Source organism: Parafrankia irregularis, from assembly GCF_001536285.1.
In the GTDB taxonomy this organism is placed as follows: domain Bacteria; phylum Actinomycetota; class Actinomycetes; order Frankiales; family Frankiaceae; genus Parafrankia; species Parafrankia irregularis.
Map to the genome: position 1 here is coordinate 57,672 of NZ_FAOZ01000021.1, position 97,837 is coordinate 155,508.

Sequence of the window (97,837 nt, forward strand, 5' to 3'; positions counted from 1 at the left end):
GCGCGAGCAGGACGGGCCCGGCAGGTCCGCGCAGCGCCGCGTCACCCTTCGCATGCTCGGTCGTCACCGTCGCGGCCGGGCCGGCGAACCGCACCAGCCACTCACCGGGGATGTCGGTGAGGTGGACGTGCGCCGTGCCCTCACCAGGGGGCGAGATCCCGACCACCCGGGCCGCCGGCAACAGCAACGTCAGCACCTCGTCGACCGCGTCCGCGGCCTGCTCGGGCACGAACTCGGAAGGCTCACCGAAGGCGCTGGCCGCGTCCCAGGCGTGCACGAGGGTCTCGTTGGCCAGCCGGCGCGGCCAGAAGGAGGCGAGACCGGGGGTGATGTGGGCGGTGAACGTCCAGGCCGGCGTGGCCGGATCGACGTCCCGCAAGGCGGCCAGGACGTCCGCGACGGCCTTGCGGTAGTAGGCCGTGAGCTCGGTGTCGTCTCGTGGCGGCGCCGGCACCCGCTCGGGTTCCGCGGTCGTGCCCCGTGGGAGGTGCCTCGCGGTGACGGTGTACAGCCGGCTGACATGGGAAACCAGCCGGCGGCAGTCCCAGCCGGGGCAGCCGGGGACGGCGGCGTTCAGATCACGTAGCGCCGAGTCGAGCAGGGCGTCCGCATGGGATTCCAGCCTCGCCAGGTAATCCATTGCACGAAGTCTCGCAGCATCCGCCGCCGCAGTCGCGGACTGTCACCCGCTCGAGGCCGGCTGGACAGTCTGCGCGGGCTGCCCCAGGTCGGCCGCGAGCCTGGTCCAGGTGCCGTCCGCGGTGTCGAGCGCCGCGGTCGTCCGCCCCAGCAGGGAGGGGACCGACTCCTTCGTGCCGTCGAACAGGTTGCCGCAGACCGCCGCCGCGCTGGTGTAGGCGGCGGCGCCATCCGACCAGGCCTGGTGCGCGGCCTGGGCGGGCGCGGCCGTCACGGCCGCCGCCCGCTGTGCCGCCTCCCCCAGGGTGACGCACGCCGGCTGCAACGAAAGCCCGTCGTTGGCGGTGATGAAGGCCCGGACGTCCGTGGCCGCCCTGGCGATGGTGGCACGTTCGGTGGCCGTCGACTCGTACCAGGCATCGAGCTCGGCGCTTACGTCGACGGTCGGCGGTGCCGCCGCGCCGGTTTCGGCACCGACGCTGGTCTCATCGCCGACCAGGAGCCAGACCGCGACGACGGCGACGACGCCGATCGCGGCGAGCATCGTCAGGCCGGTTCTCCGCTCCTGGCGGCTGAGCTGGTCCCACGTCCGGAAATCGCTACCGCGTGTGCGGTAGCCGATACCACTTGTATGGAGGTCGTAACTACGGCGAGCCAACTTTTTCTCCCACGCGCCGAGGTGTGCAGGCACAAGACAGACGCGCAGGCAGCCGCGGACGTTGCGGACCCCTCGAGGCGGCCGACCGCGAAGCCTGTCGTACCCAACCCCTACCGTAGTCGCACACAGGAACAACGCGGGCACCAGCACACACACGGAACGCCGGGAGAGAACACACCGGAAACGGGGGAAGTGAACATGCGGTTGAAGGACCTCCCCGCCCATGAAAGGCCACGTGAACGGGTGCTTGCGCGCGGCGTCGAGGCGTTGGCCGATCGTGAGCTGCTCGCGATCCTCCTGGGCTCCGGCACTCCCGGAAGCGATGCCGTCGAGCTCGCCGCCCGGCTCATCGCCCGGCACGGCGGCCTCCACGACCTGTCCCGGGCCGACCCGCAGGAGCTGACCTGTCAGCCGGGGGTCGGGCCGGCGAAGGCGGCGCGGATCTGCGCCGCGTTCCACCTCGGCCACCGGGCCCGCGCACCGGGCGGGGCGGTGGCGGCGGTGGGCAGCACCGCCGCGCTGGCCGCCGCGGCGGCGCCGCTGCTGCGCGGTCTGCGCGGCGAGCGCGTCGTCGTGGTCGTGTGCGACGGCAACGGCGCGGTGCTGCGAGCCAGCCTGCTCAGCCAGGGGACGTCCACGGCCAGTGCGTTGAGTGTCCGTGAGCTGCTCACCCAGGTGCTGCGCTGCGGCGGCTCCGCCTTCGGCCTGGCCCACAACCACCCGGGCGGCGACCCGGAGCCGAGCCTCGCCGACCGCCAGGTGACCCACCGGATCCAGGAGGCAGCCGAGGTCCTCGGCCTGCGATTCCTCGATCATGTGATCATCACGGACGAGACCTGGCGCCGGGTCGAAGCGACGCCGGAATCATGAGGCACCGTGGCCGGAAGGCGCCGTCAGGCCACCCGATGGTCACGAGCACGCGCCGAGTACCTGCTCGGCGCAAACAGCGGACCGCCGTATCCGACGGCACAGCGGATACGGCGGTCTCCCGCGATTGCCTCGGATCAGGACAGCTTGACCCAGTAGCTGCCACACACCCGCAGGTAAGGAACGCTCTTGACGACCTGTCGGACCTTTCCGAGCCAGATCTCGGTTGTGGTCACCGTCTTGTACAGCGCCGAGATCGGCGCCGTTCCCGTGACCAGGAGCCCGTTCGCACGGAACTGGCCGCGGTAGACGCCGTCGAACCAGAAGTTCACGTTGGTCACACCACCGACGATCACTCCGCGGAACTGTGCGGAGTGCCGACGGTCGACCCCAAGGTAGCTGGCGGTCGAAGACACGGGCAGCTGGCGGTCCGTGCAGGTGGTGGTGGCTGCGGTCGCGGTCCCCTGCCCGAAGCCGAGAGTGGCCACGACCGCCGCGACGACAAGCGCCATTGCCGCCACCCGCGTGGGCAGCCGCCGAACAACAATCATTGAGTTACCCCCCAGGCAGACCGACGTAGAGACCCATCCCCCGATGGGCCGATTCGGCCTGCTCGCGCAGAGCGTACCAATGCGGACAGTCATGCCCTCGCCTGTTTGGCCGCCCGTGGCAGGCTTCCAGCCAAACCTGATAACGGCAGTGGGCCGGAGTTTCAGCCGCGTGGCCCGGAAGGTGCACGGAAGGGTCACTCATCCTACCCAGGACGGGAACGGAGGAAATCCGTCGACGCGTCGGAGAAACCGAAGGACCATGGGATGAATTCAGGTCAACAACGGAAAATCATCATCGGAGAGGTCCGGCCATGACCGATGACCCCTGTGTCTTCTGCGCGATCGTACGAGGCGAGGCCGAGGCAAGCCTGATCTACGAGGACGACGATGTCGTGGCCTTCACGGACCACGCGCCGGTTACTCCCGGCCACCTTCTGGTCGTACCGCGGACGCACGCCATCGGCTTGGAGGACCTGGCCGAGGAGGACGGCGCCCGGGTGTGGAGCGTCGCGCACCTCCTGGGCCGGGCGTTGCGCCGTTCCCCGCTGCGCTGCGAAGGAGTCAACCTCTTCCTCGCCGACGGCGAGGCCGCCTTCCAGGAGGTGTTCCACGTGCACCTCCATGTCTTTCCGCGCTTCGCCGGCGACACCTTCCGGATAAGTGCCGACTGGCGGGTCCGCGCGCGGGCAGAGCTCGACGAGTCCGCGGCCGCCGTCCGCGCCGGCCTGGCCGAACTGTCGCCTACCGTGCAGCCCTGATCCACTGACGCGCCTGCGGCGCCGCCACGGGCGCATCCGACCGAATTCGGTGCGGTCAGGCGGCCTGGACCGCGCCGACACCCCGTCCTCTGTTCCTCCAGGCATTGCAGACCGGGTCGGATGCGTATGGAACGGAGCGGTGTCGGACTTTCCGAAATGATCATGGGCCTCGGCGCCCCCGAGCTGAGATGCCCGTCCTGACCCTTCCGACCCTTCGGACGCCGACCACGGCCACGGGTCTGGGCGCGCTGGCCGTCAGCCGGTCAGGCCCCTGGCCCAACCGGCTGACGATCGTTCAGGACTCCGCCTGCGCGAAACCGACGGGGCAGCTGACTCCCGTGCCGCCGAGGCCGCAGTAGCCGTGCGGGTTCTTGCTGTCCGAGAGGTACTGCTGGTGGTATTCCTCGGCGTAGTAGAACGGCCCGGCCGGGGCGATCTCGGTGGTGATCTGCGGGTAGCCGGCGGCGTCGAGCACACGCTGGAAGGCGTCCCGGCTGGCGAGCGCGGCCGTGGCCTGCTCGTCGCTGGTCGTGTAGATCGCCGAGCGGTACTGGGTGCCCACGTCGTTGCCCTGGCGCATGCCCTGCGTCGGGTCGTGGCTCTCCCAGAACACACGCAGCAGCTCGTCGTAGCCGACCTTCGCCGGGTCGTAGACGACGAGCACGGCCTCGGTGTGGCCGGTCAGGCCGGAGCAGGTCTCCTCATAGGTCGGGTTCGGCGTGTGCCCACCCGCGTAGCCGACCGCGGTCGTGTACACACCGGGGACCTGCCAGAACTTCCGCTCGGCACCCCAGAAACAGCCGAGCCCGAACACCGCCGTCTGCAGGCCCGCCGGGAAGGGGCCGAGCAGGGACGTCCCGAGAACGGTGTGGCGGCCAGGGTTGGTGAGGATCGGTGCGGAACGGCCGGGCAGCGCCTGCTCGGCCGTCGGGATGGTCGTCTTGTGGCGACCGAAGAACATCACGAACCACCTCCGTGCTTCCACCCACACAACCACGGCGACGCGTCAGTAGTTCCCGCGAAAGTTTCTCCGGTGGCCACCGGGTCCGGCCTCGTCGCCTGCCACTACCAGCGACGAGGCCATCGCGGTGCGCCGTTCGCGCGGTTAGGCCAAACTGGGCAAGTTCGGCCGTTCTGGTCGACTCAGAGGACAAGGTCCTCAAGCATGGTCGTCACCAGCGCGGCGATCGGCGAGCGCTCGGAACGGGTGAGGGTGACGTGCGCGAACAGGGGGTGGCCCTTGAGTGTCTCGATCACCGAGGCGACTCCGTCGTGCCGACCCACCCGCAGGTTGTCACGTTGCGCGACGTCGTGGGTGAGCACGACCCGCGAGCCCTGGCCGAGCCGGGACAGCACGGTCAGCAGCACGCCGCGCTCCAGCGACTGGGCCTCGTCCACGATGACGAAGGCGTCGTGCAGCGAGCGGCCGCGGATGTGCGTGAGCGGGAGGACCTCCAGCATGCCCCGGTCGACGATCTCCTCGATGACCTCGGGCGACACGAGCGCGCCGAGGGTGTCGAAGACGGCCTGCGCCCAGGGCGCCATCTTCTCGTTCTCGCTGCCGGGCAGGTAGCCGAGATCCTGGCCGCCGACGGCGTAGAGCGGGCGGAAGACGACGACCCGGCGGTGCAGGCGGCGTTCCATGACCGCCTCCAGGCCGGCGCAAAGCGCCAGCGCGGACTTGCCCGTTCCGGCCCGGCCCCCCAGGGAGACGATGCCGACCTCGTTGTCGAGCAGGAGGTCGAGGGCCACCCGCTGCTCGGCGGAACGGCCGTGCAGGCCGAAGGCGTCCCGGTCACCGCGCACGATCTGGATGGACTTGTCGGCGGTGACCCGGCCGAGCGCGGAGGCGCTCCCGCCCGTCGTGGTCAGCACCAGCCCGGTGTGGCAGGGCAGGGCGGCCGCCTCGGGGATCTCCACCAGCTCCTTGGCGTAGAGCCGGTCCAGATCGTCCTGGCTGACCATGAGCTCGGCCATCCCGCTCCAGCCGCTGTCCACCGGCGACAGCGCCTGGTACTCCTCGGCGGCGAGCCCGACAACGGACGCCTTCACCCGCAGCGGGAGATCCTTCGTGACCAGCACGACGTCGGCGCCTTCGCCGGCGAGGTTGAGGGCCACGGAGAGGATCCGGGAGTCGTTGTCGTCCACGCGGAACCCCGGTGGAAGCACGGACGAGTCGGTGTGGTTAAGTTCGACCCGTAGTGTTCCCCCGGATTCCAACGGCAGCGGCTGATCCAGCCGGCCGTGCCGGATCCGGAGGTCGTCCAGGATGCGCAGGGCCTCCCGGGCGAACCAACCCAGCTCCGGGTGGTTCCGCTTGGCTTCCAGCTCCCCTATGACGACAAGGGGGAGCACGACATTGTGCTCCGCGAACCGCAGCAGCGCGCCAGGATCAGAGAGCAGCACGCTTGTGTCGACGACATGCGTTCGTGGCACACGCCCACCCGCCTACTCGGAGGTATCCGGGACCGGGCCCCCTGGCAGAGGCCGGGTACCGGCCTCCTGGCGTTGTCGCATTTGCGGCACCGAGGGGCCTCCCGAGTGGCCGACCCGATGCCGGCCACGACTTGAGACGCTAGGGCTCTCACGTTAGCCGTCACCCCGCAAGATGGCGACCAACTTCTTACAACACGCTTCGCTTGTCTTTGTGTGCCCTTCGTGGTCTATGCTCGGCGATGGCCGGGTACTAGTCACCTTCTGCGGCTAATCTCACGGTACGAAACCGACTGGTTCTTCTCAGATGCGGTAGTCGCGAGGATCCGGGCGTCACTCTCCGGTGAGATTCCTGCCACCCCGCAACCGGGAACCTCCGCGGGCACGCCTGGGCGGCCCGGGAACGAGTCGACTGGTTCGGGGGCTCCGTCGCATTCCACGGGCTCCACGGGCCAGGGCCGACCTTGGTCCCAGCCCCTCCGACGGCGCGGCGACACCACGTTCAGACCGCGGGGTCGCGGCCCGGCCGCGGACGACCCAGGCCGGGACCGCGCCCGGACCGGCTCTCGGCGGCCGGCCATCCGCACGCGATCGGCCGGCCGCCTGGAAGCCAAGGCCACCGGCACGCACAAAGACGGACCGGCGCCCACGAAATGATCGTGGGCGCCGGTCCGTCGAATGTTTCGGCGTGATCTCTGTGTGGTGACGCGGGCGCCGGTCCGTGAGCCGGCGTCTCAGGCCCGCGTCAGCCGGCCTCGGCCCGGGTCGGCCGGCCAGCCGGGGAGCCCGGCCAGCCAGCTACCCGACCCGCGCGGCTGTCAGCCGTTGAGACGCTTGATCAGCGCCTCGTGCTCGGCCCACAGCTCCTCCGGCAGTCGGTCACCGAAGGTGTTGTAGTGCTCGGGGATCAGCTCGGCCTCCTGCCGCCACACTTCGGTGTCGACCGTCAGCAGCGTCTCCAGGTCCTCCGCGGAGACGTCAAGGCCATCGGTCAGCAGCTCGCCAGGCGCGGGCAGGATGCCCAGCGGCGTCTCCACACCCTTCGCGGCGCCGTCGAGACGGCTCGCGATCCAGGCCAGCACGCGGCTGTTCTCACCGAACCCTGGCCACAGGTAGCGCCCCTCGGGGCTCTTCCGGAACCAGTTGACGTAGTAGATCCGCGGCAGCTTGTCCGCGTCGGAGCTCTTGCCGATCTTCAGCCAGTGCGCGAAGTAGTCGGCCATGTTGTAGCCGCAGAAGGGCAGCATGGCGAACGGGTCACGCCGCAGCTTCCCGATCGCGCCCGCCTGGGCCGCGGTGGTCTCCGACGCGACGATCGAGCCGAAGAAGACTCCGCGCTGCCAGTCCGGCGCCTCGGTCACCAGCGGAACCGCCGTCGCGCGGCGCCCACCGAACAGGATCGCCGAGATCGGGACACCGGACGGGTCCTCCCACTCCGGCGCCATCGTCGGGCACTGGCTGGCCGGCACGGTGAACCGGGCGTTCGGGTGCGCCGCCGGCTCGGCCGACTCGGGGCTCCAGTCCCGGCCCTTCCAGTCGATCAGGTGCGCGGGCTTGTCGGGGGTGAAGCCCTCCCACCAGACGTCGCCGTCGTCGGTGCGGGCGACGTTCGTGAAGACCGCGTTGCCCCACAGCGTCTTGACGGCGTTCGGGTTGGTCTCCTCACCAGTACCCGGCGCGACGCCGAACAGGCCTGCCTCCGGGTTCACGGCGTAGAGGCGGCCGTCCTCGCCGAAGCGCATCCAGGCGATGTCGTCACCGACGGTCTCGGCCTTCCAGCCTGGCAGCGTCGGGATCAGCATGGCGAGGTTGGTCTTGCCGCACGCCGACGGGAAGGCGGCGGCCACGAAGTGGACCTTCCCCTCGGGCGAGGTCAGTTTGAGGATCAGCATGTGCTCGGCGAGCCACCCCTGGTCACGAGCCATGACCGAGGCGATACGCAGTGCGTAGCACTTCTTGCCGAGCAGGGCGTTGCCGCCGTACCCCGACCCGTAGGACCAGATCTCGCGGCTCTCCGGGAAGTGGGTGATGTACTTGGTCGAATTACACGGCCACGGGACGTCGGCCTGACCCGGCTCCAGCGGTGCGCCCAGTGAATGCACCGCGGGGACGAAGAAACCATCCTCGCCGAGCTGCTCCAGGGCCGGCGCACCCATACGGGTCATCGTGCGCATGGAGATGACCACATACGGCGAGTCGGTGATTTCGACACCAAGAGCGGAAATATGGGATCCGAGTGGGCCCATGCAGAAGGGGACGACATACATCGTCCGCCCGCGCATGCACCCGGCGAAAAGCTCACCCAGCTTCGTGCGCATTTCCGCCGGGTCCAACCAGTTATTGGTCGGGCCGGCGTCCTCGGCCTTTTCTGAACAGATGTAGGTCCGGTCTTCCACCCGCGCGACGTCGCTCGGATCCGACGCAGCGTAGAAGCTGTTCGGGCGTTTGTCGTCGGCAAGCCGGACCAGGGTGCCCTTCTCGATGAGGAGCGTTGTCAGTCGATCGAACTCGGACTCCGAGCCGTCGCACCATTCAATACGGTCCGGCTGGGTGAGTTCGGCGATCTCACGCACCCAGGCGATCAACCTGGCGTGCTTGGTGGGGGCGGCATCCAGCCCGGGAATCTGTGCCGCAGTCGTCACAGCTCACACCTCCGGTCGAGTTGACCTGTCGCGTTCTCGTCCCGTGTGCGAGTGCCCTCAGTCAGGTGCCTCGTTCGCACCCGAACACCACCAGACACCCAGGTACAAACATGCGGGAAACGGGGCAGTTCGAGGCCGCGTTCAGGATCATTAGACTGTACCGCGCTTTCGGTGCAGAGTCGCGCGGTAGGCAGTACGCGGAAACGTAGGATCCATCACGATCCGGAGCGAACCGACCGACGCCGAGCCACTCCGCTTCGTGACCTGGATGCGGACCGGATATCGTGCTGTGCCGTGGCCTCCCTCGCTCGGCAGACCCTGAGCATCGACGACACAGCCCGGAACGCACATCCACGTGACCTGGTGCGACCACGCATGCGGGGCTGGCTACACGCCGGAGCATTCCCCGTGAGCCTCGCACTCGGCGTCATTGCGGTGGCACTCGCGACCACGCTGAGGGCCCGCCTGGGGATGACGGTTTACGCGCTGAGCATTGCAGCGCTGTTCGGAACCAGTGCCCTCTATCACCGAAAAATGTGGTCGACCTCACGCGCTCGCGAGCTCATGAAGCGCCTCGACCACTCCATGATCTTTGTCTTCATCGCCGGCACCTACACGCCATTCGCACTCATCGCCATGCCCCCGCACACAGCCCGCATCGTGCTGGGCGTGGTGTGGGGCGGCGCGGCGCTGGGTGTCGCGCTGCGCATGCTCTGGCTGCACTCTCCGCGCTTCCTGATCGTGCCGCTCTACATCGCGCTCGGCTGGGTGGCCGTCTTCGTCATCCCCGAGCTGATGCATCAGGCCGGGGTGGCCGCGACGGTGCTGCTCCTCGTGGGCGGCGCCTGCTACAGCCTCGGCGCCCTGGTGTACGCATCGCGACGGCCCAACCCCGCACCGAGCACGTTCGGCTACCACGAGGTGTTCCATGCGTTCACGCTCGTCGCCGCCTGTTGCCACTACATCGCGCTGATGATCGCAATGCTCGGCTAGCAGGGACCGGGAGCGACGGTCACCGACTCCGGAGTCGCCCGGAGTCGCCCGAGACCACCCGCTTCGGGTGGCCCGCACGGCTTTCCACCCCACGGCGGGTGACGCGAACATGCCGTTGCGCGACCGGGCCCGCGTCGATCCGGTTACCGGCTCGCGGCGTTCCGGTTACCGGGCCACGGCGATCCAGTGACAACACCGGGGCGATCCGATGACAGAACCGGGGCATTCCGGTGACAGCGGAGGCACATCGCCGCGCCTTTGACAAGACGTCGAAACGCACAGATCACAAGCCTCTCGCCGACCTGCCCACATCCACACGATGCCACTCTCGGTGACGAGGAGCCCGTCTGGGGCGGGGCGCCAGAAGCAGGCCGGGAAACCCATTCACCGGACTTCACCCGACACCGGGTAGAGCACCCGGCGGACAGCCGGTTTCGCCTTGCCGACCGGCTCGCGGCCGGCGGGAAGAATCGGCCGCATCCGCGAGGAGCGACTAAATTCCCGGACCTTCGGCCCGGATCTGCTCGACCTTTTCCATCGCTTCTCGCAGGCGGGCCAGCCACGCGTCCGCGTTCTCCCCCACCAGCCGGACGCACCAGGCAAGGGCCTCACTGCGGCTACGCGCAACACCTGAATCCACCAGCGTGTCCAGGACCTGCCGTTCCGGCTGGCGAAGCCGGGTCATCACCGGGACGGACAGGGCTGTGAACAGCTCGGTCGCGCCGCCGAACGAGACCCCCCAGGCCACCTTGCGCCCGAACCGCTGCTCAGCCTCCCGTGCCAGCACGATCCGGCCGTCCCTCGTCTCCTCGCGGAAGCGCCGGATCCAGCCGGCTGCCTCGGCCGCGGCGGCGGGCCCACTCGTGGCCGCATCAGACCCCGCGGCCGACCCACCCGGGGCTGCCCCGGCCGGGTCCGGCTGCACCAGCGCGCCGACAACCGTGATCTCGTCCCGGTCGATCGTCACCCGGGGCGGCCCGGTGAACCAGCCCGCGGGAACCCTGGCTGCGAACCACGCGGCGATCTCGTCCGCGGGAACGGGTTCGTCCCGTTCGGCTCCCCGCCCAGGCCCTCGCCCTCGAAGACCGGCCATGACAGTCCCCTCCACTGAGCCTTTTGAGCCTTTTCCATCGTCGACCCGGGCCGGCGGCATACCTGACCGTGCGCAGTGAGATGGCGGAGGCCCACTGGTCCGACGACCTCACTGCTCCGACGACGCACCGGCCGGGCTGGAACGCGACCCCATCCATGATTACACGCTTACAACATTATGCGCACGCGTGGAGTCGTCGGAAACCAGCCGGCCTCGGTGCGGCGTCCAGGCTGATCGTCGAGCGGCCGGCAGGGCCGAGGTCAGGTGGGGAGCCGGACGCCGAGCTTGGCCCGGACCTCCTCGGCGGTCGTCACCGGCAGCTCGCAGACGAAGTCACGGCACACGTACACAGCCGGATCGGCGCGCCCGGCGGTGAGTGGACCAGCGGTGACGACGACAGCACCAGGTGCGGTGCCGAGCCGTGCCAGCCGCTCCAGGTCCGGACGACCGACCACAGCGACCTCGGCCGGCCCGGCCAGGACCGCCTCGGCCACCGCGCCAGCCCAGCCCGCATACCGGGCGTCCTTGGCGAGCAGTGGCATCAGCAGCCCGACTGTCGCGACCGCCGCGTCGCGGTGCTCGGCCGAGCCGGTCAGCGCGGCGAAGGTCAGCATCGCCCCGGCCACGGCGGCCTGCCCGGACGGTGTCGCCGAGTCGGACGACTCCCGCGGCCGCCGCAGCAACGCCTCGGCGTCGTCCGCGGTGTCGAAGAAACCGCCGTCCGTGGCCGCGAACCGGACGCGCACGACATCCAGCAGCTCCCCGGCGAGCGTGAGCCACCGCGGGTCGGCGGTGACCTGGTGCAGCGCGAGGTACCCGTCGGCGACGCACCCGTAGTCCTCCAGCACGCCGGCGTTCGGCCCCCGACGGCCGTCCCGGCTGGTCCGCCACAGCCGGCCGTCGTGCAGGTGGACGTCCCGCAGCAGCTCGGCGGCCCGGGTGGCGGCGGCGATCCAGGCCGGCTCGGCCAGCAGCGCGCCCGCCTCGGCGAGCGCCGCGATGGCCAGCCCGTTCCAGGCGGCCACGATCTTGTCGTCGCGGGCGGGCTGCGGCCGGCGCGACCGCGCCGCGGCGAGCGCCGCCCGGACCCGGGCGAACCGGGCCGGGTCGTCCGGGTCCGCGGGCAGCATCAGCACGGAGGTGCCGTGCTCGAAGGTCCCGGCCTCGGTGACACCGAGAACCCCGGCCGCCCAGGCGCCGTCCTGGGGGCCGAGGACGTCGGCGAGCTGGGCGGGCGTCCAGGAGTAGCTGGCGCCCTCCTCCGGGTGCGCGTTCGGCTGCCCGGCGGGCACCGCGTCGGCGTCCAGCGCGGACGCGAAGCCGCCCTCGGGCGTCCGCAGGTCGGTGAGCAGGAACTCGACGGTCTCCCGCACCACCCGCTCGGCCAGCGCAGAGCCGGTGGCCCGCCACAGGTGCAGGTAGACGTGCAGCAGCTGGGCGTTGTCGTAGAGCATCTTCTCGAAGTGCGGGACGGTCCAGGTGGCGTCGACGCTGTACCGGGCGAAGCCGCCCGCGAGCTGGTCGTAGATACCGCCGCGGGCCATCCGCTCGCAGGTCACGCGCACCATCTCGAGCGCCTTGTCGTCGCCGGTGCGGGCCCAGTGCCGGAGCAGGAGCTCGGCGACCATGGACGGCGGGAACTTCGGCTTCGGGCCGAACCCGCCGTGGCGCGCGTCGAAGCGGCCGGCGAGCCCGGTGACCGCGCCGTCGAGCAGCTCGGCGCTGAGCTGGGGACCGCCGTCCCCACCGGCGGTGCCGCCGGGCAGCGCGACGACCTCCGCCAGCCGGCGGGCGATGTCCGCCCCGGCTTCCTCGATCTCCTCCCGGCGCTGGGTCCAGGCGTCCGCGACCGCCGTCATCACCTGCGGGAAGGACGTCTGGCCCTGGCGCGGGCGGGGTGGGAAGTAGGTGCCGGCGAAGAAGGGCTCGGCAGCCGGGGTGAGGAACACCGTCATCGGCCAGCCGCCGTGACCGGTGAGGGCGACCGTCACATCCATGTAGACCGAGTCGACGTCGGGACGCTCCTCCCGGTCGACCTTGATGTTGACGAAGTGCTCGTTCATGTACGCGGCGATCTGCGCGTCCTCGAACGACTCGTGGGCCATGACATGGCACCAGTGGCAGGATGCATAGCCGACCGAGAGCAGCACCGGCACGCCACGGGCCTTGGCCTCGGCGAACGCCTCGGGCCCCCACGGCCACCAGTCGACCGGGTTGTCCGCGTGCTGCAGAAGGTAGGGGGAAGTCTGCTCCGCGAGCTTGTTGGGCACCGCACCACCATGCCATCGCGGCGGCCCGATCCCCCGCCGGAGCCGGCCGAGTCCGCCTCGGCGGCCCTCCGGCGGATGTCCCTGCGGAGCTTCTGTCCCTACGGCGCCCACGGAGCTTCGCGCAGCGCGGCAGCCGCGGCCTCGACATGGTGGCGGACCGGGCCGAACGAGACCAGCCCGCTGCCGCCGCCGGCCGACTCGCCCACGGCTGCGGCGAGTTCGTCCCGGGCGCGGCGCAGGACCTGGTGCTGGCCGACCGCTGCCGCTGCCCGGGCCAGGACGCACCACAGCGCCTCCTGCAGGTGGTCGTGGGGTGGGCGCGGGGCAGCAGCGAGGGCGTTACGGGCCTGGTCGTGAGCGCCTTGAGCCGCCAGCAGGAGCGGGCTCAGCCACGGTCCGTAGGGGCCGACGTCCACGGCGGCAAGCTGACCAGGAGCGGGCAGGCCGTCGCCTCGCAGCACGGGGACGAGCGCGACCAGGGCGTCGGCACCGGCGGCGAGACCGGGCATCCCGCTGGTCGCGGTGGCCGCGAGGGCGCGGTCGTAGAGCGGTCGAGCCCGGTCCCAGCCGTGCTCCTCGCAGGTTCGCAGGGCGTGGAACCAGGCGGTGAAGACAGCGGCCAGCGGGCGTTCGTGCCGGTGCGCGAGACGGTCCACCGCGTCGGCCTCGGCGCCGGCGGCGTCCAGGTCACCGAGCGCGGTCAGGGCCTGGAAGCGGACGATCCGGCCGAGGATCTCGTGGCTCGGCAGGCCGTGGTCGACGGCCAGACCGGTCAGTTCGACGCCGATGGCGGCACGCCGGGCGGCCCCGCCGCACGGGCCGAACGCCTGCATGAAGGCGCCATTGAGGGCGAAAGCCAGCACCGACGGGTCCCCCTGGGCCCGGGCCAGGCGGACCGCTTCGTCCGCGGCGCGCTCGGCGCGCAGCCGCCACGGCTCATCCGCCGGGGCCGCCCCGGCGAGCGGCGGCGGCCGGTCCGCGGCGGCATCGCCGCGGGACTCCACCGCCACGACCGACAGCAGCCGCGCACGCAGCACCGGCGGCCCCTCCGGGACACCAGCGGCGGCCCGGGCCGCCGCACGGACCAGCGCGCCCGCCGCGGCCGGGTCGTCCGCCCTGGTCCACACAGCAGGGACGTCGTAGGACGCGATCACGTGGGCCGCGAGCACCGGATCGCCGGTCGCCTCGGCCGCTTCGACCACGTCACCGCGCTGGGCACGCGCCTCCGCCAGCCCGGCCGCGCCGGTGACGGCGAGATCGCGTACCAGACCGGCCGCGGCATGTAGCCGGGCCCGCGAGCGCGCGGGTACCGACCGGTCCCAGGCGGCTGCCGTCCGGTCCCACACACTGTCGGCGATGCCGGCGCCCACGGTGGTCCGCGCCACGCCGGGGGCGGATCGGCCGGCGGTGATCCGAGCTTCGGCGCGGGCGAGCGCAGGGGACGGGCCTGCTCCCGCGGGCCGGACGACGAAACCGTGCGCACGGCGCAGGGCGGCCAGGGCATCGCCCGGACGGCCGGCGCGGTCCAGGGCGGTCGCCAGCAGCACCCACGCGTCCTCCCGCCCGGGATGGGCGGTGGCGTGGGCCTCCAGGTCGGGCAGTGCGTCGCGGGCGCGGCCCGTTGCCACGAGCGCGTCGGCGCGCTGCTCGACCGCTCGTAGACGCAGCTCCGTCAGCCTGGTGCGCTCGGCAACGCACCAGGATGCGTGCGGGAAGTCGGCGAGGGCGGGCCCCCGCCACAGGTCGAGTGCCTCGTCCCACAGCGCGGCGGCGGTCAGCGGCGCCGCCGCCTCGGCGCGGGCCGCGGCGTCCTCGAAGCAGCAGGCGTCGACGGCGTCGCGGTCCAGGCGCAGGACGTAGCCCGGCCCCTGCGTGGCCAGCAGTCGGGAGGCGGTGCGCGGCGGCCGGTCCGGTTCGAGCGCCCGGCGCAGCGCGGCGACGAACGTGCGCACCGCGGCGACCGCGCCGGCCGGGGGCGCACCGTCCCACAGGTCGGCGACCAGCCGGTCGATCGGGACCACCCGGTTGCGGGCGACCAGCAGCCGAGCCAGCACCTCCCGATGGCGGGGCGCGCCAAGTGCGACCGGTTCGCCGGCCGGCCTCCAGGCAGCCACCGGCCCCAGCAGTCCGAACCGCAGGTCCTCCACCGCAGGATCCTCCACCGGGCGGCCGGTCCGGCGCAGCCGTCGGGGTGCCGGCCGGCGGGGTGCCGGCCAGCGGGCCGCGCCTTCACTCATCGATCGCTCATTCGGGGCCCGCAGCATGGGCTCCGCCCCGGGCACCGGGCCGTCCCGGCCCCCGCCCACGAGTACCAGGAGCAGCCGGTGCACCCTCTGAGCATTCCCGGATTCGACGTCCACCGCGTGCGGGTCGACGACGGGGTCACCCTGGAGGCCGAGGTCGGCGGGTCGGGCCCGCCCGTCCTGCTGCTGCACGGCTTCCCGCAGACCCGGCTCATGTGGCGGCATGTGGCCGCCGACCTCGCCGCCGACCACACCGTCATCTGCCCCGACCTGCGTGGCTACGGAGCAAGCGACAAGCCCGCCGAGACCGGGCCCGAGATCTACGCCAAGCGGACCATGGCCCGGGACGTCGTCCGCCTGGCCACCGAGCTGGGACACGAGCGATTCACCCTGGCCGGCCACGATCGAGGCGCGCTGGTGGCGTTCAGGGCGGCTCTGGACCACCCGGAGGCGGTGGCCCGCGTGCTCCTCCTCGACGTCCTCGCGACCCTCGACATGTGGGACGCGATGCACGGCGTGTCCGCCGCGGTGGGCTTCCACCTCTATCTCATGGCCCAGGCGCCGGGCCTGCCCGAGACGATGATCCGGTCAAGTGCCGACGCGTTCTTCGGCTACTTCCTCGACGTCTGGGCGAACGACCCGGACGCCGTCCCGAACGCCGTCCGCCGCCACTACCTCGACTCCAGCGCTCGCGCCGTTTCCTCCATCGTCGCCGACTACCGGGCCTCCGCGCAGATCGACGTGGCCCATGACAGCGCCGACCGCGAGGCCGGGAACCGGCTCGCCATGCCGGTCTCCGTGCTCCAGCAGGACTGGGGCGCGGCCCTCGGCTACCACGCCGAAGGGCTGTGGCGGGCCTGGGCACCCGACCTGCGCCACCGCACGGTCAGCTGCGGGCACTTCATGGCCGAGGAGGACCCGGCCCTCGTCACCGCCGAGATCCGCGCCCTCGCCAGCCGCTGACCCGACCCTCGGGGAGTGCGGGCAGGCCCGCGGCCACGCGCCGTACGTCGGGCGCCGGCGGCCGCGGGCCCGAGGCCGGGGTTGGGTACGGGACCGGACCGGCTTACCCCTCGGCGGCCTGAGCCGCCGTGCCGTACCTGGCCTCCATCGTCCGGACCGCCTCGGTGACGACGCGTTCGTTGGTGGCGTCGTCGAGAGGCCAGCGGGGAAGCAGCATCCGGGGCCAGAAGACGTAGTTGGAGATCATGCCGAGGAACTGGGTGGCGGCCATGTCGGGGTCGTCCACAGCGATCGTCCCGGCGTCCCGTTCGGCCTCCAGGTAGCCGCGGACGGACTCGAAGTAGGGCATCTTGCCCCGGTTGAACTGGGTCTCCCCGAGCTCGGGGAAGCGGGGCAGCTCGGCGATGACGATGCGGAACAGGTCGGCCATGCCAGGGCGGGTGAGCAGATCCACATAGCGGCGGCCGATCGCGGTCAGACCTACCCGCAGATCGCCGGTCGGGGGCCGCACCTCGTCCTCGCCCGAGTCCCAGGAAGCCGTGACGATCGCGTCGAACAGGGCCGCCTTCGTCGGGAACTGCCTGAACAGGGTGGCCTTGGAGACCTCCGCCGCCTCCGCGATCTTCGCCAGCGAGGTCCGGTCATAGCCGGAGTCGAGGAACAGGCGGGTGGCCGCGGCCAGGATCGCGGCCCGCTTCTGCTCGGCGACGCGCTGGTGGTAGGCCGAGGGCTCGCTGGTCACGGCACCAGCCTAGACGAGAAGGCGAGCCACTTGACTCACCATCTGCCGCACCCTAGGTTCAGATGCGAGGCGAGTCACTCGTCTCACTACCTGAAAGGAGCACCCACCATGGGACGCTTCGACAACCACACCGTTCTCGTCACCGGAGGCACCGGCGGCCAGGGCTCCAGCCACCTGCGCGCCTACCACGCCGAAGGCGCAGGCGTCGTCATCGCCGACATCAACGACGGCGGTGGCCGGGCCCTCGCCGCCGAGCTCGGCGACCGCGCCCTGTTCGTCCACCTCGACGTCACCGACGAGGAATCGTGGAACGCCGCCATCGCTGCCACCGAACAGCACTTCGGCCCGCTGTCGATCCTGGTCAACAATGCCGGCGTGCAGAATCCGGCGGCTCCCGTCGAAGCCACCGACCGCCGCGTGTGGGACCGCGTCCTCGACATCAACCTCACCGGCACGTTCCTGGGCATCAAGGCGGCCGTTCCCTCCCTGCGCCGCAACGGCGGAGGTGTCATCGTCAACATCGCCTCCACATCCGGCATCGGCGGAACCGCCCACTACTCCCCGTATGTCGCCGGCAAGTGGGCTGTCCGCGGCCTCACCAGGACCGCCGCGCTGGAGCTCGGCCGCGACAACATCCGCGTCAACGCCATCCACCCCGGTGTCATAGCCACCCCGTTCATCACCGAGCCCGCCGCGGGGGCCGACGCTCCGATCTCGGACTTCTACTCCCCCGCGCCCTTCGCCATCCCCCGGCTCGGCCAGCCCGACGACATCACCCGTGCCCTGCTGTTCATCAGTTCCGACGAGGCGTCCTTCGCCACCGGCTCGGAGTTCGTCATCGACGGCGGCCTGCTGCTCGGCCCCGCCCTCAGGTACGAGGCCGCCTGACAGCGCACCCGCGACCGCCGGCGCCGGCCGCCGGCATCCCGCCTGCCCGCATCCCGGCCGCCCACGGGCCGGCCGACAGCGCCGCCGCCGGCGATCGCGGCGGCCCGGATAGGCTGGACGCCAGGAGTGATCCACGCCGTTCCCGCGCCCCGGTCCACGACCACCATCGCCACCGCCACCATCCCGGCGGGCCAGCGGCCATCCGTCGTCGGCCGGGGAGCGCGAGCGGACACGGGTCAACAGTGATCGATGTCTTGGGATGCGACCTGCGATGAACGAGCCCACCGAGAGCGACACCACCGCGGACGCCGCAGTCACCGCGGGCGGCGACGCCGACCTGCCCCACCGCTACGACTCGCGGCTCGCCGCGGAGATCGAACAGCGCTGGCAGCAGCGGTGGCTCAAGGACGGCACGTTCGAGTCGCCGAACCCGACCGGGCCGCTTTCCGCCGGCTTCGAGGCCGTCCAGGGCCGCGATCCGTTCTACGTGCTGGACATGTTCCCCTACCCGAGCGGGACGGGCCTGCATGTGGGGCACCCGCTCGGCTACATCGGTTCGGACGTCTTCGCCCGCTTCCTGCGGATGACCGGGCGCCACGTGCTGCACACCTTCGGCTATGACGCCTTCGGGCTGCCCGCCGAGCAGTACGCCATCAACACCGGCCAGCATCCGCGGGTGACGACCGAGGCGAACATCGCGAACATGCGGCGCCAGCTCTCCCGGCTGGGCCTGGGTCATGACACGCGCCGCGAGATCGCCACCACCGACACCACGTACTACCGCTGGACCCAGTGGGTCTTCCTCCAGATCTTCAACAGCTGGTACGACGACGAGGCCGGCCGGGCCCGGCCGATCAGCGAGCTGGTCGAGGAGTTCGAGAGCGGGCGCCGGTCGGCCGCCGGGGCGAGCGCCGGCGAGGCCAACCCCCGCCAGGCCGAGTGGTCCGAGCTGACGGCGAGCGAACGGCGTCGCGTCGTCGACGCCCACCGCCTCACCTACATCTCCGAGGAGCTGGTGAACTGGTGCCCGGGCCTGGGCACGGTGCTGGCCAACGAGGAGGTCACGCCCGAGGGGCGCAGCGACATCGGCAACTATCCGGTCTACCGGCGCCCGCTGCGTCAGTGGATGATGCGGATCACCGCCTATGCCGACCGGCTGATGTCGGATCTCGACCTGGTCGACTGGCCCGACTCCATCAAGCAGATGCAGCGCAACTGGATCGGGCCGAGTGACGGCGCCGCCGTCCGGTTCACCACGACGACCGGTGCCAGCGCCGGAACCGATGCCGGTGCCAGCGCCGGTGGCGATGCCGGCGCGCCGGTCGACATCGAGGTCTACACGACCCGTCCCGACACGCTGCCCGGTGCGAGCTTCCTGGTGCTGGCTCCGGAACACCCGCTCGTCGACGCGCTGATCGCCACCGACTGGCCGGCCGACACCCCGGCCAGCTGGCAGTTCGGGCAGGGCCGGCCCGCCGGCCCGCTCGAGGAGCACTGGACCCCACGGGCCGCCGTCGACGCCTACCGCGCTTTCGCCGCCCGGCGCAGCGACCGCCAGCGCGGCGGTGCGGAGATCGACCGCACCGGCGTGTTCACCGGGACGTACGTGACCAACCCGGTCGGCGGCGGTGTGATTCCCGTCTTCCTGGCCGACTACGTCCTGCTCGGCTACGGCACCGGGGCGATCATGGCGGTGCCGGCGCACGACGACCGGGACTTCTCCTTCGCCCGCGAGTTCGGCCTGCCGGTACAGGCCGTGCTGGAGCCGGATGAGGCCTGGCACTCCGAGCACGGCGTACCCGCGGGGGCACCCGCGTCCGCGTGGCCCGCGCCGTTCGCCGGTGAGGGCACGTATCTGCCCGGCCCGCCGAACCGCCCGGGCCTCGTCGGCCTGTCGAAGGCCGAGGCCATCAAGACCACGGTCGGCTGGCTGGAGGGCGCCGGTCGCGGCCGGGCCACCCGCTCCTACCGGCTGCGCGACTGGTTGTTCTCCCGCCAGCGGTACTGGGGCGAGCCGTTCCCGATCGTCTTCGACGACGAGGGGCTGCCGATCGCGGTTCCCGAGGACCAGCTGCCGGTCGAGCTGCCCGAGATGACCGACTTCCGGCCGCGTGCGATGGCCGACGACGACGAGAGCGAGCCCGTCCCGCCGCTGGCGAGAGCCACGGAGTGGACCACGGTCACCCTCGACCTCGGCGACGGCCCGCGCGAGTACCGGCGCGAGCTCAACACCATGCCGCAGTGGGCCGGCTCCTGCTGGTACTACCTGCGCTACCTCGACCCGACGAACTCCGAGCGGTTCGTGGATCCGACCGTCGAACGCTACTGGATGCACTCCGAGCGCGGGCCCGCCGGCGACGGCGGCGTCGACCTGTACGTGGGTGGCGTCGAGCATGCCGTTCTGCACCTGCTCTACGCCCGCTTCTGGCACAAGGTGCTGTACGACCTGGGCCTGGTCTCGACCCGGGAGCCGTTCAAGCGCCTCTACAACCAGGGCTACATCCAGGCCGACGCGTTCACCGACGAGCGCGGGATGTACGTCGCCGCCGCCGAGGTCGTCCGCGGCGCGGACGGGACCTTCACCCACGACGGGGCCCCGGTGAACCGGCGCTCCGGCAAGATGGGCAAGAGCCTCAAGAACAGCGTCAGCCCCGACGAGATGTACGACAGCTACGGTGCGGACACGCTGCGCGTCTACGAGATGGCGATGGGGCCGCTGGACGCGCACCGCCCGTGGCGCACCGACGACATCGTCGGCTCGTACCGGTTCCTGCAGCGGCTCTGGCGCAACATCATCGACGAGGAGTCCGGCGAGCCGCGGGTGCGTGACACCGGGCTTGGCGACATCGAGTCGGGCGACGAGGTCACCCGGGCGCTGCACCGGACGATCCTGGCCGTTCGGACGGACTACGCCGAACTGCGTTTCAACACCGCGGTCGCCCGGCTGATCGAGCTGACCAACCTGGCCAGCAAGCACTTCGGCGCCGGGCTCGCCGGGCCGCCGCGGGAGCTGGCCGAGGCCATGGTGCTGATGGTGGCGCCGCTGGCACCGCACCTCGCCGAGGAGCTGTGGACGCGACTGGGGCACGCCGGCTCGGTCTCGACCGTCCCCTTCCCCGAGGGGGACGAGTCGCTGGCCGCGGCCTCGACGGTCCGCCTGCCGGTGCAGGTCAATGGCAAGGTGCGGTTCACGATCGATGTCGCGCCCGACGCGGACGAGGCCGCGGTGCGCCAGGCACTGGAGGCACACGAGGACTACCCCCGCTACACGGCCGGCAAGACCGTCAAGCGCCTCATCGTGGTCCCCGGCCGGATCGTCAACATCGCCCTGGGCTGACGGCACAGCCAGCCTGGCGGAACAGCCAGCCTGGCGGAACAGCCAGCCTGGCGGAACAGCCAGCCTGGCGGAACAGCCAGCCTGGCGCACAACAGGTAACGGCGTCGCGGGCGGATCAGGCCCGAAATGCCCGCGACGACCGAGCCGTCGCCCTGGGACGATGGCGGGGTGCTGCCGAGCGTTCTGATGATCCGGCCGGGGTTCGCGATCCCGGCCGGCGAGCTCACGTGGCGCTACTCGCGATCCGCGGGGCCGGGTGGGCAGTCGGTGAACACCTCGGACAGCCGCGTCGAGCTTTCGTTCGATCTTGCCCGCGCGCCATCCGTGCCCGAGCGGATGCGAGCCAGGGCGCTGGCGCGGCTGGAGGGTCGCCTGGTCGGTGGGGTTCTGACCCTGGCCGCGTCCGAGCATCGCTCGCAGCTACGGAACCGGGAGGCCGCGGCGGCACGGCTGGCCGACGTCCTGCGGGAGGCCACGGCACCTCCACCGCGGCCACGGCGGCCGACCAGCCCCACCCGTGGTTCGGTCGAGCGGCGGCTGGCCGGCAAGAAGCGCCGCAGCGAGATCAAAAAGGATCGAGGCGGGGGCCGCCGCGGGCCAGATGAGTGATCAGGCCCGGGAACCGAGCGGGAAAGGGGTGGCCGGCGGGGGTGCGTGAGTGTCGCACGGGCTCGGCCTCCGGCACGGGGGGGCTCCCCGACGTTCGTCCGACCATCCGACCAGCCGACCACGATTTTCTCATGGCCGCGCGTGCCCGAAGCCGCCCTCTCGCTGTCGCACCATGGCGCCGATCAAGATCGGTAGTCCGTCGTACGGGTGGCGTTCGTACGCCAGGAACGTGACTGGCGTCCTGAGCGCGGTGGCCCGGCAGGGCGAGTCCGAAGCGTGAAGGATGTTGGCCGTTCCGACAACCAAAATCCCTCACGCTTGCGGATTGCCAGGTGACCCCGCACCCCTTTTGCCCCTCTTGAGGCGAATTGCTGGCGTTACGCGGCGGCGCGGGATCCGACAGCAACGGCAGCCCGAAGCTCGGGATCTCGCCACACGCTCCCGGCCGTCGTGCCGGCGGCGGGGCGGGCTCGGCTCAGACCGAGCCGGTTCCCGTATCCTCCGCTGTTCCCTGTCTGCCGCGCTGGCGAGGAAGCTTCTCCTTGGCTCCCTTCGCCCCCTTGGCCGGCGCAGCCGCGCTCGCACTCGCAGCCGCGGCGCCCTCGGCGCCGCGCTCGGCGGTGGCCAGAGCGCCCGCCGCCGGGTCACCGACCGCCTCGCCGCGGTTCGTCAGATCCCCGCGCGGCCGGCCGAACTCGCCGTTCTCCACGTTCGCCCGCATCCTGCGCAGGCTCTTCGAGAGGAGCACGAAGAGCCCGGCTGACGCGAGGATCAGCACGAAGACCACGAGGGCGCCGCTGGTGCCCGTGCCTATCTCGGCGGCGAGCCGCACCCCGCCGGACGTGTCATCCACTGACCAGCACCTCCTGTAGTCAAGAGTCTTTCAGCTGACGGTCCGCGGCCAGCGATGCCGCGGTGCCGCGGTGCCGCGACAACAGCCGAAAGGCTCTCAGCGGATTCCGTTGAACAGATCGTCTTCGGGTAGTACGCCCACCTCGATCAGGGACCGGGCGAGCTGGTAGTCCTCGGTGGGCCAGGCGTCGCGCTGCAGGGTGAGCGGTACCCGGAACCACGGCCCGTCCGGGTCGACCTGGGTCGCATGCGCGAGCAGGGCGCGGTCCCGGACCTCGAACCAGTCCTCGCAGCGAACCCGAGTGGTCAACCGGCCGGTGTCCTCCGCCCGGTCGATCCATTCGTCCAGCCGCTTCCCATAGGGCGACTCCAGGCCCGCGGCGCGCATCCCCTCGTGCAGGGCGAGGATGCGGTCCTTGTGGAAGGTCAGGTGGTAATAGAGCTTCAGCGGCTGCCACGGCGCAAGGCCCAGCTCGAGGCCCACCTCGGGATAGCGGGAGGGGTCACCGGCGGCCTCGAACGCCTCCACGCTGATCTGGTGGGTCATGATGTGATCCGGATGCGGGTAGCCGCCGTTCTCGTCGTAGGTCGTGACGACCTGCGGGCGGAACTGGCGGATCAGGCGCACCAGCGGGCGGGCGGCGTCCGCCAGGGGCTGCGTGGCGAAGGTCCCCTCGGGCAGTGGCGGCAGCGGGTCACCTTCGGGCAGCCCCGAGTCGATGAACCCCAGCCACTCCTGCTGCACTCCGAGTATCTTCCGTGCCCGTTCCATCTCCTCACGCCGGACCTCTGGCATCCGCGCGAGGACCTCGGGCGAATCCATTGCCGGATTGAGGATGCTGCCCGCCTCACCGCCGGTACACGTGACCACCAGCACCTCGACGCCCTCGTGGGCATAGCGGGCCATCGTCGCCGCGCCCTTGCTGGACTCGTCATCGGGATGCGCGTGGACGGCCATGAGCCGCAGACCACGCTCCTGTTCGGCCGGGAGCATGCAGCCCATTGTGGCTGACGTCCGGAGCGGACCGGGCCGGCCGGCGCCCGCGCGGCGGCCACCTGGGCCGCCGCAGGGCAGCCCCCTGTGGGCCCTCAACCGCCTGGCTCCGCACCAACCGGGGCGGTCGACCGCCCCGGGAACGAGGGACAGGCCGGCACAAACGAGACCCAGCTCACTCTTGATCTGGAAAAGTCACCGAGCGGCGTGGCACAATACACCGTCCGCACACGCTCCAAAGACGCCGGTTCACCGGTCTGCGGGCGGACGGTCTCTGGCAGGTGGCGTCGTCTGCAAACCGACATCGTCGTCGGGCCCACCTTTGAGGGATCATCGGCCCGTGACCACGGCGGGAAGTCGTCATGACGACCTCGCACTGTGGGAACCGACGTCGAGGGCGGCCCGGACCACCCGCTTGCACTGAAGCAGCAACAGCACCGAAGCAGCGACCAGCACCGAACTGAACCAGCAACAGCCCCGTGGCGCCTGCCGTGAGCGGGCCCCACCCGGGCGCGCCGCCGGGAGCCTCGGCTCCCTCCGATAGACTCAGAACTTTGGTATTCCTCGAGGAGCGTGACGCGTGACGCAGCAGACCTGGCTCACCCAGGAGGCCTACGACCGACTTCGCTCCGAGCTCGAGTACCTCACGGGCACCTGGCGTACGGAGATCGCCACGAAGATCGAGGCAGCCCGTGAGGAAGGCGACCTGCGGGAGAACGGCGGCTACCACGCGGCCAAGGAGGAGCAGGGCAAGCAGGAGGCCCGGATCCGCCAGCTGATGGACCTGCTCCGCGACGCGCGGGTCGGCGAGACCTCGCCCGCCGTGTCCGGTGAGGCCGGGCCCGGGATGATCGTCGAGATCAGGTTCCCCGGTGAGAAGGAGACCGAGAAGTTCCTCATCGGCTCACGCGAGGATCACAGCACGAGCATCGAGGTGTTCTCTCCCGCGTCTCCCCTCGGCGGCGCCGTCACCGGCCACAAGGCCGGCGAGACGGTGAACTACACGTTGCCTAACGGCCGTTCGGCCGCGGTGGAGATCGTCGCGGTGTCGCCGTACGCGGGCTGAGCCGCCCAGCGGGGCCGCACCCGCGGCGTCCCACCTGCGGTGACGCACCTGCCATGGGGTGCGGTCGGCCGATGGGAACGGACCGGCGGGCCGGCGCGACTACGCCATAAGCGGACGACATCCCATGCCGCTGCGCGCGGGCCGGTGTGGACGTACCGTCAGCTGGTGGCAGATCCGCCGGCTCCGCACAGTCCGTCCACACCTCCCACGAAGCACATCGCCGCCCCCGCGGCGGCACCGACGGCGAGCGCCCCCTCGGCATCCGGGCCTCCGCCAGCCGCTATCACCCTTGCTGACCTGCGCCTTTCCGGCCATCGTCACCGGTCGGTGCGGGCCGAGCTGCGGGAGAACCTGCTTGCGCGGATGCGGTCGGACGAACCCCGTTTCCCGGGCATCGTCGGCTTCGACGACACTGTTCTCCCGCAGGTCGAGCGGGCACTGCTCGCTGGGCACGACATCGTGTTCCTGGGCGAGCGCGGCCAGGGCAAGACCCGTCTGATCCGGACGCTCGTCGGCCTGCTCGACGAGTGGTCGCCCGCCGTCGCCGGCTGCGAGATCAACGATCACCCCTACGCTCCGGTCTGCGGCCGGTGCCGCCTGCTGCTCGCCGAGGTCGGCGAGCAGTTGCCCGTGACCTGGCGGCACCGCTCCGAGCGGTTCGGGGAGAAGCTGGCGACCCCCGACACCAGCGTCGGTGACCTGATCGGCGACGTCGACCCGGTCAAGGTCGCCGAGGGCCGCACCCTCGGCGACCCCGAAACCGTGCACTACGGGCTGGTGCCGCGGACCAACCGCGGCATCTTCAGCGTGAACGAGCTGCCCGACCTCGCCGAGCGCATCCAGGTGGCGCTGCTCAACGTGCTGGAGGAGCGCGACATCCAGGTCCGCGGCTACATGCTGCGGCTGCCGCTGGACCTGCTGCTGGTCGCCTCCGCGAACCCGGAGGACTACACCAACCGCGGCCGCATCATCACCCCGCTCAAGGACCGTTTCGGTGCCGAGGTCCGCACCCACTACCCGCTGCGGCTGGACGACGAGCTGAGCCTCATCCGCCAGGAGGCCGTGATCTCCTGGGCCGACGCGCCGCTGGGCACCCCCGAGCTGCCCGACCATCTCATCGAGGTGGTGGCCCGCTTCACCCGGCTTGTCCGCGACGCGCCGCAGGTCGACCAGCGCTCCGGTGTCTCGGCCCGGCTTGCGGTCGCGGCGGCCGAGACGGTGGCCGCCTCCGCCGTTCGGCGGGCGGCGCTGACCGGTGAGGACAGCGCGACCGCGCGGGTCGTCGACCTCGCCGCGATCGTGCCGGCGGTCCGCGGCAAGGTCGAGTTCGACCAGCTGGAGGAGGGCCGGGAGGACGAGGTCCTGGCGCTGATGTTGCGCCGGGCCATCGCGGAGACCTTCCGCGCGAAGCTCGCCGGGACCGACCTCTCCGGCCTGCAGGACCGCTTCGAGCGCGACGGTGCCGTGGAGACCGGCGATCTCGTCCCGGCCGCCGAGCTGCTGCGCCGGATCGGGCCGGTACCAGGCCTGTCAGCGATCCTCACTCGCCTGGACGTCGACGGAGCGGAGTCGCCGGGCCTGGCCGCCGCGGCGCTGGAGCTGGCGATGGAGGGCCTGCACCTCAACCGGCGCCTCGCCAAGGAGGAACTGCCCGGGCGGACGGTGTACGGCGGCTGACCGTCGGGCGGTTCGACCCGTCGGGCGGTTCGCCCGGCCACGCGCGACTCGCCCGACCACAAACAGAATCACGCGGCAGGCCACCAGGAGGCACCGGTGAGCTCCGGACAGTTCCGATACGGCCCCTGGGACGGCGGGCCCGACCCGCTGGCGTCCCCCTTCTCCGCAACCGACGCCGTCGACGAGATGTCCCACCAGATCCTGGAGGGACGTACGCCGCGGGAGGCCCTGGACACCCTGTTGCGCCGGGGCATGCCGGGCCGCCGCGGCCTGGACGACCTGCGCCGCGCGATCGAGCGCCGCCGCCGCGAGGCCCGTTCCCGCGGCCGGCTCGACGGCACCCTCGACGAGGTCCGGCGTCTGCTCGACACGGCCGTCGGCCAGGAGCGGGCCGCGTTGTTCCCAGACCCCGGTGACGAGGCGCGGCTGCGGGAGGCGGAGCTGGACGCGCTGCCGTCCGATCCCGCCCGCGCGGTGCGGGAGCTCGCCGACTACGACTGGCGCTCGCAGCAGGCCCGCGAGACCTACGACCAGATCTCCGACCTGTTGCGCCGCGAGGTGCTCGACGCGCAGTTCCGCGGGATGAAGCAGGCGTTGCAGGGCGCCACCCCGGATGACCTGGCGCGCGTGCGCGAGATGGTCCGCGATCTCAACGACCTGTTGGAGGCGGACGCCCGGGGCGAGGAGACCGGGGCCCGCTTCGAGGAGTTCATGCGCAGGCACGGCGAGTTCTTCCCGGAGAACCCCCGCGACCTCGAGGAGCTTGTCGACTCGCTGGCCCGGCGGGCCGCCGCGGCCCAGCGGCTGCTGGCCGGCCTCACCCCGGCACAACGCCAGGAGCTGGCCGATCTGATGGCGACCGCGATGGAGGACCTGGGCCTGTCCGGCGAGATGTCCCGGCTGTCGCGGGCACTGCAGTCAGCCCGCCCGGACCTGGACTGGGGTGGGCGGGGACGCGGGCGCGGGCGGGCTCGTGGGCGCTTCCCGGAGGCGATGACCGGGGACGAGCCGCTCGGCTTCGGGGACGCCACGAGCGCGCTGGAGGAGCTCGCCGAACTCGACGAGCTCGCCGCGGCGCTCAGCCAGGACTACCCGGGTGCCTCCCTCGAGGACGTCGACCCGGAAGCCGTCGAGCGGGCGCTGGGCCGCACCGCCGTCGACGACCTGCGCCAGCTCCAGCAGATCGAGCGTGAGCTGGAGCGGCAGGGCTTCATCACCCGCCGCGCGGGCACGTTGGAGCTCACTCCGCGGGCGGTGCGGCGCATCGGCGACGTGGCGCTGGCCCGCATCTTCCGCGACGTCGCCGCGCGCGGGCGCGGTGATCACACGAACACCGACGCCGGTTCCGCCGGTGATCTGCTCGGTACCTCCCGGCGCTGGCAGTTCGGCGACACCCAGCCGATCGACGTGGTCCGCACCGTCCGCAACGCGGTGCTTCGGGCGGGGCCGCCCGGCCCGGGCCGCCGGGTGCGGCTTTCCGTCGACGACTTCGAGGTCGCCGAGACCGAGCGGCGCACCAGCGCGGCGGTCTGCCTGCTGGTGGACCTGTCGTACTCGATGGCCCTGCGCGGCACCTGGGGGGTGGCGAAGTCGACGGCGCTCGCGCTGCACTCGCTTGTCACCACCCGTTTCCCCCAGGACAAGGTGCACATCATCGGCTTCTCCGACTACGCGCGGGAGCTTCGCCCCGTAGAGCTGGCGGGGCTGGACTCGGAGATGGTGCAGGGCACCAACCTGCAGCACGCGCTGCTGATCGCGGGCCGGCTGCTGCGCCGGTATCCGGAGGCCGAGCCGGTGATCATGGTGGTCACGGACGGCGAGCCCACCGCCCACCTGCAGCGGGACGGTTCGTCCTCGTTCTCCTGGCCACCCATGCCCGAGACCCTGGAGCTCACTCTGGCCGAGGTCGAGCGACTGACCCGCCGCGGTGTGACGATCAACGTCTTCATGCTGGACGACGAGCCCCGGCTGGTCCGGTTCGTCGAGGAGATGGCCCAGCGCAACGGCGGTCGGGTGCTCTCGCCGGACCCGGCCACCCTCGGCAGTTACGTCATCCGGGACTACCTGCGTGCCCGGGGGGCCCGCCGGGTGGCTCGCTGAGAGGCCGACCGCCAACTGCAGGCACTATCAGTTAGCTAGCTGCTACCGTGCGCGGTCGTGGTGACAGAGTGCGAGCGCGACGAGGACCACGACGGAGGCCACGGACAAGGCCACGAACAGGGCCACGGAGCCGATCGGCACCGACCGTCGACGGACCGGCCACGGCGGACGAACCGGTTGCGGCGGACGAACCGGTTGCGGTGGACGAGCCGGCCGCGGTCGGCAGATCCAGCCCGGGCGACAGGCCGACCGGCGTCGCGGTGGCGTGGACGACGGCACCTCGCCGGCGCCGTGGCCGCGGCCGCCGCGCTCTGCGCCCTCCTACCGGGCACCCTCCTGCCTGCGCTTCCGACGCTGGCCTCCGCGGCGACGGGTGGCGACCACAGCCCGGTACAGTCCCTGCGGTCCGCCCTCAGCCGGGAGCTGCCGGGGCCGTTCGCGGGCCCCTACTCCGAACCGCTGAGCCGCCCGTACGCGAAGCCGATGTCCGCTCCCGTCGCCCGGACCGATCTCGAGCAGGCGCGGATCTCCGCGTACTGGTCGGCGCAGCGGCGCAGCCGCGCCCAGGTCGCGGACGCGGCCGGTCGGGACGGCCGACCAGTGCCGAAGCGGCTCGACGGGCCCACCGGGACCGATCAGACCCTCGAGGCCACCAGCCCACCGCCGCCGAGCACCGGGTCGCCGTACGCCTACGGCGGACTGGTGACGAAGACCGTCGGCCGCCTGTTCACCACGATCAACGACGTCGACTACGCCTGTTCGGCCACGGTCGTGACGAGCACGGGACGCGACCTCGCGGTGACCGCCGGGCACTGCCTGCACGAGGGCAGCGGTGGCGCCTTCGCGACCAACGTGGCCTTCATGCCCGGCTACTCCGACGGCTCCCTGCCCTTCGGGCTCTGGGCCGCCCGGCTGATCACCGTGACGCCGGGCTGGGGCCTGCGGGGCGACTTCGACTACGACACCGGCTTCATCCTGTTCAACACGCGCGCCGGGCAGCACATCGAGGATGTCGTCGGCGGCGAGAAGATCACCTTCAACCAGCCCCGGACGCTCGCCCAGTACGCCTTCGGCTACCCCCGGCTCGGGAAGTACACCGGCGAGGAGCTGATCTACTGCGCCGGGCCGTCCAGCGACGACCCTTATGGCACCACCTCGATGGGCCTGGCCTGTGACATGACCGGCGGGGCCAGCGGTGGCCCGCTGTTCACCGGGCTCGGCCGGGCCGGGCCCGGCGCCGGCTGGGTCGACAGCGTCGTCAGCTACGCCTACGCCTCGGACCCGGAGACCATCTACGGCACCTACTTCGGCCGCGCGATCGAGCTGCTCTACTACCAGTCGAACGACCTTTGACACCGACCTCTGCCACCGACCTCTGACACCAGCCGAACGGCCGGTCGGGACTACCAGTCGAGCAACCGCCGACGCGGCGCCGCCCGGTGAACCGGCCGGCAACAGCCGCCCGATACGGTCTGGCCATGCCGCATTCAGGCAGCTACGGACTCTTCCTGACCCTGCACGTACTCTCCGCGTTCCTCCTGGTCGGCCCGCTCTGCATGACGATCGCGACGGCGCCCTGGCTGGTCCACGCGGGCCCGGCCGGCCTGTCCAGGCTGCGGGCGGCCGCCCGCACCACCTGGTACCTGCCGCCCGCGACCGTTCTGGTCGCCCTGTTCGGGCTGGTGATCGTCCACCGGGGACCGTTCGGCAGCCTTCGCCGGATCAGCGATCCGTGGCTGCTGACATCCGGCCTGCTGTGGATCACGGCCGTCGTGATCAGCATGGCCGTGATCTCCAGGGGCCTGCGGCGGGCCGTCCACGACATCGAGCGCGGCGGCGACGCGCGCCGCCAGCTCCCGGCGATCACGATCGGCGCCGCCGCCACGGTCACCTGCTGGGTCGTGATCATATGCCTCATGGTGATGAAGCCGGGTTACTGAGCCCTTTCCGTCATCGACTCGGCGCACGGCGCACCTGACCGTGGGCGGTGCGGGGAACAGGCTCACTGCACCGCCGCACGCAGGGACTCGCCGTGGTGGGTGACGTCGTCGACCCGGTCGAGAAGCCGCTCCCAGATCTCGCGGGGCAGATCATGTGCCATCCCGTCGATCTCCAGGAGCTCCGCGGACGGAACGGTGGCCGCCGTGAGCCGCCCGCCGCGCACCGGGATCAGCGGATCGTGCGTTCCGTGCACCACGAGCGTCGGCACCCGCAGGCCGCGCAGCGCCGCGGAGCGGTCCGTCGCGACCAGGATCGCCGCCAGCTGACGCGCCACCCCGGCGGGGTTCTGCCGACGTTCCCAGAGCTGCTTCGACCGGCTGTGCAGCCACGGGACGTCGACCGCGAACTCCGGCGAGCCGATCACCCGCGCGGACTCCTCCGCCCTGGCGATGAACTCGTCCAGGCTGGTCGGGCTTGGCCGTAGCAGCAGCTCGACGGCCTCGTCCGACGGCTTGACACTGTGATCGCCGGGGTGGGACATCACGGAGGTGAGGCTGCGCACCCGGTCCGGGCTGTTCAGCGCCAGCAGCTGCGCGACCATCCCGCCGAGCGAGACGCCGAACACGTGGGCGGACTCGACGCCGAGGGCGTCCAGCAGCCCGATGGTGTCGGCGGCCATGTCCTCGAGGCCGTAGGGCGCGAGCGCGGCCTGGCCGGACACGATCCCCAACAGGTCGGGCGGGCCATGCCAGTCCAGATGGGTGGAATGCCCGACATCACGGTTGTCGAAGGTGATCACGTGGTAGCCACGCCGGACCATGCTCGCCACGAGGTCGGGATGCCAGCCGACGAGATGCTGCCCGAGCCCGCCCACCAGCAGCAGCGGGAAGCCGTCCGGATCACCGTGCGTCTCGACGGCCAGCTCGATGCCGTTGGCCGGAACGATTCTCATGACCCGGGACGGTAGCGACAGTCCCACCCGTTCGTCAGTACACGGCTACGCATTCGGTTCCAGCTCACCGTCGCACAGGCGGCGGTGCGCACGGGCGGAGGTGTGCACAGGCGGCGGTGTGCACAGGCGGCGGTGTACGTCCGCCGGCGCGGGGCCTGGCCGGGTTCGTCCCGGCCATCTGGTGCGGTACCAGCCCACCCGCGTGTGTCCAGGCCCGTCGAGCGGCGCATCCGCCGCACTTCAACTACGTTCTGTAGTGAATCTTTTCCTCTCCGTAGCAGACGCCGGACGGTTACGCGTGGTATTTCCTACGATCGAGTTCGCCGCGTTCCTGGTGATCGTCATGGCCGTCTCCTGGCTGCTCATGCCGGTTCCGGCACTGTGGAAACCGTTCATCCTGGCCGCCTCGTACTTCTTCTATTCCTATGCGGACGCCCGCTTCGTCCTGTTGATCATTTCCTCGACGCTGATCAACCAGCTCGCCGCCGTGGCGATCGGGCGCTGGCGCGACCGACGGATCCTGATCGCCGCGATCGTCTGCGATCTCGGACTGCTGGGCTGGTTCAAGTACTACGGCTTCTTCGCGCTGTCCGTGGACCGGGCCCTGCAGGACATCGGCCTGCCGGCGCCGCTGCCGCTGCTGCAGGTGGCGCTGCCCATCGGCATCTCCTTCTTCACGTTCCAGGCCCTCTCCTACGTGATCGACGTCTGGCGCGGCGACATCCGGCCCGTCTCGCTGATCGACTTCGCCGTGTACGAGGCCTTCTTCCCCCACCTGGTCGCCGGGCCAATCGTGCGCGCGAGCGAGTTCACCCCCCAGCTCGCCACCCCACGCGACCCGAGCCAGGTCCAGGTGACCCGGTCGATCTTCCTCATCGGCGGCGGCCTGGTGAAGAAGGTCGTCCTGGCCGACCTGCTGGCCACCCGGATCGTGGACCCGGTCTTCGACGCCCCGGGCCAGCATTCGTCCGGCGAGATCGCGGTGGCCGTCTACGGGTACGCCGTGCAGATCTACTGCGACTTCTCCGCGTACTCCGACATCGCGATCGGCGTGGCCCTGCTGCTGGGCTTCCGGTTCCCCGACAACTTCGACCGCCCCTACGCGGCCGTCAGCCTGCAGGACTTCTGGCGCCGCTGGCACATGACCCTGTCCCGCTGGCTGCGCGACTACGTCTACCTGCCACTCGGCGGCAACCGCCGGGGGCGCCGCCGGACCTACCTCAACCTGATGATCACCATGGTTCTCGGCGGTCTGTGGCACGGCGCGGCGTGGACGTTCGTCATCTGGGGCGCGCTGCACGGCGGCGTCCTCGCCGGCGAGCGCGCCTGGCGCGCGCACCGCGGCGGACCGGGCGGACGTCCCGGGCGCGGGCCCACCGGGGCCACCGGGCCCAGGCACCGCGCTGGCGGAACAGCCGGTGCCGGCGGAACAGGCGGCGCTGGCGGAACGGTGGTGTTGCCGCGGCCCAAACAGCCCGAGCTGGCAGAACCCGGCTTTGCGGCGTCACACCCCCTGCCCGCGCCGACGCCGTCGCGGGAGGAGCTACCGGGAACAGGCATCGCCCCGACCGGTCCCCGCGAACCCGGGCTGGCCGCAGGGGCGGCCGTGCTCGCGACGGCGGCCCAGCCGATCGCGGCGACGACCCCGATGCGCGGCCCGACGAACCTCCCCCGGGTCTGGCTCGGACGGATCCTCGTCTTTCACTTCGTCTGCGCGGCCTGGGTCCTGTTCCGGTCCCCCGACCTCGGTACCGCGGCCGAGATCTTCGGCCGGCTGTTCACCGCCGGCGGGCCCTCTCCCCTGGTGACGACGACCGTGCTGGTCGCGATCGCGGCGGGGTTGGGCGCCGCCGCGGTGCCCAGCTGGTGGTGGGTGCGCGCCCAGGGCCTGTTCGCCGCCCGACGCCTCGGCACCCAGATCATCCTGGTGGTCACCTTCCTGCTGGTGATCTACGCCTTCGTCGGCCAGCAGGACGTCGCCCCGTTCATCTACTTCCGGTTCTGAGCGTCCGCGACTCAACGCGCCGCAGCATCGCCACGCAGTTCCGGCAATTCACCTCAAGAGGGACAAATGGGCGCCTGATGGCCGCCCTGATGGCCGCAAGGAAGGAGGATTTTGGTCGTCGGAACGACCAAAATCGCTCACTCTTGCGGCTCGCCAAACCGGGCTACCGGGCGGGTGCCGGCCTTACCCGGAGCGGCGCCGGGCCATCGTGAGGATGGCCCGGCGCTCCTGAGGTCAGTGGCCCAGCTGCGGGTCGCTGATCGAGGACGAGCCGTCCTCCAGGTGCCCCGCGAACCCGCGCACCCAGGCGGTGCCCGGCACGGTGACGGTCAGGTCGTACCAGCCGCCACTGCCACGGGTGTCAATCGTGATCTTCACGTTGCCCTTCGCCTGGGAAACCCGGCCCTGGTAGGCGCTCGCCACCTCGACGTTGACGCCCTTCGGCGCGTCGATGGACAGCTGCAGCGTCTTCGAGCGTCCCGAACGCGCCACGGTGACGGTGACGGTGTCCGACCCGGCCGTGCCGGCGTACCGCCGGAAGAATCCGTTCGGGCCATGCAGGTGGATGTCGTAGTCGCCACTGACCGGCCACTCCGCGCGCAGACGGTCCCCGGCGCCGACGGTGTAGCTGTGCGGCGCGCCGACGGGGGCGAGCAGCCTGGCCTGGAAGTGCGCACCGAGCGACCCGCGGTTGTCGAGCTCGACGGAGATCGCCGGCTTCTTCGCCGTGCTCTTCTCCGTGGCCTCGAGGTAGTACGGCGTCGGGCGGGCCGGCCGGGTGCCGGACTCCTGCTTCGGCATCTGGCCCACCGCGGGCACGGTCGGGCGGTAGGTGGGGTGGCGCAGCCGGTCGGCCGGCGCCCACGCGGTGGTGTCGGGCAGCCGGGGGTTACGGGCATCACGGGAGAAGTCGAACGCCGAGGTGAGGTCGCCGCACACCGCCCGCCGCCACGGCGTGATGTTGGGCTCCTTGATCCGGAAGCGCTTCTCCAGGAACTGGATGATCGAGGTGTGGTCGAAGGTCTCCGAGGAGACCCAGCCACCGACGCTCCACGGCGAGACCGCGAAGAACGGCACCCGGGGCCCGAGCCCGTAATGGCCGTCACCGAGCGGTCCGGTGTAGAACTCGTTGTCCGTCCGGACTGTGCTCGCACCCGGGATCAGTGGGTTGTTGACATGCGGCGGGACAAGGTGGTCGAAGAAGCCGTCGTTCTCGTCGTAGGTGACGAGCAGGACGGTCCTGCTCCACACCTCCGGGTTGGCGGTCAGCGCGTCGAGAACCTTGGCGATGTACCAGGCGCCGTAGTTCGTCGGCCAGTTCGAGTGCTCGCTGAACGTCTCGGGTGCGACGACCCAGCTGACGCTCGGCAGCTGGTTCTTCGCGACGTCGGCGCGAAGCAGCTCGAAGTAGTCCTGGCCATCCCGGTTCTTCGTGCCCCGGCGAGCCTTCTCGTACAGCGCGTCGCCCGGCACCGCGTTGCGGTAGCTGTTGAAGTAGAGCAGCGAGTTGTCGCCGTAGTTGCCGATGTACGGATCGCTGGTCCAGCCCCAGGAACCGGCGTCGTCAAGCCCGGTTCCCTCGTCCTGGTAGATCTTCCAGCTGACGCCCGCGGCCTCGAGCCGCTCCGGGTACGTCTTCCAGTCGTAGCCGAGCTCGTCGTTGTAGAGGACGGGCCCGCCGCCCTTGCCGTCGTTACCCGTCCAGCCCGACCACATGTAGTAGCGGTTGGGGTCGGTGTTGCCGATGAACGAGCAGTAGTAGGCGTCGCAGACCGTGAAGGCATCCGCCAGGGCGTAGTGGAAGGACGCGTCCTGCCGCTGGAGGTAGGCCATGGTGGCGGTGCCCTTGGCCGGCACCCACTGGTCGTAGACGCCCTTGTTGAGCGCCTTCTGGCCGTCGGTCCAGCTGTGCGGAAGCCCGGTGAGGAAGGCCGCGCCGAGGTCGGCGGCGTCAGGGTGGAACGGCAGGAGGTCACCGGTGCCGTTCGGCTGGCTCCAGACCTCCTTGCCGCTGGGAAGGATGGCCGGATGCGGGTCACCGAAGCCCCGGACGCCGCGCAGCGCGCCGAAGTAGTGGTCGAAGGAGCGGTTCTCCTGCATGAGGACGACGACGTGCTCGACGTCCCGGATGGTCCCGGTCCGGCGATTCGCGGGGATCGCGGCGGCGCGCGCGATGCTCTGGTCGAGCGCGGTCAGTGCGGCGGCGCCACCGGCCAGGGTCACAAACCGGCGACGATCGAGGTCGACCATGGGGCTCCTTGCCCGAGAAAGTGTGATCCGAGGAGTGCGGGTCGGCCAAGATTTGCGCACCGTCACAACCGGCGGGCGTCTCGCATGTGACCAGCGAGCGAAGCCTTTTCGCCCGCCGGATACCAGAAGGTCAGCTGGCGGACTTCCCACCCGTTTCCGCGTGCCCGAGTTCAGACCGGGGCTACCGCCATGGCCTTCGAGAGCTCCTTTCCAAGCCCCCGGACGGAGCGTGGGCCAAGCGGCAGAACCAGCGATCATCACTTAAGGTAAGCATCCGAATACATATGCCGTTGATCGCGGGGAGTGCTCATGACGCAGCGCGACGAGCCGACGGCCTCGACGCCATCCGCGCCTGCCCCACGCCGAAACCCGGATCGGACGGCACCCACCCCACCCGGCCCAGGAGCGACCGCCCCTCGCACCAACAGCGCACCGGCCACCGCGACACCGGCGGCCTCGGCTACCCAGGCGGCGTCGGCAACCCCGGCGGCACACGGAGCCCCGGCGACCGCCAGCCGACCTCCGGCCAGTCCGGTCACCGCGGGCCCGGCGGCGCCACGACCGCCGGCCGCTGAACCGCCGGCGGCCGGGCCCGGGCCGTCGGTGCCATCGGTGCCGTCGGCGCCATCGGTGCCCACCATGTCCGCACGCCGAGCGCTGCTGCTGGTGGCCGCGTGCCTCGGGCTGCTTGCCGTGCTGCGGTCCGCGGCGATGGTGCACGCCGGCGAGGGGATGCCCCCGGGCACCACCCGAGAGCTCGTTCTCGGAGTCGCCCGCCCGCTGGACCGGATCACCGCCACGCTCAGGCTCAACCAGCCCGACCGGCTTCTGACGACCGCGTTCGGGCACCCCGACCCGACCGGCGCGAAGGCGGACAGTTCGGAGCTCGCCTCAGCCGCCGCGCTGGCCGAGCCGGGGGCGACCGGCGGCCAGGAGCAGGCTCCCCGGCGCCGGGAGAACGTCGTCGCGGCGGCGCCACTGCGGACGCCGACCGCGACCGATCCGCTGCGGGTCCTGGTCACGGGCGATTCGCTGACCGAGTCGCTGGGCCCGACCATCGCCAACACCGAGCCGGCGACGATCCACGCCGAGACCGACACCCGCTTCGGCACCGGGCTGGTACGACCGGACTTCTTCGACTGGGCGACCCACGCCCGGCTCCAGATCACCGGGCGCAACCCGGAGGCGATCGTCGTGATCATGGGTGGCAACGACGGCCAGGGCATCACCCAGCCCGACGGCACGATCCTGCCCGCGGGCTCGGACGAGTGGGCGGCCGAGTACCGCCGCCGGGCGATCGTCCTGATGCGGATCTGGTCCGACGGCGGCAACAGGCGCGTCTTCTGGCTGAGCCTGCCGCCAGCCCGGTCCGGCACCCTCAACGGCTATTTCGCCCGCATGAACGAGGCGACCCAGGCCGCCGCCGAACGGGTTCCCGGTGCACGCTTCCTGGACCTTCGCCCGACGCTGTCCAACGCCGGCCAGTACACCGACTACCTGACCGACAGCAGCGGGCGTTCCGTGCTCATCCGCACCAGAGACGGGGTGCACCTGACACTCGACGGAGCCCGCCTGGCCGCCGCTCCGGTGCTTCAGACCCTGACCCAGGAGTGGCACCTGCACTGACTCTTCCGGCCGGTCGGTCGGTCGGCCGGCCGGCCGGCGATCCGGTCAGCTCGGGCGGAACCCGAAGCCGGGCCCATCAAGATCGCCCCTGGCCGCGGTCACCACCGCGAGCGCCCGTGCGGTCAGCTCCAGAACACCCTGTCCGGGCCCGGCCGGGCCCGGAACCGCCGTCGGCGCCGCCGCGGCGGCCAGGAAGTCGTCCACCAGCACAATCAGCTGATCGGGCAGCGCATGGTCAGCGACGCGGGGTGGGCGGGCCCCGGGAGGCGCGCCGCTGCCCGCCTGCCGGCCGAGCAGCGCGAGCTCGTCGATCAGGGAACGGAGCCGGTCGGCTCTCGTCTCACCGCTGGTGATCCGCACATCCCAGGCGGAACCCGTCCAGCCCCGCGCCCTGGAGACCAGGAGGCTGGCCTGCCGGTTGACCTCGCGGAGCGAATCCGACATCCGAGCAGGATACCTGCCGAGGCACTCGCCACGTCTTGCCCGAGCGAACGGCGAGGCGCACGCTCGGCACATGTACCGCTGACACACCGCAAGTCCTCTGGAGGCGCGCATGTCGCTGTATCGCTCCCCGCTGTACCGCTCCCCGCAGACACACCGGGGTCTCATCGACCGCATGCCCAAGGCCACCGGCCATGATCTCCGGCACTGGCTGGCCTGCCTCAACGAAGGGCCGGGTCTGCTGCGCTTCTCGGAACGCGTGGGCTGGTTGAGGGACATCCACGGCGTGCCGCACCGGTACGCGGCCGCCGTGGTGCACGAGGCAGACCTGCGTAGGCACGCGATCCAGGTCTGAAGCGAGAATGATCCGGTGGACCTTGACGCCGCCCGTGCCTTCATCCGCGATCATCACCGTGCCGTGCTGGCCACGACCCGCCGCGACGGCACTCCCCAGCTGTCCCCGGTCCTCGTCGGTGTCGACACCGACGGGGCGCTGGTGATCAGCACCCGGACAACGGCGCTGAAGACGGCGAACATCGAACGCGATCCCCGGGTCCACCTCTGCGTCCTGGCCGATGGTTTCTTCGGGCCATGGGTACAGATCGGCGGCACCGCGCAGATCATCCGGCTGCCCGAGGCCCACGACGCTCTGGTCTCCTACTACCGGCAGATCTCCGGTGAGCACCCGGACTGGGCGGACTACCGCGCCGCGATGGAGCGGGAGCAGCGCTGTGTGATCAGGGTGACGCCCACCGCGGCCGGCCCGCAACGCTCCGGGTGATGGCCGAGACGCCCGCGGCCCGCCCTGCCGTCAGCCGCGGACGTCTCCCCGCCGGTCCGTCCCGCACCTGCGCGCTGCTCCCCGCCGGTGTCGACCCCCGCTGGTGTCGCTACTGACGGAGCTTGGAGAGCAGCCGCAGCAGCTCCAGGTACACCCACACGAAGCCGACGAGAAGGCCGAAGGCCGCCCGCCAGGCCTCCTCGCGCGGCGCACCGCTGGCGACGGCCCGCTCGATGCAGTCGAAGTCGAGGATGAACTGCAGGCTGGCCACCGCCAGCACCACGATGCTGAACAGGATGCCCAGCGGCGACGGGTCGTTGATCACGGGAAGGTGGCTGCCGGTGAAGAGCCGGATGCCGAGATCGACAAGCCCCAGCAGCACGACGGCGAGCAGGGTGCCCGTGACGATCCTGGCCATCCTCGGGGTGGCCCGCAGACGGCGGCTGCGGTAGGCGACCAGCATGACGACGAACACCAACGCCGTGCCGAGCAGAGCCTGCAGGACGATTCCGGAGAAGGCCGTCTCGTAGTACCGCGAGACGATGCCGACGGCCAGACCCTCCAGCCCGGCGAACACGACCACCAGCGGCGGGCTGACCCGCTCCCGCATGGAGATCACGAAGCTCAGGGCAAGGGCGGCGACGAAGGCACCGATCGCGAGGCCCGACGAGTCGGGTGCGACGTACCAGCCGAGGCCCGCGAGGACCAACATGACCGCGAACACGCCGAGCGTGTGCATGATCACGTCGTCGTAGGTCAGCCTCTCCCGCACGGGAGCCGGCGGTGGGTAGCCGGGCTGGCCGGGCGCCGGTGGCCACCCGCCAGGCTGCCAGGAGCCCTCCGGAGGCGCCGGTGGGCGGCCCTGCCCGAACCCTGTTCGGGTGAACGCCGGGTTGGACGAACGTAGCTCTGCCATCGGCTTGGACCTCCCCAGCCTGCCCGCGCGGGCAGGTCGCCACGCGACGATCACACAGTACAACGCCCGCGAGGGCCGGCCGGGTTCCGCGCTTGCGGCAATGGGTGACATCCGTGCTGCGGCGAGCAATCCAGAAGAGGTGCCGCCGGGCAGCGGAGCCGGACTAGACATAAGGGGCAGAAGAGGACGCGGCCAAGCCGGCCGAGAGATCAGCTCGGCGAGATCAGCTCGACCGCAATCCAGATCCAGAGCTTCGCTGTTCAGACAAAGGTCTCCCGGACACTGCCCGTGCCCGTTCGACCGCCGACCTCAGGGGCAATACGAGGCGGCCGGTCGACATTGAAAGGTGCCGGTGGTCGGAGTCGAACCGACACTCGAGCTGTTTTTAGGACAGCCTCCTCTACCTGTTGGGATACACCGGCTCGTGCACATCGCTGATGTTTCTACCACGCTACGTAGGGTCTGGGAATAACGCATCGCAGGAAAAGTCGCCCGGACCGGCCGACCTGGACGAATTCGTGACTCCTGGTGACGACCAAGGCACGTGCACCGCCATCCCACGGCAAGGGGTCACATCCCGGTTCGGATCCGGAAGGATCCGCCACCGGGACGCGTCAGGGGGACCGGCCTTGATCACCTATAGCCGATCGCCAGCGAAGGCAAGATCAAGAATACCGAAGAGTCCGAAGCGCCCGACGTCCGCCTCACGCAATGTCGCCAGGACAACATCACGGGTGCCGCGGCCTGCCTGCCGGCCCGGATCCGTCGACGCCGCACCGGCGGCAGCCGCCCACGGGCAGCACCCGTCGGCCCTGGGCCGCCCTCGGCAGCAGCCCCGGCAACCGTCGGGCCAGCCAGGCGGTCGGCCTGCCGAGGCGGGGTGGCGGTACCGCGCAGCGGCGGCGGTCCGGCCGGACGCGGCGGCGCCTCGCTGACCGGGCAGCGGCGGCGGCAGACACGGAACGTCACGAACCATGCCGCGGCAGCCATGCGGCCTGACGGGTCGCAACGGCGCAGTGTCCGCCACTGCGTCCCGCCGATCGCACGGAAAGCGCAACCGGCCCCGACCAGAAATCGGCAGGACAGCCCACCATGGCCGTCCAACACCCGCCGCCACCCACATTACGCGTGTTCTGGGGCAGCGATCCGCGGCACGCTGAAACCCCGATTTCCACTGCGGTGGCGCGGCCGGAACGAAGACGGCGGTCAGCTCGCATTACATTTGTTCCGCCAGGTCTTCCGGCACCGACCAGAACTCCTGACGGATACCTCCGGCGGGGCTGCGGAATCAGGCTGGAAATTCCACTCGAAAGCCCCGCGCCGATACGCCGCACCGTTCCCCGCGGGCGCGGCCCCGAAGAATCACCGCGACACCGCGACACGCCTGCCGCCCGCTCGAGGCCGTCCGCTCGGCGGCATGCTCCCCCGCCGCACCCGACTGAAACCCGGCGGCTGTGAACGAACGAGCAACGGAGCAGCAACGCCTTCCGCCCGGGCTGCCGGCCGGAAGGACGCGCGGCCCGGCGCCCGAGACCATCGGGCCGCACGGGCGACCCCCGCGAGTTCATCTGCTGTTATCTGTCACAACAATCGGATCGATCGTGACTCGATCTACCCACGGAGAGAATTCCGCTCTGCGGCAGGAGAAGCGTCGTTGCGAAAGTGCAGCCGTGACCGCGGGCACCCCGGGCCCCGCGAGGCGAGGTCGCCGTCGTTTCGCGCCGCGCGACACCGCGAAAAGTGATCTGCCCCACTGTTTCGCACGGCAGGAAGGTACCGGCAACCGACAAATGATCGGACGATTCCCGTGACACCGGGAAGCCCACAGCGAGGTCCCCGATGGTCGGACACAGCTCAGCGCGGCACGAAACCATACCCGCCGCTGTGATTTCAGGGAGCGGCGCGAACACCGGCGATGTGCTCCATCGCTCGCGCGAAGACCACGTCGAGCATCGGAGCGGTCACTCTGCCGGTGAAGGTGTTCTGCTGGCTGGGGTGGTAGCACCCGAAGATCCGCAACTCGGCCAGGTTCACGGTCGCACCGTGGCCGAAGGGCGTCCGGCGAGGTGGAAGAGGGTAGCCGGCCGCGCGCAGCGCCGGCCACAGCGCGGTCCAGGCGAATCCGCCGAGCACCACGATCGACCGCAGCGTCGGTCGCAGGAGTTGCAGGTCCCGAACCAGCCAGGGGCGACAGGTGTTCCGTTCGTCCGGGGTCGGCTTGTTCGCCGGCGGCGCGCAGCGGACCGCGGCCACCACCCTGCTGTCGATCATCTCCTGGCCGTCTCCCACCGCGACCGAGGTCGGCTGCCGAGCCAGGCCCGCCCGGTGCAGCGCGGCGAACAGCCAGTCGCCACTGCGGTCACCGGTGAAGATCCGACCGGTGCGGTTCCCGCCGTGCGCGGCCGGCGCCAGCCCCACGATCAGCAGCCGCGCGTCGGGCGGACCGAACGAGGGCACCGGCCGGCCCCAGTACTGCTGGTCCGCGAACGCCGCCCGCCTGACCGCGGCGACCTCCTCCCGCCACTGCACCAGTCGGGGACAGGCGCGGCAGACCGAGACCCGGGCGTCGAGCTCGGCGCAGTCCGCCGCCGCCGCCGCGAGCTCGACGACGCCGGCCGCCGTGTCGGCCACCGGCGTGGCCGCCGTGGCGGGGTCGTTCGGCCACCCCGCCCCCGGGGCGGCCGGTCCGGCACCCGTACCAGCCGCCCGGTCGTCCGGTCCGGCGTCGATGGCCATGGTCCCAGCCTGCCGGCTGGGACCGGTCACCGTGCGCCCGACTCGACCACGCCACCGAGAGAAAGCGCGATGCCGTCCAGAATGTCCCGCTCGCTCGCGATCACGGCGGAGGTACCGGACCGCTCCAGGAGCGTCCGCAGCACCAGCGCACCTGCCGCGATGACGTCGACCCGACCCGGGTGCATCACGGGCAGCACCGCCCGCTCGGCATGGGTCATCGCGACCAGGCGTTCCGTCACGGCCGCCACGTCCGCCGCCGAGGTGACCATCAGGTGGATGCGATCGGCGTCGTAGGCCGGCAGCTCGGCCGCGAGCGCCGCGACCGTGGTCACCGTGCCCGCCACACCGACGAGGGTGGCCGCGCTGGTGATCGGCACGACCCGCTCGGCGACGTCGAAAGCCGCGTTCACGTCCGCGACGATCGCGGCGACCTGTGCGGGGGTCGGTGGGTCGTCGTGCAGGTGGCGCTCGGCCATCCGGACGCAGCCCACGTTCACCGAGATGGACTCGCGTACCCCGCTCGCGTCACCCAGCACCAGCTCGGTGGAACCACCGCCGATGTCGGCGAGCAGGATCGGTGTGTCGACGGCGTCGAGGTCCCCGATCGCGCCGGTGAAGGAAAGCGCCGCCTCCTCGCCACCGGTGATCACCTCCGGATCGACCCCGAGGATCGACCGGACGCCGGTTACCAGCTCAGCACGGTTGCGGGCATCCCGCGTGGCGCTGGTCGCGACCATGCGGACCCGCGTCGCGCCCAGCCGGTCGATCTCGTCCGCGTAGTCGCGCAGCGCGGCGAAAGTCCTGGCCAGCGCGTCCGGCGCCAGTTCACCGGTCCGGTCGACGCCGGCTCCGAGACGGACGATCTCCATCCTGCGGGTGAGCTCGCGCAGCCGCCCCCCGGAACCCCCGGACTGTTCGTCGACCTCCGCCACCAGCAGGCGGATGGAGTTGGTGCCACAGTCGATCGCTGCGACGCGACTCATCCGGCGGTCCCCTTTCGTCCCTGGCCACCGCCCGCCGCACCACCGGGCGAGCTCGCAGGTTCCTCCGCACAGGATGCGCGCTCGAGGTCGACACAGGGCCCGCGGGCCCCCCAGTCAGCCAGTGCAGCGAGAGCCTCGTCACCGAACGGATTGACACCGGGTCCGACGGCCAGGCTGTGCGCGACCAGCACATGCAGGCATTTGACCCGGTCCGGCATCCCACCGGCGCTCGGGTTCCCCACGAGCGGGCCGTGGGCATCGCGGCGGGCCAGGTAGTCGCGGTGCGCGGCGCTGTAGGCGCGCGCGAGGTCCGGGTCGGTGGCCAGCCGGGCGGTCATCTCCCGCATGACACCGGAGCTTTCCAGCCGGGAGATCGCCGCCGCGGCACGCGGACAGGTCAGGTAGAACAGGGTCGGGAAGGGCGTTCCGTCCTCGAGGCGCGGCGCCGTCTCGAGGACGTCTGGCAGCCCGCACGTGCAGCGGTGGGCCACACCGAGCACCGCACGTGGCACCCGCCCGAGCTGACGGTGCACGATCTCGGTCTCGGCCCCGAGCCCCGCGGCCGGAGCCGACCCCGACGCCGCGCCGTTTCCCGCCGTGTCACTTCCCGGTGAGCCGCTCACCGCTGCGCCGCCGGGGTCGGCGTAGCCGGCTCGGCGAGCTGCGACCAGAGCTGGTTGTACCAGGACTGGCCGCCCCCGCCGCCATCGGCGCCCGCGGCGGGCTCCGGTGTCGGCTGGGGGCTCGTCTGCATCAGGTACGTCTTCTCTCCGGGCAGGACGTAGTGCAACCGGCGGCGCGCCTCGTCCTTCACCCATTCCGGATCGTTGTAGCGCGCGACCTCCTCACGCAGGTCGTCGACCCTCGTCTGGCGCTGTGCGTTCGTGCGCGTCAGCTCGGAGATCTTCGCCTGCTGCTGCAGGTACAGCCGCAGTGGGTAGGCCAGGGTCAGGACCAGGACGCAGATGACGATGGCCAGCAGGGTGGCCCTTGTCGTCAGCGCCCTCCGCCGGAAGGGCATTCGGCTCAGCGGGCGGTCGTCGCCCGCCGCGGGAACGCGCCGGCGCCCGCGTACCGTGCCGCGTCGTCGAGCTCCTCCTCGATCCGCAGCAGCTGGTTGTACTTCGCCACCCGCTCGCTGCGTGCGGGAGCACCCGTCTTGATCTGGCCGCAGTCGACCGCTACCGCGAGGTCGGCGATCGTGGTGTCCTCGGTCTCGCCGGAGCGGTGCGACATCATGCAGCGGTAGCCGTTGCGGTGGGCCAGGCTGACAGCGTCCAACGTCTCCGTCAGGGTGCCGATCTGGTTCACCTTCACCAGCAGCGCGTTGGCCGCGCCCTCGGCGATGCCGCGGGCGAGGCGCTGCGGGTTGGTGACGAACAGGTCGTCGCCGACGAGCTGTACCCGCGAGCCCAGCCGGGTGGTGATGCTCGCCCAGCCGGCCCAGTCGTCCTCGGCGAGCGGGTCCTCGATGGACACGATCGGGTACGAGTCGACCAGATCCGCGTAGTAGTCGATCATCTGGTCGGCCGACCGGCCGGTGCCTTCGAAGGTGTAGGAGCCCTTCTCGAAGAACTCCGTCGACGCGACGTCGAGCGCCAGCGCGATGTCGTCACCCAGGCTGAAGCCCGCCTTGTCGACGGCCTCGGCGATCAGGTCGAGCGCCTCCCGGTTCGTCGGCAGGCTCGGCGCGAAACCACCCTCGTCACCGACGCCGGTCGCCAGGCCCCTGACCTTCAGCACGCTCTTGAGCGCCTGGTAGATCTCCGCGCCCCAGCGCAGCGACTCCGCGAAGGTGCCGGCGCCGATCGGCGCGATCATGAACTCCTGGATGTCGACGTTGGTGTCGGCATGCGCGCCACCGTTGAGGATGTTCATCATCGGCACGGGCAGCAGGTGGGCGTTGGGCCCGCCGATGTAGCGGAAGAGCGGCAGCCCGCTCGCGGCCGCGGCGGCCCTGGCGACGGCCAGGCTCACACCCAGGATCGCGTTCGCGCCCAGCTGGGACTTGTCGGGCGTCCCGTCCAGCTCGATGAGGCGCGCGTCGAGCAGCCGCTGCTCGGTGGCCTCCATCTCGATGATCGCCGGACCGATCCGGGAGATGACGGCGTCGACCGCCTTCGTGACGCCCTTGCCGCCGTACCGGTCGCCCCCGTCGCGCAGCTCGACGGCCTCGAAGGCGCCGGTGCTGGCTCCGCTGGGGACAGCGGCCCTACCGGGCGTGCCGTCCTCCAGAACGACCTCGACCTCGACGGTGGGATTGCCTCGCGAGTCGAGAATCTCGCGAGCTCCGACAGCCTCGATGGACGGCACGAGCACACCTTTCGATGGGACGCTACCGGGGCACCGGCGCGGGACGGATCCTGCTTGCGGCACTGAAACTTTGCGGCACTGAATCTTTGCGGAGACTGCTGGTTGCGGAGACTGCTGGTTGCGGAGCGCCCGGGGACGAGCGACGCCGTCCGGACGAACCGGTCGGTGCGAGACTACCGCCGCGGCGCGTCGGCGCGTCGCCTCCCGGTCGCGCCACGCTGACGCGGACGCTGTGTCCGTCGCCGGTCGGCCGCGTCAGGAAACCGCTCGGCGTCGCACACATCACCTTGGTGGGCAGCCCCGATGGGGGGTGGCTCAGGCCTGACCAGAGCTCGACGTGTGCGGAGAATTCGGCGGCGGTCCCGAAGCCGCGGCTTGAGGATCTGCGGATCTTCGTCGTTCCAGAGGCTCTCCCGGATTGGCGCGGGTCGAGATCGCTGGTCGGTGGACGGGGCGGTTCGCACTCCACGAACGCGGCCGGACCTCCGAGTGCACGACAGCCCGAGAGCCCGGCGACCCGGCGACCCAGTTTGGCGAGTCGCAAGAGTGAACGATTTTGGTCGTCCCGACGACCGAAATCCTTCTTTCTTGCGACTCGCCAGGCGACTCTTCGCCCCTTTTGCCCCGCTTATGGTCGAATTCGCGGGCGCCGCGCGGGAGGTGCGGGATCCTCGATGAGTGCCGTGCGGGTGGGGTTCGCCCTCCGGGAGCGCGGCACCGCCAAGCCCATGCCGGTGCCCCTGATCCGCCGCGTCTCGGGATTCCGCTGCGGTCCCTGGAACGACCAGAATCCCCAGGCCTTGCCTGGCAGCAGCGGCAACTCGGAGCCTGGGCCTCGTCACACGCGCCGGGTCGACGAAGATTCCCGGATCTTCCTGCTCGTTCCGTCGGAGCTAGCGGAGCCGCCCCACGGGGGGCATCAGCAGGGGCCCGTGGACGGGCAGCCCCGCCCGCGCCGCGAGCGGCGCGAGCGCGCCCCAGCCGCCGGCGAACCCGTCGGAGCCCACTGACAGACCACCATGGGCGCCACCGACCGCGCCGAGCCCTGCGAACGCGCCGAGCCCTCCGAGCGCGTCGAACGCGGTGAGAGCACCGAGAACTCCCCGGATGCCGGGGAGCCCGAGGCTCGCCGCGGTTCGGGCGGCCGCCGCGCCCGGCTCCTCGCTGGACTTCGGGGTGCGCAGCCGGTCCAGCACCGACGGTTTCGGGGTGAGCCGCACCCGCGGGGTCTCCTCGGCCGGCAGGCCGGCCCGCGCCCAGGCCAGGTCGATCGCGTGGGCCAGCCCACCCAGCTCGTCGACGAGGCCGTGGCGATGGGCGTCGGCGCCCGTCCAGACCCGCCCGCGGGCCAGCTCGTGTGCCTCGGCGTGGGACATCCGCCGGGCCTGTGCGACCTTGGCCACAAAGTCGGCGTACACCCGGTCGAGGAACTCCTCCAGCTTCGCCCGCTCGGCCTCGGTGAACGACTGCCGCGGGGACATCATGAGCGCGTTCTCGCCGGCGGCGACCGCACCGAAGCCGATCCCGACCTTGCCGAGCAGGTCACGGACGACCTGCTTGCCACCGAAAACTCCGATGGAACCGGTCAGCGTCCCCGGGTTGGCAACGATCAGATCACCGCCGAGTGCGACGAAGTAGCCACCGGAAGCCGCGACGGCACCCATCGAGACGATCACTGGACGCCCGGTGGCACGAAACCGTTCGATCTCTCGACGGACCACATCCGAGGCCACATACGAACCGCCTGGGCTGTCAACGCGGAAGACCGCGGCAGCCACGGAGGAGTCCCGGGCCGCCGCCCGGAAGGCCGCCGTGACCGCGTCCGCCGCGAGGACCGGCCCCCCGAACGGCAGCGCCGCGGACCCCAGCACCACCGGGCCGGTGCCGTGTACGAGTGCGACCACCGACGTCCGCGGATCGATCTCCGGTGGGACCACATTCGGATCACCACCGGCCGCCGCCCCCGCCCCGCCGTCCACCGCCGCCGCATTTTCCACCGCCGCGGCCGGCGTCGCCGCAGCCCCCGTCGCCGCGGCCGGACCGGTGCCCGACCGCCGCCGCGCCCGATCACCACCGGACTGCCCCGGCAGCACCGGCACCGGAAGAGCCGCGGCAAGGCCCCGGGCCCTGCGCACCGGGGAGGCCTCCCGGCGCACCTCGGCACGCCGGTACGCCCAGACGTACATCAACGTCGGTTCGACGCCGCCGTCACCGTCGGCATCGGATCCGACGCCGGACGTCCCGGCGAGCTCACGCGCCCGCGTGCGCACCTGGTCATAGGCCTCGTCCCGGTAGCCGATCCGGTCGACCAGGCCCGCCTCCAACGCGGCCCGCCCGGACATCGGGGCGTCATCGATCATTCTTCTGACCTGGTCCGGCGACAGCCCTCGACGTGCCGAGACCTCCGCCACCACCTGCTCGGCGCACGAGTCGACGATCCGCCCGAGCGCCTCGCGGTGCGCCGGGGTGAAGTCCCGCTCCACCAGCGTGTTGACCGCGTTCTTGTACTCGTGGCGCTGGCCGATCTCGACACTCACCCCGAGCCGGTCCAGCGCCTCCCGCAGGAAGGGGGTCTCCATCGCGACGCCGGTCAGGCCCAGGTCTCCGGGCGGCGCGAGCCAGATCTCGTCGAACGCGCACGCCAGGTAGTAGGCCACCGTGCCGCCACCGAACTCGCCGAAGGTGTCGGCGTAGGCGAAGGTGACCCCGCCGGAGGCGCGGAACTCGGCGACCGCGTCGCGGACCTCCTGCACCCGGGACAGCGGCATCCCGCCAGCCGCGATGTGGGCGACGAGCACCTTCGCCCGGTCGTCCCGCGCGGCGCGGCGCAGCCCGTCGACCACCTCGCGCAGGGTCGGCCGCCGGTGGGCGACCGCGGCGGTCAGAGGGTCCGCGGGCACGCCTTCCACCAGGTCGGAGGTCAGGTCGAGCTCAAGAATGATCGGGGCGGCGCGCCGCCGCGCGAAGCGCTGGATATCGGCCACTGCCTGCCTGGGCGTTCCAACCATGGTTCGAGGCTAGTGCGACGCCTGCGAACCGGGGATCTCCCGCGGCCGGAGCGTTCAGGATCCCTCGTACGAAAGGTCGTTCAGGATCCGCCGGCGGAAGGCTCCGTGGTCGCCGTCGGCGCGGAGGCCGTCATCGGCGAGGTGGCCGCCGATCGCCACAGCGCGCTCCAGCCAGCCGCGTCCAGCCCGCGCGGCTCGACACCGCGTTCCAGCGCCGCGTGTTCCGCCCGGGCCAGGTTGTCCCGAAACGACCGGGCACGCCCGCGCAGCGCGGATTCGGCGTCGACGTCGAGAGCGGCCGCCAACGCCACGGCGACGAACAGGAGGTCGCCGACCGACCGCTCGGCGACGGCAGGTCCCGTGCCCGGATCGGCGTCGAGGCCCCGTGCCAGCTCGGCGACGAGCGCGGTGAGCCCCGCCGAACCGGGTGCGGCCACCGGGGCCTCCGTGACCTCCGGGGCAGCCGATGCTCCCGGAGCTGGCGAAACAGCGGGAAGGGCCAGGTCGAGCGGGAGGCCCAGCTTGCCCGCCCGCCGCAGCAGCTTGGCCGTCAGGGACAGCGCGGGCGCGGACAGGGGCACCCCCTCCGTCACCGACTTCCGGTTCTTCTCCGTCGCCTTGATCGCGTCCCAGTTGGTGACGACCTCGTCCGCGCCGGAGACGGCGACGTCGGCGAAGACATGGGGATGGCGCCGGATCAGCTTGGCGGACAGCCCGGCCGCGACATCGTCGACGTCCCAGCCGCCCGGACCGGCCTCAGCCGCCACCCGCGCGTGGAAGAGCACCTGCATCAGGACGTCCCCCAGCTCCTCGCGGAGCTCGGTGAGATCGCCGTCCTCGATGGCCTGGTACGCCTCGTACGCCTCTTCCAGCAGGTAGGGCGCCAGCGAGGTGTGGGTCTGTTCGGCGTCCCAGGGGCATCCGCCGGGCGAGCGCAGCCGGTCCATGACGGCGACCGCGTCCAGCAGGGCCGATCCGGGCAGCTCGCGGGTCGCGATGAGCTGGTCGACCCGGGCGAGCCGGTCGACCCCGGTGTAGTCGACGGCCGCGAGCAGGGCCCGGTCGACGGTGTTCGGCGACACCGGATCCAGCAGCCACGCGACCTGGCCGGACGTCCCGGCAGCGGCCAGCAGCCCGGCAAGGGGACCGGCGCCGCCGGCCGGGGCCTCGGCCTGGCCGGCGGCCCAGCTCTCGGTCTCGCCCGCGACCAGCACCGACACCTCGACACCGGCCTCGCTCAGCGCCGGAGCCTGCGGGTGGTCGGGGCAGGCCGTCCAGACCGCGGCCGAGCGGAGCAGATCCCAGGCCGCGGCCGTGAGCAGGCCCGGCGCGACCCGGGCACTCGTCGAGACCAGCGTGATGTGTGCGCTCACGTCGGACGCCTGCGCCCTACAGCGTCAGCTCGGCCGTCGAGGCGACCGGCTCCTCCGTGGTGGCGATGGTGCCCGGCGCCTCGTCCACGACCGATTCCTTGGCGTTCCATTCCCCGAAGCGGGGGTTCACCGAGACGCCCAGCCGGTTCGCGGTGTCGGTCAGCACCGGCTGGATCTTCGCGTTGCGCTCGTCGGAGGCCAGGAACCGCTGCAGGTACGGCCGGGCCGCCTCGTAGGTCAGCGGCAGCTTGCCGTACTGCTGGACGAGGCCGTCGTACTGCGCGCGGGCGTAGTCCGGTGAGGCGAGGGTGGTCGGCGCGACCTTGTCGGCGATGGCGAACTCCAGCGCACCGACCCGCATCGCCGTCAGGAGGTCCTCCTTGGCGTAGCCGAGCGCGGCGGCGTTGGTCTCGAACTCCTTGACGCCGCCGTAGCCCAGCACCGCGCTCGCCTGGTAGAAGGCGTTGAGGTCCTGGTCGCTCACCGTGACCCCGAGGCTCTTCGCCGCGGACTCACGCACCTTGAGGTCCACCAGCATGGTGATCGTGCGGCGCTGGAGCGCCGTACGGGTGAGGGTCTGCGCGGTCTGGGCGGTCTCGGCCGCGGCCAGGCCGCGGTCGACGATGCCGCGCACGGTCGAGGTCTCGATCGTGCTCGACCCGACCTGGGCCGCCGCACCGGCGTGGGACGTGCATGCGGTACCTGCGAGGCCGGTGAGCACGGCGAGCCCGAGCCCGGCCAGAAGACGCGGAAACTTCACAGCAGTGACCGTATCCGCTCCTCGGCCCAGAAGTGTATGCGGCTGCCCCCGGCCGCCCGGACGACCGCCGGACGACCACTCGGACAGCCAGCTGGACAAACGCCCCGGCGGCCTACCGGCTGGCCGCCGCGGCGATCGAGTCCCCGGCGACGGCGTCGAGCAGCTGGCCGACCCAGGCCAGCAGGGCCCGGTCGCGCAGCGGGCGGGATCCGATCCGGCCGGTCTCGGTCGGCGCCGGAACCAGCACCGTCTTCACCGCCGGCTTGACGACGGAGCCCTTGTAGAGCCGGTTCAGGCGCAGCGTCTGGCTCTCCCGCAGCTCCAGCGGGGCGATCCGGATCTGGCGCCCCGCGACGGTGATCTCGTTGACGCCGTACCGGCGGGCGAGCACCCGCAGGGAGGCGACCGCCAGCAGGTTCTCCACCGGCTCGGGCAGCGGGCCGAACCGGTCCGTCAGCTCGCCGCGGACCTCGTCGATGTCCGCCGCGGTGACAGCTGCGGCGAGCCGGCGGTAGGCGTCGAGCCGCAGCCGCTCGCTGGGCACGTAGTCGTGCGGCAGGTTCGCGTCGACGGGCAGCTCGACCTTGACCTCGATCGGCTCCTCGACCTCGCCCTTGTACTCGGCGACGGCCTCCCCGACCATCCGGACGTACAGGTCGAAGCCGACCGAGGCGATGTGCCCCGACTGCTCGCCGCCGAGCAGGTTGCCCGCGCCGCGGATCTCCAGGTCCTTCATCGCCACCGCCATGCCGGCGCCGAGGTCGTTGTGCTGCGCGATGGTCGCGAGCCGGTCGTGCGCGGTCTCCGACAGCGGCCGGTCCGGCGGGTAGAGGAAGTAGGCGTAGGCCCGCTCGCGGCCACGGCCGACCCGGCCGCGCAGCTGGTGCAGCTGGGAGAGCCCGAAGTTGTCGGCCCGCTCGACGATCAGCGTGTTCGCGTTCGAGATGTCCAGGCCCGACTCGACGATCGTGGTGCAGACCAGGACGTCGAACTTCTTCTCCCAGAAGGAGACCATCACGCCTTCGAGGGTGTCCTCGTTCATCTGGCCGTGGGCGGTGGCGACGCGGGCCTCGGGGATCAGCTCACGCAGCCGCGCGGCGGCCCGGTCGATGCTCTCGACCCGGTTGTGGATGTAGAAGACCTGCCCCTCGCGCAGCAGCTCCCGGCGGATCGCCGCCCCCACCTGGCTCGGGTCGTAGGCGGCGACCGAGGTGAGCACCGGATGGCGCTCCTCCGGCGGGGTGTCGATGGTCGAGAGCTCCCGGATGCCGGTGATCGACATCTCCAGGGTTCGCGGGATCGGCGTCGCGCTCATGGTGAGCACGTCGACCGCGGTCCGCATCTTCTTCAGGTGCTCCTTGTGCTCGACCCCGAACCGCTGCTCCTCGTCGACGATCACCAGGCCGAGGTCGGAGAACTTCGTCTCGCTGGAGAACAGGCGATGGGTGCCGATGACGACGTCCACCGTGCCGTTCGCGAGGCCGTCGAGCACCGCCCGCTGCTCGGCGGCGGAGTTGAACCGGCTCATCGCCTTGACCACGACCGGGAACGGGGCGTACCGCTCGGCGAAGGTCTGGTAGTGCTGCTGGACGAGCAGCGTGGTCGGGACGAGGACGGCGACCTGCTTGCCGTCCCCCACCGCCTTGAAGGCCGCCCGCACCGCGATCTCGGTCTTGCCGTAGCCGACGTCGCCGCAGATCACCCGGTCCATCGGGACGGGCTTCTCCATGTCGGCCTTGACCTCGTCGATGGCCGAGAGCTGGTCGGGGGTCTCCCGGAACGGGAAGGCGTCCTCCAGCTCACGCTGCCAGGGCGTGTCGGGGCCGAACGCGTGGCCAGGCGCCGCCATCCGGGCGCTGTAGAGGCGGATCAGCTCGCCGGCGATCTCCTTGACCGCCTTGCGGGCCCGGGTCTTGCGCTTGGCCCAGTCCGCGCCGCCGATGCGGTCCAGGCTCGGGCCCTCACCGCCGACGTAGCGGCTGACCTGCTCAAGCTGGTCGGTGGGGACGTAGAGCCGGTCGCCGCGGGCGTACTCCAGCAGCAGGTACTCGCGCTTCGCCCCGGCGACCGTGCGGGTGACCATCTCGACGTAGCGGCCGACCCCGTGGGCGTCGTGCACGACCAGGTCGCCGGCGGTCAGCGCGAGCGGGTCGATGCCCTTGCGGCGGCGGCTCGGCATCCGCCGCATGTCCTTGGTGGTGACGCCGCGGGCGCCGGCCAGGTCGGTCTCGGTGAGCACGGCGAGGCGCAGCGTCGGGCTGACGAAGCCCTGGCCGAGCTGGGCCTGCGTCACGATGGCCACACCGGGGACGACCTCGCCGTCGGCGGCGAGGCGGGCACCGAGATCGGCTTCCCGCATCATCTCGACGAGCCGCTGGGCCGGCCCGTGCCCCTCGGTCACGAGCAGCACCCGCCACGAGTCGGCCAGCCAGCCCTTGATGTCCGCGGTGGCCCGGGCGGTGTCCCCGAGGTAGGTCGGCGCGGGACGCAGGCTGGCGACGACCGTGTCGTCGCCGTAGATGTCGTCGTCGCCGGCCGCCTCCGAGGCGAACGGGCTGACCGACCACCAGGGAATGCCCAGCTCGCCCGCGCGCTCGCGGGCCTCGGCGACCGACCGGTAGGTGGCCGCGCCGAGGTCGATGGGCGCCCCGCCGCCAAGCGCCGCGACGCTCCAGGAGGCGTCCAGGAACTCCTGGCTGGTACGCACCAGTTCGGTGGCTCTGCTCCGCACCCGCTCCGGGTCGCAGACGAGGACCCGGGAGCCCTGCGGGAGCTCGTCCAGCAGCAGGGTCATCTCGTCGACCAGGACCGGGGAGAGCGCCTCCATGCCCTCGACCGGGATGCCCTGCGCGATCTTGTCGAGCATGTCGACGAGCTGCGGATGCTCCTGCGCGAGCGCGGCGGCCCGGGCCCGGACGTCGTCGGTGAGGAGCAGCTCCCGGCACGGCGGGGCGAACAGCAGCGGCGCCGGCCTCGGCCCGGCACCGCCCTGCCCGGGGGCACCCTTCTGCTCGGGCGCACCCTTCTGCTCGGACGCGCCGTTCTGCTCGGGCAGCGCGCGCTGGTCGGCGACGGAGAAGTGGCGGATGTCCTCCACCTCGTCCCCGAAGAACTCGATTCGCAGCGGATGTTCCTCGGTGGGCGGGAAGACGTCGAGGATGCCACCGCGGACGGCGATCTCGCCACGCCGCTCCACGAGGTCGACCCGGTGGTAGGCGATGCCCACCAGACGGGCGGTCACCTCTTCCAGGTCCGCGCTGTCGCCCTTCGCCAACGCCACCGGCGCGAGGTCGCCGAGCCGGGCGACCTGCGGCTGCAGCACTGAGCGGATCGGCGCGACGACGACCGCCAGGGGCTCGGCCCCGTCCACCCCCGGATGCGCGAGCCGCCGCAGCACGGCCAGTCGGCGCCCGACGGTGTCGGCGCGGGGGGAGAGCCGCTCGTGCGGCAGCGTCTCCCAGCTCGGATACACGGCCACCCGCCCCGCGCCGAGCAGGCTCCCCAACGCCTCGGTCAGGTCGTCGGCCTCCCGCTCCGTGGCGGTCACCACCAGCACGGTGCGGCCGGCGCCGGCGAGCGCCGCGGCGGCGAACGGCCGCAGCGCGGCGGGACCCGCCAGGTCCAGCACGGGCTCGTCCAGCGAGGCCAGCGCGCGGGTCAGCGCCGGGTCGCCACCAGGGCGGGCTACCAGCGCGTCAAGCAGCGGCGCGAGGGTCATGTGATCCGTCCCGTGCCTCTCGGAGTGAGTCGATTTCCAGTCTCAACGAATCCGGTGCCAGCGGACCGGGTCGCCGAGCGACAATCCGTGCGACCGCGGCTCAGTGCGGCCTGGCACACGCTGACTGCTACAACAGCCCCCCGCCGGGCGATATTGCCGCCGCGGGCGACAACCGCCTCTCCGGGCGGGAGACGGGACAAGGGCCACCGTCACGGGGGTGCGACCCGGCGGCCACCGACAACCCGGCCGGTGTGACAACCCGGCCGGCGTGACCGCGGCCGAAGGGACCTGGCCACCCCACGCACCGGGCCCCCGAACTCCGGAACCTGTTACCCAGACACCTGTACCCAGATCTGAGGCGCCCTCCGGACGACACCGACACCGACCTGCATCCCGGGCAGCGGGATCGTTACGACCAGCTTACGGCAGGGTGCTCGGGCGAGTTGCGGGCGCCGAACCACGGATGGACGTACAGTCATCTGACGCCCGGTTTGCCACCGGCCGCAAATACTGACGTAAGGGTCGACTTGTCCACCACGCGGCGTCGCGACGTCCACCAGATCGGGGATGTCGCCGAGCGAGTCGGGCTGTCGCTGCGCACCGTGCGGTACTACGAGGAAGCCGGCCTCCTCCTCCCGGTCGGCCGCACCGTGGGGGGTTTCCGCCTCTACGACAAGGATGCCGTCGACCGTCTCCTCCTGATCAAGAAGATGAAGCCGCTCGGCTTCACCCTGGAGGAGATGCGCTCGCTGCTGGTCCTGCGAGACGAGCTCGCGCAGCCGGATCTGCCCGCCCAGCAGCGGGCCGAGCTGCAGGCGAGGCTCGCGACCTGGGTGGCGCTCGCCGAGGAGAAACTGATCACACTGCGCCAGCAGGTGCAGGTGGCGGAAGCCTTCGTCGGCGGGCTGCACGACGACGCGGAGCGTTCCTCCGGCGCGACCTGAGCCGCCCGGAGCCCCGGCTCCAGCGGCCGGCGAGCTGGACGCCACCGGCCGCATTGGCACTACCAGCGGCTGTCGGCGCTACCAGAGGCTGTTGTACATGGACGCCGAGGCCGGATGCATGTTGGGGTTGACCAGCGACGAGTGGACATCCCCGCTGTCGCCTTCGTTGAAGTAGGCCTCATACGCGAGCGAACCGGCGTACTGCTGGAAAACCGAGTACATCTGCTGGATATAAAGCGGGTTGTCACCACCCGCGGCTCCGCGCCCGCCGGCAACGGTGTTCAGGGCCACAACACCCCACTCGGGCACCGAGAAGAGCTTGCTGTGCTGCTGCGCGAAGCGGATGACGTCGCACAGACCCTGGTATGCGTTGCACTGGTCGGTGAAGTCCTTGACCGTGTGGCTGGGAGGGTACTGGTCGTAGCTGTCGATGCCGATCACGTCGACGTAGCTGTTACCCGGGTAGACGCTGTAGGCGTCGTAGTCCGGGCCGTGCGCGTTGAGGTTCCAGTCGATGCGCGCCGCCGGGGCCGCCGATTTGATCGACGACGAGGCGTTCTGGAAGCACTTCACGTAGGCCGTGGGATTCGTGCCGGCGTACCAGCCGAACCATTTGCCGTTGAACTCCCACCCGAGCCGGACGAACGAGTCACCTCGGCCCTGGTTCACCAGCCACCGGCCGAACTGGCGCCATTTGGCGTTGTAGTCGCCGGCGGCGCAGGAGGTCATGTTGCCCACATCCGGAAAGAGCGGAACGCTGATCACGAGTGTGCCGGGATATGAGGCGAACACACGCCCCATCCAGGGGTTCACAACGTCGTCCCAGTCGGCGCGGTCGGTGTAGGTGACAACGACGTCCACCGGGCGATCCCGGAACTGCGCCCAGGCGTTGACCTCGGCCATCGTGTGCGCGGCCAGACCGCTCGGGAAGAGTCCGTCCGTCGCCGCCCGCGCCACCGGCCCGGTGGCGGGCGCCGCGACAGCGGTTCCGGTCGGGGCGGTGCCCGGAGCGGCACCTGGCGCCGAGGGAGCCACCGACTCCGCCGCAGGGGCAGGCGTCTGCGTCTGTGTCTGCGCCGTCAGATTGGAGGCCGAGACGTTTTCCTGCTTGTGCTGGGCGGGGCCCAGAATCCAGGCGACGAGGGCGAGTACCACCGCGACGACGACCAGAACCACGGGAATGTAGGGATGATTTCCCGACCTCGCACCCCAGTGTTCGATGATCCAGTCGGTGATCCGGTTCGGCAGGGTCTGGTCGGCAGCCGGCTCGGCGAACGCTCCGGCGCGAGCCTCCTGGCCCCGGTCACCGCCACGCTCGGCGGAAGAGGCCACGGGAAGGATCCCGTCCAGCGAATCGTCGGCCGTCCTTCCGCCCCGGGCCGAATCTGTGCCGCGCCGACGTCCGGTCGCCTTCGACGTGTCGGCGGCGGGCCTGGCTTCCGGCGTGGGATTCGACCGCACAGGCGGCATGATCATGGTCGCTCGGCCGGACTCCTCGCGGCCCGGATCCGGCTGGGAGACCGAGCCCTGCTCACCGCGGAACGGCCGTGGCAGCTCACCACGAACAAGGCGCTGGGTGCCCGTGTCGGGGCCGACGGCGCGGTCCGCGCCGCGGGCCGGCAGGCGGTCCACCGGCCGTGTCTCGCGGTCCACCGGCCGCGGACGGGCTGCCCGCCCTTCGGCGCCCGCAGACCGCTCGTCCCCGGTCCGCCGGTCGGCGCGCAGACGCCGGTCGGAGGCGCCACGTCGCCGGTCGGACCGGTCAGGTCCGTCCGCGGCGACCTCGCCAGACTGAAACCCGTCTGCCTGGCCAACCAGGCCACCGGCACGACGTCTGTCATTCCCGTTCCGGCGATCGTCTGCCCTCCGACGGTCGTCGGAGACCTGTCGATCCGCTTCGGTGCCAGCCCGGCCCGCGGTGCCGTCGCCACCGGGGGCATCGGGGGGATAGGGGGCGACCGGCGAGGTCCGTGGCCGTCGCCGTGCCGAACCACCCCGGGCGGCCAGCAGATCAGGGTCGAACCCGGCATCCGAGCGTTTGTTCTCACGGGCCGAGGCCCGGCGCGGCGACTCGTTACCGCGACGCGACCCGCTGGATGACCGGTCCACCGAGGGCCGCCCACCGGCGGAACCACCGCCGCGTGGCACCCGGCCCGCGGACGCACTGTCGTCGGCGGCAACGGGCAGGTCCCGAGCCGACGCGGGACGCGGGCCACCGACCGGTCGCGCCCCGTGGTCGTACCGCTCGTCAGACGGCACGGAATCCACCCCCACGAGCAGCAGCGCACCGGACCCGCAGCCACAGCAGGTCAGTCCGTTTACCGAACGTAAATAGTTCGACCGGAAGCACGGATCTTACCTCCCGGCCGACGTAAGAAGATGAAGGTATAGCCCCGGGCACGCTCCGCAGCAGGGTGCCCGCAACACGACGGCAGGGGGCGCGGTGCGGCCTTCCTCCCGGGACATCCGACAAACCGTAACAAGTCCTCAGGCGCCCCGGGGCAAAGGGATCCTGGAACCGGCCTTACAACAAGGTCCACAACAACGCTGACGTGAAGGTCGACAACGCCGACGTCACCCGGCCGACGCACCAGCCGGCACCCGCTGGCCGCGCTTCGCCGTTCTTGTCCAGGGTCCACGGACCCGCGGACCAGTACTGAAGGCCCGTGGACCAGCACTGAAGGGGCGGTACGGTACCGTTGCCGCGTCGCGCCCGCATGTTGACGATCGAGGACCGCTCCCAACCAGGCGACGACACGGTCACACGCGCGACCGAACACGCGAACTGAACACGTGAAAGACAGTGGGCCAGGAAACACCGCGGACCAAATGGAAGCCGCCGCATCCCGACCCACCGAGTGACGGGCCACCGAGTGACGGGCCACCGCCATCCGCGCTCCTCACACCTCCGGTGGGCTACGTGAGCGCGGCGACCTTCCCACCCGGCACAGGACAGTCCTTCCCTGCACCGGGTGGGCTGGTCGGGGGCAGCGGACCTCCTCGCGCAGGGACGTCACGCCAGGCGCAGGGGGCCCGCCGGGCCCGGCCGCGGACTGGTGAGCCATCCATCCCCGTGCCCGCCGGGCACTGACACGGGAGACGCGACAGCCTTGACGACCGACACGACCCGACCCGCCGCCGCGGCCGACTCCGCGGGCCTCGACCCACGTGACATTCCTGTCGTCATCCTCTGCGGCGGCATGGGCACCCGGTTGCGTGAAGCCAGCGAGAAGCTTCCCAAGCCCCTCGTCGACATCGGCGGGAAGCCGGTGCTGTGGCACATCATGAAGACGTACGAACACTACGGATTCCGCAAGTTCGTACTGTGCCTCGGCTACAAGAGCGACCTGATCAAGAACTACTTCCTGGCCTATCGCCAGCAGGTCGCGGACTTCACGCTGAAGCTCTCCGACGATCACACACCGCAGTTCCACAACACCGCCGGCGACGAGGACTGGGAGGTCACCTTCGCCGAGACCGGGCTGCTGACCGGGACGGGTGCCCGGCTGCGGCGGGTGGCCCAGTACCTGACCGCCCCCCGCTTCATGATCACCTATGGTGACGGGGTCGGCGCCATCAACGTGGCCGACGTCCTCGCCGACCACGTCCGCTCCGGCCGGATCGGCACCGTGACCGGCGTACGGCCCTCCAGCCGTTACGGCGAGCTCGTCACCGAGGGCAACGCGGTGACCCAGTTCGCCGAGAAGCCCCCGGCGACCGGGTGGGTCAGCGGCGGTTACTTCGTCTTCGAGCGCGAGTTCGTCGACAAGTACCTCGACGACGACCCGTCCACCATGCTCGAGCGCCACCCGCTGCAGCAGCTCGCCCGCGACAACCAGCTCACCCTGCACACCCACGAGGGCTTCTGGATGGGCATGGACACCTTCCGCGACTGGACCGAGCTCAACCAGCTGTGGGACGCGGGCGCCGCGCCGTGGCGGGTCTGGGCCGACTGAGCCGGCCGAGCCCATTGAGCCGGCTCAGCCCACCGATCGATCAGAAGCCGGACGCCGAAGGAACCGGACACCGAAGGAAGCGGGCAGCGAAGCCATGAGCACCACCGAGAGCGACGTGGTGGGCCACCGCCTGTACGACCTCGTCGCAGCCCTGATGCCACCGATGCGCTCGATCACCGGCAACGGGGTCCGGGCGACGCTGGACCTGGTGCGGGCGGCACTGCCGGCCCAGGTCCCGCTCACCGTGCACGAGGTACCGACAGGCACGCCCGTCCTCGACTGGACGATCCCGCGGGAGTGGAACGTCGCGGGTGCCCGGCTCATCGGGCCGGACGGCCGGGTCGTCCTGGACGCCGCCGACAACCCCCTGCACCTGCTCGGCTACAGCATCCCGATGCGGGCCAGGATGCCCCTGGCCGAGCTGCGCCACCACCTCTACTCGATGCCGGACCGGCCGGACTGGGTCCCCTACCGGACCTCGTACTACAACGACGCCTGGGGGTTCTGCCTCACCGACCGCCAGCTGGCGGCGCTGCCCGACGGCGAGTACCAGGTGGAGATCGACACCTCGCTCACCGAGGGCTCGCTGACCTACGGCGAGATCGTCCTGCCGGGCACCAGTGACGAGGAGTTCCTCGTCACCACGCACCTGTGCCACCCCGCGATGGCCAACGACAACTCGTCCGGCATCGCGGTGGCGATCGAGCTGGCCGCCGCGCTGGCCGCCCGGACACGCCGGTACACCTACCGGCTGCTGTTCATCCCGGGGACGATCGGTTCCATCACCTGGCTGGCCCTCAACCCGGGCGTGATCGGGCGGATCCGGCACGGCCTGGTACTCACCGGCCTGGGCGACCGCGGTGCTCCGACCTACAAGCGCAGCCGGCGCGGCGACGCGATCATCGACCGGGCCACGGCACGCGCGCTCGCCGAGACGGGACGTCCGCACCGGATCGTGGACTTCTCCCCGTACGGGTATGACGAGCGCCAGTTCTGCTCGCCGGGCTTCGACCTGCCGGTCGGCCGGTTCGGTCGCAGCCAGCACGGCGAGTACCCGGAGTACCACACCTCGGCCGACAACCTCGAGTTCGTGACGCCGGAGTCGCTGGCCGACTCGTTCTCGATCCTGCGGCGCACGATCGAGATCTGCGAGGCCGACCGGGTCTGGCGCAACACCTCCCCCTACGGCGAGCCGCAGCTCGGCCGGCGTGGGCTCTACCGCTCGATCGGCGCGACGATGAACCGCGCGTCGATCGAGATGGGGCTGCTGTGGGTGCTCAACCTGGCCGACGGCACCCGCGGCCTGCTCGACATCGCCGAGCGCGCCGACCTTCCCTTCGACGCGGTCGCGAACGCGGCGGACGCACTGGCCGGCGTGGGCCTGCTGGTCGAGGAGCCGTCGGTGGCAGGGGCGTCCGCGTCCCTGGCAGCGGCATCCCTGGCGGGGGCGTCCGCGGCCTCGGTCGTGATCGGTTGAGCATGGACGTCGTCACCCCGACCACGGGACGGGCCGGGTCAGCGGATCCGTCCGGGCCAGCCTGGGCGATCGTGCTGGCGGCCGGCGGCGGCACCCGTTTCGGTGGCCCGAAGCAGTTCGCCGACCTCGGTGGCCGGCCACTCGTCGCCCACCCGGTGCGCGCCGCCGGCCTCGCCTGTGACGGAGTCGTCGTCGTGCTTCCCCAGCACCTGCTGGAGCGATGGACACCGCCGGCCGGTGTCCTGGCGGTGCCAGGCGGCGCGATGCGCGCCGACTCGGTGCGGGCGGGGCTGGCGGCCGTCCCCGCCGACGCCGAGGTCATCGTGGTGACGGACGCCGCGCACCCGCTCGCCACCCCGGCGCTGTACCGCGCGGTGGTCGCGGCAGTGCGCGCCGGCGCCGACGGCGCGGTCCCCGGGCTGCCGCTGACGGAGGTCGTCAAGGAGGTCGTCCCGCAGGTCGGGGCGGGCGGCCGAACGGACCTGGTCGCGGGCGCCTCGCTGCCGCGGGAGACCCACCGGCTGGTGCAGACGCCGCACGCGTTCCGGGCGTCGGCGCTGCGGGCGGTGCACGCCGACGCGACCGAGGCCGTCGAGGACTCGGCCATGGTCGCCGACGCCGGCGGCCGGATCGTCGTCCTAGACGGCGAGCCGGCCAACATCCACGTCACCACGCCGGAAGAGCTCGACCTCGCCCGGCTCCTTCTCAAACACGTCCAGGACGAGGGAGAACCAGATGAGCACAGTGCTGCTCGACTCAGCGCTGTCTGACGACGACCGGCGGGCCAAGCTCTACGAGGGCGAGCTCTTCGTCTACTCGCCGCGGCCCAGCACCACCGCGTTCGTCGAGTTCACCAGGGAGCTCATCCGGGACGCGTTCGGCGACCTGGATCCCGAGACCGCGCAGCACCACATGCCGGTCGAGGAGTACGCCGCCCTGCTCGCCGAGCTGAAGCCGCGGTTCATCCACCACCCGACCTGCAAGGAGCTCATTCCGGCGATGCTCGCCGAGCTGGGCTGCGACATCTCCAGGACCTACTTCGACGTCCCGCGGCTGCGGACGTCGACGAGTGACGACTACCTCACCTCGGGTATCGCCTACGCGTTCCACCCGCACCGCGACACCTGGTACTCGGCGCCGTTCTGCCAGCTCAACTGGTGGATGCCGATCTTCGACATCGTGCCCGAGAACGGGCTGGCCTTCCACCCCCGCTACTTCGGCCAGGCCGTGAAGAACGGTTCGCGCACCTACAACTACTACGAGTGGAACAAGACGAACCGCGCGTCGGCCGCCAAGCACATCAAGTCCGACACCCGGGTGCAGCCCAAGCCCGAGGAGGAGGTCGAGATCTTCCCGCAGACAAGGGTGATCGCGCCTCCCGGCGGCATGCTCGTCTTCTCCGGCAACCAGCTGCATTCCTCGGTGCCGAACACCTCCGGCCGCACCCGGTTCAGCATCGACTTCCGCACGGTCCATTTCGACGATGTCGTGAACCACGTGGGCGCGCCCAACGTCGACTCGGAATGCACCGGCACGACGATGCGCGACTACCTGCGCGGCACCGACCTGAGCCGCATCCCCGAGGACCTCTGCCTCAGCTACGACGAGGCTCCGCCGCTGCCGGACGCCATCCTCGTCTACGACCACCAGACGGCCTCGTGAGCGGCGACGCAGCGCCGAACTCGTCGCGCGAGCCTGCACCGTCCGCGTCACCGTCGGTGGAGCCCGATCCGGCTCCGGCGCTCACGGCCGTCGCCACCGGACCGCTGGCCGGCCGGGTGGCGGTGGTCACGGGCGCGTCGAGCGGCATCGGCCGTGCGGTCGCCGCGCGGCTTGCCGGTGACGGCGCGACCGTGCTGGCGCTGGGCCGGGACCAGGCCCGTCTCGACGCCCTCGGCAAGGAGGCCGCGGCGCTTCCCTCCAGCGGATCGCTGGTGCCCGTCCGCCTCGACCTGACCGACACCGCCGCGGTGGAGCGGTTCGCCGCGGACACCGTCGTCCGGTACGGCCACGTTCACCTGCTCGTCCACAGCGCCGGCGGCTACCTCAACTCGCGGGTCGAGGACGCCTCCGTCGACGACTTCGACGCGCAGTACGCCGCGAACGTCCGTGGGCCGTTCGTCCTGACGCAGCGGTTGCTCCCCGCGCTGCGCGCCGCGGCCACCATCGACGGCGACGGCGCCGCCGACAGCGACGGTGCCGCGCCCGCTGGTGCGGACGTGGTGGTCATGAACTCGTCGCAGGGTGTCCGCGCGGGTGCCGGGACCAGCCAGTTCGCGGCGACGCAGCACGCGATGCGCGCCGTCGCGGACAGCCTGCGCCAGGAGATCAACTCCGACGGCGTCCGGGTCGTGACCATCCACCTGGGCCGGACGGCGACCCCCCGCCAGGAGGCGATCTTCGAGCGGGAGGGGCGCAGCTACCGCCCCGAGCTGCTGATCCAGGCCGAGGACGTCGCCGACCTCGTCACCTACCTGGTGCAGCTCCCCCGCACCGCCGAGGTCACCGAGCTGCATCTGCGGCCCGCGCTGAAGAGCTACTAGCGAGAGCTACTAGCGCAGAGCCACCAGCGCCTGGCGCTGCGGGCGGCACCACCGGTACCGGCTCAGGATCCGCTGCCGGTACCGGTGGCGGCCACCTTCGGGCCGCCGAAGAGCTCGAGATAGCGCTTGGCGCTGTTCGGGTTCGTCGCCGGGTTGTGCAGGGACGAGGCGACGTTCTCCTCCTCGGACGGCGACGCGCTGTAGTAGGCCTCGTAGGCGAGGATGTCCTGGTTGGCGACGAAGAACTCGTACATCTTCTCGATGTAGAACGGGTTGTCGGCACCGCCACCGGCGCTGGCACGGCGGTCCAGGCCCCACTCCGGGACGGCGAGGCGCTTGCCGTGTTCACGCGCGAACTTCGCCACGGTGCACACGCCCGACGCCCGGCTGCACTGCTCGTTGAAGATCTTCTGGCTGAGCGAGGCCGGCGAGCTGTCGTAGGCATCGATGCCGATGATGTCGACGACGTCATCGCCTGGGTAGGCCTCCCACACGTTGTCGCCGTTCTCCATCGTGTCGCGATGCGCGGTCATGTCCCATTCGATCTGCACCTGCGGGGCGATCGAGCGGATCGCGGCGGCGGCGCGGGTGAAACAGACCTTCCAGGTGCCGGTGTCCTTGGGAAGCCAGGGGTCGAACCAGTCGCCGTTGAACTCCCAGCCGAGCCGGACGATCGCGTCCGGCCTTCCGTTGCGGACCAGGGTGGTGCCGAAGTCACGCCAGTGGCTGTCGTAGGCGCCCGACGCGCAGGCCGCCTCACTGCTCCCCTTCGCCAGCAGCGGCTGGGCGATCGACAGCTGCCCCGGATAGGCCTCGGGGCGGAAGTCGGACATCGGCCAGTCCGCCTGAGTGATCGTCTGCCAGTTCGTCCGGGCGGTGAAGACGACGGCGACGTCGGTGGCACGACCGACCCAGGCCTCCCAGGACGCGAGGTCGTTCGGCGGGTTGGCGTTGGCGCCCGATACCCAGCTCACGCCGGTGGTGGTGGGGTGGGTCGCGGGAACATCCTCGTCGCCACCGGTGAAGACGATGACAGCCACGGCCAGCAGGACCACGGCAAGGGCCGCACTGGCCGCACCGAGCAGGAGCAGCCTGCGTTGCCGGCGCTGCCGCTGCGGGGTCGCACCGGTGTCCGGCGGCACGACCGACCACGCGGACCGCTCCGCGCCAGGCCGTCTGGAACCCCCGCCTTCCATGCCCCCACCTCCATTGCCGGCGCACGACGACGCCCGAAGATCATTTGATGTGCACGCCGGCACCAACGCGACCGCCTAAACGGAGCACCGGGGACGGACGGTTCCCGCGAGCGGCGGCAGTCAGCTGCGCGACACACCTGGGGACAAGATCCCCCGCCTTCTCACCTCTCCCGATCATCACGACACGTACTACTGGTATTACCTGTCGCAACAATGACGCCACGTGAGGTTTGCTAACCATACCTGGTCGCGCGGGGACCGCGGCGGCCGCCACGAGGCCGCATTTCGCCCACCGCTAGACTGTCGCTCCGGGCCGACGCCGGTCACCCGCAGCGGCGACGCGGCCGTCAACCCACTGCCCCGACGGGTCGATCGGGCGGGTCGCCAGCCAGCCGAAGCGATGCGAGCGATACGCGGCACGGCGCAGGCCAGACATGCCGACGCGGCAGAAACGGGGGCGGAAACAGGTGGTCACCACCACCCTCACCACGAGGATTCCACGCTCCTGGGTGATCCCCACCGCCGAGGTGACCGCCGAGGATCCACGCAACGCACGGATCCTCAAGACACTGACGATCCTGCTCTGCGCGAATATCTTCCTGCAGCGGATCGCCATCCCGGTCGCCGGCGCCCAGCTTCAGCTCATCCTGCCGATCACCATCGTCGGCGTCATCGTGATGATGAGCCACGGCGACATCCAGGTGAACGTCGGCCGCGTGCGCGCCTATCTGCTGGCGATGACCGCCTGCTGCGCGGCCGCGCTGGTCTCGTTCCTGCGCGAGCTGGACGACAGCGCGATCACCTCGCTCATTCTTCTGTTCGCCACGTATGTGCCCCTGTGCTTCGGCCTCGCGCCGAGCGACGCCAGGTCGATCTTTCCCCGGGTGCTCGACCGGTTCGTGACGCTGACGACGATCCTGGCCGGTATCGCGATCTTCCAGTTCGCCATCCAGCTCGTCGGCTGGCAGTACACGGACGTCCTCAAGCAGGTCGTCCCCGACAACTTCCGGATGCACGGGTTCAACACCAGCTATCCGGTGCAGTACGGGTCGAGCCTCTACAAGTCGAACGCCTTCATCTGCCTCGAGCCGTCGTTCTGCTCGCAGTTCCTGGCGTTCGGCCTCGTCGTCTGCGTGCTCCGTTCCGGCAGCTGGTGGCGCTACGTCCTTTACGTGCTGGCCCTGCTCTCGACGGTCTCCGGAACCGGCGTCGTCCTGCTGGCCGTCGCCCTGGTGCTGCTCTCGGTGCACAAGGGCGCCCGGTTCGCGACCACGGCCTTCGTCGGCGTCGCCATCGTTGTGACGATCCTCAGCTTCACCCCGGCGGCGAGCATCTTCGCCGAACGAGCGACCGAGACCTCCTCGAACAACTCCAGCGGAAGCCTGCGGTTCGTCCAGCCCTACACCAGGACCTGGGATGCGCTGGACAAGGATCCCGTCACTGTCCTCTTCGGTTCCGGCCCCGGATTCGCCGACCGCGACGCGATCGAGTTCTTCCTCCGGACCAGCCTGCCGCTGAACTACGCGCTGCTGCCCAAGCTCGTCCTGGAGTACGGCGTGATCGGGACCGTCGCCTTCCTGGCCTTCGTCCTGTCCATGTTCGTGCGTGGCTCGCCGTCGTTCGTCCTCTCCGGATCGGTCATCGTCTTCTACAGCGTGCTGTCGGGTGGTCTCCTCAGCCCCGTTGTGACCACGCTGGGCATGCTCCTCGTGTCCTGGTTCACCACGACGCCCGAGGACGAACGCTGGAACCGTCCACGAGTCACGGCCCAGATCGATCCCGCCTTCGCCGCCCCACTCGCTCCGGCCCAGCACAGCGTCTAGAAACGGGCGCCAGGCCGCCACGCGACTGGAGACGCCCTGCTGTCCGCTGTCCGCTGTCCGCGGCAGAGCCCCTGTTCTTCACAGCCACCCCTGGGCGTGACTGTGGCTCCTGCCGGGCATGGCTGCGGCTCCTGCCGGTCCGTGTCCGCCTGCCGCCCGGATCCCTGCCGCCCACCAAAGATCCGCACCGCCAGACGGCAGGACGGCAGGACGGCAGGACGGCAGGACGGCACCAGCAATCCACATCAAAAGGCATAAAAGGGGCGCCGAGCGCCCTGGCAATCCGCAAGAGTGCAGGATTCTGGTCGTTGGAACGACCAGAATCCTGCACTCTTGTCCGCTAGCAGGCTCCGTTCCGGAGCCGCAGCTCGAACTCAAGGCGGAATCACTCTGTCGCAGGCGCCAGCAGCCGGCGGGCAGCTGCGGCCAGCTGCAAGATCAGCCAAAAGCACAGAACTGACCAAGTCCAGGGCTACGCCGATGCGACAGGTGCTCCCGCCTGCCACCGCTCACCCTCACCGGACGGAACCAGGAGCGCGGCTCCCCATTCCGTTCACGTGGCGGCCAAGGGGGACTTCCCACCCCCCGCCAGGCCCCACACCCACCCCACCACCCGGCCTTGCGTCCGACAAACAGCGAGGGGCGGGTCGGTTCGGGGCTCTGCCATGCCCCGACCGACCCGCCCCTCATTCGGTGCGGCCCTGCTCCCCTCCCCCGCCGGCCCGGTGATCCCGCTACCGGCGGAGGTACTGCCTTGCCTCTTCCGTGCCGTGCCTGTCGTGCTGCGGCGGCCTCACTCGGCCGCCTGTGCTCAGGCCCTGCGCCCGCTCAGCGATTCGGCCGCGCGTAGCGGTCGGTCGCCTCGGTGTCGCGTGAGCCCCGGCCATGCGGCTCGGCGCCCACCGGCGAAGCGGACGTGATCGACTCTACCGAAGCCGACGTCGAAGAACGACCACCACCGGCGTTGCGCCGCACCGCGGTACGCCCGTCGTGCACCACACCCACGACCCGCTCGGCCAGAGCCGGCCAGTCGCGCGGCACCTGCTCAAGCTCCTTGAGGTTGGTGTCGGACGAGGTGATGACGACGACGGCGTCCGCCTGGATCGCCGAGGCGGCGGTCATCGGCAGGTCCGCGAGCGCGGCGGTGACCAGGATGACGAGGTCCACGACGGGCGCGCGGTCGGCCAGGATCGGCGCGAGGCCGCCGGGACGCGCCGCCCGGGCCGGCGAGACCCGGTTGTACAGGATGTGGCCGCGGCCGGTGCCGGAGGAGCGAGCCAGGCAGGTCGGCTCGTGCGCCCAGTGGGGCAGCTCGGCCGAGGTGGGCCGGGGCAGCCCTTCCAGTGAGGCCCGCACCTCGGACTGGGCCGAGGTGTCGAGGATCAGGACCACGCCCTGGTCGTCCGACCAGGCGGCGGCGACCGCGGCGACCAGCTCGGAGCTGAGGTCCGTCCGCGAGGCGGGGGTGAAGGCCACCACCTTGCTGGTCGGCGACATCACCGCCGACATTGCCGAGACCAGGGTCTCCGCCGCGTTGGCGCTGGTGCGGTTCGGCGGCAGGTCCGCGATCAGCGGCACACCCAGCAGGTCCGCCGAGTTGTGCGGGTCGAGGATGGTCGGGCGCCGCTGGTACATGATCCACAGCCCGGCGATGGAGCCGAACAGGCCGAGCAGCGCGGCCACCAGGACGTTGCGGAACAGGTTCGGTGCGACCTGCCCGTTCGACTGGGGCGCCTCAGCGAGGCGGACCGAGGCGTTCGCGGCGTAACCCGCCACGCCCGCTTCCTTGAGCTTGGTCTCGATCTCCGTCAGCTCGCCGCTGAGAACGCGCCCCCTGCTCAGGCTGAGTGCGTCGTTCGCCTGGCCGAGCCCTGCCAGCTCCTGGAGCTTTGTCTGCCGGGCCGCGTTGAGCGCCTCGATGCTCGACGTGTCGCCGTTGCCGGACTTGCCGAGCTGGGCGATGTAGGCGTTCTTCGCCTTGTTCACGAAGTCGATCGCGGCCGGCTGCGTGGGACCCTTGCCGATGATCGTGAAGAAGTAGCCCTCGTCCGACGGCGTGGTCTTCAGCCGGTCGGTGACCTCATCACGGGAGATCTTCAGATCCGAGGCGATCGTGTCCAGCGTCGCTGTCGACGTCGCGAGCTGGGCCTGGGTCTGGGTGTAGCGGCCAGGGTCGACCGAATCCGGGATGCCGTCCGTGCTCAGGAAGATCCGCGAACTGGCCTCGTAGGTGGCCGCCTGCTGCTTGGAGACGATCATCGCGAGCGCGGCCAGAATGACCGTGGCGATGACGATGACCATCCAGCGCGGCTTGATGATGCGGATCAGCGACGGCGCGGACGGAGCACGGCCGCCCTCGGCCGGCTGCCCGGAGCGGCTCATCGCGCGCCCGCCTCAGCGCCGCGCGGACGCCGCGAGGCGCCAGCCCGCCGCGTGCAGAGCAGCGCTGGCGCGGGCCCTCCCGGTCGCGAATGAAGCGGAGTCAATTGGGCCCCCCACAGGAGCGTCAAGCCGGTCATTTAGACCACGGCCAAGATCTGACGGAACCGATTTGTGAGCATAGCCGATAGCGCAAAGTAAGCGGTCTACGCCACCGACGCAACCTACCGTTCCGTTAAATTTCCACCCTCGGACAGGCCACCACGGCTACTGTGCGGTCCCGAACCGGCCACCGACGACGATCCGGACGCGGACGGCGATGACCTAGCGTGCCTGCCCGTCGACGCCCTGCCGGCTGCCGCGTCGGGCAGACCGAGGGCTCCGCTTTCACCGACGCCCGGCGAGGCGATGCCCCGGCCGGGCGTGCCACCGCCCGCCTCATCCGCGGCACTCTGCCGCGCCGCCACCGCCGCGAGGCGCTCCGCCTCGTGATCGCGGATCACTCGGCGCAGCTGGATCCACCAGACCGGCGCGATACCCCAGAACACGACGTTGAAGCCGATGACAGCGCCCCGCGCGTCTCCCAGCAACAGGCCGATGATCGGAAACGCGAACAACATCGGCGCCATCACCAGATTGATCCGGAACGTCTTTCTGGTGTGACCGAGCGCGTACATGATGCAGGCCGGCCCGGTCGGCACGGCGGTCCCGGCGTAATGCAGCGCGGAAATCAACAGGATGGCGTGCGCCCCGGGCCAGCTCGCCCGGAACAGAAACTCCCCGAGCGCCGGGAACAGGATGAAGATGAGGCTCCAGAGGAATCCGAGCCCGACAACCACCGAGGTGAGGACCACCGCGGCCTGTTGGCGGGCCCGGGCTGACATGTCCATCCGGCGGGACAGCTCCGGGACCGCGAAGCTGACGATTCCGACACCGATCACGGTCGTCGGGCCGAGGACGGTACGCACGGCGCTCAGGTCACCGACGATCTCCGGGGAACGCAGCGCGCCCATGAGCAGGATCGACGCCTGCAACGCGCCCTGCACGGTGATGAACTCCGCCGTCAGGTTGGACGCGTTGGCCCGGTTCTCCCTGACCCAGGCCAACGCACGGGACGGCGCCGGCCACAGGCCCGCCTGGGCCACTCCGAGCAGTGCCGCGACCAGTGCCGCGACGCCCCAGGCCAACAGCATCGGCGGGGATTCCGCCACCCCGCGCCGGATGAGCACCGCCAGCCCGACAACCTGGACCAGGGCCCAGGCGACGTCGTTGACGAAGGCCTTGACCGGCACGCCCTGCGCGAAGAACACATAGCGCCAGGCATCCTGCAGCAGCAGCCCCGGCAGGACGAAGCCCATGATGACCAGCCCGCTGCCTACCCGCCCACCGATGAGCAGTCCCACCAGGATGGAGGGAAGGCTCAGCACCGCGCCGAACGCCAGGCAGGCTCCGGTGGTCGATGCGGCCGCGTGCCGGAACGCGGCGGCCGACCGCCCGGCATATGCGATTCCCAGCGGCACACAGCAGCTCGACCGCGAAATGCCGATGATGACCGAGAAGATCAGATAAGGGACGGCGAACCCGGCGGCGTACTCCGTCTTGCCCACGTAGTGGGCGACCAGGATCGAGACGGCGGCGTTGGTGGCACTGGAGACGCCCTGGTCGGCGAGCGTCCAGATCGCCTTCGTCTTCGTCGAACCGCCGCCGGTCCGCTTCTCCTCCGCCGCGCGCGCGCCGGGCCGCTCGGCACCGGACGATGTGGCGGCTCCGACCAGGTCCGGATCATCGGCTCCGTCGAACCGGCCGCGCCGGGAGTCGGCCAGCCGGTCCGGATCCGAGGTCCCCGCGGGCGCGCCGGCACCGGCCCGGGAACGGGGCACAGGCGTGTTCCCGGGCACGCCGGATCGACGGACCACCTGGGTGCTGGCGGCATCGCCGTCGCCCCGGTTGCGCCCGTACAGGCGCGGGATGTACTCCGTCTGGTCCGGTACGCGCGCGTCTTCCAGCTCCAGCCGCCGCCGTAGCGCCGACAGGTCGATGGTGTCGGTGAACGCGCTGATGAAGTGCAGGTCCGGGCCGCGCGTCTCGGGCGGCGGGTCATGGCGTTCCCCGCGACCTCCCCGTCCACGGCCGGCGGCCTGGGGGCGTCGGGGGGCCGGGTCCGATCCCCCGCCGGGGCTCGGAGCAGCCGACTTCCCCGCATCTGATCGTGACTGACCCCGACGCCCGGTCGCGGACCAGCCGCGTCCCGCCCTTACTCCGTGCTCGGCGCTGCCCCCGCGCTCGGCGCTACCCCCGCGCTCGGCGCTACCCCCGTGCTCGGCGCTACCTCCAGGCCGGGCGCCGCCGGGGCGGCCGGTACCGCTGGGTGGCGCGGCGTCCTGGGCCGCCGGCCGGGGAGTTTCCCCCCGTGCCTGCTCCTGCGCCCGCCAGTTCCGCGCGGGAGGGGGCGTCGGCGAGTCCACCCGGATGCCGGGCACAGGATCCGGTGCCCTCGGCGGCCGTTCCCCGGGCACCGGTGTGGGCTGCCGGGCTGGCGGCGGTGTCGGTTGGCGGACCGCCGGCGGTGTCGGCTGCCGGGCTGGCAGCGGTGTCGGTTGGCGGCCGGCGCCTCGCTCCGGCGGTACACCCGGCCCTCCGACCATCCGCACCGTCGTCTCGGGCAGGACCCAGGCATCGGAAGGAGTGGCCGGTGACGGCGCCGCCGGCGCGGAACCCCGTGCCGGTTCCCCTGGGACCGGCGTCGCTCCCGGCGGCGTCACAGCGCCGGCCGGTGGTACGACGCCGGGTTGGGGGACCGATCCTGGCGGTGGCGTGTTTCCGACCGGGCTGCGCGGCATCGCGGTCCAGCCCGGAGGCGGTGTCAGCGCGCGCGACGCACCCCGTCTGCCGGGAACTTCGCCGTCGGACGCCGGCCCCGCTCCGGAAGGTCCGGAGGGCGGCGGGGTGCTGAACCATCCGGGCTGCTGGCGGTTGTCCCCGGTCTGGCGGTGCCTCCCCGGCTGCCGTCGCTGGCCGGGCTGCCGCTGCCCGTCAGGCTGCGCCTGGTGCTGGCCGTCAGGCTGCGCCTGGTGCTGCCCGGCCTGCTGATGCTGGTCGTGCTGGCCGGCGGCCGGGTACCCGCCTCCCGGCGGGGGCGTCGCCTGCCGAGCAGACAGACCCTCCACCTGAATCGGGCCGGATGTCGGCCGGCCCGGGCCGGGGCCTCCTCGTGGATCGGGCGGCTCCGGGGAGCTGTTCCTGGGCACCGGAGGACCACCCACCTGGACACCCGGAGACACCTGCACCGGCCCGACCGGCGAGCCCGAACCCGAACCCGGCATATGAGGCGAGCCTGGTGACGAGTCCGCGGGCGGAGGCGATGACGCCGCGCCGGTCAGGTTCGGCCCATTGCCCGAATCGCGGCCCGAATCACGCCGGCCCCACCGGGTTCGCCGGGCGCGGGGCACGTACTGGGTGCTTCCGGCGTCGCCGGACGGCACCTCGGGCGGGAGGTCGGCGTCCTCCCCGCCCGCGGCTCTCGGTTCCGTGCCGAGATCGGTCATGCCGGACGCCCCGCTCCGCCGGGCAGGCTCAGGGCGCCCGGAGCACGGGGTGCACGGCACAGCCGGACGGCTGCCGACACAGGTGTCATTGCTTTGGTGGGTGCCGCTTTCCTAGAGAACGACCGGACGGGGAACGGGGACGATGAAGCGCCCGCCCCGAGCGGCGTACTCCTCCTGCTGCGCCATGATCTCCTTCTTCACGTTCCAGGCCAGGAGCAGCAGGTAGTCGGGCTGACGCTCCAGCAGGACGGCCGGGTCGAGGATCGGGATCCGCGCACCGGGGATGTACTTGCCCTGCTTGTGGACGTTGCGGTCGACGACGAAGTCGATCAGCGAGTGGTCGATGCCGGTCGAGTTCAGCAGGGTGGCACCCTTCGCGGCGGCACCGTAGGCGGCGACGGACTTCCCGTCCGCCCGCAACGAGCGCAGCAGCTCGGTCAGCTCGGTCTGCAGCACGCGGACGTCGTCGCCGAAGCTCGCGTAGCGCTCGAACGAGCCCAGCCCGGCGGCCCGCTCGGCGTCCAGCACCTCGGCCACCGAGGCCGTCGGCGCGGCCGCCGCCTGCTGCTGCATCCGCCAGCGCAGCGTGCCGCCGTGCAGCTCGGTGAACTCCTCGACCCCGACCAGCGCCAGGCCGTGGCGGCGCATGAGGGCGTCCACGGCGATGGTGGAGAAGTAGCAGAAGTGCTCGTGGTAGACGGTGTCGAACTCGTTGTGCGCCAGCAGTGCGCCGACCCCGGGGTTCTCGACGTCGATGATGCCGTCGTCCTTCAGCAGGATCGAGAAGCCCTCGACGAAGCTGTTCAGGTCCGGGACGTGGGCCATCACGTTGTTCGCGATGATGACGTCCGCCTTGAGGCCCTCGGCGACGAGCGCGCGGGCGAGGTCGGCGCCGAAGAACTCCTCACGGGTGGGCACACCCGCCTTACGCGCCGCGGCCGCCGGCCCCGGCGTCGGCTCGATGCCGAGTACCGGGATGCCCCGCTCGACGAACGCCTTGAGCAGGTAGCCGTCGTTGCTGGCGACCTCGACGACCAGGCTGTCCGGCCCGAGGTCGCGGCTCGCGATCAGGTCGATCACGTGCTTCTCGGAGTGCCGCACGAGCATGTCGGAGAACGAGGAGAAGTACGGGTAGTCGGCGTCGAAGATCTCGTCAGCGGGCAGCGCGTGGGTGAGCTGGACGAGCGCGCACTGCTCGCAGAAGCCGACCTCCAGTGGGAAGACGGGGTCGACCGCGCCAAGCGCGTCCGCCTTCACCAGCCGGTTCGCGACCGGAGTGGAGCCCAGCGACAGGAAGAGCCGCGGAGCGGGCCCGTCGCATGATCTGCAGGCGGTGACCGGGGCGGCGACGCCCCCCGCGGCCGTGCTTCCTTCTGCTGCGCTACCGGATGACATTCGTTCCCCTGTTCGAGGTCACTGCGGCGCGGTGACCAGTGAGCGGCCTGCGTTGGGCTGCGGCCGGTCCGTAGCCGGCCTCGTTCGAGATGATGACGACCGCAATCCTCACGGCAATCGTGGTGCTGGCCCGACGCCCGCTGGCCGTCTTCGGTCAGCGGCCACGAGCTGGACCACCAGCAGTCGCATCCGACCAGATCACCATGACAGGCATGCAAACAACCTGATCACTGGTCCTCTCCGCGTTCCCGGTCCGAGCCGCCACCGGGCACTTCCACGCTACTGAAGTGCCCTGTGCGCCACGCCCGCCGCCGGCTTCGCCCGCTTCGTCCGCCTCCTGCCCGGGATCGGCCCACGGCAGGCCGTCCATCCCGTGACGTGAGTGTCACACACGTGCGGAGTTGACCTGACGCAAGCACGCCGGGCATCTCGACGGGCACCACAGAAGCGGCCACCGGCACGGGCACGGGCACGGGCACGGGCACGGGCACGGGCACGGCGGTCTATCGGGTGGCGGCCCCGCTCGGTACGGCGGCGGTCAGCAACGGCCAGGCGCGGTCCTTGTCCGAGATCACGGAGACAGGCAGCGGCCAGGCGATGCCGAGGCGCGGGTCGTCGAAACGGAGCCCGCGATCGTGCCCCGGGGTGAACGGCACGTTCATCTGGTAGGTGGCCTCTGTGTCGTCCACCAGGGTCTGGTAGCCGTGGGCCAGGCCGGCCGAGATGAACAGGGCCCGGTGGTTGTCCGCGGTCAGCTCCACCGCCACGTGCTCCAGGTAGGTCGGCGAACCGGGCCTGGTGTCGACGACGACGTCCAGCAGCGCCCCGCGGGTGCACCGGACCAGCTTGGTCTCGCGCACCGGCTCACCGGCCCAGTGCATGCCGCGGACCGTCCCGGCGAGCCGGTTGTAGGCCACGCTGCACTGGGCGACGGAGACCTCCAGCCCGGCGGCGGCGAACTCCTCGGCGCAGAAGGTGCGCGCGAACAGGCCGCGGGCGTCGGTGAAGGCCTCGACGTCGACGACCGTGACGCCGTCGACGGCGGTGGGCGTGAGGATCATCAGGCGGTCCAGAACAGCTCGGCGTCGACCTGCCCCGTGCCGATCAGGTACTGGAGCTGCTTGAGCCGGGTGTGCCCGCGGCCGGTGAACGTCTCGGCGTCGAGCTGGATGCGGCTGAAGACCTCATGCAGCTGCTTGGCGCCGCTGTGGGCGTCCCATTCGCAGGCGAAGCCGGGGAGCTGGGTGGCGATCTTCTCGAAGGACACCCGGTAGCTGCGGTTGTCCCCGCCGTTGTCGCCGAAGCTCAGCCGGCAGCCGGTGAAGACGGTGGCGACCGCGTCCGCGATCTCCTTCACCTGGTAGTTCTGCGCGCTGTCACCCACGTTGAAGATCTGGTTGTGGACGGCGTCGCGCGGCGCGGCGAGCACGCAGCGGATCGCCTTGGCGATGTCCAGGCCGTGCACCAGCGGGCGCCAGGGCGTGCCGTCCGAGGTCATCGCGATCTCACCGGTGGTCCAGGCGACCCCGGCCAGGTTGTTCAGCACGATGTCGAAACGCATCCGCGGCGAGGCACCGTAGGCCGTCGCGTTACGCATGAAGGTCGGCGAGAAGGTGTCGTCGGCCAGCGGCGCGACGTCCCGCTCGACGAGCACCTTGCACTCCGCGTACGGGGTCTGCGGGTTGACCGGGGACGTCTCCGTGACGTCCGAGCCGGTCGCGACCCCGTAGACGCTGCAGGACGACATGTAGACGAAGCGCTCGACGCCCGCCTGCTTGGCGAGCTTCGCCAACTGCACCGACCCCTGGTGGTTCACCTTGTAGGTGACGTCCGGCGCGAGCGCGCCGAGGGGGTCGTTGGACAGCTCAGCCATGTGCACGACGGCGTCGACGCCTTCGAAGTCCTCGACGGTGAGGTTCCGGAGGTCCTTGTCGATCGTGTAGGGAACGCGATCCATGCCGCGGTAGAGCCAGCCGAACTTGTAGTAGCCGGTGTCGACACCGACCACGTCGTGACCATCGCGCAGCAGCTCCGGGGCCAGCAGACACCCCAGGTAGCCTTCCGTGCCGGTGACGAGCACCTTCATTCGCGAGTCCTCCCGATCTCGACAACGGCACGCCAGATCCACACGCGACCCAACGTTCCGACCCCAGAAGGTACCGAGGTGGTCGGAGGGGTCGTTGTCGACGCCCCGCCAGATTCCTGTCCGTCTGGCGACGACCACTCTGCGCATACCCCGCGGGGCCGGGGCGCCACACAAAAATGTGATTCCCGCCACCCGGAGTCCCCGACATGCGTCGGGCCCAGACGTGGGGTCTGTCGACTCAAAGACAAACGCCCACACAACGCCCGGGATGTGTCAGGCTCGGCGACGGACATCAAGTGAGCTTTTTCCGTCTCACGGCCCGTGGTCAGGATGCCGGTGGGTCCACGTCGGCGACGGAAAAGCTCGCGTCCCATGTGAAGGCGTGATGCGCCACCCCTGGTCCCGCGTTGGCGGAACGTCCGAAGGCAGGTCGGTTGGTGATGGGTGGCCGACGCGGAAGTCGCACGGCGTTGTCGGCCGTGGTCCTCACCTTGTCGTTCGCTGTGCCCGCAACGGCGGCCATCGCGGCCGGGCCCACCTCCGCGACGGGGCCCACCCCAACCCCCGGTCTCTTCTCGTCCAGGGAAGAACAGTGGTACCAGCAGAGCCTCCGACTGGCTGACGCGCACCAGGTGAGCCTCGGCGCCGGAGTCATCGTGGCCGTCATCGACGGCGGCGTGGACGCCACCCATCCCAAGCTGCGCGGCCAACTGCTGCCCGGCGCCGGCATCGGTACGGACGCCGCAGTCGACGGGCTGCGGGACGACGACCCCGACGGCCACGGCACCGCGATGGCCGGGATCATCGCCGGCCGTGCCGACGTCGGGGATCCGGCCGTCTGGGGGGTGGCACCGGCGGCGAAGGTCCTGCCGATCTCCACGGGCGTGCGGGCGGACTCCGACGAGGTCGCCCGCGGGATCCGGATCGCGGTGGACCGCGGCGCCGACGTGATCAGCATGTCGCTGGGCTCGGTGGGGCATGCCACCGACGCCGAGGAGCGTGCCGTCCGGTACGCGCTGGAGCGCGACGTGGTCGTGGTGGCCTCGGCCGGCAACACCGAGCCTGGCGACACCGCCGTGAACTCGCCGGCGAACATCCCCGGAGTCATCGCCGTCACCGGCACGGACTACCGCGGGCGCTTCTGGGGTGGCTCGGTGCAGGGGCCACAGTCCGTCCTGGCCGCGCCAGGGCCGGCGATCCGGGTTCCGGTACCGACGCGGGTCTCCGAGGACGGGCTCGACACCGGCGGCGGCACCAGCAACTCCGCCGCGATCGTCGCGGGTGTCGCGGCGCTCGTCCGGGCCGAGCTGCCCACCCTCGACGCGGCCAACGTCGTCAACCGGCTGATTCGCACCGCAACCGACATGGGCCCGCTGGGACGTGACGACCAGTACGGCTTCGGGCTCGTTGACCCGGTCGCGGCGCTGACGACCGAGATCCCACTCGTCGCCACGAACCCGTTGCTCGCCACGCGCAGCCCCGGTGCCACCGCGGCGGGCGATGCCACGGCGGACAGTTCAGCGGGCGGCAGCGCGGCGACGGGGAGCCTCACAGCGGCCCCGGACGACTCCGTCGGCCTCGCCCCCTCGAAGCGCTCGGCCGGGCCCTCCGCGGCGCTGTGGATTCTCATGCTGGGCCTGGCCACGGTCGAGGGTGCGCTGCTCGGAGCACTCGCGCACCTTCTGTTCGGTGCCCGGTACGCGACGATGCGCGAACGCCGCAGGCAGCGAAAGGCCACACCGGTGGACCCGAGCTGGTCGCCGCCAGGGCACGCACCCGCACCAAGGCCGGCCTGGCCCGCGGTGAATCCGGCCTGGTCCACGGCGACGGCGGTCCGGCCCGCGCCGACACCGGTTCGGCAGGCACCGCAGACAAGGGCTCGGCAGGCCCCGGCAGCAGCCCGGCCCGAGCCCGCGGCGCACATCGTCCGGCCGCAGACACCGCAGGGACGGCCCACGATGCCGGTACGTCCGGTGCATCAGCACCCGCCAGCCATCCGGCCGCGGGCCACCACGCCACCGTCGGCGGGCAGGCCCGTCGACACCCAGCCCTGGAAGACCCCCCACTGACCAGCCGAGCGACGCCTCCCGGGGCGTCCGCTCCTCCTACCTCCTGGCGGCCGGCAGGAGTCCGGGATTTTGGTCGTTCCGCAGGCCCTGGCGGAGTCCCGAACTTCGGGACGTCGTTGCTGCCGGGCAAGAGTTGAGGATCCTGGTCGTCAGCACGACCAGGATCCCATGATCTTCAAGCGGTGGCGATCTCAGCACCACGCCCGGAGGTCAGCGCGGCGGCGGGCCGACCAGCAGGCCCTTGATGTACGCCGCGTGCTCGTCCGCCGTGGCCTTGTGGCCGCGGGCCCGGGAAAGCGCGGTACGCCCGGCATAACCCGCGACGAGCATGGAGCGCATGACGTTCACCCGTGCCGGCGCGTTGTGCTTGCGCAGATAGCGGACCATCGAGGCGCCACGCATCTGGAGCATCCAGGTCTTGCCGGCGCCGGAGCCGCCCGCGCCGTGCGGAACGAACAGGTCGGTGCGCAGCTGCTGCCGCAGCCCCGCCTCCCGAATCGCCCGGCCGAGCGCCATGTCCTCGTTGTAGACGTAGAACGTCTCGTCGAAGCCGCCCAGCTCCAGGAAGGCCTTGCGGCGCACGGCCATGCAGGCCCCCGTCAGCCACTCGGGGCTCATCGGGCGGTTGGGCTTCGGGCGGGCGAACAGCGCCGACGACGGCGCGATCTTGTGTGCGCCGAGCACATGCATGAGGACCCGGCGCGGGGTCGGCTCCCAGCCGCCGTTCCCGAGCTCGGGCCGGCCGTCGGTGCCCTGCATCGTGGCCGCGCTGACGACCAGCTCGGGGTCACGCTCAAGGTCGTCCACGAGCGCCTGCATGATCTCGACGGTCGGCCGGCTGTCGGGGTTGCCCAGCACCACGTACTCGTATGCGGACGAGCGCATGCCCATGTTCGAGGCCTTCGCGAAGCCCTTGCCGCCGCCCGAGTCGATGTACCGGCCGTTCGGCCGCAGCGCGACGAGCTCGTCGACCTTGTCCACGCCCTTGGCGTTGTCGGTGACCACGACCGGCAGGTCCGGCGGCAGCGTCTCGAACATCTGCTCCAGCTGACCACGGCTGTGGAAACTCACCAGGGACAGCTCGAACGACCAGCCGGGCGCGACGGGCCGGGTGCTCGGTGCGGCCGCGGATGTGGCTGCGTCCGCCGCCACATCCGCCGCGGCTGCCGCGTCCGCGGGAGCGCTGGGCGCTGTCGGCTCCACGGGCTCGGTTTCGGCAGCCGGGACGGCATCGTTGTCCGACACGTGAACTCCTCTCAGCTCGCCCTGGAGGCCGGCGTGCTCGCGGGGCCGGAGGCGGCCTCGGGAGCGGACGGAAGCTGGGTCGGGGACTGCGCGGCGGCCGGGGCCTGCCGTTCCGGCTTCGGCCAGACCGCGGGACGGTCGTGGGCGAGGAAACGGCGTACCCCGCCGAGCGCCACGGCCTGCAGGAAGAACACCTGGGCCACCAGCCGGCTCGGGCCGGGCGGTGTGCCGCCCCTCATGAGCACGCCGGCGCTGGCCGCACCGGCCGCGTTGCCGACCAGGAAGAGCCGGGCCCCCCAGCTGTGCCGCGCCGCCGGCACAGCCAGCGCCACCAACGCCACGTGTGCCATCGGCCCGAACGAGGATCGGACGAGCCGGTGCCCCCAGAGCTGGGCGGTCACGGGCAGCGCGCCGGGGACGAGCGCCTCACGGCGCCGCCAGAGCATGTCCAGGTTCCCGGCGACGATTCGGGTACGACGTTCCCATTCGGCGTCATAGTCCGGTGCGGACGTCTCTATCGAATACGCCTCGGGCTCGTAGACCACCCGCAGACCACTTTCGAGAATGTCCAACGCGAGCCAGGCATCATCGACCGCGGTGTCGCCCGGCAACGGGCGGAACGCCTTACGCCGGAAAGCGAGCATCTCGCCGACCACGCCGATGGTGGCACCCGTCGCCGACTCGCACTGCTTGAGCCAGGACTCGAACTTCCAGTAGAAGCCCTGGGCACCCGCCGGGTCGTCGACCTGTTTCTCACCGGCCACCGCACCGACGGTCTCATCGGTGAAGTGGCGGGCCGCGGCGCGCAGCGCGTGCGGCGCCAGCACCGCGTTGGCATCGGTGAGCACAACCACGTCATGGCTCGCCGCCGCGACCCCGCGGTTGACCGCACGGGCCTTGCCCAGCCGCTCCCCGGAGGAGAGGACGCGGACGCCGGGGCGGCGGGCGGCCGCGGCCGTCTCCGCGTCGTCCGCGACGACCACGATCTCCATCTGCCCGGGGTAGTCCGTACCGGTCAGCTCGTCGAGCTTCGTACCGATGACGGCGGCCTCACGGTAGGCGGAGACCACCACGCTCAGCCCCGGCCAGACCTCTGGGTCCTCCGGCTGTGACGGTGTGAGCCCACGACTCCGGTACCCGATATAGGCGGGATACAGAACGTGACCGTACACGGCGGTCGCACCGAGTGCCGCGATCGCGACGCCCTTACCGAACGCACGAGCTCCTGTCATGGCATTACCGTAGCGGTGGCCTTGCGCGTCCGCAGAGAGGCCCCCGGGCATCGTTCCCGTCAGATCGGCGACGCCCGTCGAGTCGCGATCACCGTCCGCTCAACGGATCGGCTTCGCCGTGGTCTGATCCGTGATCTGGTTCGCGCCGACAGACGGGCACGTCACCTCGCAGCCGGTCCGTGTTTATTGCGCTCGCAATGAAGCCGAAACAGCCGTGTTCCCCCGCCGCATTCCGCCGCGGGTCGCACCGGACTTGTCCCACTGGCCCTGGCGCACGGGCCTTTCGGCGCGGGCATCTGCCAATCCGGCCGGAGTCCGGTGGTACCAAGGTGCCAGTCGGCCGCGAGCTCCCGCCAGCAGGTCCCGCCAGCCGGCCCCGCACGGGCCGGTCCCCCACGACGGCGCGGGCAATGGCGGCGACGCCCCGGCCCGCCGTTCGTGGACCGGTCGGCGGCGTCGCGGGACCAACGGGCTACAGTTGCTGGGATGAGCGACTCCGAACGCTGGATCGTCGTGGTCGAGGAGCCCTTCCTGCCCGCGGATGCCGGTGGGCGTGTGGAGACATTCAGCTTCCTCACCGCGGCCTCGGCGGCCGGTATCCGGATGCAGGTCCTGGTGCCGTCCCGTACCGACCTCGATATCGCCGCCTATGAGGAGGCCGTTCCCGGCGCGGCCGTCATCCGGCTTCCCCGGGACGACAGTCCCCTCGCGCACCTGTCCCCGCGGCCCTTCATCCACGCGTCGCGCCCCGTCGGGCCGTTGCGCAAGGCCCTGCGGCAGACGCCACCCCGAGCCGACTTCGTCATCAGCTACAGCTGCCGGACGTCGCATCTGGGCGAGGAGATCGCGCGCATCTGGCGTCTTCCGCACCTGGTGCGCGCGCACAACATCGACTCGGAGTTCTTCCACGTCCTCGCCCGGAGCTCCAGCGGGCCCCGCGCGGTCGCCTACGAGCTGGAGTACCACCGCCTCCGGCTGGCCGAGCAGGAGATGCACCACTCGCCGCTCATCAACGCCATCGCCGACATCTCGGTCGAGGACCACGAATGGCGCCGGCCGCGGGCGAGCGTCCCGACATACCATCTGCCACCGTTCCTGCCGGCCAGCACGGTCGCGGGTGTGCGGGCGGCGGGCGGGCTCGCGGGCATCGAGCGGGCGGGGACCACCGCGGTGTTCGTCGGCTCGCTGGACACGCCCACGAACATCGAGGCGCTGCGGTGGTTCCTCGGGGGCTGCTGGCCGACGATCCGCCAGCGCCACCCCGAGGCGATCCTGCAGGTCGTCGGGCGGCGCCCCGAAGAGGGGCTCGCACAGTGGCTCGGCGGTTTCGACGGTGTCGAGCTGCACACCGACGTGCCGAGCGTCCTCGGCTACGTCGCCGGCGCCACGGTGTCGGTGAACCCGATGCAGTCCGGGTCCGGTGTCAACATCAAGGCGATCGAGGCGATGTCGGTCGGCACACCGGTGGTGAGCACGCCGACGGGCAGCCGTGGCCTCGGCTGGCGCGCGGGTGAGCACCTGCTCGTCGCGGACGACCCGGCCGCGTTCGCCGACGCGGTCTGCGGCCTGTTGGAGAACCCGTGGCTGGCCGCCGAGGTCGGCACCGCGGGCCGCGACTTCGTCCTGCGAGAGCTTGATCATGCGACGCTCATCGGCCGCCTCCGGAGCATGCTGGCCGATCAGCATCGCGCGGCCACAGCCGCGGCGCCGGGCCAGCCGGCCGCGACACTCCGGTAGCCCCAGCGGATCCCGAGCTCCGGGCGGCCGTTGCCACTTTTGCCGCAGTTGCCGCCTGGCAGGATCTGAGGATTCTGGTCGGTGGGACGACGCAGATCCTCAGATTTTCGAACCGTGACTTCGGGCCGCCGTTGCCACCCGGCAGGACTCGAGGATTTTGGTCGTTGGAACGACCGAAATCCCCCACTCTTCGCAGGTGCCGGGTGGCCAGCCTTCGTGACTGCCGGGTGGCCACCCGCCGGTGATCACCAGAGGAGCGTCAGCTTGCGCGCGTCGAAGGCCTCGGCGTAGCGGCTGCCGCACTCCACGCCCCGCAGCCGCATGGTGGCGCGAAAGGTCTCCTCGTCGAACCAGACCCGGTCGTGCTGGCTGCGGAAATGCCGCTGCAGGTGCTCGACCTTGGCCGCGACCACCGACTCGGACACCGGCACGTAGAGAGTGGGCGTGCCCCGGTCGCCCTCCCACTTCGGGATCTCATAGCCGAGGATCAGCGCGCCCCGGAAAGCCTGCCAGGCCAGTTCGGCCAGCATGCGATGGTCCTGATGGGCATCGCTCAGTGAGGGCGCGAAAACGACGTCCGGCGTGATCTGGCGGGCGATCTGGAGCAGCATCTCCTTCACCCCGCTCCACTCGCGGGGCAGGAACCCGTCCCGAACCTCGTGCAGGTGCAGCGAGCCCAGCGACGAGCCGAGCAGCTCACGGGCACTGGCCTCGGCCTCGGAGCCCCGCTCGCCGCCGCCGGAGAAGACCACCCAGTGGACCATGGTCCCCGGGCGAGAGGCGATCATCTGGGCGATCGTGCCACCGGCGCCGATCTCCACGTCATCGGCGTGCGCGCCGAGCGCGACGACGGTGTAGGAGTCGCCCGAGAGCGGGCGCCCGGGCGTCAGTGCGAGCATCGAGGGCTCTGGTCACGCAGCACCCCGCCAACTTACCCGGATGCCCAGCGGGCGAACATGGTTGGCGCACGGCGCATTCGCCCTGCCTGCGCCGTACCCGTCAGCTGGCGTGGAAACGGTTCTGGACCGCGGAGAGCTCCTCGGAGAGCAGTGACTCGACAGCATCCGCCGCGCTGTCGACGAGCAGCGGAAGCTCCTTGCGCTCAACCGTGCTGAAGTCACGAAGCACGAAGTCCGCCGGGTCCATCCGGCCAGGCGGGCGGCCGATACCGACCCGCACCCGGAGATAGTCACGCGAGCCCAGCGATGAGGTGATCGACCGGAGGCCGTTGTGGCCGTTGTCCCCGCCTCCGCGCTTGAGCCGGATGGCGCCGAACGGGATGTCCAGCTCGTCGTGCACGACGATCACGTGCGCGACGTCCACCTTGTAGAAGGCCCGCAGGGCAGCCGCCGGAGGCCCCGAGACGTTCATGAACGTCCGGGGCCTGGCGAGCACCGCCGGACGGCCGGCGAGGCGCACCTGGTCCACATCGGCGCGGGAGCGGTGGGATCGCAGCCGAGCGCCGGTGCGCTCGGCCAGCAGGTCCACCACCATGAAACCGACGTTATGCCGGTTCCCGGCATAACCGGGCCCAGGATTGCCGAGGCCGACGACGAGCCAGGGCCCGTCGTCGGCGGAAACGTCCACGTGGTTCGCCGAACGGCTCAGGCTCAGGCCGACGCGGCGGCTTCGGCGGTCTCGGCACCCTCGGCGGCCTCGGCGGTCTCACCGAGGTCGGCCTCGACCTGGGCCGCCGTCTTCTTGGCCAGCCCCTGAACGATGACCAGCTCGGCGTCAGCTTCGAGCTCGACGCCGCGCGGCAGCTCGAGCTGGGAGGCGGCGATGCCGTGCCCCGGCTCGAGACCGGTGATGTCGACCTCGATCGGGCCGGGCAGCGCAGTCGCGTCCGCCTTGACGGCGAGCGCGGTGACCTGCTGGTCGACCAGGGTGTCGGGGTGGGCGTCACCGACGAGGGTGATCGCGACCTCGACCGTGACCCGCTCACCGCGGTTCACCAGGACGAGATCGACGTGCTCGTAGCTGCCGCGGATCGGGTGGCGCTGCACCTCCTTGGGGAGGGCGAGCTCGGTGCTACCCGAGATCTCCAGCGTCAGCAGGACGTTGGTACCGGCGTCGGTCTTGAACGCGTGCAGCAGATCGTGGGCGGGCAGCGCGATGTGGCGCGGCGGCTGGCCGTGACCGTAGAGAACAGCCGGGACCTTGCCGGCCCGGCGGGTGCGACGAGCCCCGCCCTTCCCGAACTCGGTGCGCGGCTCCGCGGCGATGCGGACCTCGGACATGGGGGCGCTCATCCTTTCAACAACTGATAACTCGGCGCCGTCGGGACAATCCCGCACAGTGCCAGCTCACACTGTGCTCTTCACACAGCGCCAGCTCGCACAGTGATGGATCAGTGCCGGACGGCGAGACCGCGAAGGACGCGGTTCTCAACAGTACCGGACGCACTGCCGTCAACTCCTGACGGGTGTCGTGTCGCCCAGGACAGTCTCACCTATTGAACGGTCCACCCGACGGACAGTGTGACCGACCCGCCGCAGTGTGACCGACCCGCCCGAGAAGCAGGCATCAGAGCACCCGGGCCGGCGGTGCAGCGTACACCCCGAGCTCGACCTCGGCCGCCAGGTCCGGACGCCCCAATGCGCGCTGTGCGCGCGGCAGGACGCGGCCCTCGACGTCGGAACGCACCGCACGGGCGTCCGCGCCGGCCTCCGCCTCGACGGCCATCTGCAGCACCGGCCGCCGCGGACCCCCCCGAAGGTCCACCCGGGCAGCTCGCACCACCGGGTTCCGCAGCAGATCGTCCGCGACGGCGTCGGTCAGCGCGGCGCTGCCAACATGGACACCACCGACCACGTCGTCGGTGATCTGGAGCCCACGCGGCCGGCCGGTTCTGAGCTGAGCGAACATCCAGCCGAGCGCGCCCAGGGCGAGAAGCCCGGCCGCCGTGCCCACCGCTGGCCAGAACCAGCCATGCCGGGCCGCGAAGGATCTGATGTCAGGGCCGAGCACGGCCTGGTCGGCGAAGTCCGTGCCGAACACACCGAATCCGGCCAGGAGCACGACCACACCGGCACCGAGCAGAAGCAGGCCGAGCAGCCCCAACAGGACACGGTTCCAGCGCTCCACCGCCGGCCGGTACCGGCGTCGCCGCAGCCCGGCGGAGCCAGCGTGGCGCCCAGCGCCAGCGCCTCCGCCTCCGTCGCCGCCAGCTCCACGCCCACCGGGCCTCACCGCGGTCGCTCCCGCGCCCCCAGGGCGTCCTGTGCGGCGGCCGCACCACCCGCGGCACCGCCACCTGCTGCACCGTCACCCGCCGCGTGGACGTCCCGCACGTGGGCGTCCTGTGTGTGGGCGTCCTGTGTGTGGACGCCGCCGGCGACCCGGCGCCTGGCCGCGGACGTCCCCCAGCCGGTCGGGGCCCCCGCGGCACCGTCGGGCCGGATCCGCCGACTCCCCCGCCGAAGTCGTCGCGGCCGCCCGCCGACCGCCGGCTCCAGCACGAGCCGCGGCGGACGTCGCAGCTCGAAGGACTCGATCGTGCGCGCGAGCCGTGCCCGGACCTCCGTCACCGCGCCTACGGACGTCCGCCCCCGCAGCCGTGGACGGACCACCGCGCGGCGGCGCCTTACCCGCACCGACACGGACGTGATCCCGTCGGTCGCCAGCGCCGTGGCGCGAAGTGCTCGGGCGAGGGCACTGCGAGGCACGTACACGGCCACCTCCGCCGCCGCACCGGACGCGCACGCTCCAGACGCTCCAGACACAGACGCACGGGACGCGGACGCGCCGGAGGACGAAACGCGGGACGACGACGCGCCGGACGCGCCGGAAGTGGTCGGACGGGCCTGGAACCGGGGCCTACCGCCAGCCCGGGAGCCGAGCAGGAGCAGGCCGAGGCCGACGAGCGCGAGCAGCACGCCCCAGAAGCGGGCCGCGCCGGACGACCACGCCCAGGCGGTGAGGTGGGCCGACCAGGCGGGCCAGTCGACGATCACCGGCCCGCGCCCGCCGGACGCGGCGACGATCTCCACGACCGCGATCACACCGGCGGCCGCGAGCAGCGCCGCGACGAGTGCGGCAAGAACACGGTTACCGGGCCGCATGGCGCCTCCCTCAGCCGCTGGGATCCCCGTCCAGCTGCTGGGCCTCCCCCGACGCCGACTCCGCAATCACGAAACCGAGGTCCGAGCGAACGACCAGCACACTTCGATCTGCCCGGCGGTAGCCGTCCCGACACGTCGCCACCGCGGGCGGGCGGACGACCCGGGCGGGCGGACGACCTCAGTGCGCCCGCACTCCGGCGCCAGCCGGCCCGCACAGCATCGGCACCTCGATGTCGATGTGCGCGACGGAGAGACCAGCCAGTGCGGCGACCCGCTCACGCACCCGGTTGCGGACCGCCTCGGCCGTGGCCGCGACCGGAGCCGGGTACACGACCGACAAGGTCAGCGACACCCGGACCGCTCCGTTGACGACCTTCACCGAAGCCTCGGGCCAGCGCCTGAGACGGCCCCTCCTCCCCGGGCGGGGCGGCGGGGCCGCGACGTCCTCGACCTCGGCCGCGGCGACCGCGGCGATCTTCGCCACCACCCGTTCCGCCACCCGCACCGCGCCCGGACGAGCCCCGGCCGGGGTCCTGATGTTCACGTCCGCCCCCGACGGCGCTCGCCGCGGACGAACCCGTCGCGTGGCGAGCGGGCCGAGCGTTCCGAGCCGGACCGGGCGCGGACCCACTCAAGGCGACTCAGATCGATGTCACCATCAACGATCTTCCCGACGAACAGGCCGATCGCGCCGAAGAGCAGAACGATGAGGAACTCACCGAAGCCCCCGAACGCCAGCGCGAGACCAGCGACGAGCCCGGCGACAAGCCCTAGCGCACCCGATCGCATCCAGGCACCTCCCCATAGACGTCACCGACCGTCACCGACTCAACCCTCGGCTCTCGGCTCTGGCACGACTTCACGGCTACGGCTCGCCGCTCACTGGCCCACCGTTCACCGAGACCGCTCACCTCACCGAGACCGCTCACCGAGTGTCGGACTCGGCACGTTGGGTCGGCACCAAGTCTCACCCGGGCGCTCATGACCTTCCAGTTCACGAGCGGCCGCCCGTCCGCGCCAGCATGCGGGCGAGCGCCGCGAGGCTGCGACGGAGCACACCCTGCCGGCGGTAGAAGGTGACGGTCTGCGACGGCCGAGCGTCGTCGAACGCACGCAGCCCCTGGGCGAACGCCACCGGGTCACCACCGCGGTCCGGGTGGTTCGCGAGAACGAAGCGCCGCCGAGCGGCCTGTAGCCGCGCCCGCTGCGCCAGCCGCGCCCGCTCCGCCGCCGCTTCGGCCCCCGCGGGACGGGGCGGGTTCCGGCCGGCTCGGCTCCCGGCGCGGGCGGCACCGCGGGCGGACGCCCCGGGCCCGCGGCGGTCAGCTACCCGAACCGGCATGGGTGAAACCCTCAACTCTCCGGGCTTCGAGCGGGGCGCCGCGGGTGACCGGAGCGCCAGGGGCCGGGGACGGCCACCCCGGCAGGTCGACGTCGAGATCGGTGATCATCACGTCCACCCGTGGGATTTCCGGAGCCGCGATGAGAACCGCCGACCGGACCTGGTTCGCGAGCTCGGTCATGGTGGGGCCGTAGCGGCAGACCACCGCGACGACGACCGCGTCCGGTAGCACCCGCACCGCCTCGGCCGGGTTACCGGCCAGCCGGATCACGTCCGGACACGCCCGCACCTGTCGCTCGACCGCGCGCCGCTCGACCGCGCGCCGGTCGGTGCTCCATCCGCGACCCGCACCCGGGGTGGGCCGAGCCCGCGCGCCCGCGACCGCACCGGTGGTGGCGATGGCGGCGGTGGTGGCGGTGGCGGTGGTCATTGCACTCGGGGGCCCTGTTCCGGCTCCTCATCGCCGATATAGACGTCATCGACGGCGATGTTGACCTCGGTGACCTCCAGGCCGGTCATCTGCTCGATCGAGTCGACGACGTTGCGCCGCACGGCCTGGGAGAGATCGACGATCGAGACCCCGTACTCGCAGACCACATCGAGGTCGACGGCCGCCTGCCGCTCACCGACCTCGACCGCGACCCCCTGCGACACGCTGGGAGTGGTGCCCGGCAGCCGGGATCTGAACGTGCCCATCACACGGGTTCCGCCGGTTCCGAGGTCGTGCACGCCCGAGACCTCCCGGGTGGCCACCCCGGCGATCTTGCGTACGACCGAGTCCGAGATCGACGTCCGGCCCTGGGCCGTCACCAGTTCGGTGGACGTGCGCCTGGCCATCGCTCCCGAGCGCTCGGAGGTGCCGTTACCGCGGCCTTCGTAGCGGTCCCCGCTGCCGGCCGGGGCCCCCTGGGACGCCGACGGCCCGGAATGCGCCGACCAGGTCTGCCCGGGTCCCCCACGCGCCGCCGCTGCGTCCTGGCCCGAGTCCGCTGCGGCCTCGGTCCGAGTGGTGGTCGTCATCGCTGCCCCTCCCGCGTCACGGTTCCTCTCATCCGGCCGACCGGGTACACCCGGGCCGACCGCACCTCGCCGGGCATCGGGCCGGCCGTCGGGCCGGACCATCGGGCGCACACCCGTCGTGGTCTGCGATCACCGGCCATGGCCTGCCATGTCCCGCGTGCTGTGCACCCGACGGGTACCCGCCCGGACCGGACTAATACGTCCGCCCGGCGCGCGGAGCCGATCGGACGCCGCGACCGATAGGTTGAGCGCAAGCCCTGGTGACCACCACCGGCCACGCCGAGCGCGCTCGCCGCGAGCGACGCCTGAGCCAAGGAGCGTCCGCTGCCTCGATCGAATCCGGGTCGACGCACCGCCGAACCCGGTCACGCCCAACCCACCGTCACCGTTCGCGCTCCCGCCAAGGTCAACCTGCACCTCGGAGTGGGCCCACTGCGCGCCGACGGCTACCACGAAGTAACGACGATCCTGCAGGCCGTCTCGCTCTACGACGAGATCACCGCGACGTCGATCCCGCCGGAGTCGCTGGCCGGGCCGGACGGCTCCGGCCCCGTCTTCACCGACGAGGACCCGATCATCGTCACGGTCGGTGTCGCGGGCGAAGGCGCCCGACCGTCGAGCCCGGCGGGCGCCGACGGCGACGACACGCCAGCCGAGTCCTCGATCTCGGTGGTGCCCACCGGCCGGGACAACCTGGCCGTCCGCGCCGCGTACCTCGTCGCCGAGGCGGCCGGCATCCACGGGGAAGCGGCCCATCTGACCCTGTCGAAGGGCATCCCCGTGGCGGCCGGCATGGCCGGCGGCAGCGCGGACGCGGCCGCGGCCCTGGTCGCCTTCGACGCCCTGTGGGGAGCCGGCCTGGACCGCGCGACCCTGGTGGAACTGGCCTCCCGGCTGGGCAGCGACGTCCCGTTCCCGCTCGCCGGCGGGACCGCGCTCGGCACCGGCCGCGGTGAGCAGCTGACCGACGTCCTCGGGCGCGGCGAGTACCACTGGGTGTTCGCCCTCGCCGACGGCGGGCTGTCCACCCCCGCTGTCTACGCCGAGTTCGACCGGCTGGCCGAGGGCCGGCTGCAGACCGGCCCGACGCCCGCCGACGCGGTGCTCAGCGCCCTGCGCAGCGGTTCTCCCGAGGAGCTCGGCGCCGCGCTCGTCAACGACCTGCAGCCGGCCGCGCTGCGGCTGCGTCCGTCACTGCGGCGGGTCCTGGAGAGCGGTCTCGAGCTCGGGGCGATCGGCGCGATCGTGAGTGGCTCCGGGCCGACCTGTGCCTTCCTCGCGCGGGACGCCGCCGCCAGCGTGTCGCTCGCGGCGAGCCTCGCCGGCATGGGTGTCGCCCGGGCGGTCCGGCGTGCGCAGGGGCCGGTGGCGGGCGCCCAGGTGCTTCCCCCGTCGTCCGCCTCGGCGTGACGGTGACCCGCGTGCCAGTGACAGGCCTGACTGTGGCCGGCGTGACTGTGACAGGCGTGACGGTGACAGGCGTGGCGATGACGCGGAGGCCGGCGTGAGCGCTGTCGTCGTCTCGCTGGAGACGGTTTCCGCCGCGCACGGCACGCGGGTCCTGCTCGACGGGGTGAGCCTCGGGCTCGGTACCGGGGAGCGGATCGGTGTGGTCGGCCGCAACGGGGCCGGGAAGTCCACCCTGCTGCGCATCCTCTCCGGTGAGGCACAGCCGGACTCCGGCCGGGTCGTGCACGCCGGTGGCACCCGGATCGGCGCGCTGTCCCAGACCGACGCGCTGCCCGCCGGCACCGTCCGTTCGGCGGTCGTCGGCGACGTGGCCGACCACGTGTGGGCGGCCGACCCCCGGCAGCGGGCGGTGCTCACCGGCCTCGGGCTGCTCGACCGGCTCGACGAGGGCACCGCCACGATGTCCGGCGGTGAACGGCGGCGGGTCGCGCTGGCCCGCCTGCTCGTCCAGGAGCTCGACCTGCTCATCCTGGACGAGCCGACCAACCATCTCGACGTCGAGGGCGTCGCCTGGCTCGCGCGTCACCTCGCCTCCCGGCGATGCGCCCTGCTCGTCGCCACCCACGACCGCTGGTTCCTCGACGAGGTCTGCGACCGCGTCTGGGAGGTCGTGGACGGGCGGGTCGACGCCTACGAGGGCGGCTACTCGGCGTATGTGCTGGCCCGGGCGGAACGCGCCCGGCGGGCCGACGCGACCGAGGCCCGGCGGCAGAACCTGCTCCGCAAGGAGCTGGCCTGGCTGCGCCGTGGCCCGCCGGCCCGGACCAGCAAGCCGCGGTTCCGCATCGACGCCGCCAACGCGCTGATCGCCGACGAGCCACCGGCCCGCGACAGCCTCGCGCTGCGCACGTTCGCCGCCGCGCGCCTGGGCAAGGACGTCTTCGACGTCGAGGACGCCACGTTGTCCGTCGGTGGCCGTGAGCTGCTGCACGACGTGACCTGGCGGCTGGGGCCCGGCGACCGGATCGGGCTGGTCGGGGTCAACGGTGCCGGCAAGACCTCGCTGCTGCGCCTGCTCACCGGCGCGTTGCGGCCGGACTCCGGGCAGGTCCGGCAGGGTGCCAGCGCGCGCGTCGCGACCCTGTCCCAGGAGGTCGCCGAGCTGCCGGGCGAGCTGCGGGCGCTGGAGGCCGTCGAGCAGGTCGCCCGGGTCCTCACGTTGGAACGCGGCCGGGAGCGGACGGCCGGGCAGATGCTCGAGCAGTTCGGCCTTCCCTCAGGCCGGCAGTGGACCCGGGTGCGTGATCTCTCCGGTGGCGAGCGGCGCCGCCTCCAACTGCTGCGGCTGTTGATGGAGCGGCCGAACGTGCTGCTCCTGGACGAACCCACGAACGATCTCGACACCGACACGCTGACCGCGCTCGAGGACCTGCTGGACTCCTGGCCCGGGACCCTCGTGGTCGTCAGCCACGACCGCTACTTCCTGGAGCGCACCTGCGACGTCGTGATGGCGCTGCTGGGCGACAGGCGGATCACCATGCTGCCGGGCGGGGTCGAGGAGTACCTGGCCAGGCGGGCGGCGGCCGAGGCCTCGGCCGGATCCCCGGGCCAGCCGCCGAGCTCGGCCGGGGCTGGCGGCGGGAGCGCCACCGGCCGGTCCACCGCCACCGACCGGTCCGCCGGGAACGGCTCCGGGGCCGCGACCGGCGCGGGGACCGGGCCCGGGGCGAGCACGCCGGCGGCTCCGGCGATGACCTCCGGAGAGCTGCGGGCGGCCCGCAAGGAGCTGTCCCGGTTGGAGCGGGCCCTGGAGAAGCTCGAGCGCCAGGAGTCGGAGCTGCACACCGCGCTGGCCGAGGCCGCCACCGATCACAGGCGCATCCTCGCCCTGAACACCGAGCTGCAGGCCGTCACGGCGCAGAAGGACTCCACCGAGGAGCAGTGGCTGACCCTGGCCTCGCGGGTCGAGGGCTCCTGACCCGCGAGTGACCCGGCTCCTGACCCGCGAGGCAGCCGCGCCGCGCCGCCCGGCCGGCGCGGTCAGACCCGCTTGCCGGCCAGGCGCTCCGGATCAGGCCAGCGGACGTCCCAGACCAGCCGCAGGGTCTCGAGCAGCTTGATGCCGTAGAAGCTGGTGTCGACCTGCCAGGGCCGGACGCCGTGCCGGGCCGAGGTCGGCTCGGCGTGGTGCAGGTTGTGCCAGGACTCACCCATGGACAGCAGCGCCAGCGGCCACACATTGCCGGAACGGTCCCGCGAGCGGTAGGGCCGCGAGCCCAGGACGTGGCAGATGCTGTTCACCGACCAGGTGACGTGGTGCAGCAATGCCACCCGGACGAGCGAGGCCCAGAAGAAGGCCTGCACGGCCGCTTCGAACGAACCACCCCACAACCCGCCGACAAGCGGGGGCACCGCGAGGCTGACAAAGGCGCAGAGGGCGAAGGAGTGACTGATCCGAACAATCATCGGGTCGTCCAGAAGGTCTGGAGCATAGCGGCGCTGATCGGTCTGCTCGACGTCGAAAAGCCAGCCGATGTGGGAGTGCCAGAGGCCGCGGGCGAGCGCGACCGGCCCGGTGCCGTAGCGCCACGGCGAGTGCGGGTCGCCCTCGGCATCGCTGAAGGCATGGTGGCGGCGGTGGTCCGCGACCCAGCGGATCACCGGTCCCTCAATAGCCATGTTGCCGGCGATCGCCAGCGCTGCCCGCACCGGCCGGGAGGTCTTGAATCCACGGTGGGTGAAATACCGGTGGAATCCAATCGTGACACCGTGGCCGGTGATCGCGTACATCACTGCCGCCAGCACCACGTCACGCCAGGAGATCCAGCGCCCCCACAACAACGGAACGGCCGCGACAAGCGCGGCGAACGGAACCAGGATCGTGGCCAGCAGCACAACCTGTTCACCGCGTGCCCGGGCGGCCGAGCCCGGCATGGCGGTGTGGCGCTCCCCCGGCTGCTCCGACGCAGGTCGGCCGGCACTCGCGGAGCGCTGGTCACCGTCGGCGACAGACACACCCCGAGGCCTGTTTTCAGTAGTTTTCACCGTGTCGGCAGCGGTCATCGGCTTCATCCCGTCCGTCGCGGTGGGCCGCTCACTGCCGACCCTGTAGTCGCCACGTTAGCCCGCTTGGATGACGGCCGGCCCCATTCACGGCGTCCGCCACGCAAACGGGCCGTGCAACCGGGTACGTGCCGGACCGCGGCGCGGCAGATCGCGTTCTTTACGCGAGCACTGATTCCCCGACCGGTCGGTCCTGACACCCCCCGCAATGTGATCATCACCTTGTGTCCTTAGGGTGTGCTGTCGGGAGAGGTGTAGCCGGCCGGGCACCGGGTGAAGGCGAAGGGCGGCGGGCCGCGAGGGCAATAACGGGCCGTGGCCGACCGGAGTCGCCGCGGCGACTCCGGTCGGCCACGAGGCGACACTCGAACCGTGCCGCCGCAGCCGCGGCGGCGCGTGGCCGGCGAGACCACATGCACGCACGCCCAGACCCGCGAATATTTCTTCCCATCGCCGCGACGATGGTAGACTAGCGCCGGAACTGGCCGGCCTTTTCCCAACGGCCCCTTTCCTCACGGTCCGCCGTAGTGTAATCGGCAGCACAGGAGATTTTGGTTCTCTTAGTCCACGTTCGAGTCGTGGCGGCGGAGCACGAGGGAAGCAGGATGTTTCGGGCCCGTGGGCCACACTATCCCGCCAGGTGTATCTCTTTATTTTAATCCCTGATTTCTGTATCGTATTCACACGATCCCGGATCTGGAGATGGACCCACTCAACGCCGAGCCTTTCCATCTCACGGTCCACGGTCAGGGGCATCGCGGGTACCAGCCGACGATGGAAAAGGTGCATTGAACCTTTTCCGTCTCACGGTCACGGTCAGCGACGCCGCAGGTCCCCCGCCGACTACGGAAAAGGTTCACTGGGTAGAGTGCTGCCCCGGTAGGCTGCCAGTCGATGCCTCACGTTCCGCGAGTGAGCCGGTGCAGGTCGACCGGTGCGGTTCGGCCGGTGCGCTTCGGCCATCGACGAGGCAGGCCAGGCGCAGCCCGGTTCCGTCGAGATTGCGGGAGCTTCTGTGACTCAGCCACGTCCGGCCGCTGTCATCGTCCTCGCGGCGGGCGAAGGCCGGCGAATGCGTTCGAAGCTGCCCAAGGTCCTGCACCGGCTCGCCGGGCGCACCCTGCTCGAGCACGTGCTCCACGCGGCCACGCCGATCCAGGCCGAACGCACCGTGGTCGTCGTCGGCCACGGGCGGGAGCAGGTCACGGCGATGCTCGCCGACCGCGCGCCGCACGTGATCACCGCGGTGCAGGAGCACCAGGGCGGCACCGGGCACGCCGTGCGAGCCGCCCTCGGCGCACTCGGCGATCTCCCGCCGGACGCACCGGTGATCGTGCTGCCGGGTGACGTGCCGCTCCTGACCCGCGAGGCGGTCACCGGCCTCGTCGAACACCACCACGAGACGGCCGCCGCGGCGACGATCCTGACAGCCGCGGTCGCGGACCCCACCGGGTACGGCCGGATCGTGCGCGGCCCCGGCGGCCGGGTGCGGGAGATCGTCGAACAGCGCGACGCGGATGCGGCCACCGCGGCGATCAACGAGATCAACACCGGCGTGTACGTCTTCGACGTCGAACTGCTGCGCGGTGCGCTCAAGCGGCTCACCACCGACAACGCGCAGGGCGAGGAGTACCTCACCGACGTGGTCGGCCTGCTCGTGGCGGACAGCCAGCCCGTGGCGGCACATGTGCTCGCGGACGCGGCCGAGGCGGCCGGTGTCAACGACCGCCGGCAGCTCGGCGAGGCCGGCGTCGCCCTGCGCGATCGCATCGTCAACGCGGCGATGCTCGCCGGGACCACCATCGTCGACCCCGCCTCCACCTGGATCGACGCAGACGTCCGGCTGGAGCCCGACACGACGCTCTGGCCGAACACCCGTCTGCGCGGGGCCACCAGGGTCGCCGCCGGCGCCGAGATCGGCCCGGACTGCACCCTCATCGACACGGTGGTCGGCACGGGCGCCCGGGTGACCAGTTCGGTGGCGGAACGTGCCGAGGTGGGCCCAGACGCCGTCGTGGGCCCGTTCGCGCACCTGCGCCCCGGCACCCGGCTCGGCCGGAACGGCAAGATCGGCGCCTTCGTCGAGACCAAGGCCGCCGAGATCGGCGCCGACAGCAAGGTTCCGCACCTCGCCTACGTCGGGGACGCGGTGATCGGCGAACGGAGCAACATCGGCTGCACCACCGTGTTCGTGAACTACGACGGCGTCGCCAAGCATCGGACGGTGATCGGCTCGGACGTCCGCATCGGCAGCGACACGATGCTGGTAGCCCCCGTCACCGTCGGCGACGGCGCCTACACCGGTGCCGGCTCCGTCATCCGGGAGGACGTCCCGCCCGGTGCGCTGGCGGTCCGGGAGGGGCGCCAGCGCACGATCGTCGACTGGGTGCTGCGCCGACGTCCCGACAGCCCTGCGGCACGCGCCGCCGAAGCCGCGAGGAGCGCCGTCCAGCGGCAGCCGGAGACGTGAGTTGAAGCACAGCGCATTCCTCGCCCCCTCCATTCACTGGCATTTGCCCCGTTACGGGTCGAACGTGGGAGAGGTTTGGTCAAAGTTGTGCCGGTCCAGGGTTTACGGTCGACCTCTGGGGCGCGAAGGGACCGCCTGATCCCGACGCAGCCCCCTCCAGCCCTGCGCGATGCCTGGTCGGAGGGGGTAGATCTGCCCTGACCGTGCGGCGGCGTTGCCCAGGTCCCGGCTCGCGACGGGCGCCACCCGACCATGGGTGTGTCGCCCAGCGGCCACCGGACGGTCCCCTGAGGGCGGCCCGGCCGACATTGCTTCCCCGTCCGCCAGCGCCCCTGCCAGGCCGCCTGCCAGAGGTACGAGCCACCAGCCATGCGCCTTGAGGAGAAACCGGTGGGATACCAGACCGAGAACCGTCGGAACCTGATGCTCTTCGCGGGACGTTCCCACCCCGAGCTCGCGGCGGAGGTCGCCCGAGCTCTCGATGTGGAGCCCGTGCCGACGAACGCCTACGAGTTCGCCAGCGGTGAGATCTTCGTCCGCTTCGAGGAATCCGTCCGCGGCTGCGACGCCTTCGTGCTCCAGTGCCATGGCGCACCGGTGAACACCTGGCTGATGGAGCAGCTGATCATGGTGGACGCGCTCAAGCGCGCGAGCGCCAAACGCATCACCGTCGTCGCCCCGTTCTACCCGTACGCCCGCCAGGACAAGAAGCACCGCGGGCGCGAGCCGATCTCCGCCCGGCTGGTCGCCGACCTGTTCAAGGCCGCCGGCGCGCACCGGCTGATGTCCGTCGACCTGCACACCGCGCAGATCCAGGGCTTCTTCGACGGGCCGGTGGACCACCTGTTCGCGCTGCCGCTGCTGGCGGACTACATCGAGAACAAGCTGGACACCTCGGAGGTCACGGTCGTGGCTCCGGACTCGGGCCGGGTCCGGGTCGCCGAGCGGTGGACCGACCGGCTCGGCTGCCCGCTGGCGATCATCCACAAGCGCCGCGACCCGGACGTCCCGAACCAGGTCAAGATGTTCGACGTCGTGGGTGAGGTCGACGGGCGCACCTGCGTGATCGTCGACGACATGATCGACACCGCCGGCACGATCACCAAGGCGGCGGAGTCGCTGAAGGAGCACGGCGCGACCAACGTCATCGCTGCGGCGACCCACGGGGTGCTGTCCGGCCCCGCCGCCGACCGGCTGAAGAACTCCGAGATCAGCGAGGTCGTGCTCACCAACACCCTGCCGCTGCCGAGCGAGGCACGCATCGACAAGATCACCGAGCTGTCGATCGAGCCGCTGATCGCCGCCGCGATCAAGGCCGTGTTCGAGGACGGATCAGTGACCGGCCTGTTCGGCGGAGACGCCTGATCTGCCGGTTCTTCCCGTCGTCCCCGCTTTCCGCCGCCCCGGTGCCGATCAGATGTCGGCTGCCGGGGCGGTCGGCCGCTGTCCGTAGAATCAGGCAGCATGACGCAGGATCGCCGCCGGGTGTCGCTGACCGGGATCAAACCGACCGGTGAACCCCACCTCGGCAACTACATCGGGGCGATCCGGCCCGCGCTGGAGCTCACGGCGACCTACGAGTCGATCTACTTCATCGCCGACTACCACGCCCTGACCTCGATCAGGGACAGGGCGCAGTTCGCCACCTACACCAGGTCGGTCGCGGCCACCTGGATCACGCTCGGCCTCGACCCCGAGCAGACGATCTTCTACAAGCAGTCCGACGTCCCGGAGATCTTCGAGCTCACCTGGATCCTGTCCTGCGTCACGGGCAAGGGCCTGATGAACCGGGCTCACGCCTACAAGGCCGCTCGCGACCGCAACGCCGAGAGCGGCGCCGCCGACCTGGACGCCGGCGTCAACATGGGGCTGTTCAACTACCCCATCCTGATGGCCGTCGACATCCTCATCATGGGCTCCGACGTGGTCCCCGTGGGGCAGGACCAGGTCCAGCACGTCGAGTACGCGGCGGACATCGCCGGCTCGTTCAACCACCTCTTCGGCAGCGAGTACAGCCTGAAGATCCCCACGGCGCTGATCCCGGCCGGCACCGGTGCCCGGACGATGCCCGGCACCGACGGCCGCAAGATGAGCAAGTCGTACGGGAACACGATTCCGCTGTTCGCACCGCCGTCACGGCTACGCAAGCTGGTCCGCGGGATCGTCAGCGACAGCACCCCCGTCGAGGAGCCGAAGGACCCGGACAGCTCCGCGGCCTTCCAGATCTACGAGAACTTCGCGACGCCGGACGACGTCAAGGACATGCGGGTCCGCCTCGAGCAGGGCGGCACCGGCTGGGGCGAGCTGAAGAACGCCCTGTACGAGACGCTGGAGGCCTGGCTGACCCCGCTGCGGGCCCGGTACGACGAGCTGGTGGCCCCCGGCAGCGAGCTGGACGCGATCCTCGCCGCCGGCGCGGAGAAGGCCCGCGACCGGGCCCGCCCGGTCCTGGCCGGTGCCCGCCGCGCCATCGGCGTCGACAGCTAGGCCCCCGGGGCGCCGGAAACCCTGCCGCAAGATCCCGAGCCTCCGGTTTCCGCCGCCCCCGCCTGCCGCCTGCCGCCTGCCGCCGAGCAAGGGTCGCCAGGCCGCTGCGCTGGCCTCCACGGATGCAGGGAAAAATAGGGCCGGGTCGCCTGGTAAGCCGGTGATTCTGTGATGCC

At 71.4% G+C, this 97,837-nt stretch carries 75 protein-coding genes and 2 tRNA genes (1 of these 77 running past the window's edge); 31 read left to right on the forward strand and 46 right to left on the reverse strand.

Going from position 1 to position 97,837, the window contains the following annotated elements; genetic code table 11:
- On the reverse strand, nt 1–640 hold the 5' portion of the coding sequence (locus AWX74_RS25825) for a maleylpyruvate isomerase N-terminal domain-containing protein (RefSeq protein WP_091282149.1). The gene continues 101 nt to the left of window position 1, outside the view; the window shows 640 of its 741 coding nt (coding positions 1–640); its start codon is at nt 638–640; its stop codon lies beyond the left edge, outside the window.
- Between the two features lie 42 nt (nt 641–682).
- A complete protein-coding gene (locus AWX74_RS25830) occupies nt 683–1,297 on the reverse strand; it encodes a hypothetical protein (protein ID WP_091282151.1) in 615 nt (204 codons plus the stop codon).
- 198 nt (nt 1,298–1,495) lie between these two features.
- On the opposite strand from AWX74_RS25830, the gene AWX74_RS25835 reads away from it, so the two are divergent.
- Entirely contained in the window at nt 1,496–2,167 is a 672-nt protein-coding gene (locus AWX74_RS25835; RefSeq protein ID WP_091282370.1) for a JAB domain-containing protein, read from the forward strand.
- Between the two features lie 134 nt (nt 2,168–2,301).
- On the opposite strand, the gene AWX74_RS25840 is transcribed toward AWX74_RS25835, so the two are convergent.
- Nucleotides 2,302–2,715, reverse strand: coding sequence for a hypothetical protein (locus tag AWX74_RS25840; RefSeq protein WP_091282154.1), 414 nt, complete (start codon nt 2,713–2,715; stop codon nt 2,302–2,304).
- 311 nt (nt 2,716–3,026) lie between these two features.
- Between AWX74_RS25840 and AWX74_RS25845 the strand changes: the two genes are divergently transcribed.
- Nucleotides 3,027–3,473 carry an HIT family protein gene (locus AWX74_RS25845; protein WP_091282156.1) on the forward strand — a complete coding sequence of 149 codons (447 nt, stop codon included), beginning with the start codon at nt 3,027–3,029 and terminating at the stop codon, nt 3,471–3,473.
- A gap of 295 nt (nt 3,474–3,768) precedes the next feature.
- Here the strand turns inward: AWX74_RS25845 and msrA are convergent, their stop codons facing one another.
- The 3 genes from msrA to AWX74_RS25860 all read right to left on the reverse strand — a co-directional run bounded on the left by msrA (nt 3,769) and on the right by AWX74_RS25860 (nt 8,548).
- Nucleotides 3,769–4,434 carry a peptide-methionine (S)-S-oxide reductase MsrA gene (gene msrA, locus AWX74_RS25850; protein WP_091282160.1) on the reverse strand — a complete coding sequence of 222 codons (666 nt, stop codon included), beginning with the start codon at nt 4,432–4,434 and terminating at the stop codon, nt 3,769–3,771.
- A gap of 182 nt (nt 4,435–4,616) precedes the next feature.
- A complete protein-coding gene (locus tag AWX74_RS25855; protein ID WP_091282164.1) occupies nt 4,617–5,909 on the reverse strand; it encodes an RNA 5'-3' helicase PhoH2 in 1,293 nt (430 codons plus the stop codon).
- An 815-nt stretch (nt 5,910–6,724) separates the two neighbouring features.
- On the reverse strand, nt 6,725–8,548 hold the full coding sequence (locus AWX74_RS25860) for a phosphoenolpyruvate carboxykinase (GTP) (RefSeq protein ID WP_091282168.1): 1,824 nt from the start codon (nt 8,546–8,548) through the stop codon (nt 6,725–6,727).
- A gap of 375 nt (nt 8,549–8,923) precedes the next feature.
- Here AWX74_RS25860 and trhA point away from each other — a divergent pair, with 375 nt between their 5' ends.
- Nucleotides 8,924–9,541, forward strand: coding sequence for a PAQR family membrane homeostasis protein TrhA (trhA, locus tag AWX74_RS25865; RefSeq protein ID WP_054565498.1), 618 nt, complete (start codon nt 8,924–8,926; stop codon nt 9,539–9,541).
- Between the two features lie 493 nt (nt 9,542–10,034).
- Here trhA and AWX74_RS25870 read toward each other — a convergent pair whose 3' ends face one another.
- The 3 genes from AWX74_RS25870 to AWX74_RS25880 form a co-directional block, all read right to left on the reverse strand.
- On the reverse strand, nt 10,035–10,634 hold the full coding sequence (locus tag AWX74_RS25870; protein WP_091282173.1) for a hypothetical protein: 600 nt from the start codon (nt 10,632–10,634) through the stop codon (nt 10,035–10,037).
- Between the two features lie 260 nt (nt 10,635–10,894).
- Nucleotides 10,895–12,904: a thioredoxin domain-containing protein gene (locus tag AWX74_RS25875; protein ID WP_091282177.1), complete on the reverse strand. Its 2,010-nt coding sequence runs from the start codon at nt 12,902–12,904 to the stop codon at nt 10,895–10,897.
- Nucleotides 12,905–13,002: 98 nt separating this feature from the next.
- Nucleotides 13,003–15,141: a BTAD domain-containing putative transcriptional regulator gene (locus AWX74_RS25880; protein ID WP_226931241.1), complete on the reverse strand. Its 2,139-nt coding sequence runs from the start codon at nt 15,139–15,141 to the stop codon at nt 13,003–13,005.
- Between the two features lie 87 nt (nt 15,142–15,228).
- Between AWX74_RS25880 and AWX74_RS25885 the strand changes: the two genes are divergently transcribed.
- On the forward strand, nt 15,229–16,110 hold the full coding sequence (locus tag AWX74_RS25885; protein WP_091282180.1) for an alpha/beta fold hydrolase: 882 nt from the start codon (nt 15,229–15,231) through the stop codon (nt 16,108–16,110).
- A gap of 103 nt (nt 16,111–16,213) precedes the next feature.
- Here AWX74_RS25885 and AWX74_RS25890 read toward each other — a convergent pair whose 3' ends face one another.
- Nucleotides 16,214–16,852, reverse strand: a complete 639-nt coding sequence (locus AWX74_RS25890; RefSeq protein ID WP_091282183.1) for a TetR/AcrR family transcriptional regulator — start codon at nt 16,850–16,852, stop codon at nt 16,214–16,216.
- A gap of 108 nt (nt 16,853–16,960) precedes the next feature.
- On the opposite strand from AWX74_RS25890, the gene AWX74_RS25895 reads away from it, so the two are divergent.
- From AWX74_RS25895 to arfB, 3 genes are all read left to right on the forward strand, one after another.
- The gene (locus AWX74_RS25895; protein WP_091282187.1) at nt 16,961–17,740 is read left to right on the forward strand and encodes a glucose 1-dehydrogenase; all 780 of its coding nucleotides are present in this window, start codon (nt 16,961–16,963) and stop codon (nt 17,738–17,740) included.
- Between the two features lie 271 nt (nt 17,741–18,011).
- A complete protein-coding gene (locus AWX74_RS25900; protein ID WP_091282190.1) occupies nt 18,012–21,077 on the forward strand; it encodes a leucine--tRNA ligase in 3,066 nt (1,021 codons plus the stop codon).
- A 126-nt stretch (nt 21,078–21,203) separates the two neighbouring features.
- Nucleotides 21,204–21,686: an alternative ribosome rescue aminoacyl-tRNA hydrolase ArfB gene (arfB, locus tag AWX74_RS25905; RefSeq protein WP_198955616.1), complete on the forward strand. Its 483-nt coding sequence runs from the start codon at nt 21,204–21,206 to the stop codon at nt 21,684–21,686.
- Between the two features lie 475 nt (nt 21,687–22,161).
- Here arfB and AWX74_RS25910 read toward each other — a convergent pair whose 3' ends face one another.
- A complete protein-coding gene (locus AWX74_RS25910) occupies nt 22,162–22,539 on the reverse strand; it encodes a hypothetical protein (RefSeq protein ID WP_091282194.1) in 378 nt (125 codons plus the stop codon).
- Between the two features lie 96 nt (nt 22,540–22,635).
- Complete coding sequence (gene mca, locus AWX74_RS25915; RefSeq protein ID WP_091282198.1) at nt 22,636–23,541, reverse strand: mycothiol conjugate amidase Mca; 906 nt, start codon at nt 23,539–23,541, stop codon at nt 22,636–22,638.
- Between the two features lie 571 nt (nt 23,542–24,112).
- On the opposite strand from mca, the gene greA reads away from it, so the two are divergent.
- The 5 genes from greA to AWX74_RS25940 all read left to right on the forward strand — a co-directional run bounded on the left by greA (nt 24,113) and on the right by AWX74_RS25940 (nt 30,315).
- Nucleotides 24,113–24,598 (forward strand): transcription elongation factor GreA, encoded by a 486-nt coding sequence (greA, locus tag AWX74_RS25920; protein WP_091282201.1) that lies wholly within the window; start codon nt 24,113–24,115, stop codon nt 24,596–24,598.
- A gap of 165 nt (nt 24,599–24,763) precedes the next feature.
- Nucleotides 24,764–26,275 carry a magnesium chelatase ATPase subunit I gene (locus AWX74_RS25925; RefSeq protein ID WP_054565501.1) on the forward strand — a complete coding sequence of 504 codons (1,512 nt, stop codon included), beginning with the start codon at nt 24,764–24,766 and terminating at the stop codon, nt 26,273–26,275.
- Between the two features lie 96 nt (nt 26,276–26,371).
- On the forward strand, nt 26,372–28,375 hold the full coding sequence (locus AWX74_RS25930; RefSeq protein WP_091282204.1) for a vWA domain-containing protein: 2,004 nt from the start codon (nt 26,372–26,374) through the stop codon (nt 28,373–28,375).
- 291 nt (nt 28,376–28,666) lie between these two features.
- Nucleotides 28,667–29,728: a trypsin-like serine peptidase gene (locus tag AWX74_RS25935; RefSeq protein WP_242666423.1), complete on the forward strand. Its 1,062-nt coding sequence runs from the start codon at nt 28,667–28,669 to the stop codon at nt 29,726–29,728.
- A gap of 125 nt (nt 29,729–29,853) precedes the next feature.
- Complete coding sequence (locus tag AWX74_RS25940) at nt 29,854–30,315, forward strand: hypothetical protein (protein WP_091282212.1); 462 nt, start codon at nt 29,854–29,856, stop codon at nt 30,313–30,315.
- 62 nt (nt 30,316–30,377) lie between these two features.
- On the opposite strand, the gene AWX74_RS25945 is transcribed toward AWX74_RS25940, so the two are convergent.
- On the reverse strand, nt 30,378–31,268 hold the full coding sequence (locus AWX74_RS25945; RefSeq protein WP_091282215.1) for an alpha/beta fold hydrolase: 891 nt from the start codon (nt 31,266–31,268) through the stop codon (nt 30,378–30,380).
- Between the two features lie 298 nt (nt 31,269–31,566).
- Here AWX74_RS25945 and AWX74_RS25950 point away from each other — a divergent pair, with 298 nt between their 5' ends.
- Nucleotides 31,567–33,273 (forward strand): MBOAT family O-acyltransferase, encoded by a 1,707-nt coding sequence (locus AWX74_RS25950; protein ID WP_091282219.1) that lies wholly within the window; start codon nt 31,567–31,569, stop codon nt 33,271–33,273.
- A 234-nt stretch (nt 33,274–33,507) separates the two neighbouring features.
- Here AWX74_RS25950 and AWX74_RS25955 read toward each other — a convergent pair whose 3' ends face one another.
- Nucleotides 33,508–35,523 carry a phosphocholine-specific phospholipase C gene (locus AWX74_RS25955; RefSeq protein WP_091282223.1) on the reverse strand — a complete coding sequence of 672 codons (2,016 nt, stop codon included), beginning with the start codon at nt 35,521–35,523 and terminating at the stop codon, nt 33,508–33,510.
- Nucleotides 35,524–36,162: 639 nt separating this feature from the next.
- Here AWX74_RS25955 and AWX74_RS25965 point away from each other — a divergent pair.
- Nucleotides 36,163–37,149 carry a DUF459 domain-containing protein gene (locus AWX74_RS25965; protein WP_091282229.1) on the forward strand — a complete coding sequence of 329 codons (987 nt, stop codon included), beginning with the start codon at nt 36,163–36,165 and terminating at the stop codon, nt 37,147–37,149.
- A gap of 45 nt (nt 37,150–37,194) precedes the next feature.
- On the opposite strand, the gene AWX74_RS25970 is transcribed toward AWX74_RS25965, so the two are convergent.
- The gene (locus AWX74_RS25970; RefSeq protein ID WP_054565238.1) at nt 37,195–37,593 is read right to left on the reverse strand and encodes a hypothetical protein; all 399 of its coding nucleotides are present in this window, start codon (nt 37,591–37,593) and stop codon (nt 37,195–37,197) included.
- Nucleotides 37,594–37,702: 109 nt separating this feature from the next.
- Between AWX74_RS25970 and AWX74_RS25975 the strand changes: the two genes are divergently transcribed.
- Both AWX74_RS25975 and AWX74_RS25980 read left to right on the forward strand, forming a co-directional pair.
- Complete coding sequence (locus AWX74_RS25975) at nt 37,703–37,945, forward strand: DUF4287 domain-containing protein (RefSeq protein WP_054565239.1); 243 nt, start codon at nt 37,703–37,705, stop codon at nt 37,943–37,945.
- Nucleotides 37,946–37,960: 15 nt separating this feature from the next.
- Nucleotides 37,961–38,371: a PPOX class F420-dependent oxidoreductase gene (locus AWX74_RS25980; protein WP_091282232.1), complete on the forward strand. Its 411-nt coding sequence runs from the start codon at nt 37,961–37,963 to the stop codon at nt 38,369–38,371.
- A gap of 109 nt (nt 38,372–38,480) precedes the next feature.
- Here AWX74_RS25980 and AWX74_RS25985 read toward each other — a convergent pair whose 3' ends face one another.
- The 11 genes from AWX74_RS25985 to mfd all read right to left on the reverse strand — a co-directional run bounded on the left by AWX74_RS25985 (nt 38,481) and on the right by mfd (nt 54,178).
- Nucleotides 38,481–39,287 (reverse strand): Bax inhibitor-1/YccA family protein, encoded by an 807-nt coding sequence (locus AWX74_RS25985; protein WP_091282235.1) that lies wholly within the window; start codon nt 39,285–39,287, stop codon nt 38,481–38,483.
- A 347-nt stretch (nt 39,288–39,634) separates the two neighbouring features.
- Nucleotides 39,635–39,709 (reverse strand) — tRNA-Leu (locus tag AWX74_RS25990).
- A 1,468-nt stretch (nt 39,710–41,177) separates the two neighbouring features.
- Nucleotides 41,178–42,023 carry a uracil-DNA glycosylase gene (locus AWX74_RS25995; protein WP_091282377.1) on the reverse strand — a complete coding sequence of 282 codons (846 nt, stop codon included), beginning with the start codon at nt 42,021–42,023 and terminating at the stop codon, nt 41,178–41,180.
- Between the two features lie 26 nt (nt 42,024–42,049).
- A complete protein-coding gene (locus tag AWX74_RS26000) occupies nt 42,050–43,006 on the reverse strand; it encodes a Ppx/GppA phosphatase family protein (RefSeq protein WP_091282238.1) in 957 nt (318 codons plus the stop codon).
- Entirely contained in the window at nt 43,003–43,629 is a 627-nt protein-coding gene (locus AWX74_RS26005; RefSeq protein ID WP_193209808.1) for a DUF501 domain-containing protein, read from the reverse strand. The genes AWX74_RS26000 and AWX74_RS26005 overlap by 4 nt, the downstream gene beginning before the upstream one ends.
- The gene (locus AWX74_RS26010; protein WP_091282241.1) at nt 43,626–44,027 is read right to left on the reverse strand and encodes an FtsB family cell division protein; all 402 of its coding nucleotides are present in this window, start codon (nt 44,025–44,027) and stop codon (nt 43,626–43,628) included. Before AWX74_RS26010 ends, AWX74_RS26005 begins: the two co-directional genes overlap by 4 nt.
- 5 nt (nt 44,028–44,032) lie before the next feature.
- On the reverse strand, nt 44,033–45,319 hold the full coding sequence (eno, locus tag AWX74_RS26015; RefSeq protein ID WP_091282380.1) for a phosphopyruvate hydratase: 1,287 nt from the start codon (nt 45,317–45,319) through the stop codon (nt 44,033–44,035).
- 893 nt (nt 45,320–46,212) lie between these two features.
- Nucleotides 46,213–48,327 (reverse strand): signal peptide peptidase SppA, encoded by a 2,115-nt coding sequence (sppA, locus tag AWX74_RS26020; protein ID WP_091282245.1) that lies wholly within the window; start codon nt 48,325–48,327, stop codon nt 46,213–46,215.
- Nucleotides 48,328–48,407: 80 nt separating this feature from the next.
- A complete protein-coding gene (locus tag AWX74_RS26025; RefSeq protein ID WP_091282248.1) occupies nt 48,408–49,700 on the reverse strand; it encodes a nucleoside triphosphate pyrophosphohydrolase in 1,293 nt (430 codons plus the stop codon).
- Nucleotides 49,701–49,716: 16 nt separating this feature from the next.
- Nucleotides 49,717–50,460: a hypothetical protein gene (locus AWX74_RS26030; protein WP_054565247.1), complete on the reverse strand. Its 744-nt coding sequence runs from the start codon at nt 50,458–50,460 to the stop codon at nt 49,717–49,719.
- Between the two features lie 112 nt (nt 50,461–50,572).
- Complete coding sequence (gene mfd, locus AWX74_RS26035) at nt 50,573–54,178, reverse strand: transcription-repair coupling factor (protein ID WP_091282251.1); 3,606 nt, start codon at nt 54,176–54,178, stop codon at nt 50,573–50,575.
- Between the two features lie 527 nt (nt 54,179–54,705).
- Between mfd and AWX74_RS26040 the strand changes: the two genes are divergently transcribed.
- Nucleotides 54,706–55,122, forward strand: coding sequence for a MerR family transcriptional regulator (locus AWX74_RS26040; RefSeq protein ID WP_054565249.1), 417 nt, complete (start codon nt 54,706–54,708; stop codon nt 55,120–55,122).
- A 78-nt stretch (nt 55,123–55,200) separates the two neighbouring features.
- Here the strand turns inward: AWX74_RS26040 and AWX74_RS26045 are convergent, their stop codons facing one another.
- Nucleotides 55,201–56,754: a glycoside hydrolase family 26 protein gene (locus AWX74_RS26045; protein WP_131799536.1), complete on the reverse strand. Its 1,554-nt coding sequence runs from the start codon at nt 56,752–56,754 to the stop codon at nt 55,201–55,203.
- Nucleotides 56,755–58,232: 1,478 nt separating this feature from the next.
- Between AWX74_RS26045 and AWX74_RS26050 the strand changes: the two genes are divergently transcribed.
- The 5 genes from AWX74_RS26050 (at nt 58,233) to AWX74_RS26070 (ending at nt 63,098) form a co-directional block, all read left to right on the forward strand.
- Nucleotides 58,233–59,078, forward strand: a complete 846-nt coding sequence (locus AWX74_RS26050) for a sugar phosphate nucleotidyltransferase (protein WP_054565251.1) — start codon at nt 58,233–58,235, stop codon at nt 59,076–59,078.
- A 94-nt stretch (nt 59,079–59,172) separates the two neighbouring features.
- Nucleotides 59,173–60,555, forward strand: a complete 1,383-nt coding sequence (locus AWX74_RS26055) for a DUF4910 domain-containing protein (protein ID WP_091282256.1) — start codon at nt 59,173–59,175, stop codon at nt 60,553–60,555.
- A 2-nt stretch (nt 60,556–60,557) separates the two neighbouring features.
- Nucleotides 60,558–61,325, forward strand: coding sequence for an IspD/TarI family cytidylyltransferase (locus tag AWX74_RS26060; RefSeq protein ID WP_091282261.1), 768 nt, complete (start codon nt 60,558–60,560; stop codon nt 61,323–61,325).
- Nucleotides 61,291–62,217, forward strand: a complete 927-nt coding sequence (locus tag AWX74_RS26065) for a phytanoyl-CoA dioxygenase family protein (RefSeq protein WP_091282268.1) — start codon at nt 61,291–61,293, stop codon at nt 62,215–62,217. Before AWX74_RS26060 ends, AWX74_RS26065 begins: the two co-directional genes overlap by 35 nt.
- 56 nt (nt 62,218–62,273) lie before the next feature.
- A complete protein-coding gene (locus AWX74_RS26070) occupies nt 62,274–63,098 on the forward strand; it encodes an SDR family oxidoreductase (RefSeq protein ID WP_091282388.1) in 825 nt (274 codons plus the stop codon).
- 62 nt (nt 63,099–63,160) lie between these two features.
- Here the strand turns inward: AWX74_RS26070 and AWX74_RS26075 are convergent, their stop codons facing one another.
- Nucleotides 63,161–64,294: a glycosyl hydrolase gene (locus tag AWX74_RS26075; RefSeq protein ID WP_091282271.1), complete on the reverse strand. Its 1,134-nt coding sequence runs from the start codon at nt 64,292–64,294 to the stop codon at nt 63,161–63,163.
- A gap of 467 nt (nt 64,295–64,761) precedes the next feature.
- On the opposite strand from AWX74_RS26075, the gene AWX74_RS26080 reads away from it, so the two are divergent.
- On the forward strand, nt 64,762–66,117 hold the full coding sequence (locus AWX74_RS26080) for a hypothetical protein (RefSeq protein ID WP_242666424.1): 1,356 nt from the start codon (nt 64,762–64,764) through the stop codon (nt 66,115–66,117).
- A gap of 828 nt (nt 66,118–66,945) precedes the next feature.
- Here AWX74_RS26080 and AWX74_RS26085 read toward each other — a convergent pair.
- The 5 genes from AWX74_RS26085 to AWX74_RS26110 form a co-directional block, all read right to left on the reverse strand.
- Nucleotides 66,946–68,499 carry a GumC domain-containing protein gene (locus tag AWX74_RS26085; RefSeq protein WP_091282276.1) on the reverse strand — a complete coding sequence of 518 codons (1,554 nt, stop codon included), beginning with the start codon at nt 68,497–68,499 and terminating at the stop codon, nt 66,946–66,948.
- Between the two features lie 221 nt (nt 68,500–68,720).
- Nucleotides 68,721–70,376 carry an MATE family efflux transporter gene (locus AWX74_RS26090; RefSeq protein WP_242666425.1) on the reverse strand — a complete coding sequence of 552 codons (1,656 nt, stop codon included), beginning with the start codon at nt 70,374–70,376 and terminating at the stop codon, nt 68,721–68,723.
- Between the two features lie 1,776 nt (nt 70,377–72,152).
- On the reverse strand, nt 72,153–73,436 hold the full coding sequence (locus AWX74_RS26100; protein WP_054565259.1) for a class I SAM-dependent methyltransferase: 1,284 nt from the start codon (nt 73,434–73,436) through the stop codon (nt 72,153–72,155).
- 503 nt (nt 73,437–73,939) lie between these two features.
- The gene (locus tag AWX74_RS26105) at nt 73,940–74,497 is read right to left on the reverse strand and encodes a dTDP-4-dehydrorhamnose 3,5-epimerase family protein (RefSeq protein ID WP_091282283.1); all 558 of its coding nucleotides are present in this window, start codon (nt 74,495–74,497) and stop codon (nt 73,940–73,942) included.
- On the reverse strand, nt 74,497–75,522 hold the full coding sequence (locus AWX74_RS26110) for an NAD-dependent epimerase/dehydratase family protein (RefSeq protein ID WP_091282286.1): 1,026 nt from the start codon (nt 75,520–75,522) through the stop codon (nt 74,497–74,499). The genes AWX74_RS26105 and AWX74_RS26110 overlap by 1 nt, the downstream gene beginning before the upstream one ends.
- A 491-nt stretch (nt 75,523–76,013) precedes the next feature.
- Between AWX74_RS26110 and AWX74_RS26115 the strand changes: the two genes are divergently transcribed.
- On the forward strand, nt 76,014–77,591 hold the full coding sequence (locus tag AWX74_RS26115; protein WP_341271978.1) for a S8 family serine peptidase: 1,578 nt from the start codon (nt 76,014–76,016) through the stop codon (nt 77,589–77,591).
- Nucleotides 77,592–77,801: 210 nt separating this feature from the next.
- Here the strand turns inward: AWX74_RS26115 and AWX74_RS26120 are convergent, their stop codons facing one another.
- Both AWX74_RS26120 and AWX74_RS26125 read right to left on the reverse strand, forming a co-directional pair.
- Nucleotides 77,802–78,743 (reverse strand): glycosyltransferase, encoded by a 942-nt coding sequence (locus AWX74_RS26120; RefSeq protein ID WP_091282392.1) that lies wholly within the window; start codon nt 78,741–78,743, stop codon nt 77,802–77,804.
- A 104-nt stretch (nt 78,744–78,847) separates the two neighbouring features.
- Complete coding sequence (locus AWX74_RS26125) at nt 78,848–80,068, reverse strand: glycosyltransferase family 2 protein (protein WP_091282295.1); 1,221 nt, start codon at nt 80,066–80,068, stop codon at nt 78,848–78,850.
- A 486-nt stretch (nt 80,069–80,554) separates the two neighbouring features.
- Between AWX74_RS26125 and AWX74_RS26130 the strand changes: the two genes are divergently transcribed.
- Nucleotides 80,555–81,805, forward strand: a complete 1,251-nt coding sequence (locus AWX74_RS26130) for a glycosyltransferase (protein ID WP_091282299.1) — start codon at nt 80,555–80,557, stop codon at nt 81,803–81,805.
- 245 nt (nt 81,806–82,050) lie between these two features.
- Here AWX74_RS26130 and AWX74_RS26135 read toward each other — a convergent pair whose 3' ends face one another.
- The 10 genes from AWX74_RS26135 to AWX74_RS26180 all read right to left on the reverse strand — a co-directional run bounded on the left by AWX74_RS26135 (nt 82,051) and on the right by AWX74_RS26180 (nt 88,231).
- Nucleotides 82,051–82,704 (reverse strand): PIG-L deacetylase family protein, encoded by a 654-nt coding sequence (locus AWX74_RS26135; RefSeq protein WP_054565264.1) that lies wholly within the window; start codon nt 82,702–82,704, stop codon nt 82,051–82,053.
- A 100-nt stretch (nt 82,705–82,804) separates the two neighbouring features.
- A complete protein-coding gene (pth, locus tag AWX74_RS26140; RefSeq protein ID WP_091282301.1) occupies nt 82,805–83,392 on the reverse strand; it encodes an aminoacyl-tRNA hydrolase in 588 nt (195 codons plus the stop codon).
- 23 nt (nt 83,393–83,415) lie between these two features.
- On the reverse strand, nt 83,416–84,045 hold the full coding sequence (locus tag AWX74_RS26145) for a 50S ribosomal protein L25/general stress protein Ctc (RefSeq protein ID WP_091282304.1): 630 nt from the start codon (nt 84,043–84,045) through the stop codon (nt 83,416–83,418).
- Nucleotides 84,046–84,331: 286 nt separating this feature from the next.
- Nucleotides 84,332–84,892 (reverse strand): alkaline shock response membrane anchor protein AmaP, encoded by a 561-nt coding sequence (locus tag AWX74_RS26150; protein WP_091282309.1) that lies wholly within the window; start codon nt 84,890–84,892, stop codon nt 84,332–84,334.
- A 101-nt stretch (nt 84,893–84,993) separates the two neighbouring features.
- Nucleotides 84,994–85,869 (reverse strand): DUF6286 domain-containing protein, encoded by an 876-nt coding sequence (locus AWX74_RS26155; protein WP_193209807.1) that lies wholly within the window; start codon nt 85,867–85,869, stop codon nt 84,994–84,996.
- 178 nt (nt 85,870–86,047) lie between these two features.
- Nucleotides 86,048–86,413, reverse strand: coding sequence for an Asp23/Gls24 family envelope stress response protein (locus tag AWX74_RS26160; protein WP_091282313.1), 366 nt, complete (start codon nt 86,411–86,413; stop codon nt 86,048–86,050).
- On the reverse strand, nt 86,410–86,658 hold the full coding sequence (locus AWX74_RS26165; protein WP_091282316.1) for a DUF2273 domain-containing protein: 249 nt from the start codon (nt 86,656–86,658) through the stop codon (nt 86,410–86,412). Before AWX74_RS26165 ends, AWX74_RS26160 begins: the two co-directional genes overlap by 4 nt.
- Before the next feature lie 205 nt (nt 86,659–86,863).
- Entirely contained in the window at nt 86,864–87,211 is a 348-nt protein-coding gene (locus tag AWX74_RS26170) for a hypothetical protein (protein ID WP_091282319.1), read from the reverse strand.
- Nucleotides 87,192–87,641: a hypothetical protein gene (locus AWX74_RS26175; protein ID WP_091282323.1), complete on the reverse strand. Its 450-nt coding sequence runs from the start codon at nt 87,639–87,641 to the stop codon at nt 87,192–87,194. Before AWX74_RS26175 ends, AWX74_RS26170 begins: the two co-directional genes overlap by 20 nt.
- Nucleotides 87,638–88,231 (reverse strand): Asp23/Gls24 family envelope stress response protein, encoded by a 594-nt coding sequence (locus AWX74_RS26180; protein ID WP_091282326.1) that lies wholly within the window; start codon nt 88,229–88,231, stop codon nt 87,638–87,640. Before AWX74_RS26180 ends, AWX74_RS26175 begins: the two co-directional genes overlap by 4 nt.
- 423 nt (nt 88,232–88,654) lie before the next feature.
- Between AWX74_RS26180 and AWX74_RS26185 the strand changes: the two genes are divergently transcribed.
- Both AWX74_RS26185 and AWX74_RS26190 read left to right on the forward strand, forming a co-directional pair.
- On the forward strand, nt 88,655–89,641 hold the full coding sequence (locus AWX74_RS26185; protein ID WP_242666426.1) for a 4-(cytidine 5'-diphospho)-2-C-methyl-D-erythritol kinase: 987 nt from the start codon (nt 88,655–88,657) through the stop codon (nt 89,639–89,641).
- A gap of 94 nt (nt 89,642–89,735) precedes the next feature.
- On the forward strand, nt 89,736–91,619 hold the full coding sequence (locus tag AWX74_RS26190; RefSeq protein ID WP_091282332.1) for an ABC-F family ATP-binding cassette domain-containing protein: 1,884 nt from the start codon (nt 89,736–89,738) through the stop codon (nt 91,617–91,619).
- Nucleotides 91,620–91,681: 62 nt separating this feature from the next.
- On the opposite strand, the gene AWX74_RS26195 is transcribed toward AWX74_RS26190, so the two are convergent.
- Nucleotides 91,682–92,704, reverse strand: a complete 1,023-nt coding sequence (locus AWX74_RS26195; RefSeq protein WP_091282396.1) for an acyl-CoA desaturase — start codon at nt 92,702–92,704, stop codon at nt 91,682–91,684.
- Nucleotides 92,705–93,222: 518 nt separating this feature from the next.
- Here AWX74_RS26195 and AWX74_RS26200 point away from each other — a divergent pair.
- From AWX74_RS26200 to AWX74_RS26215, 4 genes are all read left to right on the forward strand, one after another.
- A tRNA-Gln gene (locus AWX74_RS26200) sits at nt 93,223–93,294 on the forward strand.
- 425 nt (nt 93,295–93,719) lie between these two features.
- Nucleotides 93,720–95,174, forward strand: a complete 1,455-nt coding sequence (gene glmU, locus AWX74_RS26205; RefSeq protein WP_091282399.1) for a bifunctional UDP-N-acetylglucosamine diphosphorylase/glucosamine-1-phosphate N-acetyltransferase GlmU — start codon at nt 93,720–93,722, stop codon at nt 95,172–95,174.
- Between the two features lie 390 nt (nt 95,175–95,564).
- Entirely contained in the window at nt 95,565–96,539 is a 975-nt protein-coding gene (locus AWX74_RS26210) for a ribose-phosphate diphosphokinase (RefSeq protein WP_091282335.1), read from the forward strand.
- 99 nt (nt 96,540–96,638) lie between these two features.
- A complete protein-coding gene (locus AWX74_RS26215) occupies nt 96,639–97,661 on the forward strand; it encodes a tryptophan--tRNA ligase (protein ID WP_091282338.1) in 1,023 nt (340 codons plus the stop codon).
- Nucleotides 97,662–97,837 lie beyond the last annotated feature (176 nt).

Bases quoted from the DNA above. Each gene is read 5' to 3' on its own strand.
- AWX74_RS25880 (WP_226931241.1), bottom strand. From the start codon at position 15,141: ATGAGTGAAGGCGCGGCCCGCTGGCCGGCACCCCGCCGGCCGGCACCC.
- AWX74_RS25985 (WP_091282235.1), bottom strand. From the start codon at position 39,287: ATGGCAGAGCTACGTTCGTCCAACCCGGCGTTCACCCGAACAGGGTTC.
- AWX74_RS25940 (WP_091282212.1), top strand. From the start codon at position 29,854: ATGCCGCATTCAGGCAGCTACGGACTCTTCCTGACCCTGCACGTACTC.
- AWX74_RS26065 (WP_091282268.1), top strand. From the start codon at position 61,291: ATGAGCACAGTGCTGCTCGACTCAGCGCTGTCTGACGACGACCGGCGG.
- AWX74_RS26170 (WP_091282319.1), bottom strand. From the start codon at position 87,211: ATGCCGGTTCGGGTAGCTGACCGCCGCGGGCCCGGGGCGTCCGCCCGC.
- AWX74_RS26110 (WP_091282286.1), bottom strand. From the start codon at position 75,522: ATGAAGGTGCTCGTCACCGGCACGGAAGGCTACCTGGGGTGTCTGCTG.
- AWX74_RS26135 (WP_054565264.1), bottom strand. From the start codon at position 82,704: ATGCTCGCACTGACGCCCGGGCGCCCGCTCTCGGGCGACTCCTACACC.
- AWX74_RS26125 (WP_091282295.1), bottom strand. From the start codon at position 80,068: ATGACAGGAGCTCGTGCGTTCGGTAAGGGCGTCGCGATCGCGGCACTC.
- AWX74_RS25840 (WP_091282154.1), bottom strand. From the start codon at position 2,715: ATGATTGTTGTTCGGCGGCTGCCCACGCGGGTGGCGGCAATGGCGCTT.
- AWX74_RS26175 (WP_091282323.1), bottom strand. From the start codon at position 87,641: ATGACCACCGCCACCGCCACCACCGCCGCCATCGCCACCACCGGTGCG.
- AWX74_RS25900 (WP_091282190.1), top strand. From the start codon at position 18,012: ATGAACGAGCCCACCGAGAGCGACACCACCGCGGACGCCGCAGTCACC.
- sppA (WP_091282245.1), bottom strand. From the start codon at position 48,327: ATGGTTGGAACGCCCAGGCAGGCAGTGGCCGATATCCAGCGCTTCGCG.
- AWX74_RS26055 (WP_091282256.1), top strand. From the start codon at position 59,173: ATGAGCACCACCGAGAGCGACGTGGTGGGCCACCGCCTGTACGACCTC.
- AWX74_RS25995 (WP_091282377.1), bottom strand. From the start codon at position 42,023: ATGGCCATCGACGCCGGACCGGACGACCGGGCGGCTGGTACGGGTGCC.
- AWX74_RS26010 (WP_091282241.1), bottom strand. From the start codon at position 44,027: ATGCCCTTCCGGCGGAGGGCGCTGACGACAAGGGCCACCCTGCTGGCC.
- msrA (WP_091282160.1), bottom strand. From the start codon at position 4,434: ATGTTCTTCGGTCGCCACAAGACGACCATCCCGACGGCCGAGCAGGCG.
- AWX74_RS26000 (WP_091282238.1), bottom strand. From the start codon at position 43,006: ATGAGTCGCGTCGCAGCGATCGACTGTGGCACCAACTCCATCCGCCTG.
- AWX74_RS25845 (WP_091282156.1), top strand. From the start codon at position 3,027: ATGACCGATGACCCCTGTGTCTTCTGCGCGATCGTACGAGGCGAGGCC.
- AWX74_RS26100 (WP_054565259.1), bottom strand. From the start codon at position 73,436: ATGTCATCCGGTAGCGCAGCAGAAGGAAGCACGGCCGCGGGGGGCGTC.
- AWX74_RS26130 (WP_091282299.1), top strand. From the start codon at position 80,555: ATGAGCGACTCCGAACGCTGGATCGTCGTGGTCGAGGAGCCCTTCCTG.
- AWX74_RS26195 (WP_091282396.1), bottom strand. From the start codon at position 92,704: ATGACCGCTGCCGACACGGTGAAAACTACTGAAAACAGGCCTCGGGGT.
- AWX74_RS25870 (WP_091282173.1), bottom strand. From the start codon at position 10,634: ATGGCCGGTCTTCGAGGGCGAGGGCCTGGGCGGGGAGCCGAACGGGAC.
- arfB (WP_198955616.1), top strand. From the start codon at position 21,204: ATGCCCGCGACGACCGAGCCGTCGCCCTGGGACGATGGCGGGGTGCTG.
- mfd (WP_091282251.1), bottom strand. From the start codon at position 54,178: ATGACCCTCGCGCCGCTGCTTGACGCGCTGGTAGCCCGCCCTGGTGGC.
- AWX74_RS26085 (WP_091282276.1), bottom strand. From the start codon at position 68,499: ATGAGCCGCTCCGGGCAGCCGGCCGAGGGCGGCCGTGCTCCGTCCGCG.
- AWX74_RS25835 (WP_091282370.1), top strand. From the start codon at position 1,496: ATGCGGTTGAAGGACCTCCCCGCCCATGAAAGGCCACGTGAACGGGTG.
- AWX74_RS25895 (WP_091282187.1), top strand. From the start codon at position 16,961: ATGGGACGCTTCGACAACCACACCGTTCTCGTCACCGGAGGCACCGGC.
- AWX74_RS25945 (WP_091282215.1), bottom strand. From the start codon at position 31,268: ATGAGAATCGTTCCGGCCAACGGCATCGAGCTGGCCGTCGAGACGCAC.
- AWX74_RS25970 (WP_054565238.1), bottom strand. From the start codon at position 37,593: ATGTCGGATTCGCTCCGCGAGGTCAACCGGCAGGCCAGCCTCCTGGTC.
- AWX74_RS26060 (WP_091282261.1), top strand. From the start codon at position 60,558: ATGGACGTCGTCACCCCGACCACGGGACGGGCCGGGTCAGCGGATCCG.
- AWX74_RS26155 (WP_193209807.1), bottom strand. From the start codon at position 85,869: ATGCGGCCCGGTAACCGTGTTCTTGCCGCACTCGTCGCGGCGCTGCTC.
- AWX74_RS25965 (WP_091282229.1), top strand. From the start codon at position 36,163: ATGTCCGCACGCCGAGCGCTGCTGCTGGTGGCCGCGTGCCTCGGGCTG.
- AWX74_RS26075 (WP_091282271.1), bottom strand. From the start codon at position 64,294: ATGGAAGGCGGGGGTTCCAGACGGCCTGGCGCGGAGCGGTCCGCGTGG.
- AWX74_RS26180 (WP_091282326.1), bottom strand. From the start codon at position 88,231: ATGACGACCACCACTCGGACCGAGGCCGCAGCGGACTCGGGCCAGGAC.
- AWX74_RS25955 (WP_091282223.1), bottom strand. From the start codon at position 35,523: ATGGTCGACCTCGATCGTCGCCGGTTTGTGACCCTGGCCGGTGGCGCC.
- trhA (WP_054565498.1), top strand. From the start codon at position 8,924: ATGCGGGGCTGGCTACACGCCGGAGCATTCCCCGTGAGCCTCGCACTC.
- mca (WP_091282198.1), bottom strand. From the start codon at position 23,541: ATGGGCTGCATGCTCCCGGCCGAACAGGAGCGTGGTCTGCGGCTCATG.
- AWX74_RS25975 (WP_054565239.1), top strand. From the start codon at position 37,703: ATGTCGCTGTATCGCTCCCCGCTGTACCGCTCCCCGCAGACACACCGG.
- AWX74_RS26105 (WP_091282283.1), bottom strand. From the start codon at position 74,497: ATGATCCTCACGCCCACCGCCGTCGACGGCGTCACGGTCGTCGACGTC.
- AWX74_RS26215 (WP_091282338.1), top strand. From the start codon at position 96,639: ATGACGCAGGATCGCCGCCGGGTGTCGCTGACCGGGATCAAACCGACC.
- AWX74_RS26165 (WP_091282316.1), bottom strand. From the start codon at position 86,658: ATGCGATCGGGTGCGCTAGGGCTTGTCGCCGGGCTCGTCGCTGGTCTC.
- AWX74_RS26145 (WP_091282304.1), bottom strand. From the start codon at position 84,045: ATGTCCGAGGTCCGCATCGCCGCGGAGCCGCGCACCGAGTTCGGGAAG.